Consider the following 112,569-nt stretch of genomic DNA (forward strand, 5'->3'; position numbering starts at 1 on the left):
GACCCGGTCTCGACGGTGGTGATGGTCGTTGGAATGTTGAAGACCTTTGCGGCCTTGGCGAGACCGACAACGTTGTTCTTCAGGACCTGCCGATCGATCGACTGAACACCGAAGGCCATCTGCGGCTGCTGGTCGATGAAGATCAGCTGGCTGTTCTGGGGGGTCAGGACTTCGAGTTTGCTGGACATGGACTTTCTCCTCTTTGAGCTGGTTGGCAAGCGGGGCGTCGGTGCCCGGTCTTGGCCGGTCTGGGGTGAACTTGTTTGGTGAGAGCAGGTGTAGCCGACCGGATTGCGCTGCTGAATTGCAATAATGATTTCGATTGAATTGCGGTAAATGAAATAATTAACGACCTGCGGCCTTGTGCATTCCCCGCGGTCAAGGCGCCGGCCGGCGGGGCGTGGAGATGCCGGCGACCCGATCCGTCGTGTGCGGCCAAGCGGACATCGCGTGCGGTTGTTCGAAAGAGGCGCGTCGAGTTGCGCGCCACACCTGACGCCGCGTCGCCAAAACGCAGTGCTTCTGCGCCTTTTCCGATGTATACTCAGGATGAGCGGGGAAAATGGAGGTAAGCCAATGAACAGGCTAACGATCATTGCCTTGTCCGTGGCGTCGGCGTTGACCAGCGGTTCGCCAGCCATGGCATTTCCCACAGCAGCGGACGTCCCGAAGATCGAGACGACGCAAGCGCAACTGGTTCAGTACAGACGATACGGTGGCGGTTACCGCGGCGGTTACCGCGGTGGTTACCGTGGCGGTTACCGTGGCGGTTACCATCACGGGCACGGTGGCGGCGACGATTGGGCCTGGGCGCTCGGCGGACTGGCCGTCGGTACGATCATCGGTGGTGCGCTGGCGCAGCCCTATTATGGCTCGGGCTACTACGATCAGGGCTATTATAACCAAGGCTATTACGGCGGCCCGACCTACTATCGCCCGCGTTATTATGCGCCACGCTACTACCGGCAGACCTATTATGGTGGCAACGCGCATACGAGCTGGTGCTATGCCCGCTACCGGTCCTACAGGGCTTACGACGATACGTTCCAGCCCTATCACGGTCCGCGGCAGATCTGCATCTCGCCCTACTGACGGGTCAAAGGCTTCCGAGAGAAAGCCACCGCTTGACGACCACAGGCCTTTATCCTGGATTTACACCCAACGTCAGGTTTAGGTGTGTGCCATTTGTCGTCCCTCATGCAGATCGGAGAACTGTCGGAACGTGCAGGCGTCAGCCACCGCACGATCCACTATTACGAGCGCCTCGGCCTAGTGAAACCGGCCGAGCGTGAGGGCACGGGCTATCGCTACTATGACGAGGTTGCCGTCAAACGGCTGGAAAAGATCGCCGCACTCAAGCGCCTCGGCCTGAGCCTCGACGAAATCGCCGCGGTCATCGACCTCTATTTCGAGGATGCAAGCGGAATCAAGGGTAAGGAGAGGGTATCCGGATGCACGAGCTGATCGCGCAAGCGAGGCGGAGCAGGGCCGGCCGGGATAATTGCGACCGTACCCTACACTTGACGTCAAGTGCATATTATCTCGCGTTTATCCCATGCCAACCGAAGGAGTTTGACATGCCTCGCATACGCCCCTCATTGCGCTCGCTGCTCTCGGTCTCGTCTTCTCGTCAATCACGGGCAGCATTGCGCTTGCGGAAACTCAGAAGGGAAGGTCCATGAAATCGGCAACGCTTTCGGTGCAGTCCGTGGCGACCGTCATAGACAGTCATGTCGGTCGGGCTACGATGAAGTCGCTCGGCGCCCTGTCACTCTGGACGGCCAAAGTGCCGAACTTGTGCGTTATGAACGAACGGACGGCCGCAACGCGGCACTCGGTGGCGAGCATTTCAGCATTGTCATCGCCGCGGATGGCCGACTCAAGGGCTTCGCTCGGATCGACGGCGCTCTGGTTGGCGGTCAACTGCCGACGCGCGAGGAAACGCAGGCGATCGCCATGGATTTCCTGCGCGACGCGGCGCCCGATCTCCTGCCGGTGCTGAAGATCAGCTGGATCGAACCCCATGACGAGCCGCTGCGGGTCGCCCGCAATGGGCGCGCAGAAGACCTGACCCTGACGGGCATGAAAGTCAAAATGCGGAAATACGGTCGATGGTCTCTGGATGTGGGTCATGGTCGGGGCGGACCGCAAAGGTCATGGTGTTTGAGCGCGACATCAGCTGGATCATTCCCGGGCCATCGCGGCACGGTGACGTGGCTTCACGACTCGTGGCTCGTCGAAAACGGACACAACGTTGACCGAAGCTGACCGTCGTCCTCCAATCAGCGGGGAGCACCTGCCGGAAGGGCGTTCCTGATCCGGCTGCCTGAACCAAAGGGTAGCCGGCGGCGGCGATATCGGAGTTGATCCACAGCAGGTCGCGAACGAGGTCGATAAAGAGCGCGTTGCCTTTCGCATCGGCCGCCGCTTCGATGCGCTCGCGACCAAGATGCCGGCTGACGACCTCATCCTTCAGTTAAGAGCGCGAAACCGGTCTCTAATGACGATCTTTCCGTGTGTGATGTCCGCGCGGATACAACTTCGGATTTCTTTCGAAAGATTCTTTGCAAGCCTGCGCAAACCGTCGTTGTCACGCTACAGCCGATCCGATGCCGCTTCGAGGGACGCTGTTCAAGTTCGATCTGCCGACGTAGTGTCCGCGCATTGATTTCTAAGGCAGGACGGAATGACGACGATCACGATGAACGAAGCGCTCGACCGCGCCGGTACGGGACCCTATCAGTACCGCTTGATCGGCATCTTCGGCTTGGTCTGGGCGGCCGATGCCATGCAGGTTCTGGCCGTTGGTTTCACGGCAGCCTCCATCGCCGCGACGTTCGGTCTGACGGTTCCGCAGGCACTGCAGACCGGTACCCTGTTCTTTCTCGGGATGCTGATCGGAGCGGTTGGTTTTGGGCGGCTGGCCGATCGCATCGGTCGGCGGCAGGTGCTGATCGTCACCGTGGCCTGCGATGCCATCTTCGGGATACTGTCGATTTTCGCACCCAGCTTCGGCGTCCTTTTGCTCCTGCGTTTCCTCACGGGTGTTGCAGTCGGCGGTACCCTGCCGGTCGACTACGCCATGATGTCGGAGTTCCTGCCCGCCCGAAGCCGCGGTCGCTGGCTCGTCATGCTCGAAGGGTTTTGGGCCGTCGGAACGCTGATCGTGGCCGTGGCGGCATGGCTCGTTGCGCTTGCGGGACTCACGGACTCATGGCGCTACATTTTCGCGGTCACCGCCATCCCGGCGGTGCTCGGCCTCGGACTCCGCTTCCTCGTTCCGGAGTCGCCGCTCTATCTGCTTCGTGCGGGCAAGGCTACCGAGGCAAAAGCCATCGTCAACCGGATGCTCGTCGCCAATCGCCACCCTCAGCTTGAAGCGGCGGTATCGATCGCGCTTTCTGCGGCCTCACCAAGCGCCGGTATCTTCTCTGGGGATCTGCGCCGCCGCAGTCTTCTGATCTTGGCCGTGTGGTTCCTCGTCTCCGTGTCCTACTACGGCGTCTTCACCTGGATGCCGCCGCGGCTCGCGGGGGAAGGCTTCGGCTTCGTCCGCGGTTATGGTTTTCTCGTTCTCATCGCTTTGGCGCAAATCCCAGGCTATGCGCTTGCCGCCTATGGCGTCGAGACATGGGGACGCCGGCCGACGCTGGTTGGCTTTTGTCTTCTCTCCGCCTTGAGCTGCCTGCTTTTCGTCGTCGCAGATGGGGCGACGATCATCGCAGCGTCACTGCTCATCATGAGCTTTGCGCTGCTCGGCACCTGGGGTGCGCTCTATGCCTATACGCCGGAGCTCTATCCGACGGAGTCGCGGGCAACCGGAATGGGCGCGGCGGGCGGCATGGCGCGCCTCGGCGGTCTGCTCGCCCCTTCCTTGATCGGCATTCTGGTGGTCCAGAGCTTCGGGCTTGCAATCGGCACCTTTGCGGGTCTGTTGCTGGTAGCTGCGATCGCGGCCTGCCTGATCGATGCGGAAACCCGGCTTGCATCGCTTGCGTGAGATCCGCGGACGAATGCGCCCATCGCTCCTGGTGAAGAACGCGTTAATCACAGAGGCGAGGAAATGGAAGTTCTGCCAAGGTGTTGCGGCAAGATCGGCTTGTGCACAACCGGTGGATAGAATGCGGACAACTCGGGGAGCGATGACGCCGGGCTTTCTGATCGAGAAAACCGCTCTAGCATGCACATGCGGCCGATCCCACGGTCGCTAGTGTAGCAGCTATATCATCGGGACCGGTGCATGGCGCCGGTCCCGATCCTCTATCCAGAGCTTTTTCGGCCGCAGGCGCCGTTCCGCCATCTTTTGCAACACACCGCGCTGACCGGCGTGCGGGTAAGGGCCCCCGCTTGGGCCTGCTCGTGTGCGGTGCACGCATAGCTGCATTGCACAATAATTGTTTTCCAGATGGTCAAAAATCAGGCATAAAGCACACAGCTGATGCACATGGCGGTTCTCCTCCCAATACCGCCGCAGCAGCTGTTCCCCTCTGGAGGTTTATTGACCTTCACACCTTATGGGCCGCGGTCTTCCGTCGGCCCTTTTTTCTTTTCTGGCAGCGCCTCTTTTCTCGGCTCAAACCGCGCCGTTGATGCGCCGCGCCGATTGCGTTTCGGCAAAGCGCGTTCTGTAATGCCCTCGTCCTGGAGGGGTGGAGGCAGAGCGCGTGGAACCGACACATTTGTTCGAGCTGGTGATTGGCATGTTTGTGGCCATCATCGCGCTGCACTTTGTCGCCGACAGGTTCGGGTCACCCCCTTCCGTCGCACTGCTGGCCGGCGGCGCACTGCTCGCCTTCTTGCCGGGCCTGCCGGCGATCGCGGTGGATCCCGATCTGGTGCTCGTCATTTTCCTGCCGCCGCTGCTGCTCGACGGCGCATGGACGATCGCCGTCGGCCGGCTGCGCCGGCATCTGATCGGCATCGCCTCGCTGGCGATCGGCGCGGTGTTCTTCACCTGTGCCGTGGTCGCCGTGGTCACCCATCTGCTTTTCCCCTCGCTCCCCTGGGCTGCCTGCGCGACGCTTGGGGCGATCGTGTCGCCGCCCGATGCGGTTTCGGCCCGTGCCGTGCTGCAGCGTGTGCGGCTGCCTCGGCGGTTGCAAATCCTGCTCGAGGGAGAAAGCCTGCTCAACGACGCGAGCGGCCTCGTCCTCTTTCGTTTCGCGATTGCCGCCGGCGTCACCGGGGCCTTCAGCGCGAGCGAAGCGGTCGGCAGCTTTTTCGTGCTGGCCATCGGCGGCGCCCTTGTCGGTACCGCCATCGGCACGGCCTGGGTCCTGCTCGCGCGCCGTCTTGGCGACGAATACTTGATCATCGCGGCCACGGCCCTGCTATCCTGGACTTCCTACCTGCTCGGCGAGTTCCTGCATGTTTCAGGCGTCATTGCCACGGTCACCACCGGCCTGATCGCAAGCTGGCACCAGCACACCGTGCTCACGGCGGCCACACGCATGCGCGGTTCGTCGTTCTGGACCGTCATCGTCTTCCTGATGGAGGCCGCCGTCTTCATTCTGATCGGCCTGTCGCTTCGCGGCGTCGTCGAGCGCGGAGGCGGCTTCGATGTCGTCGCCGCCACCATGTGGTGGCCAATCCTAGCAATTCTCGTGGCGCTCTCCGTCGCGCGCTTTGCCTGGGTGTTTGGCTCGGATTTCGCCATCCGCCTCGGAAACACCCTTGGGATGGAGCGCTATCGGCCGCTTGGGGCACGCGCAGCAACGGTGGTCTCCTGGGCAGGTGTGCGCGGTGTTGTCACGCTGGCCCTGGCCCTCAGCATACCGGAGGGCTTCCCGGGGCGGGACTTCATCCTGGTGACGTCCTTTGCCGTCATCCTGGGGACCGTGCTCGTCCAGGGCACCACGCTCGGGCGGGTGATCCTATGGGCGGGGCTCGTCGAGCCGCCATCGGAAAAGGCGCGCCTCAGCATGAGCCAGGCCGAGGCGGCCATGGCGCAGGCGCAACTCGTGACCATTCAGAGCCACGCCTATGATGACGGAGGCACCCTCATCCATCCGCAACTGCTCGACAGGTATCAGCGCCGGGCGGTATCGATCGTCGATTATGCCGAGCGCACGGAGCACTACACGCCCATTCTTCATGCCCACTTCGACGTCGTGCTCGAAGCGGTCGCAACCGGACGGCGCGAACTCATCCGGCTTCATCGCGCCGGCGAGATCGACGACGAGACGCTGCACGAATTGGAACGGGACCTCGACCTTGAAGAATTGAGTGCGCTTGCCGCCAAGGCGTGAGGAGCGCTCCCACGGGGTAGGGAACAAAGCGCGTCGGCTATTGCTGACGCTACATTGTCTCAGGCAAACCGGATCGCGTTCCTAGCGCGTGCCTTAGCCGCTTCTTCTTCGCGGTTGCGCGGCGGCTGTGATGTTTCCAGTGAATAGAGCAATTCCCGGGCGCAGGCCGCGATCGAATTGACGGCGTGCTCGAAGGCCGCCTCGTTGCGCTTGGCCGGTTTGGTTGTTCCGCTCAGTTTGCGCACGAACTGCAACGCGGCGTCATGGATCTCCGCATCCGTCGCCGGCGGCTCGAAATTGAACAGGGGTTTTATGTTTCGGCACATGACGGGCTCCCGGTCCTCTTCGTTCTCGCTCCTGTAGAGGCCCGGATCTTAATGCTCCTACCCCATTGGCGAAAGACCTTTGCCGTCCTTCCGTCGGACGTCCCCGTCAGGAGTTCCTGCCGTTCGATGCCAAGCGCATGCCGGCCGCGCGTCCGCCGTTCGGCACCACAACGATCTGCTTGACCTTGCCTTGTTTGAAGGCGGTCAGGAAACGCGGATAGTCGGCGAAGGCGACGCAGCCATGGGATTCCGCGCGCTTGCCGCGCAGCAGATAGCTGTGGGTCAGGAAGCCGTCGCGGCCGTGTTTGTTCTTTCCGTCGATCGGCAGCATGCGGATCGCCTCGACCCCATGGAAGCGCGTCTCGCGCATCTTGAGATTATAGGTGTGCGGCGGGGTCGGCCCCGTCATCTTGACATCCGCGTAGCGCGGATTGTCGGCCATCTTGCCGATGCCGGAATGGGCCTCGAGCACGCTGCCATCGGGCATGTAAACCTTGGCAGCGGTGATGTCGTAGACGGCGACGCCATTTCCTGCCTTCGCTCCGCTACCGAAGATGTTGCGCAGCGCCTGGCCGAAGCCGGTGCTGGAACTGTTCTCCGTCGGATCTTCCGGCGGGGCATAGGCGAGCTTCGGCTTTGCCGGCGTTTCGCGTTCGTCGGTCTTCCCGGTCTCTTCGGCCTTTGGCGCCGCCTCGGCTTCGGCCTGCTTGGCCGCAGGTTTCTCGGTTTCGGCAACAGGCTTCTGCACTTGTTCTGTGCGCGGGCGGAACTGCGGCATGGGACCGACAGACGGCGTGTCCTCATGGCTCGGCAGTGCGGCCGTGTCGTCAGCCGCGTCCGGTTCCGGCTGTTCGGCAAGATCGTCCTCGACAGGCGCGGTCAGCACGGCGGAAAACGCGCTGCCTTCTACATGGCTCTGAGAGGGGGTGGCATAGGCGAGCTGGACCGCCGGCTTGTCAGCGAAACCGCTGGTCATCGGGGCGAAGCGTTCCGACGCGGGCAGGCTCATCGTTGCGGCCTGGTGGCGAGATTGCGGAGAAGCGGAAGGGGCGGAATTGCTGGCGAGCTTTTCCGACGCCAATACCGCTTGTTTCACCGCCGCCGCCAGGCGCGCGCTCTTGCCGAGCATTTCGGCATCTTTCGGAAATTCAAGATCGCGCGCGAATCTCGCGTCGCTGGGCGTCAGGCTTGCGACCATGGCCGGCTGCGCCGCAGCGGCGGCGACGAGCCGCGTCGCCTGGTTGACCCTGGCGTGCTTGTCCCAGGCGCGCTCTTTTGTCTTCTCGGCCAGATGGAGTTGCGGTTTGGGCAGCAGGCGGCCCGAACCATGCGTGAAGGAACTGTTCATCGCGACCATACCGACGAGCGACCACGCAGCCGCGCCGACAAGAGCGGTGCCGCAGCAAGTGATCAGCAATGGACGCAACAGACGATTCAAAGACTGTGGGCGAATGATCTTACTCAACAACGCAAATCAAGCCAGAAATTCACGCAAAAGGCCCTCAGGCCGGCAAGCGACCACCGCTGCGCGACTTCCGGATTGTCCCCTTCTTGACGACTGATGGACAAAAGATGGAGAAGTATGGTTAAATTTTGCTTTCCAAACGGCGAAGATCAGCATTTTTTCGACGCTCGCCTCAAATCAGCGAGCGAGCCTGCTCGTAGAGGTGGCTAAGGCGCTTCAGGGCCGTCCACTGCGTGCGAGATGCTCGAACAGGCTAAGCGCGGGCGGCGTCAATTGTCCGTCACTGCGGATGCACATCGACAGCCGCCGCACGGCCCATTTTTCCTGAAGGCGAATGACAGCGATCTGAGCGGGCCGACGGCAGCGGCGGGCCGCTTTTTCCGGCACGATGCCGATCCCCACACCAGCGCCGGTCATGCGGCAGATGTCGTCGAAGGTGCGCAGTTTCACGCGCAGCTTAAGCTTGGCGCCGAGCTTGGCCGCCTGCCCCTCTATGTGATCCTGCAAGGCGCCGCCCGCCAGGCCGATGAAGCGTTCATCGAGAAGGTCGGCGAAGCGGACCTGCGTTCTCTCGACGATCGGATGGTCGTGGCGGGCCACCACGACTAGCCGGTCGGTCGCGAAGGGGCTGAGCGTCAAGCCGCTTGTCTCCACCGCATCAGAAAGAATGCCGATCTCGGCGAAGCCGGCAGCGACGCTCCTGGCAATCTCGATGCTTTGCCGCTCTTTCAGGTCGATGTCGATCTGCGGGTTGGCTGCCATCCAGGCCGCGAGCCTTTCAGGAATGAACTCGGTCATCGCTGCCGTGTTGGCGAGGACGCGAACGGTGGCGCGCATCCCCTTCGCATAGGCTCCCAGTTCACTGCGCATCTGCACCGTCTGGCGGATGATCGTGCGCGCGTGGTGGACGAGCGCCTCGCCCGCCTCCGTCGGAGTGACACCGCGTCGCCCCCGCGTGAGCAGGGTAACGTCGCCCGCCGCCTCCATGGCGCGCAGCCGTTCGCTTGCCGCCGGAAGGGAAAGCCCAACATCCAGCGCGCCATGGGTGATGCTGCCGGCATCCACGACGGCGAGAAACAGGCGAAGATCATTGAGGTCGAAGGACATTCAGCAAGGATAATCGACAAACAGCCTTCGGGCCAGCCGAAGTCTGGAATCGGGACTTCCGCATTGTCTATGCCGCCGAACCGGTTACGCCGGTCACATGTTCGATGCGTCGTTTTCTTTTCTGTCGGCCGTGGCCGCGACATTTTTCGTCGCCGGCCTCGTCAAGGGCGTGACCGGAATGGGCCTGCCGACCGTGGCGATGGGCGTGCTGGGTGCGCTGATTTCACCGGTCGCGGCGGCAAGTCTGTTGGTTGTTCCGTCTTTCGTGACCAACGTCTGGCAGCTTCTGGCGGGACCCGGCATTCTGTCGCTTGCGCGAAGGTTCTGGCCGTTGATGCTGGCGATTGTCGCCGGAACGCTGCTCGGCTCCGCATGGCTGGTGAGTGGGGACACACGGCTGACCACCGCCGCGCTTGGGGCCGCGCTCGTCATCTATTCCGGCTACGCGCTTATTGCGCGACCGTTCCGCATTGCTGAGCGACAGGAACGGTGGCTCTCGCCGATTGTCGGAACGCTGACCGGCGTGGTGACCGGCTGCACCGGGGTCTTCGTCATTCCCGCCGTGCCCTATCTGCAGGCCCTCGGTCTTGCGAAAGACGACCTCGTGCAGGCGCTGGGGCTTTCCTTCACTGTTTCGACCATCGCATTGGCGGCCGGGCTTGGCGCCCAGGGTATCTTTCAGGCTGAAACCCTTGCACTTTCCGTGATTGCGGTCGTGCCCGCGGTTCTCGGAATGTGGGTGGGGCAATGGTTGCGCGGCAGAGTGGGCGCGCAGGCGTTCCGCCGCGGCTTCCTGTTCTGCCTGTTCCTCTTGGGCGCGGAGATGGCTCTGAGACCCGTGTTTTGAATCCGAGGCATGGTTGACTTGCCAGGCCCCACGTCGTGCCGCTTATCCCGCCCCACTGCATGTTTCCTTTAATCGTAGCCCGTTAAAGGACAAAAACATGCAGCGATTCAAAGTGCTACCGCGACCTTTGCGCGTCTGATAAGACGCGCGGCGCTGTAGTCGGCAACCGGTAGATTTCGGTCTGTTTCGTCCGACCGGAAAGGCAGTGTTTGCCAAGCGGCGCGAGGTCGGAGCGGCCTTCGGTCAGGAAATCGACGGTTTCACCGCTCAGGAGAACGACGATCTCTTCGCTCGGCGCCACCGACTTGCCGAGCTGCTCGATGCGGTTGCAGACGTTCACCGCATCGCCGACGATCGTATAGGCGGACCGCCCGCTCATGCCGATATTGCCCGAGACGACCGGACCGGAATGGACGCCGATGCGCACCCTGAGGGGAGCTAGCCCCTGCCGGCGCCGGTCCGCATTGTCCTTGGCGACCGCAAGCGCAATGGCGCGGGCCGCGCGCATGGCGCGATCGGCATGATCCGGCTGGTCGTCCGGAGCACCCCAGAACGCCATCACGCAATCGCCGATGAACTTGTCGATCGTGCCGCCCTCGTCCTCGATGCATTGGCCGAGCAGATCGAAATGCCTGTTCAGGAGTGCGGCGACTTCGGCAGCCGTGGTCTTTTCGGCCGTGGCGGTGAAATCGACCACGTCGGTAAACATGATGGTCACCGTTCGCTGCGTCGAGACGAGATCTCCGCTTCCCAGCAGATGGCGCACCAGTTTCTTCGGCACGTAGGTTTCGAGCCAGCGCAGCCCGGTCAACATCGTATTGTAGGCGCGCGCCTGTTCGTTCAACTCCGTGAACAGGCTGCCGGGCAGGGGGTGAAGAGCCGCGAAGTCGAGCATGCCAACGGCACGCACCTCACGCGCCATGCTGGTGACCGGGCGAACGATCAGACGGCTGACGACCCATGCGATGACGATCGCCGCGAGAAGCACCACGAGACCGGCCACGCCGGCACGCAGCAGATCCGAAATCGGCTTCTCCAGGGATTCGATCGGTACCTCGACGCCGACGATAAGAGGAGCGGGTGCGTAGCCGCTGATCTCGCGGGTGAGAATGACACGACCCTTGTCCCCCACTTCCACGACACGAGCCTCCAGCGCCGAGTCGTGGAAGGTCTCGGGTTCCCCGTCCCACAATGCGGCGAGGAACGGATCGCCAAGTTCGCTAAGCTTCGGCAGTCGGTGCTCTGCGGACAGGAGCGGATGGCCCGATGCCATCATCGGATGGGCGAGCACTTGGTCGCGGCCGTAAAGGACGAAGGGTGTCGTCCCGGGATTCGAGACGGCGATCTGGCGCAGGAAGTCCGAAATGGCATCGACCGTGATCGTTGCCCTGAAGACGCCGGAAAACTGGTCGCCGGCGGTTGCCGGCTGCTGCAGGTTTGTGACCGACGTGCGTATCGCCGGGTCCGGGACGAAGTAGACCGGCCCCCATTCGGCCTTGCCTCTGCGGCGCGCCTCGTCGATCTCCGTACGCTCGTTGTCGGTCCTGATCGTGTCGGCGAAGGAAAAGACGCCCTTGGGGCCCTGGGTCACACCGAAGATTTCGCCATTTGGCTTGACGAAGGAGAGCACACGCACCTGCGGGGTCGCCGCGAGCGCGCCGGTCATCACGCGCTCCAGGGCCAGCGTGTCGGTCGGATCGAGGCGCCCGGCCCCGACTTCCTTTGCCAGGAACGCCAGCTGGTCCTCAACCGGGGCGAACCGGCTGCCGATTTTCGTCTGGACGGCATCCAGACCGAGATGGGCCGATTGGGCGAGCAATTCGCGCGTAGCACCGGCCGACATGTACCAGACGACGGAGAGGATGACGGCGGCTGTCAGAGCCACCAGTGCCGCCATCACGATCGCCAACGTGCGCGACAGGGATATGGTTCGCTTTCGTGTGTCGGCGTCGGCCGCCCCGGTTGTCAACAAAGACATGCCCCAAGTTGGAAACGGCGCCACATACGTCGTGGCGCTCGTAAGGATGATAGTTCTTCTAACGATTCCTGCCCTTTTTCCAAGCAGACCGGGGTCCGGTTGGATAGGCGAAGGCTGCGACGTGATGTACATCGCAATCGAGCGCTTTTGTGACGCCGGCGCGGAAAGCAGTCACGCCTGACGGCCGGCATGCCCCGGTTCCAGGGCGTGCGGCGGGACGCGGTCACGGATCCTCGGCGAGCCGCCGGCTGATGGGCGCGAACTCCGGTGTCGAATTGCGCGGCGTCGTGTCGCGCTCATTGGCTTCCATCTGCTGCCAATATTTCCAGCCCACGGTCTTCGAGCCGAGCTCGTAGTCCATGCCATCCCAGGCGTCTTCCCGGAAGCTGTAGAAGGCCCAGTGCAGATCGTCCTTGTCGAGCGCGGTCAACACGTCCTCGAGATAGGTCTTGCAGCTCGACCAGCGGCGCATGCATCCAAACTCGCCGGCGACGAGGCGGTTGAGCGGCACGCCCTTGTCCTTGGCCCATTGGACAGGCTTTGCGATGTAAGCGGCCGCCCGCGCCCGATCCCAGGTCTCTTCGCCTTCGCCAAAGGGCACCTTGCCAGGATACGCATAGGGCTTGTCGCGCTTAATGTTGGGCGCGCTCGTCGCCGCATAGGGTTCGTACATGTGAAAGCTGTAGAGCACCTTCTGGTCCGTGAGCCCCGATGGCCAGTAGGAAAACGCATCGGCTGCCGCATACCAGCCGGCATCCGCCATGATGGGGGTCGCCGGATCGACCTCGCGGATTGCAGCGATGACAGTCTCGTAGAAGGCTTTGAGATCCGCGGCGCTGCCTTGCTTGCCGTCGTACCAGGCCTGCATCGCCTGCGGGTCGGCGTGTTCGGCAAGGCCATTGTTCTTTTCCGGTGCGGGCTCGTTGACGATGTTGTAGGCGGCAACGGCCGGATGGTTCTTCAGTTCGCGCGCCAGATCTCGCCAGAAGCTTGCCGTCTGGTCCCACCAGGCTTTGTCTCGCCAAAGCCGGCCGTCGAACTTGTTGCCGTTGTTCTGGGCCCAGCGCATGCCTGGCAAAGACAGCGGCGCGATGACCACCTTGAGGCCCGCCTTGTCAGCGTCGTCGAGCGTCTGTCTGAGCGTCTTCAGATCGGCGGCAGGAATACCGACGTATTTGTCGGCGTCGCCGATCAGGTAGTCACGTTTTGCCGGTTTCCACTTGTCGTAGGAAAGGCGCACCCAGGTGGCGCCGTAGCCTGCCAGCGCCTTGAAATAGGTCTCGTCCGGCGGCAGCCGGTTGAAGCTGTTGCCGCCGTGCTGGGGCTTGTCCCAGAACGTCATGAGATCGGCGGCATCGGCCGAGCCGGCGAGGCTGACAGCAAAGAGGGTGGCGGCAATCAGGCGCATGAATCGGTCCTTCGGGCTCTTGTTTAAGTGCCGGTAACCTACTGGCGGATCGCATCGTCGGTGTTCCCCAGGGAACAGTGCCGGATTTTCTCGGCTTGCAACGGTTCGATCGTATGCCCGTCAAGCGGCGCGGCATGGGCGAGGCGCGTGATTACGGGCGGCTGAATGTTTCGGCGAGAAAATCAAGAAACGCCCGGATCTTTGGCGCGACGTGCTGCCGGGACGGATAGATGGCGTAGAGCGTGGTTTCGACCGTCTCCCAGTCGGAGAGTACGCGTTGCAGTCGACCGCTCTTCAGGTCGTCTTCGACATAGGGTCGGGGTATCAGGCTGACACCGAAGCCGGCACGCAACGCATCGCGAACCGCAAGGCTGGATGTCACCGAGTAGCGCGCCCTTACGACCACTTTCTCCGTTCGGCTGCCGTTGCGAAACTCCCATAAGTCCGCATGTCCCGAGAGACTGAAGCGGACACAGTTGTGCGATTTCAAGTCGGCCGGCTCCCGCGGTTCGCCATGGGCCTCGAAATAGGCAGGTGCCGCGCAGACGACGTGCGGCATTACCGCGAGTTTCCTGGCGATGAGGCTCGAATCTTCCAGTTTGTCGCTGCCGCGAATGGCGAGATCGAACCCCTCCCGGACGATATCGACGCGCCGGTCGTCGAGATGAAGGTCGAGCTTGAGGTCCGGGTAGCGGGACAGGAACCCGGGGATGACGGATGAAAGCCCCATCAGCGTCACGGTCATCGGAGCGGCGACGCGCAACGTCCCGCCAGGCGTCTGCCGGACAGGCGAGAGTGCCGCGTCGGCATCCTTCAATGCATCGAGTCCGCGCACGACATGCTCGAGATAGAGTTTCCCCTCGTCCGTCAGCGCCATGCGTCGCGTGGTCCGGTTGATGAGCCGCGTGCCGACGCTGGCCTCGAGTTCGGCAACGTTCTTGCTGATCGCCGCCGGCGACAGGCCGAGCTTGCGCCCCGCCTCTGCGAAGCTGCCGAGTTCGGCCACATGGCGGAAGACCTGGAGGGCGGTGTAGCGGTCCACGATAGTTTTCCAATGGTGAATAATGTGTTCTATAATGGCAATATTATCAATCAAAGGTGAATTCAATACGGTTGGTCCGACAGACATATGATCGGATCGGAAGAATGACACATCCCATGATCGCCCTCATCGAACAGCGCGTGTCCGCCAATCGTTTCGATGCGACCCATGAACTGGAAGACGCGGAAATCGAGCAACTGGTGCGTCTCGCGACCCGCGCACCGACGGCCTACAATCTTCAGAATTGGCGGTTCATCGCCGTGCGCACGCCGGAAGGAAAAGCCCGGCTGCGCAATGTGGCGCACGGGCAAGCCAAGGTCTCGGAAGCTGCCGTGACTTTCATTGTCTGCGGCATCCTGCCCGATCACCAGACGCTGCCTGCAAGGCTGCGCCCGTTCGTCGACACCGGTTACATGCAAACCGAAATGGTCGCCGGTTGGCAGGAGGCTGTGCGCGCCCAATATGCCGACGCCAAGGTTGCCCGCGATGAGGCCATGCGTTCGGCCAGTCTCGGCGCCGCGACCTTGATCTATGCCGCCGAGGCTTTGGGATTGGCGACGGGCCCTATGGGCGGGTTCGATGCCGAGGGCGTCGCCCGGGAGTTCAACCTTGGGCCGGGCGAATTGCCGGCAATGCTTCTCGCGGTTGGCCGTGCCGTTCCCGGAAACTGGCCGCAAAAGCCCCGCAGGCCGCTTGGCGAGGTTCTTCACTTCTCATGAAAACAGACGTTTCCGATATCGCCTTGACGGCGATTGCCCCCGTCGTCTGGGGCAGCACCTATATCGTTGCCACCGAGTTCCTGCATGGCTTCTCGCCGCTGACGGTCGCCCTGTTGCGAGCATTGCCGGCCGGGTTGCTGCTCCTCATGATCGTGCGGCGACTGCCGCGCGGCATCTGGTGGTTTCGCGCCTTTGCGCTCGGAGCTCTCAACATCTCGATCTTTCTGAGCATGCTGTTCGTCGCGGCCTACCGCCTTCCGGGCGGCGTCGCGGCAACCGTCGCGGCGGTCCAGCCCTTGATCGTTGTTTTCATCGCAGCGCTCCTCCTGAAGGCGCCGATCCGTCCGGTGTCCCTCGTCGCGGCCATTGTCGGCATTATCGGCGTCGCGCTGCTGGTGTTGACGCCGCAAGCCGCGCTGGACGAGATCGGCATTGCCGCAGGCCTCGCCGGCGCCGTTTCCATGGCCTTCGGCAACGTCCTGGCGCGAAAGTGGAAGTCGCCGGAATCGCTGCTCACATCCACGGCATGGCAGCTGACGGCCGGTGGCTTGCTCCTCGTTCCCGTGGCCCTTGCATTCGAACCGGCGGTGCCCTTCCCGACCGTTCCCAACCTGCTTGCACTCGCCTGGCTGAGCCTGATCGGCGCGGCGCTGACTTATGTTCTTTGGTTTCGCGGCATCGCACGGCTGGAATCGGCGGCAGTGTCAGCACTTCTCTTCCTGAGCCCGCTGACGGCTGTCCTGCTCGGATGGGTGTTCCTGGGTCAGTCCTTGAGTGTGCTTCAGATTGTCGGCGTCCTTTTGGTCATCGGCAGCATCTGGCTCAGCCAACGCGTTTCCGCCCGAACGTAAACGGCGCGTTGGAATGCGACGATCCCGGCCTATACTCCCTGGCGTGCGGAGGGGCGGTTTCGTGAAAATCGGAGTGTTCGGTGCCGGCGCGGTCGGCGGTTTTGTCGGCGGCTGCCTTTTGGCCGGTGGCGCAGAGGTGATCTTTGTCGGCCGGGCGGCGCGCGGTGCCGCTTGGCGAAAGGACGGGTTGCGCCTGACCGACCTGGATGGGCGTGACGATTTCGTCGCGCCCGAGCGGATCGTTTACTCCGACACGGCTTCCTCCCTGGCGGATTGCGATCTCGTCCTCCTGACGGTCAAATCCGGGCAGACGGCGGGTGCCGCGACAGAGCTCTCCTCGGTGCTACGCCCCGGCATCCCGGTCCTCAGCCTGCAGAACGGTGTGAGCAACAGCGCTACGCTACAGACCTTTCTGCCGTCGGCAAAAATTCTGCGCGGCATGGTTCCTTTCAACGTGATGGCACCGGGCCCGACCCATCTGCATCGTGCGACAGAAGGCAATATGGCCGCCGAGCACGACCCGCTGATGGCTTCGGCGGTACCGCTCTTTGCGGCTGCGGGACTGGCTCTCGACCTGCGTCGTGACATGGAAGAGGTGCAATGGGCGAAGCTGCTGATGAACCTCAACAACGCAATCAATGCGCTCTCCGGATTGCCCTTGCGCGCGCAGCTCCAGACACGGGGCTTTCGTCTTTGCCTGGCGCTCGCCCAGCGGGAGGCACTTTCGCTGCTGGCCGCTGAGGGACGCCTCCGGCCGGCGCGCCTGACACCGCTGCCACCGGGTTGGTTGCCGTCCGTTCTCAGCCTGCCGGATGCCCTGTTCCGTGCCATTGCCGGTCGCATGCTGAAGATCGACGCCACGGCGCGCTCCTCGATGGCCGACGACCTTGCCGCTGGCCGCTTTCCTGAAGTGGATTGGATCAACGGTGCGGTCGTCGCGCTCGCCACCAAGCTCGGCCGTCGGGCGCCGGTCAATGAACGGCTTTGCACGCTGGTCAAAGATGCGGCGGCCTCCAGAAGCAAGACATGGGAGGCAGATGCGCTGCTTGCCGAGCTCAGGCAGACGCGTACGCTCAAGATAGAAGGGTAGCGGCTTGGTCTCGTGGGCGCCGGACGTTACCAGGTGCCGCCGGAATATACCGTGGCGCTCTGACATTGTCGCAGACGTTCCGGGATGATGCGCTGACGGTCGGCGGCAGGATTTCGCGCACCGGTTCGCGCGCGATCGGTCATGGCGACGTCACCGCCCAGGGTGCTTCGCAATTCATCTCGCTCATCGACTGGAGGCCTTATACGCTGGTCGATGCCTTCGCCGAGTGCCGGATCAACGAGAACCTGACGGACGCCTACTATGTCGACCCGTTGAGCCTCGTGCAGCAGCCCGGCCCGGGGCGCACTTTCTATGCGTCGCTGATGGCCGAGTTCTAAGCCTTTCGCCGACCCGCGACTGCGGTAGCAGATGCCGGGCAATGTCGTGTCAATTGTTGCGAGGCGGCGCGCATGAGCGCCGCCTAGGAACCGGCCCCGTCAATTCAGCAATCGGACCAGCGCCAGCGCAACCCCCGGGGAAACCGTGACGATGACCAGCCTGATGAGGTCGGCGATCACGAACGGCATCACGCCTCGGTAAGTCTGCGCTATCGGTACGTCGGTCGCCAACTTGTTGATGATGAAGACATTGAGGCCGATCGGCGGGGCGGAGAGGCCAATGCCGACGACGATCAGGACGAGAATGCCGAACCAGATGGCGACGTCGTCCGGCGGCATGCCGAGATCGAGCGTCATGACGATCGGGATGAAGACGGGAAGGGTCAGCAGGATCATCGCCAACTCGTCCATGACGGCGCCGAGCACGATATAGATCAGCAGCATGCCGCACACCACGGCGTAGGGCGGCAGCCCGGACTCCCCGATCATCGAGGCGAGCATCATCGGCATCTGGGTCAGCGCCAGGAACGCGCCGAAGACCTCCGCCCCGAGAAGGATCAGGAAAATCATCCCGCTGGTTTCAGCCGTCTGCAGCAGCGCGTTCTTCAAGGCAGCGGGGCTCAGTGCCCTTTGCAGCAGGCCGATCGCGAGCGTCACCGCGGCACCGACCGCAGCACCTTCCGTTGGCGTGAACACCTCGCCATAGATGCCGCCGACGACCGTGACCGCAACGGCGGCGGCGGGAACGACGGCGAAATCGGCGGCTAGCAGAAGCAGGCCGAAGATTGCCAGCAATATCGCGCCGACGGTGCCGAGCGAACCCAACAGCCAACCGACAGTACCGCCGACAAGCAAGACCAGCCCCGCCGGCCGCGCCCAGAACGGACGGAGCGTCTTTGCGACCTCGACGACTGTCACCGGCGGCGCGAGATGGGGCTTGCGCCGCACGACCACGGCAATCGCGATCAGATAGAACGCCGCCGCCAGCAATCCCGGCACCAGGGCGGCCTGGAACAGCTTGGCGATGTTCTGCTCGGCTGTGATCGCATAGATCACCAGGATGACCGACGGCGGAATGAGGATGCCGAGCGTACCGCCGGCGGCGATGGTGCCGGTTCCAAGCCCGGCATCGACCCGCGCGCGGCGCAGTTCCGGCAGTGCCGCGCGTCCGAAGGTTGCGGTGGTTGCGACCGACGAGCCGCAGATTGCGCCGAAGCCGGTGCACGCCGCAATCACCGCCATCGGCATTCCGCCCCTGAACCGTCCGAGCCTCCGCTCGGCCACCCGAAACATGGTCGCGGCGATGCCCGATTGTTCGGCAAGCGCGCCCATCAGGATGAAGAGGGGAATGACGGATAGCGTATAGCTGGCAAACTGGCTGTAGGTGTTGGTCTGCAGGTAATAGACCAGCGCGTGCGGGCCGGAGAGATAGGCATAACCGGCGGCGCCGACTGCCAGCATGGCGAGCGCGATCGGCATTCTGATGGCGATCAGGACCAGCATCGCAGCGAAGCCCAGGCAAGCAATGGCAAAGCCGCTCATCGAGGGCCTCCGATCTTGAGAATGGCGACGGACAAGCCGATGACGGATGCGAGCGCTGCCAGCGCGGCGCAGGTCAGATAGACCGGCCAGATCGGCCAGGGCAGCTGGATCAGCGTCGTTCCGTACAGACGCGCCTCCAGTCCGCCAGTGAGAAGACCCCAGGCGAAGAATGCCAGGCAGGCCGCCAGCACGAGGTCCCAGGCACCATCGATGACCCGCGTGACGCGTGACGGAAGGGCGAGCGTAAAGGTATCGACGGCAATATGGCCGTTGCGCGCCTGGGTGTAGCCGAGGAATGAGAAGATCGCGACACCGATCGCGACCTCCACGAGTTCGTAGTCGGCCGGTACGGGCCGGTTGAAAAGCCAGCGGCCGAGGACGCTGATCGTCACCAATGCGGCTGCGAGGCAGATCAGCGTTCCGCCTATGAGTGCCAATCCTGCCGCAAGCCGCTCAACCTCGCGGCGTCGCGGCACCGTAACGGCAGCCTCGTGTGTTGCTTCTTCCGTCATCCCGGTTCCAAGCTCTCGAATTGTTGGATGGAGCCAAATTCAGGCGCGCTGGGCTCGCAGTCGCACTCAGGCGTTCGAGTATTTTTGAACGAGCCCGTGCGCCGCTTCGATCAGTGCCTTGCCGTCGAGATCCTTGGCCTTCATGGCCTCGATCCACTTGTCGTGGACAGGCTTGGTTGCCGCGACCCATTTCGCCTTTTCGTCCTCGGAAATCGCGCTGATCGATCCGCTTCCGGATGCTTCGATCGCGGCCCGCACTTCGGCGCCGACGCTGTCCCACATTTCGCCGGCCTTCTTGGCGAAGGTCATGCCGCTGTTGGCGTCCAGCGCCGCCTTCAGATCGGCCGGCAGCGCCTCATACTTGCCCTTGTTCATCGCCAGGAAGAAGGTCGCGGTGTAGAGCGTCGGCGAGCCCGGAATTTCCGTATGGAACTTGGTGAGTTCATTGACCTTGATGGACGGTACCACTTCCCACGGGATGACGCAGCCGTCGATCGCCCGTTGGGCCAGCGCTTCCGGAACTTGCGGAACAGGCATGCCGACTGGTGTTGCGCCCAGTGCCGCCAGCGCCTCACCGGCAAGCCGGGTCGGATTGCGTAGCTTCAGGCCGGCCAGATCGGCGCTGGATTTCACCTCCCTGTTGGTGTGGATCAGTCCATGATCGTGCGCCCAGAAGCACAGAAGCTGCGTGTCGCCGGTCTCTTTCAGGACATGCGTCTGTCCGTATTCCTGGCACGCCTGTGCGTTGACGGTGGCCTCTTTCGCGGCGACGAAAGGAAGCTCGAACACCTCGGTGGAGGGGAAGCGCCCAGGTGTGTTGCCGGGCAGGGTCCAGACGATATCGACGACGCCGTTGGCCGCCTGATCGTAAAGCTGCGGCGGCTTTCCGCCGAGCTGCATGGCCGGAAAGATGTCGACCTTGAGCGCGCCCTTGCTCTGCTCCTCCAGGGTTTTTGCCCATGGAGTCAACAGCCGCTGGTGGACGTTGGACGCCGGCGGCAGGAAGTGGTGCAGCTTCAGCGTAACTGCGCTCTGGGCGCGCGCGGCACCCGTTCGCAAGATGAGAGGCGCCGCAAGCATGGCACCACCGGCTTTAATAAGGCTCCGTCGGTTCAGTATCATAAATCCCTCCCATTGATCAGTGTCGCTCCACCCGGAAACAGGGCATGCCTGTGCCGCTCCACGTCAATTCAAATGACGGCGATCCGACTGTGATGCAGGCCCTCCTCGGCGGCTTGAATCTTCCTCTCGCTCCTCATCGGGAATATTCAATCCATTAACATGTTAAGTTTATTATGAACCGACTGTCAAGCGAGGTCGCGCGAGGCGGCCGGGCGCCGATTAAGCCGTCCACGCAGCGGCTCTGGGCGGCCGATCGCCGGCTGTCCGCGAAAGTGACTTTGTCCCCCACGCCAATGTGGGGGATGATTGTTTTGGGGATCAACTTGTCATTCCGCCTGCAGGGCGACTGTGCCTTCCAGAGTTTCGCCGGGCGCCAGTCTGACGAGGCCGCCGTTTTCGGGCTGGCGGTGCGCGTTCGGTCGATGGCTCATCGGCTCGAAGCAGAAGAAGTCGGCGTCGGTGGAAGGAGAATAGAGGACGAAGAAACGAAAGCTCTCGTCAGCGTCGAGCGAAAGCGCAAGGCCGGTTTCCGGCCACTCGATGCGCATCTTTCCGTCCCAGCCGTCGAAGGCATTGTTCAGCCAGCCGGGCGGCAGTGGGGCGCCGGAGGTGAAGTCCAAATCCTGCGGAATTGACTGCGCCGCACCTGGCACGTGGTTCTCGCGTTCCGTCCAGTAGCGGCCGGCGTGGGCAAAAAGGCGCATTCCCGGTGTGCGCGGAAAATAGGGATGGAGGCCCAATCCATAGGGGAGCGCTTGCGCGGCCCGGTTGGTGACGGTGAGCGAAAGGGTCAGGCTCGCACCGTCGATCGCTATCGTCTGCACCGCCTCATAGGCGAAGGGCGTGGGCTCTGCGTTCGCCTCCTGCCGGTAGCCTAGCGCAAGCGAATGACGGTCCTGGTGAAGGATCGACCAGCGCCGAAGCCAGCCGTCGCCGTGGAGCACCAGCGGGTCGGACGTATTGGATGCGAGCGTGTAGTCGCGACCTTCGAAGTGGAAGCCATTATCCTCGATGCGGTTGCCGAAGGGCATCAGCGGAAAACACGCTTCGGCACCGAGCACCTGGGAGGCGAGACCCGGCGCCGGCGTCGGCGCGAGCACCGGGATGCCGCGCCAGCGGGCCGAGAGGATGGCGCCGCCGAGCGGGCTCACCGCAACGGTGAGCCCTTCGTCGTTTTCTAGGACGAGGGTGTCTTCCGCCATTTGCTAGCTGCGGCGGCCGGCGGCGGCCGAGCGCAGATTGTCGAGCAGCACGGCGAGCAGCAGAATCAGACCGCGCACGACATACTGGTAGAAGGCCTGAATGTTGAGCAGGTTCATGACGTTTTCGGCGATGCCCATGATCAGCACGCCGACGATCACGCCGGTCATCGCCGCACGGCCGCCGGCAAGCGAGACGCCGCCGAGCACGCAGGCCGAGATGACCGAGAGCTCGAGACCCGTTGCCGCGTTCGGCTGGCCGGAGGTGATGCGCGAGGCGAGCAGGACGCCGGCAACGGCGCAGACGAGGCCCTGCAGCGCGAAGATCCAGATGCGCATATTCGAGACATTGACGCCGGCAAGGCGCGAAGCCTCGGGGTTGCCGCCGATCGCCAGCGTGTTCTTGCCGAAGACCGTGCGGTTCAAGACGAAGCCGAAGACGAGGAAGAAGAAGCCCATCACCCAGATCGGCGTCGGGATGCCGAGGAACTTGGACAACGCCAGTTGATAGAAGCTTGGATCGTTGATGCCGACGGCGCGGCCGTCGGACGCGATCAGCGCGAAACCGCGCACGATCTGCATGGTGGCAAGCGTGGTGATCAGAGCGTTGATGCGGAAATGGGCGATGACGACACCGTTGACGAGGCCGACGAAACCGCCGCACAGGAGCGCGGCAACGAGGCCGATCAGGATGGAGCCCGATGCATTCGAGGCCATGACGGCGACCATCCCGGAAAAGGCGACCATCGAGCCGACCGAGAGATCGAAGTCGCGCGAGGCAAGGCAGAACATCATCGTGCAGGCGACGATGCCGATGGTGACGACCGATTGCAAAAGGCCCAGCATGTTGCGCTCGGTCAGGAAGTTCGGAACCGTCAGTGCCACGATGGCGAAGGCGACGGCGAAGATGACGACGAGACCCTGTTCGCCGAGAAGAAGTTTTTTCAAGGAAGTCATGACGGCTGAACCTGCTCGGTTGGTACATCGGGAAGGGCGGCGGCGAGGATGCGGCGCTCGTCGAAATCAGCGCGCGCGATGTCGGCGGCGATCCGGCCCTGGCACATGACGAAGATGCGGTCGGTGATGCCCATCACCTCGGGCAACTCGCTGGAGATGACGACGATCGCCATGCCCTGGCCGGCGAGTTCATAGAGGATTTCGTAGATCTCCGACTTGGCGCCGACATCGATGCCGCGCGTCGGCTCGTCGATTACAAGGACCTTCACGCCCTGTTCGGAAAGCCAGCGGCCGAGGATGACCTTCTGCTGGTTGCCGCCCGACAGATTGATAATGTCCTGCTTGCGCGATGGCGTGCGCACCCGAAGCTTGGCGATGAAGCGGTCGGCGAGCTCACCTTCCTTTTTCAGGTCGAGGATGCCGAAGGGCGAGAAGTGCCGGCGCGACGAGATCGCCATGTTCTCTTCGATGCTGCGCCCCTGGACGACGCCGTCGAACTTGCGGTCCTCCGGGCACAACACCATGCCGGCGCGGATCGATTGCGGCGGGCTGTCGGCCGGCACGATTGCGCCGTCGATGGTGACCGTTCCCTGGTAGCGTGTGTCCGCACCGTAGACGAGCCTTGCCATCTCGCTGCGACCGGCGCCGATCAGGCCGAAGAAGCCGAGGATCTCGCCGCGCCGGACGGAAAAGCTCAAGGGCGTTTGCAGTCTCGGTCCGGAGATGTTGTCGACGCGCAGGCGCTCGGTCCCGAGCTCACGGGCCCGCCAGCCCCAGATGTTGGAGATCTCGCGCCCGACCATTTCGGCGATGATCTGGTCGCGTGTCACCCTGGAAATATCGGGATGATGGGCGGCAAGTTTGCCGTCACGCAGCACCGTCAGGCTGTCGCAGAGCCTGAAGATCTCGTCGAGGCGGTGGGATACATAGAGGATTACGGTACCGTTCGAACGCAGGCGCTCGATGAGCGCAAAGAGGATTTCGCTTTCGCGCGACGAGAGCGACGATGTCGGCTCGTCGAGCGCGATGACACGCGCATCGAGCATGACCGCCTTGGCGATCTCGACCATCTGACGTTCGCCGATCGAAAGCGAGGCGATCTTGGCCGACGGATCGACGTCGATGCCGATTTCGGAGAGTTTCTCGCCGACAACGCGGATCAGCTGGCGGCGATCGATCACCCCACCCTTGCCGGGGAAGTGGCCGAGCCAGAGGTTTTCTGCAACCGTCAGCTCAGGAACGAGCTGCAATTCCTGATGGATGACGATCACGCCGGCACGAAAGGCGTCGCGCACGGAACGATAGCTCTGCGCCGCGCCGTCGATGCGGATCTCTCCCTGGTCGGCCGCCTGGTCGCCGGACAATAGTCGGATGAGCGTCGACTTGCCAGCGCCGTTCTCGCCCATGAGCCCATGGACGGCACCCTTGCGCACGGAAAACGAGACGTCCGACAGCGCCTGGACGCCGGGATAGCCCTTGGAGATCGACTGGAATTGAAGAAAGTCTTGCATGTGCGGCTCCGATACGGAACGCCCGGCGGGATCAGCCGCCGGGCCGATGGTGTCGCAAGCAGCGATTACTCGATGCCGAGGTCCTTGCGCACGGCTTCGTAATTGTCGCGCAGTGCAAGCTGGCCGGCGGTCAGGGTCAGCTTTTCCGGCTCCTTGCCGTTGGCGATCCACTCAAACATGTTGAGCGCGGTCTCGTAGCCGTGACGCTTCGGCGAAATGATGACCGTGCCGAAAAAGCCGGTGGCCGAGGGCTTCTTGAACTCGTTGATCGCCGAGTCCGCGCCGCCGATGCCGACGCCGATCATGCTGTCGGCGGCAATGCCGACCGTCTCGGTTGCGCGCACGGCGCCAAGTACGGCTTCGTCGTTGAGGCCGATCGCGACCCACTTTTTGATGCCGGCGTTCTTGTTCAAAACGATCGTCGAGGCGTTGAGCGCAGCCTCCGTATCGGTCTTGGCCTGCGGCGCGTCGAAGATGTTGGCTTCCGGGAAGCCGTTGGCCTTGAGGACGGAAAGCGCGCCCTCGACACGATCGACCGCCGTCGGGAGCTGGTCGTAGGAGACTCGGATGGCGCCGACATCCTTCATGTCCCAGCCACGCTTCTTGACCTCGTCGACAATCGCCTGGCCGACGGCCTCGCCGATTTTCGTTGCCGAGATGCCCATATGCGGGACGTCTTCGATCGGACTGCCATCGGCGTTGACCAGCCGGTCGTCGACGGTCATCAGCTTGAGCTCGTTGGCGGCAGCCTTGGCGACGATGCCGGGGCCGAGCTTGACGTCAGGCGTGCAGACGATGAAGCCCTGCGCGCCCTGGGCGCCGAGGTTGTCGATCGCCGACTGAACCTTCTCGCCGTCTTCGGCGCCGATCTTGACGAGGGTGAAGCCCTTTTCCTTGGCGGCGACGTCGGCGAACTTCCACTCGTCCTGGAACCACGGCTCTTCCGGCTGCTTGACGATGAAACCGATTTTGACGTCGGCAGCGAACGCTGAGGTTGCCGTGAGCACGGCGACGGTACCAGCCAGAATGGCTGCCTTGATAAAGCGCATGATCTCTCTCCCTGGTGAACTGCCTCCTGCAGTGGGCATTTGTGTATGATGAATCATCATATTCGTCAATTGCCATTGTATGATGAATGAGCTAGTAGTGTATAACGATAGCAGCGTGCTTCGGTGCGTTGTCGCGTTCGGGCGTCTGCGCTAAGCAGCGGTTGGGAGACGCGAGCGGGAGGAGATGGCGGTGGCAGAGCAGCAACATGGAAGCGGCATGGAGGAGCGCGGCCAGCGCCGCCCACGCGTCCAGAAGAACGTGACACGCGCGATCGCTTCGGACATCTGCGCCGACGTCTTTCCTGTCGGCTCCTACCTGCCACGTGAGAACGACCTTTGCGAACGCTATGGCGTCAGCCGAACCGTCATTCGCGAAACGCTGAAGGTGCTTGAATCGAAGGGAATGGTGCGTGGTCGCTCGCGGGTCGGAACCGTCGTCTGCAACAAGGACGAATGGAACATCCTCGATTCGCAGGTTCTTGAATGGATCGGCGAGCGCATCTTCGAATTCGATCTCTTGAACTGCATTCTGGAGGCCCGCCGGGCGATCGAGCCGGCGGCGGCGGAGTTTGCCGCCGAGCGCGCTACCGTCCAGGAGATCGCCGATCTCGAGCGCGCCTGGCAGGCGATGCGCGACGGCGAACGCGATCTCGCCGGCTTCACCGATGCCGACGTCGCCTTTCATACCTGCCTGCTCAAGGCGAGCCACAACCAGGTTTTTCTGCAGCTCGTCGGCATCATCCAGGCGGCGCTGAAGTTCTCGCTGCACGCCTCGAATGAAGTCGCCGAGCGCCGTGACGAGGCGATCGACATCCATGGCGAACTGGTCGAGGCGCTACGCCTGCGCGACAAGGTGCGGGCGCGCGACTGTTCCATGCGCATGCTTGACCTTGCGGCGCGCGACCTCAAGATTGCTGTCGAACGTCACCGGCCCGCCCTCTCGACGCGCTGAGACCTTTTCCGGGCGGCCGTCGCCGTCTTGTTTCACCCAGCGGATATCGCACCATGAAAATCACTAAGCTCACAACCTATATCGTTCCGCCGCGCTGGCTGTTTCTGAAGATCGAAACCGACGAGGGGATCGTCGGCTGGGGCGAGCCGGTCGTCGAAGGGCGAGCCCTGACGGTGGAAGCCGCCGTCAACGAGCTATCGGACTACCTGATCGGCAAGGATCCGCTGCTCATCGAAGACCATTGGCAGGTCATGTATCGCGGCGGCTTCTACCGCGGCGGCGCGGTTCACATGTCGGCACTTGCCGGGATTGACCAGGCGCTCTGGGACATCAAGGGCAAGGCCTATGGCCAGCCGATCCATGCCCTTCTCGGCGGCCAGGTGCGTGACCGCATCAAGGTCTATTCCTGGATCGGAGGCGACCGTCCGTCCGACGTCGCCAACAATGCGCGCGATGTCGTTGCCCGCGGCTTCAAGGCGATCAAGCTCAATGGTTGCGAGGAGATGCAGATCGTCGACACCTGGGAGAAGGTGGAGAAGGCGGTCGAGACCATCGCCACGATCCGCGAGGCGATCGGTCCGCATATCGGCATCGGCGTCGATTTCCACGGCCGCGTGCACCGGCCGATGGCCAAGGTGCTGGCGAAGGAACTGCAGCCCTTCAACCTGATGTTCATCGAAGAACCGGTGCTTTCGGAAAATCGCGAGGCGCTGAAGGAAATCGCCAACCATTGCTCGACGCCGATCGCGCTTGGTGAGCGGCTCTATTCACGCTGGGACTTCAAGTCGGTGCTTTCAGACGGCTATGTCGACATCCTGCAGCCCGACCTGTCGCACGCCGGCGGCATCACCGAGTGCCGCAAGATCGCGGCGATGGCCGAAGCCTACGACGTGGCACTGGCGCCGCATTGCCCGCTCGGACCGATTGCGCTTGCCGCCTGCCTCCAGGTCGACGCCGTCAGCTACAACGCCTTCATCCAGGAGCAGAGCCTCGGCATCCATTACAATACCGGCAACGACATTCTCGACTACATCTCCAACAAAGACGTGTTCCATTACGCAGACGGTTTCGTGTCGATCCCGCAAGGACCGGGCCTCGGCATCGAGGTGGACGAGCAGTACGTCATCGAACGGGCGAAGGAAGGCCATCGCTGGCGCAACCCGATCTGGCGCCATGCCGACGGCAGCGTCGCCGAGTGGTGAGGAGGGCGGACATGGCGGGTCGGCTCGAAGGAAAGCGCGTCGTCATCACTGGGGCGGCTCAAGGCATCGGCCTTGCTATTGCCGAGACCTTCCTTGCGGAAGGCGCGAGCCTCTACCTCATCGATCGTGATGGCGATCTGCTGGCGACCGAGGCCGAACGGCTCCGTGCGACCGGCGGAAAGCTCGGCTACACCACGACCGACATCACGGATGCGGATGCCATCGAACAGGCGATTGCCACGGCCAGCCGCGAGATCGGCCAGCCGAACGCGCTGGTCAACAATGCCGGCGTCAACGTCTTCTTCGAGCCGCTGAAACTCTCGGATGCCGACTGGCAGCGCTGCTTCGACATCAATCTCAAGGGCGCGTGGAACTGCAGCAAAGCCGTGCTGCCCGGCATGATCGCGGAAGGCGGCGGCGTCATCCTCAACATCGCCTCGACCCACGCCTTCACCATCATCCCGCTCACCTTCCCCTATCCCGTCGCCAAACATGCGCTTCTCGGCATGACCAAGGCGCTGGGGCTGGAATATGCCGGGCAGGGCGTGCGTGTGAATGCGCTGGCGCCAGGCTACGTGCGCACGCAGAAGGCCGAGGAATACTGGAACTCATTTCCCGACCCGGCCGCGGCGGAAGCCGAAACGATGAAGCTTCATCCCGGCGGTCGCATCGCGACGCCGGAGGAAATCGCCAAGGCCGCCCTCTTCATGATTTCGGACGAATGCCCCTTCATGAACGCTACCTGTCTGACGGTCGATGGCGGGGTGAGCGTGCTGCATCATCCCTAAACCGTCGGCTGATGCCCGCACCTGAATGGCGATCTCTGCTACAGCAGACGGGTAGATCATCCTTTTTCATAGGAACGGCGCTGGGCAGAAGGCGGTTCGGAGGCCGAAGCATCACGGCCGCGACCCCACCCTCACTTCCACATGGAACGCATCCGGGCGCCGACATCGATGCGGATCTGCTTGGCACTGCGTTCGCCGGCGGCCGCCGAAATCTTCGGCCAGTTCGTCGTCTCGAAGAACTGCAGCAGCGTCGCCGGAATGAAGCGGGTTCGCGATGCGTAGACGTGCCGGTCGCCCTGGCTGTTCTGGCCGTAGGTGAAGAACCTTTGCGGCGTCACCAGTGCCAGGTGGTCGCGTGCCCGGGTCATCCCGACATAGAGCAGCCGCCGTTCCTCTTCGAGCTCGGCGGTCGTGCCGACGCCAAGATCGGACGGGATGCAGCCGTCGACGACATTGAGCATGAAGACCGAGCGCCATTCCTGTCCCTTGGCCGAATGAATGGTCGAAAGGATCAGGTAGTCCTCGTCGAGCAGGGGCACGCCCGCCTGGTCGCTGGTGGCATCCGGCGGATCGAGCGTCAGTTCGGTCAGGAAACGCTCGCGGTTCTGGTAGCCGCCGGCGATCTGCTCGAGTTGCACGAGATCGGCCTTGCGCGTTTCGGCGTCTTCGTGGATGCGGTCAAGGTGGGGTTCGTACCAGGCACGCGCCGTCGCGATTTCCCCCGGCCATCCCGTGTCGGCTTTCCGTAGAGCGGAAACGAGATCGACGAAGCTCGCCCAATCCTCCCCGGTCTTGGGTGGCGCTGGGATTTCCGCGAGTGCTGCGAGCGGCTCCGGATCGGCGGCGATCGCGTCGAGGATCTTGCCTGCCGTCTGCGGGCCGATCCCGGGCAGCATCTGCAACAGCCGGAAGCCGGCGACGCGGTCACGCGGGTTCTGCGCGAAACGCAAGGTCGCCAGCAGATCCTTGACATGGGCACTGTCGAGGAACTTGAGGCCGCCGAATTTCACGAAGGGAATGTTGCGACGGGTGAGCTCGACTTCGAGCGTGCCGCTATGGTTGGCGGAACGAAACAGCACCGCCTGCTGCTTCAGCGCTATGCCGACTTCGCGGTTGGCGAGAACCTGCTCCACGATATAGGCGGCCTGGTCCGTCTCGTCCTTGACGGTGACAAGCTGCGGGCGCTGCTCCGACTGCCTGTCCGTCCAGAGGTTCTTGGTGAACCGTTCCCGCGCAAGCCCGATGACGCCGTTGGCGGCAGCCAGGATCGGCTGGGTCGAGCGATAGTTTTGATCGAGCGTGATGACGTCGGCGGGTTCCGGCGAAAACGCATTCGGGAAATCGAGGATGTTGCGGACCGTCGCGGCCCGGAAGGAATAGATCGACTGGGCGTCATCTCCGACGACCGTCAGGCCATGGCCCTCGGGCTTGAGCGACAGCAGGATCGAGGCCTGAAGGCGGTTCGTGTCCTGATATTCGTCGACCAGGATATGATCGAAACGGCTGCTGATATCCTGCGCCAGTTCCGCGTCGGAAGCCATCTGCGCCCAGTAAAGCAGCAGATCATCGTAGTCGAGGACGTCCTGCGCCTGCTTGGCCTCGACGTAGCCTGCAAACAGTTCCTTGAGTTGCTCTTCCCAGTTCGCAGCCCAAGGATACGCCGTCTTCAACACGTCGATGATCGAGCTTTCCGAGTTCACGACGCGCGAATAGATCGCCAGGCAGGTCCCCTTGGTCGGAAAGCGGCTTTCCATCTTCGAAAAACCGAGCTCGTGGCGAACGAGGTTCATCAGGTCGGCGCTGTCTTCGCGATCATGGATCGTGAAATCCTGGCCGAGGCCGATCTGTTCGGCATAAATCCTGAGGATACGCGCGCCGATGCCATGGAAAGTGCCCGCCCAGGAGAGCGCGTCTGTCATGACCGCAGCATTGTCGCCGATGACCTGGCGACAGATCCGCTCGACCCGACGCTTCATTTCCGAAGCCGCCCGTCGTGAAAAGGTCATAAGCAGGATGCGACGCGGATCGGCGCCGTTGACGATCAAATGTCCCACCCGGTGAGCGAGCGTATTCGTCTTGCCCGAACCGGCACCCGCAATAATCAGCAGAGGGCCGCCAACCTGGCCTTGCGGCAGTCCCACACCATGCATCACCGCCTGGCGCTGGCGGTCATTCAGTTTTTCGAGATAGGCGGCGCTCATACGTATCCAGGCGTTGTCAGCAAGATTGCCAAATTCTTCGTTCCGTTTCATCTCCTTGAAAGAATTCGCGGATTCCGCTTCACGGTCTCAAACCCTTCGCCCGAAGCAGATGACTCGGAACAAAAATGGAACGTATCAGCTTCGATTGCCGCTGGAAACCCGGCAGGCCGGGCTTTCACCAGGCTGCTATGCCGCAGAATATCCGGAACATCGAGGAGGGGAGCCGTGGACGGCCGAATTTTCGATCTCGAGAAGCAGATCCGGGGGCTATTAGTCACCGTGTTCGGAAACCTTCGACCTGGCCTTCGGTGCGCCGAACAAGCCAACCCGTCGGTGTTTAGATTGCCCGGGCCACGACCTGCGCAGCGACCGACACCAACAAGGTTGCCAGAGCGACGGCCGTACCAAATCGTGCGATCTTCATGCGGCGCCCGCGTGCGCCATTCCAATCATAACCCATCGTGCTCTCCCATAGGCATCATGCCATGGGTCCGATGGTGGGCAAACTTCGTAACAGGGGAGTAAATTTAAGACTGCTACTTCTGCGGGCGGCTCTCGTGCCCTTGCTGGGTGACACGCAGCATTTCCCGCGCGCCGGGCGCGCGCGGGAGATGATCGAGCGCGGTTACACGCTCTTGCGCGTGACGAAGCGGGTTTCCAGATAGGCCTCGATCGCCTCGGAGCCGCCTTCCGTTCCGTAGCCGGAATCCTTGATACCGCCGAAGGGCACCTCCGGCAGCGCCAGGCCGAGATGGTTGATCGAGATCATTCCGCTCTCGACTTCGCTTGCGAGGCGATAGGCGCTTCGCTCTGAGCCGGTGAAGGCGTAAGCCGCAAGCCCGAACGGCAGGCGGTTGGCCTCGTTGATCGCTTCGTCGAGCTCGTTGAAGCGGTTGATGATGGAGACGGGACCGAAGGGTTCGTCATTCATGATACGGGCGCTGACCGGAACGTCGGCAAGCACCGTCGGCTCGAAGAAATAGCCTCGGTTGCCGATGCGATGCCCGCCGGTTGCCAGCCGGCCGCCATGCTCCACGGCGTCGGCGACCAGGCTTTCGATCGCCGGGATGCGCCGCTCATTGGCCAGCGGCCCCATGTCTATGCCGGTCTCAAGGCCGTTGCCGACCTTGACCTTCCGCGATGCGGCGACGAAACCTTCAAGGAACTGATCTGCCACCCGCTCCTGCACCAGGAAGCGGGTCGGCGACACGCAGACCTGCCCGGCGTTGCGATACTTGCTGCCGGACATGATCGCGACGGCCTGTTCGATGTCGGCATCGTCTGTGACGATGACCGGGGCGTGGCCGCCGAGTTCCATCGTCGCGCGCTTCATATGCTGGCCGGCGAGTGCTGCCAGCATCTTGCCGACCGGGGTCGAGCCGGTGAAGGACATCTTGCGGATGACCGGATGCGAGATCAGATACTCCGAGATGACCGCCGGCACGCCATAGACGAGGTTGACGACGCCTGCGGGAATGCCAGCATCGACGAAGCACCGGATCAGTTCGGCCGGCGATGCTGGTGTTTCCTCCGGCGCCTTCACGATGATCGAGCATCCCGTGGTCAGCGCGGCAGACAGCTTGCGTACGACCTGGTTGATCGGGAAATTCCACGGCGTGAAAGCGGCGACCGGGCCGACGGGCAGCTTGACGGTCATCTGGGTGACGTCTGGCGTGCGCGGCGGAATGATCTGGCCATAGGCGCGCTTTCCTTCCTCGGCAAACCACTCGATGATTTCGGCGGCGCTGAGGATTTCGCCCTTGGACTGGGCCAGCGGCTTGCCCTGTTCCCGCGTCATCAGCCAGGCGATGTCGACGGCACGCTCGCGCAGCAGCGCCGCTGCCGTTCGCATGACCTTTGCCCGGTCGAAAGCCGAGGTCGCCCGCCAGACCTGGAAGCCTTTTTGGGCGGCGTTCAGCGCTTCATCCAGATCCGCCACTTCTGCCCGGGCCACCTGGCCAATCGTTTCCTCTGTGGCTGGGTCGATGACGGGAATGGTCTTGCCCGCTCGAGCCGGCCGCCAGGCGCCGTCGATATGAAGGAGGATATCGGGATACTGGGTCATGGGGGAACCTTTGAAGATTGACGTCTATCGCTTCGAGTGCAGGACGCGCCGGTGGGGAAGTGCGAAGGAGCGCGATGCCGATCAGTTGGGCGCTTCCGCCGGCAATATCAAGACGCGATTTGTCAGGAATAGGCGTGTTGGTTCCGAAGCCGGTGTCGAAAGGGGATGGGGGCTACCCGCGATGACGTGATCTGGCGATCGCGCCAGACCTTGCATCGATCCTTCTAACAGGCGGACATCACGGCCGCGTCAGCAGCATCGAGATACCCTGTCCGACGCCGATGCACATGGTGGCGAGCGCCCGCTTGCCACCTTGAAGCTCAAGCTCCAAGGCCGCCGTCAGCGCCAGCCGCGCGCCGGACATGCCAAGCGGATGGCCGAGCGCGATGGCGCCGCCATTGGGATTGACGTGGCGTGTATCGTCGGCCAGCCCGAGCTGCCGCATGCAGGCGAGCGCTTGTGCCGCGAAGGCCTCGTTCAGTTCGACGATATCGATGTCGCCGAGACGGAGGTTCAAACGCTCCAGGAGCTTGCGGGTCGAATACACCGGGCCGATGCCCATGATGCGCGGTGCAACCCCTGCCGTCGCCATCCCGTCGACCCGGGCGAGCGGTTGGAGGCCATAGCGTTCGACCGCTCGGCGCGAGGCAAGGATGAGCGCGGCTGCGCCGTCGTTGACGCCGGAGGCATTGCCGGGGGTGACCGTGCCATTGGCGCGGAATGGCGTCGGCAGGCCGGCAAGCTTCTCGATGGTCGTTTCGCGCGGGTGTTCGTCTTGCTCAACCCATGTCGTCTCGCCCTTGCGTGCCTTGATCGCATAGGGGACGATTTCGTGGGCGAAACGCCCGCTCTTTTGCGCAGTGGCCGCCCGGGCCTGGCTGCGCAGTGCAAAGCCGTCCTGGTCTTCGCGCGAGATGGAAAACTCGGCCGCGACGTTTTCGGCAGTCTCCGGCATGGAGTCGATGCCGTATCGGTCTTTCATGACGGGATTGACAAAGCGCCAGCCGATCGTCGTGTCATGGATTTCGGTGCCGCGCTGGAACGGGCTTTCGGCCTTCGGCATGACGAAGGGCGCGCGCGACATGCTTTCGACGCCGCCGGCGACGATGATCTCGGCTTCGCCCAGCCGGATCGCGCGGGCGGCATAGCCGACGGCGTCCAGCCCGGAACCGCACAGCCGGTTGATCGTCGTTCCGGCTACCGTTTCGGGCAACCCGGCGAGCAAGGCGGCCATGCGCGCGACGTTGCGATTGTCTTCGCCCGCCTGGTTGGCGCAGCCAAGAACAACCTCATCGATCGCCTCGGTCGGAACGGACGCAACGCGCGACAGCGCCTCGCGGATCACGTGGGCCGCGAGATCGTCCGGACGTGCGCTCGACAGAGCGCCGCCATAGCGACCGATGGGCGTGCGGACGCCGCCGACGATGTAGGCTTCACCCATGGGATTTGTCCTTGCCTTGCTCGGCTGTGAACATCGGCCCGCCCTTGTGCGCGGGAAAGCCGTAGCCGTTGATCATCACCAGATCGATGTCGCTTGGACGTGCCGCGATCCCTTCGGCCAGCAGGGCCGTTCCCTCGTCGGCCATCGCTTTCAGAAGGCGGCTCACGATCTCGTCCGTGGTGAAATCGCGCGGCGTGATGTTCTTCGCCGCTCTTGCGGCTTCGATGACCGCAGTGACCTCGGGATCGACGGCCCGCTTGCCATCGGGATAGGCGTACCAACCACGGCCGCTCTTGCGACCGAGACGCCCCGCTTCGCAGAGCCTGTCTGCGATTTCGACATAACGTGCGGCAGGATCCCGTGTCGCCGCCTGTCGCTTGCGGCGCGCCCAGGCAATCTCGAGTCCGGCCATGTCGTTGACGCTGAAGATCCCCATCGCAAAGCCATAGGCCTCGAGCGCGGCATCGATCTCCTCCGGCAGTGCTCCATCCTCCAGCATGAACTCTGCCTCGCGGCGATAGGCGGAGAAAATGCGGTTGCCGATGAAGCCTTCGGTGACGCCTGAAACGACGGGCAGCTTGCCGAGACGTTTGACGAAGGCAAGCGCACTTGCCAGCACGTCCGGTGTGGTCTTGGCGCAGTTGACGACTTCGACAAGCCGCATGACGTTGGCGGGCGAGAAGAAGTGCAAGCCTACGACCCGCGACGGATCGGCTGTCGCGGCGGCAATCGCATCGGGATCGAGGTAGCTCGTGTTGGTCGCGAGGATGGCGCCGGGTGCGACGATGCCGTCGAGCCTCTGAAACAGCTCTGTCTTAACCTGGAGATCGTCGAAGACCGCTTCGATGACGAGGTCGGCATTCGCGAGATCTCCGGCTTCGGCGGTCGTCTGCAGCCGCGCCAGGCAGTCGTCGTGGCCGGCCGCAGTGAGCCGTCCGGAGCGTACGGTCTTCTCAAGGGTCTCGGCGATGCGTGTCCGCCCGCTGGCGGCGGCTTTTTCCGTCTGCTCCAGCGCGACCACGCGGTAGCCGGAGGTCAGGGCGGAGACCGCGATGCCGGATCCCATCAACCCGGTGCCGACGACACCGACGGTCTCGATCCTGCGCGGAGAGACCTTGTCGAGGCCTTCTACCTTGCCGGCGGCGCGCTCGGCGAAGAACACGTGCCTGAGGGCAGCGGACTCGGTGGAATCGCGCAAACGCAGGAAGGTCGCGCGTTCCTCGGTCAGTCCTTGTTTCAGGTCGAGTTCGCCCGCTGCCTTGACGAGGCGAACGGCCTCGGCGGGGGCGGCTTGGCCGCGGGCTCTCGCCAGAACCTTTGCCTCTGTGGCGCTGATGGCTGCGGCATCCGCCGGCGGAACGGCGATCATGCCCGTCCGGTGGAGCGGTTTGGCGGCGGGTTCCTGCACGAAAGCCAGTGCGGCACCTACGGGATCGGCGGCAACGCTGTCGGCAAGGCCAAGCGTCACGGCTTCGGCGGCCTTGACGGCACGCCCGGTTCCGATGAGATCGATCGCCGCGACGATACCGATCAGGCGCGGAAGGCGCTGCGTTCCGCCCGCGCCCGGGACGAGGCCGAGTTTGACTTCGGGGAGGCCGAACGACGCCTTCTCGCCGGCGATACGGCCGTGGCAGGCGAGCGCCACTTCGCAGCCGCCGCCAAGCGCTGCGCCGTTGACGGCAGCGACGACCGGCTTCTCAAACGCCTCGATGCGCTCGATCACGTCCCGAAGCGTCGGTTCGACCGCCGGCTTGCCGAACTCCCTGATGTCGGCGCCACCGATGAAGGTGCTGCCGGCGCCCGTGATGACCACGCCCCTAATCGTGGGGAGACTGGCCGCATGGTCGAGCGCCGCCACCAGGCCGGAGCGCACATGCGACGAGAGCGCATTGACGGGCGCATTGTCGATGGTGACGACGAGTACGTCGTCTTCAACAAGGGCGAAAACGCTCTCCGAAAATCGGACCTCGGACATGGTGGCAGCCTCAGTCGGGGATGACGGCCGTGGCCTGGATCTCGATCTTGGCGCGGTCCTCGACGAGCGCCACGACCTGCATCGCCGCCATGGCCGGGAAATGCCGGCCGATGATGTCGCGATAGGCTTGGCCGATGCCGCGCAGATTGCCGATATATTCTTGCTTGTCCGTGAAGTACCAGGTCATCGTGGTGATGTGTTGCGGCTCCGCGCCGCCGGCGGCGAGCACAGCGACGACGTTCTTCAGCGTCTGGCGCACTTGCTCGACGAAATCGTCGGTCTCGAACTCGGATTGCGCGTTCCAGCCGATCTGGCCGCCGACAAAAACAGTGCGGCCCGTTGCAGCCACGCCGTTGGCATAGCCGATGGGCTTTGCCCAACCTTCAGGTTGCAGGATGGTGTGCATCGGTCGTCTCCAGATGTTGTGTCAGCGCAGCACGGATGTCATCCGGCCACGCGTGAGAAGCGTGATTGTCGAGCGAGGTGGCGACGACCCGCTGGTTCGCCGTCCAGAGCAAGGCATCTCTTGCCGAGACCGTATGCTCCATGTCGAGCGACGAGCGGCCGATACCTCTGACCACGAGGGTGAAATCAAGTTCGTCGCCCTGAAAGCCCGGGCGAATGAAGGTGAGATCGAGGCGCACTGTCGGCACGCCGATCCGCCGCTCGTCGTTCATCGTCTTCCAGGGAAAGCCGAGCGACGCGAAGAAGTCCTCCGTCACCCCGACAAGGATGTTGAGGTAGGACGGGAAGTAGGCGATCCCTGAGGGGTCGCAGTCTCCGAAGCGCAGCGGTCTCTTGGTCCTGAACATCGATGCCGGACCTCAGTTGGCGAAGGCGGCGATGCCGGTGATGGCACGGCCAAGGATCAGCGCGTGGATGTCATGCGTGCCCTCATAAGTGTTGACCACTTCGAGGTTGACGAGGTGACGAGCCACCGGAAATTCGTCCGAAATGCCGTTGCCGCCGAGCATGTCGCGGGCGGTTCTGGCGATTTCCAGCGCCTTGCCGCAGGAATTGCGCTTGAGGATCGAGGTCAGCTCGACCGGCGGGTTGCCTTCGTCCTTCATGCGTCCGAGGCGCAGGCAACCCTGCAGACCAAGGGCGATCTCCGTCGCCATGTCCGCAAGCTTCTTCTGGATCAACTGGTTGGCGGCGAGCGGTCGGCCGAACTGCTTGCGGTCGATGACGTATTGCCGTGCCGTCTCGTAGCAGGACTCAGCCGCACCAAGGGCGCCCCAGGCGATGCCGAAGCGCGCGGAGTTGAGGCAGGTGAAGGGACCTTTCAGCCCGGTCACATCGGGCAGCATGTTTTCTTCCGGCACGAAGACCTCGTCCATGACGATCTGGCCGGTAATCGATGCCCTCAAGCCCACCTTGCCGTGGATCGCCGGTGCGCTGAGCCCCTTCCATCCCTTTTCGAGAATGAAGCCGCGGATCAGACCATCGGCGGTCTTCGCCCAGACGACGAAGACATCTGCGATCGGCGCATTTGAGATCCAGGTCTTGGAGCCGGAAAGCAGATAGCCGCCATCGACCTTGGTGGCCTTGGTGATCATCGAGCCGGGATCGGAACCATGATCGGGCTCGGTGAGGCCGAAGCAGCCGATTTTCGTGCCGGCAATCAGTCCCGGCAGGTATTTGCGTTTCTGGTCCTCGCTGCCGAAGGTATAGATCGGCACGATCACCAGGGAAGACTGGACGCTCATCATCGAGCGGTAGCCGCTGTCGATGCGTTCTGCTTCGCGGGCGATCAGACCGTAGGAGACGTAGTTGAGGCCCGCGCCGCCGTATTCCTCGGAGACCATCGGTCCGAGCAGGCCGAGTTCGCCCATCTCGGCGAAAATCGACGGATCGGTCTTCTCGTGGCGGAAGGCCTCCTGCACGCGCGGCGCCAGTCGGTCTTCGGCATAATCTTGCGCGGTGCGCCGCACCATGCGTTCTTCTTCGGTCAACTGCGCATCCAGGTTGAATGGATCCTGCCAGTCGAATGACGCCTTCGAACCATGCATGTTCGACATCCCCCTCGTTATCGTCCCGTACCTTTCATCAGCTCGCGGCCGATGATGAGCTTTTGAACCTCGGTTGCGCCCTCGTAAATCCGCAGTGCCCGGATCTCGCGATAGAGCCGTTCGGTGATTTCGCCGACGCGCACGCCGCGGCCGCCGAAGAGCTGCAGCGCCTGGTCGATGACCCATTGTGCATTCTCGGTCGCCGTCATCTTGGCCATGGCCGCTTCCCGCGTGGTCGGCCGCTTCTGCACGTCGCGCTGCCAAGCCGTGCGGCAGGTCAGAAGGGCGGCGGCGTCGATCGCAGTCGCCATCTCGCCGAGCGTGCTTTGCGCTGTCGGCAAATCGGCAAGGGTTGCGCCGAACATCTTGCGGTTCTTTGCATGCGCCACTGCCTCGTCGAGCGCCCGGCGGGCAAAGCCTGTTGCGGCGGCCGCGACGGAGGGGCGGAAGATGTCGAGCGTGCGCATGGCGATCTTGAAGCCTTCGCCGGGAGACCCAAGAAGCTGCGACGCCGGGATGCGGCAATTGTCGAAGCGAAGCCGGGCAAGCGGATGCGGCGCAATGGTCTCGATGCGCTCGGCGATCGTGAAACCCGGCGTGTCCGCGAAGACCACAAAGGCGGAAATGCCCCGCGTGCCGGGCGCTTCGCCGGTGCGGGCAAAAACGGTGTAGACGTCGGCGATGCCGCCGTTCGAGATCCAGGTTTTCTCGCCATCGAGCACGAAATGCTCGCCCTCGCGTCGCGCACCACAGGCCATCGCTGCGACATCCGAGCCAGCCTCGGGTTCGGAAAGCGCAAAGGCGGAAATCCACTCGCCGCGGCTGGCCTTGGGCAGGACGGCCTGCTTCAGTGCCTCGGAGCCAGAAAGGCTGATCGCCCCGGTGCCAAGCCCCTGCATGGCGAAGGCGAAATCGGCAAGACCGTCGGTATAGGCAAGCGTTTCGCGGATGAGGCAGAGCGACCGGCTATCGATCTCCTCGCTTGCGCCGCCAAATGCTTTCGGCACGCAATGGCGAAGCACGCCTGCGGCGCCAAGGGCGCTGACGAGGTGTTTGCACGCGGCATCGGCATTTGCGTGATCGATCTCGCCAAGGCCGCCACGGGATACGAAGTCATCCAGCTCCGCAGCAAGCGCACGATGGCCATCGTCGAAGAACGGCCAGTCGAGATGGTCGCGGGTTGGTGGGCGCAAAGCCGTGTCACGGGAACTCATGCTCAATTCCCTTTGAATTCCGGCTTCGCCTTGGCAGCAAAGGCCTCGAAGGCGCGGCGGAAATCGCCGGTCGCCATGCAGATCGCCTGGGCCTGGGCTTCCGATTCGATCAGCTGGTCGATGCCCATCGCCCATTCCTGGTCGAGCATCTTCTTTGTCATCGCATGGGCGAACCAGGGGCCATCGGCGATGGTGCGTGCGAATTTCTGCGCCTCGGCAAGCAGCGACGCACGCTCGTGCAGGGCGTTGTAGAAGCCCCAGGCATGACCCTCGGGCGCGGTCATGACCCGGCCGGTGAAGAGCAGTTCGGCGGCGCGGCCTTGGCCGATGATGCGGGGAAGAATGCCGCAGGCGCCCATGTCTGCACCCGCGAGCCCAACGCGCGTGAAGAGAAAGGCGGTCTTCGCTTCCGGCGTCGCGACGCGGAAATCGGAAGCCATCGCCAAGATAGCCCCGGCGCCGGCGCAAATTCCGTCCACGGCTGCGATCACGGGTTGGGGGCAGGCGCGGATCTGGCGCACCAGTTCGCCGGTCATGCGGGTGAAATCCAAGAGGTCCGGCATCGACATGCGCGTCAGCGGCTCGATGATTTCGAAGACGTCGCCGCCGGAGGAGAAGTTGCCACCGGCGCCGGTCTGTACCACGGCGCGCACGTCGCTGGCGCGGGCAAGCGAGCGGAAGAGGTCGCAAAGCTCCTCGTAGCTCTCGAAGGTCAGCGGGTTCTTCTTTTCCGGACGGTTGAGCGTGATCGTCGCGACCCGGCCGTCCGCGTCCGTTTCGAACTGGAAGTGCTTGGCCTTGTGGTCCCTAAAGACGCGCTTCTTGGCCTGCATCGGGTTTGTCATCTCTATCCTCCGAGAACTTCGCCACCGGCAACGGCGATCGCCTGGCCGGTGATCGCGGTCGCCTTCTCTGACACCAGCCAGGAGACGGTGTCTGCCACCTCATCCGGGGTCACCAGGCGCCCTTGCGGATTGGAACGGGCAAGGCTGGCACGTGCCTCCTCGCGCGAACGACCGGTCTTCTCGCTGATCGTGTCGAGCGCGCCATCGATCAGCGGCGTGTCGGTGAAACCCGGGCAGACGGCATTGACGGTCACGTCGGTTCGCGCAAGCTCGAGCGCCAGAGCGCGTGTCAGGCCGACGACGCCGTGCTTCGATGCGCAATAGGCAGATACATAGGCATAGCCGGTGAGGCCCGCTGTGCTTGCGACATTGACGATGCGGCCGTTTCCGGCCCGGCGCACGGAGGCAAGGGCTGCTTGCGTTACGAGAAAGACGCCGGTGAGGTTGATCGAGACTACCCGCTGCCAGAGCGCTAGATCGGTCTTCTCGAACGGCGCCGAGGGCGCTTCGCCGGCGCAGTTGACGAGAACAGCGATTTCTCCGCTCTTCGCAATCGCAGCCGCAATGCCTTGCTCGATGGCGGCCGGGTCGGTCACGTCAAACCCATGGTGGATGTAGGCTTCGCCGCCCGATGAGAGGATCTCTGCTCGCACGGCTTCGAGCGGTGCTGCGCGTCGCCCGGCCAGGCTGACGATATGGCCGTTGGCGGCGAGCGCAAGCGCGATCGCCTTGCCGATCCCGCTGCCCGCGCCTGTGACAAGGGCGTGCCTCTTGCTCATGGCTTGCCCGCCGTCGTTGCCGCACGCGCCAGATTGTTCACATATTGCGCGCGGGCGGAGTGGTACTGCTTGGGCCAGGGCTGATCGTCATAGCCGATCTTTGCCGCCTCATGCAGGACGAAGGATGGGTCGGCCAGGTGCGGGCGGGCAATGGCGCAGAGGTCGGCGCGACCGGCAGCGATGATGGAATTGGCGTGGTCGGCCTCGGATATCGCCCCAACGGCGATCGTCGCGACCTGGATCTCGTTGCGGATCTTGTCGGAAAACGGTGTCTGGAACAGGCGGCCGTAGACCGGCTTTTCCTCCTTCACCACCTGACCGGAGGAGCAGTCGATCATGTCGGCACCGGCCTCCTTGAACAGGCGGGCGAAGATCGCCGCGTCCTCGGGGGTGTTGCCACCCTCGTGCCAGTCATGGGTCGAAAGGCGCACCGACATCGGTCTGTCCGCGGGCCACGCATTGCGAACGGCATGGAACACTTCGAGGGGAAAGCGGGCGCGGGCCGCATGGTCGCCGCCATATTCGTCCGTGCGACGATTGGTGAGCGGCGACAGGAAACTCGACAGCAGGTAGCCGTGCGCCACGTGCAGTTCGAGGATGTCGAAGCCGAGGTCGCGGGCCCGTTCGGTCGCCTGCACGAAGTCCGCGACGACGCGGTCCATGTCGGCGCGGGTCATTTCGCGCGGCGTGTCCGAATGCTTGAGATAGGGCAGGGCCGAGGCGGAAATGAGCGGCCAACCGCCTTCGCTCAAGGGCTGGTCGATCCCCTCCCAGGCAAGCTTAGTCGCGCCCTTGCGCCCGGCGTGCCCAAGCTGGATGCCGATTTTCGCCGGCGTCTGATGGTGCACGAAATCGACGATCCGCTTGAAGGCATGCGCCTGCTCGTCGTTCCAGAGACCAAGGCATCCGGGCGTGATGCGAGCATCGGCCGATACGCAGGTCATTTCCGGGAAAACGAGAGCCGCACCGCCCATGGCGCGCGCGCCGAGATGCACCAAGTGGAAATCGTTCGGCACGCCATCGGTCGCCGAATACATCGCCATCGGCGAAACGACGATGCGGTTCTTCAGCGTCAGGCCGCGGAGCTTGAACGGCGTGAACATCGGCGGCGGGACCGTGCCGTTTGCGGCCGGCTCGACGCCGGCGCGTTCGGCGAACCAGCGCTCGAAGCCTTCGAGCCAGTCCTTGTCGCGCAGGCGAAGGTTCTCGTGGCTGATGCGCTGCGAGCGGGTCAGCATCGAATACATGAACTGCTCGGGCTCCAGTGTATCTGCATAACGCGCACCGGCGACTTCGAACCATTCCATGGCATTACGGGCCGCATTCTGGATGCGGGCGACATCGACCCGGCGTACCTCCTCGTAAGCAGCGAGAACGGCGGGGATATTGGCCTTGTCGTGGCCGAGAATGTCGAACTGACGGGTCAGCTCGATGGCGTCGTCGATCGCAAGCTTGGTGCCTGAGCCGATGGCGAAATGGGCCGTATGGGCGCTATCGCCCATCAGCACGACGTGGCTGCGGCCGTTGAAATGGCTCCACTTCTCGCAGATCAGCCGACCGAAATTCAGCCAGGCCGAGCCACGCAAATGGCGCGCATTGGTCATCAGCTTGTGGCCATCGAGGGTCCCGGCAAAGAGCTTTTCGCAGAATTCGATCGATTGCTGCTGGTCCATCTGGTCGAGACCATGGGCCCGGAAGACGTCATCGGTGGTCTCGACAATGAAGGTCGAGGTGTTTTCGTCGAAGCGGTAGATGTGCGCCTGGAACCAGCCATGTTCGGTGCGCTGGAAATCGAAGGTGAAGGCGTCGAACTGTTTGTTCGTGCCGAGCCAGACATAACGGTTCGGCCGAACGACCATATCGGGCCGGAAGACGTCGGCGTATCTGTTGCGGATGCGCGAATTGACGCCGTCGGACGCGATGATCAGATCCGCGCCGGCGAACTGCTCGTCGCTCTCGACATCCTGCTCGAACACCAGTTCGACGCCGAGTTCGAGGCAGCGCTCCTGGAGGATGTTGAGCATCTTCTTGCGGCCGATGCCGACGAAGCCGTGGCCGGTCGTCCTGATCTTGCGACCCTTGAAGACCAGCTCGATATCGTCCCAATGGTTGAAGGAGATCTCGATCGCCTCGGCCGTCTCCGGATCCCATTGGCGCATCGATTGCATGGTGGCATCCGAGAAGACGACGCCCCAGCCGAACGTGTCGAAGGCGCGGTTCCGCTCGACCACGGTTACGTGGTGTTCCGGGTGCTGGCGCTTCATCAGCAGCGCGAAATAGAGCCCGGCTGGCCCGCCACCGATACAGACGATCCGCATGTCGTTCTCCTCCCGAGTTCCGGCTGCGTGTGTCGCCGTCGAGATGCCGTTGGCCGTCATCCCGGACTGCTGGGAACAAGGTGGACTCGTTCGGGAGAAATTTCAAGCTTAAAATTGTTTTGGGTGGACGTGATGCGTGTGCGCGCGTTCAGACGACGGCGCGGTGGTCATCACGCCGCTCTACGCTCTTAGGAAAAGGGAAGAGGTGTTGCCCTCAGGAGTTGCGGGCCAGGGAAGCGATAACGGACCGCTTGAGCTTGGCAAGCTCGTCCATCAGCACACCACCGTCCTGCGGTGAAACACCCGCGAACAGGTCGGAGATCCAATCGGCATGGGTTGCTGCCATCTTCTCGAATTCGGCGCGGCCGTAGGGGGTCAACGCGATGACCTGCACGCGGCGATCCGTCGGGAGCGTCGTACGGCTGATGTGGCCGCTCTCGGTCAAGCGCTCCACCAGCACCGTAATGTTGCCGGGCGAAACCATCATGCGCTTCGAAACTTCGCCAAGCACCATGCCGTCAGGGGCGCGTTCGAGTTGGGCCATCAGGTCGAAGCGCGGCAAGGTCGAATCGAATTCTTCCCGAAGCCGGCGACGGATCTCGCTCTCGACTAGCGTCGAGCAGGTCAGCAGGCGCAGCCAGAGCCTGAGCTCGGCGCGGTGATCGCCTGGAGCTTCGAGCGCCTTGGTCTCGCCATCCACCCATTCCGGCGAAGTATCGAACTTGTCTTCACCCATCATTGCAAACGCCCGCTTCTTTTCCTGCGCCTTGGCAGGCACTTCCCTGTCTCTTTGCTTTTAGAGACGTTTCCGGCTCTTGGACAGGCTGTCACCTGCCGTCATTTGGACGCATGCCGCGGCAACGGCGGTGAACGGCCGCTATCTTCGGACTGGTCGTAGACATTGACCGTAAAGCCGATGTGGTCGGTCATCAGCTTTCGGGCGCGGTCGACGTCGCGGTCGAGTGCGGCCTCCATCAGTTCCGTATGATGCTCTATCGCCATCGCGTCCTGCAAGGCGGCAACCGCTTCCTCGTAGCCCTCGCTCATCCCTGCGGCAGCGCGCAGGGTGGGGGCCAGGCTCAGGAAACGGTGGTGGCGGCGGAGCTGGTCGGAGATCGTCGCCTGGAAGCGGGAAAGCCAGCTCGATCTCGCCGCACCGATCAGGGCGGTGTGAAAGGCGGCATGCTTCTCGTCCCACTCGTCGATTTCGCTTTCGGAGACGTTTTCGACGGCAATCTTGCAGCGCGACAAGCGATAGTGGGCGGTGACGACGGCGGACTCCCATGCGCTGTCGCCATTTTCGATCGACTCGATGAGCAGCGGAATTTCGACGATCTGCCGCGCTCGGGTGAGGTCGTCGAGCGCCTCTCGCGAGACCGGCGCGACGGCAAAGCCGCGGTTGCTGATCGCCGTGACCAGGCCCTCCGCTTCCAGCCGCGACAGCGCTTCGCGCAGCGGCGTCCAGCCGATCCCGTAGCTTTCGCGCAGCGCGCTCAGCTTCATCGGCGCGCCGGGCTGCAGCCGCGTCGCCAGAATGTCGCGGCGGAGCAACCGGTAGGCCGATTCGGTTTTGGTCGACTGTTCGTGGTCTTGCATCAAGTTCCCTTAACGCCCGCATCGGATCGACACAATTATATATAGTTCTGCGGCTCAGATGAAAATATATATATTTGTTTGACAAGACCTCCGACCGTCGCCATCATCCACGCACGCCGCCGAGGAGGGCGGTAACGCTCGTCAAATTCTGGGAGGGATGTATGAGCAGGCTTAAGAGCACTTGGCTTTCGGGATTGGTCGTCGCCGGCGCAATGGCTTGGGGACTGGGAACGGCTGCCGCTGATCCGATCCGCATTGGCATCGCCAACTTCGGCGAACATCCGCAATTGAGCGCGTCGATCGCCGGCTTCAAGAAGGCGCTGGCTGAAAACGGCTTCGTCGAAGGCACCGACGTCGTCTACACCGAGAGCCACACCAATTTCGACGCCTCGCTCGTTCCGCAGATGATTGCCAAGCTGCAGGCCGAGCAGCCGAAACTGATCTACACGATCACCACGCCGGTCTCGCAGATCGCCAAGAAAGCGCTCGCCGGCTCCGGCATCCCGGTTGTCTTTTCTGCCGTCACCGATCCGGTGGCCGCGAAGCTGGTTCCGTCCTGGGAGGCCGGTGACGAGGGCATGACCGGTGCGACGGACCTTCAGGATGTGGCCGCCGTGATGGCCTTTACCCGCAAGCTGCTGCCGGAAGCCAAGCGCTTCGGCGTGCCCTACAATCCGGGCGAGGCGAACGACACGGCGCTGCTCGACAAGATCAAGCAAGCCGCACCTGCCGCCGGCTTCGAAGTCGTCGCCGTCGGCGTCGACAACGTCAACGACATTCAGCAGCGCATCGCCTCCTTCGCCGGCAAGGCCGACGTGATCTACACGCCCGCATCCAACCTGCTGCAGCCGGCCATCGGCGCAGTTTCTGCGGCGGCACGCCAGGCAGAGATCCCGATCGTCAATTCCGACGACGGTGCCGTCCGCGATGGCGTCGTGCCGGCAAGCTTTGCCGTCAACTACGAGCAGGTCGGCGTCAATGCCGGCAAGATCGCTGCGGAGATCCTCAAGGGTAAGGACCCGAAGACGATCGCGCCGTCGCGCCCGAGCTATGAAGACCACGCGCCGCTGATCTCGAAAAAGGCGACGGCCGCCTTCGGCATCGAAGTGCCGGCATCGCTCGCCACCGACTGCGGCTGCGTCGTCGACTGATCTCCAATTGGTCTCAACAGTGACGGCGCCGGGAGCGCCGTCACTCCACGGATAGGGGGAGCCAATGCTGGAAATCAGATCGGCCCGCAAGGTTTTCTACAAGGGGCAGGCAGACGAGAAGGTCGCGCTCGACGGCCTCAAACTCAGCCTCGCCACAGGCGAATTCGGTGTCGTCATCGGCTCGAACGGCGCCGGCAAGAGCAGCATGCTCAACGCCATCTCCGGCGCGCTCGTGCTCGATAGCGGCCAGGTCGTCATCAATGGCGACGACGTGACGGCCATGCCCGTGCACAAGCGTGCCATGCGGCTTGCCCGCGTTTTCCAGGACCCGATGCGCGGCACCGCCGCCAGCATGACGGTGGCGGAAAACATGTTGCTCGCCGAACTGCGCAGCAACAAGCGCACCTTGCGCCGCGGCCTCAATGCGGCGCGGCTTGCCACCTACAAGGAACGGCTGTCGCTGCTGGGCCTTGGTCTCGAAAACCGTCTCGACACACGGGTGGAGCTTCTGTCCGGCGGACAGCGGCAGTCGCTGTCGCTGATCATGGCGGTCGGCGGTGAGCCGGAACTGCTGCTGCTCGACGAGCATACCGCAGCACTTGATCCCCGCACCGCCGATATCGTCATGCAGGCGACGATCCGCGCGGTCGAGGCGCTGAAGCTGACGACGCTGATGGTGACACACAACATGCAGCATGCCGTGGACTTCGGTCATAAGGTGATCATGCTCGATGCGGGGCGCGTCCGCCTCGAAATCGACGGCAAGGAAAAGGCCCAGACGACCGTGCCTGATCTGATCGGCCATTTCTCCGTCAAAACCGACCGCATGTTCCTGGCGAGCTGACGATCATGGATATTCTTCAAAACACCATCGCGAGCTTCGTCTCGCTCGTTCCCGTCACTCTGGCGCAGAGCCTGATCCTCGCCTTCGTCGTGCTCGGCATCATGATCCCGTTCCGCATGCTGAGCTTCCCGGACCTGACCAGCGAAGGCGCGTTCCCGCTCGGCGGCTGCGTCTGCGGCGTCCTGATGGCGGCGGGCATGTCACCGCTCGCCGCGATCGCCATCGCGCTCGTCGCCGGCTTCGTCGCCGGCTGCTGCACGGCGTTCATTCATCTCAGGTTCCGGATCCACACCCTGCTTGCCGGTATCCTGATGATGACGATGCTCTATTCGATCAACCTCAGGATCATGGGACGGTCGAACCTCTCGGTCTTCGGCGCAACGACCGTGTTCGACTGGGCGCCGGGACTGCAGCCGGGCTTCCCGGCAAGCAAGATTGTGGTCGCGGGGCTGATCGCGCTCGTTGTCTTCTTCCTGCTCTATCATTTCTTCCGCACCGAGAAGGGCACCGCCGTCCGTGCCGTCGGCGCCAACCCCGATATGGCCGAAGCGCAAGGCATCAACGTCTGGCTGGCGACGATCGGCGGTGTCGGTCTTGCGGGCGCGTTTTCCGCAGGCAGCGGCGCGCTGATGGTGCAGTCGCAGGGCTTTGCCGACGTCAACATGGGCCTCGGCATCCTGATCAACGGCCTTGCGGCGCTGATGATCGGCGAGGCGATCGTCGGCAAGCAAAGCGTGCTGCGCCAGCTCGCTGCCCCCTTTGTCGGTGCGATCGTCTACTACCAACTCGTTTCCTTCTGCCTGGCGGCCGGTATGCCACCGCCGGACCTGAAACTTGCGACCGGCCTGTTCGTTCTCGCCATGCTGGCTCTTCCGAGCCTCAAGCGAAGCCGCGGACCGGCACCCGCCCGCGAAACCGTTCGCGAATAAATGAGGACCACCTTCATGAATGCAGTTCCTGATTTTACTGCGATCGAGGCGATGGATGCCGCCGATGTGCTGCGTCCGATGCGCGAGCGTTTCATCCTGCCGCCGAACCTGATCTATCTCGACGGCAACTCGCTTGGCGTCGCCTCGACCGCTGCCTTCGACGAGCTTCGCAAGGCGGCTACCGAGGAATGGGGGCAGGATCTTATCCGCAGCTGGAACACGGCCGGGTGGTTCGAGATGCCGCTTGCGCTCGGCGACCGGGTCGGGCGGCTGATCGGTGCGGCCGCCGGCCAGACTGTCGTTTGCGATACGACGTCGATCAACATCTACAAGGCCCTGCATGCGGCCATGGCGCTACGGCCCGGTCGCTCTGTCATCGTCAGCGAAGGCGGCAGTTTCCCGACGGACCTCTACATGGCCGAGGGCGTGGTTTCGACGCGCCCGGGCGCTTCGCTGCGCCTCGAAGGGGTCGATGCGCCCGATATCGAGGACCTGATCGATGGCGACGTTGCCGTGGTCCTGGTCAACCACGTCAACTACAAGTCTGGTGAACTGCGCGACATGGCGGCCCTGACCCGCAAGGCGCACGAGCGTGGCGCGCTGATCATCTGGGACCTCTGCCACACGGCCGGTGCCCTGCCGGTTGATCTCGACGGCGCCAATGTCGATTTCGCTGTCGGCTGCACCTACAAGTATCTGAATGGCGGTCCCGGCGCGCCCGCCTTCATCTACGCCGCGACCCGTCATCACGGCGATATCCACCAGCCGCTCACCGGCTGGTGGGGCCATGCCCGCCCCTTCGCCTTCGAGAAGCACTATGCGGCCGGCGAGGGCATCCGCCGTTTCCTGTGCGGCACGCAGCCGATCCTGTCGCTTCGCGCATTGAAGGGCGCGCTCGACGTCTGGGACGAGGTCGACATGGTGCAATTGCGTGAGAAGAGCATCCGGCTCACGGATCTCTTCATCACGCTCGTCGAGGCGAAATGCGCTGCCTACGGCTTGGAACTCGAGAGCCCCCGCGACGGGACAAAACGCGGAAGCCAGGTTTCGTTCAGCCATCCCAACAGCTACGAGATCATGCAGGCGCTCATTGCCCGTGGCGTTATCGGCGACTTCCGCGCTCCGACGACGATGCGCTTCGGCTTTACGCCGCTCTATGTGAGCTATGCCGACGTGTGGCGGGCGGTCGAGATTCTGGAAGAAATCCTCGGCACCGGTGCGTGGCAGGATGCGCGCTTCGCCGTCCGTGCGGCCGTGACCTGATTGATGGCACCGATGAACTGCGGGCGGCATTTCGCCCGCAGCGTCTTGTTCAGACGCAGACTGAAGTCGCCGCCCGGAACGGATTCGTTCCGAGCCACTGTGCCCGAAGGTGGGAAGACGGCTAACGGGGGACTTAAGCAATGACCGCACCACGCCGCCCGACACGGGATGAAATCGCCGAGGCTCGCGGCCGCATCGCTCCCCACTTCGCGCGAACCCCGCTGGTGCGGCTCGACCACGGCTTTCCCGACCGGCAGATCTTCCTGAAGCTGGAGACCCTTTCACCGATCGGCGCCTTCAAGCTCCGTCCCGCCTTGAACGCCCTATTGTCACGCGATCCGGCCGATCTGCAAAACGGCGTGGCCGTCACCAGTTCCGGTAACATGGCCTACGGCATGGCTTGGGCCGCGCGCCTCATCGGCGTGCCGATGGTGGCCTATATGTATCGCGGCGCGCCGCAGACCAAGATCGACGGCGTGCGCGACCTTGGCGGCGAGGTGCGCTTCGTCAGCCAAGAGACCTGGTGGGACTACATCACCGAAGCGGCCCGCCCGGATGCGCCCGAGCTGCTGATCAACCCGGTGACCGATCAGGCTATTCTCGCCGGCAACGGCTCGATCGGCATGGAAATCATCGAGGATCTGCCCGATGTCGACGTGGTGCTCACCCCCTATGGCGGCGGCAGCATGACGACCGGCGTTGCCAGCGCCGTCAAGGCCACTTCCGACCGTTGCCGTGTTTTTGCGGTCGAAGACGACAGCGCCGCTCCGGTTTCGGCGGCACTTGCGGCGGGACGGATCGTGACGATCGAAACCCGCCCGTCGCTCATCAAGAGCATCGGCGCGCCATCGCTTGTGCCGCAGCTTTGGCCAGTGGCACGGGAGCTCATCGACGGGGCGATTGCCGTTAGCCCGGCCCAGGTGACCGAGGCCATGCGGCTTCTGTTCAAAAAGGCCAAAGTCGTCGCCGAGGGGGCAGGGGCCGCCTCGCTCGCCGCCGCGATCGCGCGGCCGGATTTCAAGGGAAACATTGTCTGCGTCATCTCGGGCGGCAACATCGACGCGGCTGCCTATTCCGTGGTCCTTGGCGGCGGCATTCCCTCGACCTAAACGGCAAGCTTAGACGCCGAGATAGCGGTCCTGAAGTGCCGGTGTCAGCGCTGCCGGCGATCCTTCGAACACGGTCGCACCCTTTTCCAGGACGAAGCAGCGGTCGGCGACGGGCAGCAGTTCCGAAAGCGTCTTGTCGACGACGAGGATCGATTGGCCGACGGCCTTCAGCGTGCGGATCGCCGACCAGATGTCCTGCCGAATGACCGGCGCAAGGCCCTCTGTTGCCTCGTCGAGAATGAGCAGGCTGGGATTGGTCATCAGCGCCCGGCCGATGGCAAGCATCTGCTGCTCGCCGCCCGAAAGCGTGTTGGCATATTGGTCGCGTCGTTCGCCGAGGCGGGGAAAGAGGGAGACCACCTTCTCGAAGGTCCACTCGCTGCCGCGGGCCGTGGCAACCAAGTTCTCCATGACGGTGAGATTGGGGAAGCAGCGCCGCCCTTCGGGCACGAGGCCGAGGCCGAGTCTCGCTATCCGGTGCGGTCGCATGCCGAAGATCGCCTTGCCGGCGAAGCTGATCGCGCCGGAGCGCGGGCGCACGAGGCCGAGGATCGAATTGATCGTCGTCGTCTTGCCCATGCCGTTGCGGCCCATGAGCGCGACGACCTCGCCCTCCCGCACATCGAGATTGACGCCGAAGAGCGCCTGCGATGCGCCGTAGAAGGTTTCGAGGCCTTTCAGTTCGAGCATCACGCGGCTTCTCCCAAATAGGCGCGGCGAACGTCCGGATCGCTGCGGATTTCATCGACCGTGCCTGTTGCGATGATGCGGCCATAAACGAGCACGGAAATGCGATCCGCAAGCGCAAAGACCGCGTCCATGTCGTGTTCCACCAGCAGCATCGGCGCTTCATGGCGCAAGCCGTCGAGGAACGTCGTCAGCCGCTTGGAACCCTCCGGCCCCATGCCGGCCATCGGTTCATCGAAGAGAAACGCCTTCGGCGAAAGCGCCAGCGCGATGGCGATTTCGAGCTGCCGGCGTTCGCCATGCGAAAGTTCGGCCGCCGGTATGTGAGCGCGCGCGGCGAGGTCGACCCGCTCGAGCATCGCCATCGCCGGTTCGGTCAGGTCCCTATCGTTCGTAACCTGGCGGAAGAAGCGGAAGCTGCTGCCTTGCCGCGCCTGCACCGCCAGCATGACGTTGCGAAGCGCTGAGAACTCCTGCGCCAGCGACGAAATCTGGAAGCTGCGTGCAAGGCCGAGCCTCGCGCGGGCTGCCATGTCGAGCCCGCCGATATCCTCGCCGAGAAAGCCGATGCTGCCGCTGTCGGCCTTGAGCGAACCGGCGATCTGGTGGATCAGCGTGCTTTTTCCGGCACCGTTCGGACCGATCAGCGCATGGATTTGCCCCGGGCGAAGCTCGAGGCTGACCCCGTCGGTCGCCTTGAGGGCGCCGAAGGATTTGCGGAGATCGCGGATTTCGAGAACAGGCTCAGACATGGCGCGGCTTTCCGGAGAGCAGGCCCAGCAATCCGCCGCGGGCAAAGAGCACGATGCCGAGCAGGATGAGGCCGAGGAAGAACTGCCAGCGCTCGGTGATCCCCCCGAGCACATATTCGAAGAAGACGAAGATCATCGCGCCGGCGACGGGGCCGAACAGCCGGCCCTTGCCGCCGAGGATGATCAGCACGATCAGTTCACCCGACATGTGCCACGACAGCATGGAGGGCCCGACGAAGCGATTGAGATCGGCATAGAGCGCGCCGGCAAATCCGGTGATCATCGCCGAGGCGGCAAAGGCGACGAGCCGGATGTTGAAGGGCGCGATGCCGACGGCGGCAAGGCGGATTCCATTCTGTCTCGCCGCCTGCAGCGCGCTGCCGAAGCGCGAACCCTCGACCACGCGGAACAGGAGAAGTGCGGCCATGAGTGCAGCGTAGCAAATGAGGAAATAGGGCAGGGGCTTGGCGGTGTTGACGCCGGGAAAGGCGTTGCGCATCGCCATCGACAGGCCATCTTCGCCGCCATAGGCCGGCCAGGAGATCGCGAAATAATAGATCATCTGCGCGAAGGCGAGCGTGATCATGATGAAATAGACGCCTGATGTGCGCAGGCTGATCGCGCCGATCGGCAGCGCGATGAGGCCGGCGACCGCCACGGCCGCTATCCAGATGAGCGGCATCGACGTTGTCGCCGGAATGCCGGCAAACAGCGGCTCGCCATTGAAGGCGTGGGTGGCGAGGATGCCGGCGACATAGCCGCCGAGGCCGAAGAAGGCTGCGTGGCCGAAGGACAGCAGCCCGCCGAGCCCGAGCGCCAGGTTGAGGCCGACGGCGGCAAGCGCCAGGACGACGACGCGGGTCGCGAGCGTCACATAGAAGGGTTCGCCCATGCCGGCGGCCAGAAGCGGTGCGCAGAGAAGCAGAAGGGCAAGCAGCAGGTTGACGGTGGTTTCGCGGCTCATCTTGACCTCACGACTGTGCCGCAAACAGGCCGCTCGGCCTGAAGGCGAGGATGAGGGCCATGACCACATAGATCAGCATCGAGGCGAGCGCCGCGCCAATCGTAGTCGCCTGCGATGCGGGCATGGTGAGCGCCAGAACCGAGGGGAGCAGGAAGCGGCCCATCGTGTCGACAACGCCGACAATCACCGCGCCGACGAGCGCGCCCTTGATGGAGCCGATGCCGCCGATAACGATGACGACGAAGGCGAGGATGAGCACTGGCTCGCCCATTCCGACCTGCACGGACTGCAGCGCACCGACGAGGGCGCCAGCAAGCCCGGCGAGTGCTGCGCCAAGCGCAAAGACGACCGTGTAGAGCGTGCCGATGTCGACACCGAGCGCGCCGATCATCTCGCGGTCGGATTCGCCGGCGCGGATGCGCATGCCGAGCCGCGTCCTGGCGATCAGCAGATAGAGACCAATGGCCACGGCGATGCCGACGCCGATGATCGCCAGGCGATAGAGCTGGTATTGGCCGCCGCCCGGGAGCGGCACTGCGCCCTGAAGCAAAGGCGGTATGTCGAGATAGAGCGGGAAGGAGCCAAAGAGCCAGCGCGCGCCCTCGGACAGGATCAGGATCAGTGCGAAGGTGGCGAGCACCTGATCGAGATGATCGCGGTCGTAGAGCCTTCGGATGACGGCGACCTCGATGATCGCACCGACGCCGGCGGCGGCCGCAAGGCTGGCGATCAATCCGATCCAGAAGGAGCCGGTCGCGGCAGCGACGGTCGCGCAGGCGAAGGCGCCGATCATGTAGAGCGAGCCGTGGGCAAGGTTGATCAGGCCCATGACCCCGAAAATCAGGGTCAGGCCGGCGGCCATCAGAAACAGCATCACACCGAGCTGGAGCCCGTTGAGCAGTTGTTCGATCAGGAGTGCGGTGAACAAGAGGTCGGTCCAAGCTTGATGTCGGGATGACGCGGGTCATCGACCAGACGCCGGCACGATGCCGATCGCCTGGGCGATATCAGGTGCAAAGCATTATATGCCGCACTTATCGGCGTAGGCGTCCTTGTGGTCTTCGAAGGCGGTGGCGATGATCTTGTTGGTCAGTACGCCATCGTCTTCCTTCACCACCTCACGAACGTAGATGTTCTGGATCGGGTGGTTGTTGTTGTTGAAGGTGAACTTGCCGCGCACCGACTTGAAATCGGCCGCCTTGAGCGCGGCGCGGAAGGCGTCCTTGTCCTTGACGCTCGCCTTCGACAGCGCGGCGAGGATCAGGTTTGCCGTATCCCAGCTTTGTGCGGCGTAGATCGAGGGCAGGCGCTTGTACTCGGCCTTGAAGGCTTCGACGAACTTCTTGTTGGCTTCGTTGTCGAGGTCCTTGGACCAGGTCGCTGAGTTCTTGACGCCAAGGGCGGCGTCGCCGATCGCCGGCAGGACGTCCTGGCTGAAGGAGAAGCCCGGGCCCATGACCGGGATGTTCACGCCCGACTGCGCATATTGCTTCATGAAGGCGATGCCCATGCCGCCGGGCAGGAAGAAATAGACTGTGTCGGCGCCGGAGGCGCGGATCTGGGCGATTTCGGCGGCATAGTCCGTCTGTCCGACCTGGGTGTAGATCTCGCCGGCAAGAGCGCCCTTGTAGTAGCGCTTGAAGCCGGTCAGCGCGTCCTTGCCGGCCGGATAGTTGGGCGCCAGGATGAAGGCGTTCTTGTAGTCCTTGTTGGCGTATTGCCCCATCGCCTCATGGAAATTGTCGTTCTGGTAGGCGACGTTGAAATAGTTCGGGTTGCAGTTCGCACCGGCCAGTGCCGAAGGACCGGCATTCGGTGAGAGATAGATCACGTCCTGCGCGACCGCGTTCGGCACGACCGCCATCGCGAGATTCGACCAGATGATGCCCGTCATCAGGTCGACTTTGTCGCCCTGGATCATCTTTTCGGCGATCTGCACCGCAAGTTCCGGCTTCTGGGCATCGTCCTCGATCACCAGCTCCACGTCCTTGTTGCCCGATTGCTTGATCGCCAGCGTGAATGCGTCGCGCATGTCGATGCCAAGGCCCGCGCCGCCGCCCGAAAGCGTGGTGATGACGCCGATCTTCACCGGCTCGGCATGGGCAAGGCTCGACGTCGCAAGCGAGAGGCCAAAAAGGCTCGCTGCCAGAATGCGGTTCATGCTGTTCTCCTCTTTATAGGTTCCCTTATGAGTTGTGTTCTATCAGAGACCCGTGCGCACGTGCCAGAGCTCGGGAAAGAGTTCCACTTCAAGCATCTTCTTAAGATAGGACGCGCCGGATGTTCCCCCGGTTCCGCGCTTCATGCCGATGATGCGCTCCACGGTCGTGACGTGATTGAAGCGCCATCGGCGAAAGTAGTCCTCGAAATCGACCAGTTTCTCGGCGAGTTCGTAGAGCATCCAGTAGCGCTCGGGATCGCGGTAGACGGTCTGCCAGGCGGCAAAGACCTTGTCGCTTTCCGTGCGCGTTTCGCGCCAGTCGCTTCGCTGCGCCTCCTCGCCGACATCGAAGCCGTTGCGCGAAAGCAGCCGGATCGCTTCGTCGTAGAGCGACGGCGCGGCCAGGATCGCCTCGAGCTTCTCCATGATGTCGGGACGGTGCGCATGCGGCCCGAGCATGGAGGCGTTGCGATTGCCCGCAAGGAACTCGATCGCTCGGTATTGCCACGACTGGAAGCCGGAGGATTGGCCGAGCGATTCGCGGAACGTGGTGTATTCGCTGGGCGTCATCGTGCGCAGCACGTCCCAGGCGCTATTCAGCTGCTCGAAGATGCGCGCCACGCGCGTCAGCATCTTGAAGGCGGGTTCCAGCCGGTCGTCGCGGATCGAGCGGACTGCTGCGTTGATCTCGTGCAGCGCGAGCTTCATCCAGAGTTCCGACGTCTGATGCTGGATGATGAACAGCATCTCGTCGTGGGCCTTGGAAAGCGGCTCCTGTGCGTCCAGCACCTTCTCCAGCATGAGATAGTCGCTGTAGGACATGCGTCCCTTGAACGACATCTGGGCGCCTTCTTTCGAAGGATCGTATGATTTGCTCATGTTCTTAGTTCTCCGACCGCAATCGGAACCGCTGGATCTTGCCCGTGGCTGTTTTCGGCAGGCTGTCCAGGAACTTTACCGATCGCGGATATTTGTAAGGCGCGATCGTCGCCTTCACATGATCCTGCAAGCGCTTGATCGTCGCGTCGTCGGCTGAGACGCCCGAAATCAGCACGACATAGGCTTCGACGATCTGGCCGCGCTCCGCATCGGGCGCTCCGACGACGGCGCATTCCGCGACTTCCGGGTGCGAGATCAACGCCGCCTCGACCTCGGGGCCGGCGATGTTGTAGCCGGCCGTTACGATCATGTCGTCCGAGCGGGCGGCGAAATGGAAGAAGCCGTCTTCGTCCTGATAGAAGGCGTCGCCGGTCAGGTTCCAGCCGTCGCGGACATAATCGCGCTGGCGGGCGTCCGCCATATAGCGGCAGCCGGTCGGGCCGCGCACCGCGAGCTTGCCGACCGTACCGCGAGGGACCTCCCGCATCTCGTCATCGACGATCCGGGCTTCGTAGCCACCGACCGGCTTGCCGGTCGAGGCGGCCTTGCGGTCTTCGAAGCGGTTGGAAATGAAGATATGCAGCATCTCTGTCGCGCCGATCCCGTCGAGGATCGGCTTGCCGGTTTTTTCCGTCCACTCCTCGAAGACGGGCCCCGGCAGCGTTTCGCCCGCCGAGATCGCTACCCGGAGCGACGAAAGGTCAGCACCGTTGTCCATCGCCTTCATCATCGCCCGATAGGCGGTCGGAGCGGTAAACGAGATCGTTGCTTTGTACTTCTCGATGATCTCCACCATGTTGGCGGGCGTCGCGTGCTCGAGCAACGTTGCCGCCGCGCCGAAACGCAAGGGGAAGATGGCAAGGCCGCCGAGACCGAAGGTGAAGGCGAGCGGCGGTGAGCCGACGAAGACATCGTCGGGTGTCACCCCGAGCACCTCCCTGGCATAGCCGTCGGCAATAACAAGGAGATCGCGATGGAAGTGCATGGTTGCCTTCGGGACCCCTGTCGTGCCCGAAGTGAAACCGAGAAGGGCGACGTCGTCACGACCGGTGTGTACCGCTTCGAAGACCACAGACTTGTCGAGCGCAATGCGGTCGAGTTCGGCGTCGTGGTTTGCTGTCCCGTCGAAGCCGACGACCTGCTTCAGGTAGCGACTGTCCTTGGCGCAGGCGATCATCTCGTCCATCAGGCGGGTATCGCAAAGCGTCAGGCTGACCTCTGCCTTGTCGACGATCTTGGTCAGTTCGCCGGCTCTGAGCATCGGCATGGTGTTGACGACCACGGCGCCGGCCTTGGTGGCCGCCAGCCAACAGGCGACCATGGCCGGATTGTTGGCCGAGCGGATGAGCACACGGTGGCCAGGCTTCACGCCGTAGTTTTCGACGAGGGCATGGGCGAGCCTGTTCGTCCAGTCGGACAGCTCCTTGTAGGTTCGCCGGCGCCCGTTGCCGATCAGCGCGGTATGGTCGCCAAAACCCTTTGCGACCATGGCATCCGTCAATTCGACGGCGGCGTTGAGATGGTCCGGGTAGTCGAAGCCTTCGAGACGGAATTCCGGCCATTCTTCCGGTGGCGGCAGATGGTCGCGTGTGAACGTATCGACGTGCGAAGTCGGTCCAAGCATATGGCGGCTGTTCCCTTGTTCAGTTTCTGCCCGTTGCCCAGGCATTTTCAAAGCCGGCTAAAGTTCTGGTCGTCGCGCGGAGCCCTGCCGTGCGAACGGGTCGCCAAGCCTCGCCGCATCGTCGCCGATGGGGGCATGCCGTCGCCAGGGCGACTCAGTGATCGTGATGGGCACAGCGAGACCTCCACTTCTCGGCTGAACATGGGGGCAGCATCGCACCAGTCCAAAATTATTTCAAGCCTAAAGTTTTTTTTGAATGACGCATTGCGTTTCTTGATGGGGCAGGCGATTTCTATGCGTGGGAAGATATCGAAGGGAGGATTGCATCGATGCTGGAACACCGTGTTTCCGATTGGAACAACGCCTATGCCAATGGCGTGAACATTGCGCGGGGCGACCGGTGGCCGCAGGCATGGGTTGGGCCGGCGGAGGCATTCCGCAATGCGCTTTCGGCATCAGGGCTGGCGAAACTCGACCTTGCCTATGGCGAGCGATCCAGAAATCGCATGGACCTTTTCTTCCCCGATGGCCCGGCGAAAGGCCTGGTCGTCTTCGTGCACGGTGGGTTCTGGCTGCAGCTCGACAAGACCTTCTGGTCGCATCTCGCCGCAGGCGCTGTCGCCAGCGGTTACGCCGTCGCCATGCCGTCCTACACGCTCTGCCCGGAGATCCGCATCACCGGGATCGTCGAGGAGGTCGCGGCCGCAATCGGTGAGGCGGCAAAGCTGGTCGAAGGGCCGCTGATGCTGACCGGCCATTCGGCTGGCGGCCATCTCGTCAGCCGGATGATCACGGCGACCGCGCCGCTCTCGCCGGATGTCCAGGAACGCGTCCGCAACGTCGTCTCGATCTCGGGCGTGCACGATCTGCGACCGATTATGTCGACCGGGATGAACGAGAAGCTTTCGATCGATGAGGCGGAGGCTCTTTCGCAAAGCCCGGCGCTGCTGCGGCCGATGCGGGATGCCCGCATCACCTGCTGGGTCGGTGGCGGCGAGCGCGCCGAATTCCTGCGCCAGAATGCCCTGCTTGCCAATATCTGGACGGGACTGGGTGCAACCACGACCGCCATCGTCGAACCGGACAGGCACCACTTCAATGTCATCGACGGCCTTGCCGACGCCGGGCATCCGTTGACGCGAACCCTGCTTTCGATGTGAAGCGCTGTGCCAGACCAAGGGCGGGTGGTTGCGAAATCCGGGTCACCCTGCTCGCTCTCCCTCGCCATGTCACCGGGGAGCGCCATAACACCCTAGGGTTATTGGCATAGCCCTCGGTTTCCCCGACGCTTCCAGTCTGTTCGTTGGAGGAGGGGAACATGACACAAAACATTAAACTCGATCGAACCCTTGGTCTGTGGTCCGTGGTGCTGTTCGGGCTTGCCTATATGACGCCGATGATCGTGTTCGGCACGTTCGGGGCGCTGGCCTCGGCAAGCCAGGGCACGACGGCGATGGCCTATTTCATCGCGGCGCTTGCGATTTTCCTGACGGCCGCGAGCTACGGGATCATGGCGAAGGTCTATCCGGTCGCCGGATCCGCCTACACCTACGCCCGCAAGTCGCTGAATTCCGGTGCGGGCTTCCTCGTCGGCTGGGCCGTCCTGCTCGACTATTTCTTCCTGCCGATGGTTATCTGGCTGATCGGTGCCGCCTATCTGGGCTCCGCCTTCCCGGCCGTTCCGGCCTGGCTGTGGATCGTCGGCTTCATTGTGCTGACGACGGCCGTAAACGTCATCGGCATCGCTTTCGCCAACCGGGTGAACGTCGTGCTGATGCTGGTGCAGCTCATCGTGCTGATCGCGTTCGTCGTACTGGCAGGGCGCTATGTCGTTGCCATCAATGGCGTCGGTGGGCTTGCGTCGGTACGGCCATTCTTTGAAGCGAATGTACCGTTCAGTGCTTCCGTCGCCGGTGCGGCAATCGCGGCCTATTCTTTCCTGGGCTTCGATGCCGTCTCAACCCTGACGGAAGAGACGCGTGACCCAACCCGCACGATGCCGAAGGCGATCATGATCATCGCGGTGATCGGCGGGATCATCTTCACGGGTTCGGCCTATGTGACGCAGCTCGCCCATCCCGGCGGCGCGTTCACCTCCGTCGATTCCGCCGCTACGGAAATCGCTCTGATGATCGGCGGCGATATCTTCGTGACCCTGTTCCTCGCAACGCTCGTGGTTGCCCAGTTCACCTCGGGGCTTGCGGCACAGGCGAGCGTCGGTCGGCTGCTTTTCGCCATGGGCCGCGACGGCGTGTTGCCGATGGGGATCTTCGGCAAGCTGCATGAGAAATGGCGCACGCCGGTGTTCAACCTCGTGCTCGTCGGCATCGTCGGCCTGCTTGCGCTCACACTCGACGTGACGACCTCGACATCCTTCATCAATTTCGGCGCGTTCCTCGCCTTCACCGCCGTCAATGTCTCGGTGATCGCGCTCTATCTGCAGGGCAATGCAATCGTGCGGCCGCTCGGCGCGCTGCTCGGGCTTGTCGTGCCGGCCGTCGGTGCGGTCTGTGACCTGTTCCTGCTGTGGAATCTCGATGGCCACGCCAAGCTTCTGGGTATCATCTGGCTGGCCATTGGGGTGTGCTATCTCGCCTACCTCACCCGGTTCTTCCAGTCAGCGCCGCCGGAAGTGGAGTTCGTCGAATGATCAGCGGCGGCTGAGGAAGAGATGGAAGAGCTCCGCCTGACTGGAAATGGAGAGCTTGGCATAGGCCTGGCGACGATGGACCTTGACCGTATTCGGCGAGAGGCCGAGAGTGGCGGCGATGGAGTAGGTCGAGTGACCCTTGAGGATCAGGGTCACGATCTCCAGCTCCCGTTTCGAGAGCAACGGGTGGCTGATCGTCGCTGCGGCATCATCCTCCTCGCGGGGCGGGTCGAACCGCGCGCGCCAGTGCCGTTCGGCCAGCGCCCGCACGATCGGCGCAGCACTTTCCAGCCGGACGAGGTCACGGCGGGAGAAGCCGGGCACGTCGCCGATGCGCGAGAGCGACAGCACGGCATCGACATGCGGAAGCTTCAAAATGAAGCCGATCTCGTCGACGATGCCGGTCGCCTGGTAGTGGCGGCGGAAGTATTCCGTCTCGGTGAAACGGTCCGGCGCCAACCGTCGCATCACCAGGACGCCGCCGTCGAGTTTTGCGTTGCGGACGGCATCGTAGAACGGGTCGAGGATATAGGCGCCGTCAAGGTAGTGATCGACGATGGTGACGCGGTCGCCGATGATGCGCTCGTTATGGAGATCGAAGGCCTTGCCGCCTGGCGAATAGGCAAAGCCGTTCATCATCTCGAAGGCGACGAGTTGCCGAAGCGCGCGCTCCAGGGTTTCCGGGAAACCGGGCTCGCCGAGGTTTTCCACGGCCTCTGCGAGCCCGGCGTTCCAAGCATCGATATAGGCGCTCGCCCCACCGGATCTTGCTGCCACGTCCATTCCCCACCTGTCGAAGAAAAGACCTAGCATGGAGTCCGCAGTCATGCAGACGATTTCTCGCGCCTTTGCGCCCACGCATCCGCTCGACCTGCCCGCAACCGAGATCGCTGCCGGGATCCGCGCCCGCCATTTTTCGGCTGAAGCGGTCGTTGCCGAATCGCTCCGCCGCGCGAAAGTCGTCAATCAGACGCTGAACGCATTCACGCTGCTGCGGGAGGAGGCCGCAATCGCATCGGCGCGGGCGGCTGACGAACGCGTCGCAACCGGTGGCGACACGCCCGCTCTTCTCGGCGTCCCCTTCGCCGCCAAGGACCTGACACCGACCAAGGGCGATCTCACCACGCTCGGCTCGTGGACGCGTGGGAATTGGATTCCAACGGAGACGGCGCTGTGCATCGAGCGGCTGGAGGCAGCCGGCGCGATCCTGATCGGCAAGACGACGACGCCGGAATTCGCCCATTCCAGTTTCACGTCGAGCCCACGCTGGGGCGTGACCCGCAACCCCTGGAACCCGGAGCGAACTTCCGGCGGCTCCTCCGGCGGATCGGCGGTCGCCGTCGCGACCGGCGTGGTTCCCTTCGCCGAAGGCACGGACATGGGCGGGTCGGTGCGCATTCCCGCAGCACTTTCGGGCGTCGTCGGCCTCAAACCCAGCCTTGGGCGAATTCCCATGACGATCCTGCCGAGCGTCTTCGACAACATATCCCATTTCGGCCCGCTGGCGCGGACCGTTGGCGACGCCATCGCCTTCATGGCCGCAACTGCCGGCCCGGATGATGCGGATATCGCCTCGTTGCCGCTCTCCTTCGCGGCCGACCGGGCAAGAGCAGGCTCACTTGTGGGCCGACGCTTCGCCCTTTCGCTGGATCTTGGCTACTACAGCGTCGATGCCTCCGTGCAAGCCGCGATCCTTGCGGCGGTCGACCAGCTTCGTGCAGCCGGCGCCACGGTGGAACCGGTGGACATCGGCTGGTCGCGCGCCGTCAACGACCAATGGTACGATCTCTGGTGCGTGTTCATGGCGGCATTTTTCGGCAACGCGATCGATGGCTACCGCGAGCGCATGGACCCGATCGTGGTCGAGCTCATCGAACGCGGGCTTGGTATGAATGCTACAGTCTACAAACGAGTGGAACTGCTCCGGACTGCGATGTGGCGTGATCTCGCCACGATCCTCGCCCGCTACGATGCGCTGCTCTGCCCGACTTGCGCGGTCACGGCCCCCTCGGCTGACGCGGACGACAACAACTACATTGCCGATACGCCGGACGGGCGCTTTCGCGGGCTGGACATGACCTGCCCGTTCAACCTGCTGCCGCAGTGTCCAGCCCTGTCGGTGCCTGTCGGTCTCGCCAATGATGGCCTCCCAGTCGGCCTGCAGATCGTCGGCCGCCGCTATGCCGATGAAGAGGTGCTGTCGCTTGGCGGCGCCACCGAGAGCGTGTTACAGGCTTCGGGTTTTGGGGGCGGCCGGGCGGTGCGGTGGCGCTGGTAACGTGTGCGCCGCCTACGATCGCCAAGCTCCGCCCCTCAAAGCAGCAGGAGCTTCTTCAGCACCGAAACGACTTCCACGGCTTGCTTTTCGGCAATGTCTCATCGGGCGCCGAACTGGAAATAGTCAAATAAAATCAATTGCTTGATTGTTGTTGCGCCGGCGTACTCCACGAATGCGAAGCTCCGTATCGAAGAGTCCGCCGATCGCGCGAGGGGCGGTGACCTCGCACTGACCGGCTAGTGAGCCACGCCATGACTTGGTGTCAGCGAATGAAGATCAGCGCCATGCCGAGGACGACGAGGGCAGCACCGGCCCAGGCGCCGGCGGCAGGCCGTTCGCCCGTCCTCAGCCACAGCATCGGCAGGATCATGACCGGCGAGGTCGCGGACAATGTCGATACGATGCCCACCTTGCCGCCCGAGAGCGCGTAGAGCAGCAGCGTCATCCCCATGCCAAGAGCGAGGACCCCGGTCAACGCGGTCATCGCGGCAACCTTCAGGGTCAGCGGCGCCCTCGGCTTGACCGATGGAATGGGCAGCTGGATCAGGATGCTCAGGCAGAAGGCCGCAATCCCGACGCGCAGCATGGAGGCGACAAAAGGATCGATGCCGGCGGCCATGACCGGTCGCACGATGATCGAGCCGATCGCCTGGCCGGTGGCGGCGCCGAGCCCAAGCAAGACGCCGATCCAAAGCGGCCCCTTGACCTTTTCCCATTCATGCATCTGCGCTCGGCGCTTGCCGAAGAGAATGGCGAGGAACACGCCGGTGGCCGTCAGCGCGATGCCTCCAACCGCGGTTGGTGACAGCGCTTCGCCAAGCACCAGCCAGCCGAGCAAGGCGGCGATCGGCGCGTTGAGGGCGAAGAGGATGCCGGAGCGGCGCGGACCGAGCCGGTTGAGCGCGGCAAAGAGCAGCGTGTCACCGATGAAAATGCCGATCAAGCCGGACAAAAGCAGCGGCGTGACGCTTGTCGCATCCAGCTCACGCCAGGCCCCGGTGGCGAGCACATAGATTGCCAGAAGTCCCGTGACGAAGATCTGCCGAAGGCGGTTGAAGGCGGGCGCGCCGAGATGGCCGGCCGGTCCGGCCGAGATCAACCCCGTCAGGGCCCAGCAGGTCGCGGCCCCCAGCGCGGCGAGTTCATGAATTGGCATGATATTCCGATCGGTAGACTGCGGCCCCGAAGGAGCTCTCCTCGGCCTTCGTTAAAGCTTGAGCGAGCGGCATCCGTCCAGCGCTTTTTCAGTCGCATCAACAGGGCGTTGCGTGCCGGGCGGCAGACGGTGCAACAGCGCTCATCATGGTCGTCTTCTGCCCACATGCGATATGTCCAAGGGGCCACGCGCCGACGTTGATTCCGAATGAATTTTTCAGCACTTTTCGCCAGGCGATTGGAACGACTGAAGCCGGCTGCCGTTAGGTTGGACATCAAAGGAATCCGCCATGAAAAAGCTCCTGGTTGCCCTGCTGGTCTTCGGCGCGCTCGCGGCCGCTGGCGGCCTGAGCCTCGGCTATCTGTCGCGACGGGAGGCAACGGTGCCGATTGAAAAGACCTACGGTCCCGATCCGATTCTGGTCGAACCAAGGGTGGAGCTCGTGCCATCCGTCAGTGTCGCGGAAGCCACCCCCTGGCCTGCAGGCATGATGCCATCGGCCGCGCCAGGCCTTGCCGCTAAGGAATTTGCGGGCGGCTTCGATCATCCCCGCTGGCTTCACGTGCTACCGAATGGCGATGTGCTGGTCGCAGAAAGCAACGCGCCACCCCAACCCGACCCCGGCTTTTCGGTGCGGGCCTTTGCTGCTCAGCTCATCCAGGGCAGGGCCGGCGCCCGAAGTGAGAGCGCCAATCGCATATCGTTGTTGCGCGACGCGGACGGTGACGGCGTGGCGGAAACGAAAACGCCCTTCATCACCGGGCTCAATTCGCCGTTCGGCATGACATTGGTTGGCGGTAAGCTCTACGTTGCCAATGCCGATGCGATCGTGGCCTTCCCCTATCAGGAAAGCGCGACCGAGATTACGGCGCCCGCAGAGAAGATCGTCGACCTACCGGCGGGCCGCAACCACCACTGGACGAAGGACGTCATCGCCAGCCCGGACGGGACCAAGCTTTACGTCACGGTCGGCTCCAATTCCAACGTCGGCGAAAACGGCATGGAGGAGGAAAGGGGACGCGCCGCCGTGCACGAGATCGACCTTTCCACCCGGCAGATGCGGCCGTTCGCATCCGGACTTCGCAATCCCAACGGCCTCTCATGGCAGCCGGATAGCGGTGAGCTATGGGTTGCCGTCAACGAGCGCGACGAACTCGGGCCCGATCTCGTTCCCGATTACATGACCTCGGTCAAGGACGGCGCCTTCTACGGCTGGCCCTATAGCTGGTACGGGCAGCATGTCGACGAGCGGGTGAAGCCGCAGAAACCCGAACTGGTGGCGCGCGCGATCAAGCCGGACTATGCGCTCGGCCCCCACACCGCCTCGCTCGGCCTGACCTTCAACACCGGCGACCTGTTCGGCCCGGAGATGAAGAACGGCGCCTTCGTAGGCCAGCATGGCTCGTGGAACCGGATCCCGCGCAGCGGCTACAAGGTCATCTTCGTGCCTTTCAGCAACGGCAAGCCGTCCGGCCCGCCGCGGGATATCCTGACGGGTTTCCTGACCGGCGACGGCAAGGCGCTCGGCCGTCCGGTCGGCGTCGCCATCGCCCGTGATGGCGCGCTGCTTGTTGCCGACGATGCCGGCAACAAGGTGTGGCGGGTCGCCCCCATGCGGTGAGCGATCCCGCGGCTTAGGGGTCACTGGGGCATTTGTGCAACTATTTGGTTGTGTATCTGTCTGCGATCCCGATACTTGCAACCAAGTCGTTGCACGAAAGGAAAGCGTCATGAGCTCATTCGATCGTATCGAGAAGGCAATTCTGTTGCGCGCGCCCGTCGAGCGCGTCTGGCGGGCGATAACCGATGTCTCGGAATTCGGGCAGTGGTTCGGCGTAAAGCTGAACGAGCCTTTTGCTCCGGGGCGGGCGATAACCGGCTCCTTTAAGGGAGAGTTCAACGCGCAGGATATCGCCAAGTACCAGGCTTCGATCGGTCTGGAGCCGGCGCCGATCCGCCAGCCCGAACCAAATGCCGTTTTTTGCACCGTCGAGGAAATGGATGCGCCACGGCTTTTCAGCTTTCGCTGGATCCCCTACGGCCTCGATGCCGAATGCGAACCCGCGCGGGAACCGACGACACTCGTGGAATTCCGGCTGGAAGCGGTTGCCGGTGACACACGGCTGACCGTCACGGAATCCGGCTTCAAAGGCGTGCAGGCGCATCGGCGCAAGCGCGCATTTCTCATGAATGATGGTGGCTGGAGCGCCCAGATTGAAAACATCAAGCGCCATGTCGAACACGTCTGAGCGAGAACTGGCGGGCGTCTTCGCCGCACTCGGCGATGCGACCCGCCTTGCGCTGGTCACGCGGCTTTTGGCGGTCGGTGCCCTGACGGCAACCGCGCTGTCCGAGGGGCAGGCAATCACCCGGCAGGCGATCGTGAAGCACCTGCAGGTGTTGGTAGCGGCAAGGCTGGTGGTGCATGAGCGTCACGGCAAGGAGGTCCTCTACGCGGTCGATCCGCGCCGTCTCGAAGAGGCGCGCGCGTTCCTGACGGCAATCGCTGCGGGTTGGGACAAGGCGCTTGGCCGGCTCAAGTCGCTTGTCGAGGCGCCGTGACGCGAGACACGCAACCGCGCTGGGCCGCTCGGATCAAAGTGCGTGCCCGCCGGCAACCCGGATGACCTGGCCGGTGATCCAATCGGACGCGTCGCTCAGAAGAAGCAGCACTGCGCCTGCGGCACGATGGTTGCCGACGGCCTTAGCCGTGGATACTTTTTCGCGGACGGAGCGCCTGCCGACATGCGCGGCGAGCGCCTTGCCTCGGTGCGCGAAGCCTATATCGCGCCGATCAAGGTCGAGAGCCCCACTCGAGTGGCTCCTCGCACTTGCCCGTGATCGGTCCAATCGACCGCTCCAGCAGGCTTGAAATCGAAACGCCCCGCTACAGTTGTTTCCTTTTGGTCAACGGACGTGGGACCAATTTCACAAGCGGATTCGTGATCGCAGTCTTTGGCGGTGGTCCCCGTAGATCGCTCACCGGGACCCGGAGTGCAGACATGAGGCAGAGTTCGTCCGGCGTCGATAGCACCTGGATCAAGAAGGCGGATGAACTGGCGGCTCTGTTTCAGTTCACGGATGCGCTCTATCGTGCCAATTCGCTGGCCGACATTTTCGATGCCACGTTCGATGCGATCGAGCGAGCGTTGCGCTGCCGCCGCGCCTCTATCTTACTTTTCGACTCTGCGGGGGTGATGCGTTTCGTCGCTTCACGCGGGCTCTCCGAAGGCTATCGCCGGGCCGTCGACGGTCACTCGCCGTGGAGGCCCGGCGACCGAGAAGCCACCCCGATCTTCGTCAGCGACATAGAGCTTGCCGAAGAGCCCAGGTCGCTCAAAGACACCATAAGGGGCGAGGGGATTCGTGCGCTCGCCTTCATTCCCTTGACCGCCAACGGCGTGGTCATTGGAAAGTTCATGACCTATCGCGAAGTGGTGCACGTCTTCACGGAGGAGGAGGCCGTCCTTTCCCTGACGATCGCTCGGCAACTGGGCTTCAGCATCGAGCGCAGACGGACCGAGGAGGCGCACCAGCGTGCCGAGGAGGGACTTCGCCGCAGCAACGAGCGGCTGCGGATCATCCTCGACAGCGCCAGCGAGTATGCGATCATCACGCTCGACGGTGCCGGACGGATCGCAAGCTGGAACAGCGGCGCCGAACGGCTGCTCGGCTATCGCGACACCGAGATCCTCGGTCAGCCGGGCGGGATTTTCTTCAGCCCGCACGACCGTGCAGCGGCTGTCCCCGAGCAGGAGATGCGAACGGCGCGCGAGGAGGGTCGCGCGACCAACGAACGCTGGCACTATCGCAAGGATGGATCGCGTTTCTGGGGATCCGGCGTCATGCTTCCCGTCGAGGAGAGCGGACCGGACCGCTATCTCAAGATCTTCAGGGATCGAACTGAGGAGCGCAGAGCACAAAAGCGCCAGAAGCTGCTGATCGGGGAGCTCAACCATCGTGTGAAGAACACGCTGGCAACCGTGCAGTCCCTTGCCGAACAGACGTTGAAGAGTGCCGATAAGCCGGAAGCCTTTGCCGAAGCGTTCAACGGCCGACTGCTTGCTCTTGCCGGGGCACACGACCTGCTGACTCGCGAGGCATGGCAGGCGGTATACCTGAACGACATCGCTCAGGCGGTTCTCGCAGCCTGGATCGAAGACGGGCGCGTGGCTCTCCACGGGCCTGCGATCCGCATCAGCCCGAAACAGGCCCTGCCGCTTTCGATGGCGTTCAACGAATTGCTGACCAATGCGATCAAATACGGTTCTCTATCGAGCCCCGGTGGCCGTGTTGCGCTGTCATGGCAATGTAGAGACGTGTGCACGGTCCGGTGGGAAGAGCGCGGAGGACCACTGGCAAAGCCCCCTCAGCGGCAGGGTTTCGGGCTGCGCGTCCTCAACCGCGGCCTCGCCAACGAACTGGGACACCCCGTCGATCTCCGGTTCGAGCCGGAAGGTGTCACCTGCACGATCGGGATGGACTTCGTCGACGGTGAGCGCGCCGGCATGGATGACAAGGGGGAATGACCATGTCTGGGGTATTGACGGGACGTCGGATACTTGTCGTCGAAGACGAGATGCTGGTGGCCATGTCGATCGAGGACACCTTGGTCGATGCCGGCGGCGAAGTGATTGGTCCTGCGCCAACCGTCGGGCGGGCATTGGGGTTGCTGCAGGGGGAGACGAAAATCGACGCCGTCGTGCTGGACATGAACCTCCAGGGGCACAGCGGGCTCCCGGTCGCGGACGCATGTGATGAAAGATCGATCCCCTTTCTCATATTGAGCGGCTATGGCGACACGGCCCTGAACGGCACGCACCATGCGGCCCCGATCCTTTCCAAGCCCTTCGCGAGTGCGGTGCTGGTGGAGACGCTCAAGACGCTTTTCGGAGGCAACCGCGCGTGACGGGCCCGGGGTCGTACCCGGTTGCTGACACCTGCACCGATTGCGTACAGCCGGGATCAGGAACCGCATTTCATCCCGCGGAGTTTGTTCGTTGGACCCAAATGCGTTGGGTGGCCCAATGTGCCGAGTGGATCGTGATCATGAACGCGGAACGCTGGATTCATATTTGCGTCGACATGCAGCGAATGTTCAACGAGGAGACGCCGTGGCAGGTGGATTGGATGGCGACGATCTCCGACCAGGTGGTGGAGGTCGCTAGCCGCTTTCCGGATCGCACCATCTTCACTCGGTTCGTCCCGCCACATTCGCCGGCGGAAATGCCGGGCATGTGGCGGCCCTACTACGAAAAATGGCCGATGATGACCGCGACGCGGCTCGATCCGGGCTTGATCAATCTCCTTCCTCCCTTGCAGCGTCTGGTGCCGCCCGCCCGTGTTCTCGACAAGCGCACCTATTCGCCCTGGTTAAGCGGCAAGCTGGAAAGCCTGCTCGCTCATCAGGATATCGGAACGATCGTGGTGACCGGCGGCGAAACGGATATCTGCGTCCTGGCGACCGCGCTCGGAGCGATCGATCTTGGCTACCGGGTGATCCTGTTGAAGGATGCGGTCTGCAGCTCGGTCGATCAGACGCACAATGCCGCGCTCGACCTTCTCGGCAATCGCTTCTCGGTTCAGCTGGAGATCGCAACGACCGATGAGTGGCTTGCGCAGGCGCGGGCTTAGGCGCGGCCCTTTCGGGAACCTTTGCGCGCCACCTTGTACGCCGCCCTTCAAGCCATGCTTGGTTCCCTGTCTTGCGATGCCCGGCTGGCCATCAGACCCATGAGACCGACGCCGATGATCGCTGCCGCATAGATGTCGGTCGTGAGCTGGTAGCCCACCGCCTTCGCCAGGAAGCCGGCCAGAATTGCCGGCAGGCTGAACGCCAGATAGCTCTGGATGTAGATGGTAGACAGCAGCCCGGCGCGCTCGCCGGCTTTTGCCAGCGGCATGACCGAGCCGAGCGTGGCGAGGAAGCTCGTGCCGAAACCCATGCCGGTGAGAAGCGTGCCGACGATCAGGACGGGCACATAGGCGAGATGCGTTCCGGCGACCACGGTCAGCATGCCGAAGGTCGTGCTCAAGACGCCGAAGGTCAGGTTTGCCTGAGGGTTGCGGGCACGACGAAGGAAGACGCCGAACGCGCCGGCGGCCATCAGCGCCGCGACCACGGCGCCTCCGGTGAGCGGGTTCTTGTTTCCCGTGGTGGCGGCGACAAGCGAGGGGACGAGCGAGAGGTAAAAACCGCCAAGCGCCCAGTTCGCGATATTTACGGGGGTGACGAGCGCCAGCGGCCGCTTGGCGCGCTGCGGAATGGCGATCCGCGGCATGAGCGAGGACAGCGCTCCGGGACGACGCGCGCCGGTTTCAGGGGTCAGCCAGATCGCCGCCGCCTGGACTATGAAGCCGACGAACAGCAGCACATAGATGAGATGCAGCGGAAGGGGGCCGTACTGGATCAGCGCGCTGGTGCCGAGCGCCCCGACCGCCAGGCCGATCAAAGGTGCGAGCGAGTTGACCAGCTGTCCCCTGACGTGATCGACATCGACCAGCGCCGCGCCGATCGAAGCGCCGGCAACGCCGGTCGCAAGACCCTGCACGATGCGTGCGGCGATCAGCCAGCCGGTTCCGTCGGCAAGGACGAACAGGGCCATCGCTGCCATCTCGACGAGCAGCGCTGCGAAAATCACCGGCTTGCGCCCGAGATGATCCGAGATCGAACCGGCGATCAGCAATGCCACGAGAAGTGCGAAGGCATAGACCGCGAAAATAACGGTCATCTCCACCGGGCTGGCGGCGAAGTTCTCCTGGTAGAAGCGGTAGAGCGGGGTTGGGGCCGAGGAGGCGCCGAAGAATGTCGCGAGCGTGACGGCGTAGAAGGCAATGGGACTTGCCGGGCGAGCGCTCTCTCTGGATTCGGAGGATGAAGACATCTATATAACCCTTAAAGCTAAATCGTTGCGTTTGGCAGATTTAGGTATGCTTCGCGCTAAAAGCAAATAATTTGCTTTTATGTTGTTGTGAGAATTTCTGAAGCATCGGCCGCACGGCCGAAGAAAGACGGGGTTGGAGCGAATGGCGACAAAGGAAAGCCCGCGGCCGGGCGGACGAAGCGCCCGGGTTCAGGCATCGGTTCACAAGGCCGTGCAGACCTTGCTGGCGACGCTCGAGCGTGCCGAGGTCACAGTTCCGCTGATCGCGGCGGAAGCGGGTGTCACGCCTTCGACCATCTATCGCCGCTGGGGCGACCTGCAGGAACTGCTCGCAGACGTCGCGGTCGAGCGGCTGCGTCCCGACATGGTGCCGGTAGACACCGGAAGTTTTGGCCGTGACTTGATGGCCTGGGCCGAACAATATGCCGAGGAAATGTCCTCGGGGCCGGGTCGCGAAATGATCCGTGACGTGCTTGCGGCGCAGGATGGCAGCGGCGCCTACCAGTGCTGCAACTTCACCAGACAGCAAATCGAAGTGATCGCCGAACGCGCCGAGGAGCGTGGTGAGGTCTTTCCGGATGTTGAGACCGTCATGGACGGCGTCGTCGCGCCGATCATGTATCGGATCCTCTTTGGTGGTGCGCCGGACGCGGCGCACGTCGAGCGTCTGGTGACGGCATCGCTGGCATCAAAGCCGGCGCCTTGAGGCGTAGTTGCTTCCAAGAAGCATAACACCCGCATCCCGCGTAGGTCTTGTGAGGATCCCGCAACCGGAACCTAAACCCGTTCCCGGGGTTGGAACACCTGCTCAACAAGTCTTGGAGGATGCGAGATGAGACCGTTCCACAAAAGTTCCCTTCTGGCTGGCCTTACGACTATTGTGATCTTGGCCGCCGGCGGCGTTTCGGCCGAAACCCTGAAGTTCAAGGCGGACATGACGGGATCGGGTGAGGTGCCGCCGAACGAAAGCGCGGGCAAGGGCACAGGCGAGATCACCCTCGATACGACGACGAAGAAGGTGACCTGGACGGTGACCGCCGATGGCCTGTCGGGGGATGCGACCGCCGCCCATTTCCACGGTCCGGCAGCCGCGGGCGAAAATGCCGATCCGGTCGTCGACATCTCGACCTCGATGAAATCTGGCTCTGCCGAGCTTACCGATCAGCAGCTCGCAGATTTGCAAGGCGGAAAGTGGTACCTCAACATCCACACGGCGAAATTCCCCGACGGCGAGATTCGCGGCCAGGTGGAGAAGGCACAGTAGACGCTGGCGGTCTTCTACTTCACTGCGCCATGGGCCAGTCCGCTGACCAGATAGCGCTGCATGAACAGCGCGATCAGGTAGACCGGGGCGATGCCCGCGAGCGAGGCTGCGGCCATCTGGCCGAAATTCACCAGCCTGTCGCCCTGGAAAAGAGAAATGCCGACCGGCAGCGTTCGCGTGGCATCGGAGAAGGTGAAGGCCGAGGCGAAGAGGAACTCGTTGTAGGCGAGCACCGTGACGATGATGAAGGTCGCCACGATGCCGGGCGCAATGATTGGCACCACGATCTGTAGCAGAATGCGTAGCGGCCCCGCTCCGTCGATGGCGGCCGCCTGCTCGATCTCGAGCGGCATCCGGCGCAGGAACGGTGTCAGCAGCCAGAAGGCGACGGGCACGTTGGCAAGCCCGTAGATCAGAACCAGGCCAGCGCGTGTGTCGAGCAGGCCGCTCGTCTTCAAGAGGAAGAACAGCGGGATCAGTGCGACGATCGGCGGCGCCATGTAGCTTGAGAGCGTCACGTCCGAAAGCCATTTGCCGCCGATCTTCAACCGCAGGACCGCGTAGGCCGACGGCAGCGTGAGCGCTATGGTGAGCAACCCCGCAAGCAGCGACACGGTCACGGAATTCACGATGAAACCGATGACATTGGCTGCCTCGAAGGCCGCCGGCCAGTTGGCAAGGGTCGGCGCCGTCGGCCAGAAGGAGCCGTTCAGCACGTCGTCCTTCGTCTTCAGGGAAACGGCGATCAGATAGAGGATGGGCAAAGCGAAGAAGCCGACGATCGGCGCCGTTGCCAGACCCAGCCAGAGATGCTGTGCGGCCAACCTCATATCTCGCGCCTTTCGAAATGCTGATGCAGGCGCACGACCGGCAAAGTCGCCAGACCGATGACCAGCGCATAGACGATCGTCTCGGCCGCCGCCCGACCGACATCGAACTGCTCGATCGCCCGCCTGTAGATTGAAAATCCGGCCGATGTCGTCGCAAAACCCGGCCCGCCGAAAGTGAGGATGTAGACGAGGTCGAACAGCTTGAACGAGAGGATCAGCTTCAGGAGATAGATCGACGAAAGCGGTGCGGCGACGAGCGGCAGCGTGATGTGCCAGAAGCGCTGCCAGCCATTCGCGCCATCGACGAGCGCAGCCTCGCGCACACCCTCCGGGATGGTCGAAAGCGCTGCGAAGCAGAGGATGACGATGAAGGGCGTCCATTGCCAGAGATCGGCGACGGCGATCGCCAGCCAGGCCAATAGGGGGTGGCCGAGGAAAGAGATCGGCTGGGAGATCACGCCGTAGTTGATCAATGCGCCGTTCAAGAGCCCGCCCGCCGGCGCGAAGATCAGCTTCCAGGCGATGCCGACCATGACGGGCGGCGTCATCAACGGCAGCAGCACAAGGCTCATCAGGAAGCGACCGCCTTTCAGCAGAGACGTAAAAAGCAGCGCGATCAGGAAACCCAGTGCGAGCTGCAGCAGCGACGTCGAGAGCGCGTAGGCGACACTTCTGCCCATTGCCGAAAGGAAGATCGGATCCTGAAGCGCCGTTGCGAAGTGCTTGACGCCGACGAAGCCGCGAAACGGTTTTCCAAGCGTGCTCCTGCTGAAGGCAAGCCCCAGCAGGAAGACTGTCGGGTAGAGCGTGGTGACGGCCAGTGCGAACACGACGGGAGCGATCCACAACGCGCGGCCGAGACGCGCTGCAAGGACGCCTCGTCGCGCGAAATGGCGATCGGTGTCCGGCCCAAGAGCGTCGAGGGTGAAGGCGGTCATGCGGCCTCTGCCAGAGCCGGCCGCGTCGGCCCACTGCCAGCCCGCGTGGCGACCAGCATGTCCTCGATGTCATCGAGGTCACCGGGCGTGAGCGCGACGGTTGCCGCTTCGATCCAGCCGTCGATATGCGTTGGCTGACGTGCCCCAATGATCGCCCCGGTCACACCGGGCCAAGAGAGCGCCCAGGCGGCGGCGATCGCGGCAATGGTCGTCTCGTGCCGCGCGGCGATGGGCCTCAGTCCCTCGGCGAAGGCGAGATTGCGGTGCAGCGCCTCGCCGGAAAATTCCTCGTCGCGCGACCGCCAGTCGTTCGTCGGAAGCGCCCGGGCGCGGGCCGGCGTGAAAGCGCCAGTAAGCAGGCCCGACTGCAGCGGACTATAGGCGATGACGCCGCTGCCATGCGCACGCACCCAGGGCAGGTCGTTCTCGGCGAACGTGCGTTTGATCGCGGAAAAAGGTGGCTGCACCACGTCGACGGGAGCGACCGTGGCAGCGCGCTCCAGCAGCTCCCGGTCATGGTTCGAAAGCCCGATGGCCCGGACCTTGCCCTCTTTCTTGAGGTCGGCAAAGGTTGCCCAATAGTCTTCGACCGGTGTGCCGTCGTTGGTCGGCCAATGCATCTGGTAAAGGTCGATCACCTCGACGCCGAGCCGCTTCAGCGAAGCCTCCACCTCGCGGCGCAGCGATTTGGCATTGCCGATGCGGGCCGGAAGGGCGTTGCGATTGTCCGGATCCCAGACCAGCCCGGCCTTGGTGAAGATCAGCGGGCGCTCGGATTTCGGGATTGTCGAGAGCGCCTCATGAACGATCTCCTCGGAATGACCGAGACCGTAGACCGGTGCCGTGTCGATCCAGTTGATGCCGCGCTCGACCGCATGACGAATAGCTGCAATGGACTGGCTGTCGTCCTGGCTTCCCCAGCCCCATCCCCAATCGGGGCCGCCGATCGCCCAGGCGCCGAAGCCGACGGGGGTGATGTCGAAGCCGGTGCGGCCGAGCCTGCGCTTCGGCAAGGATTTTTCGCTCATGATCTTTCGCCTTGTTAAGAAAAATGGCGGGGCGGCGCTGGGAGGAAGCGAGCACGCCCCGCAAGCAATCAGCCGTTGGTCTCGATGATTTCGGTCCAGGCCTGGTGGGCATCGGCGATCGCCTGTTCTGCGCTCTTGGTGCCGGCGAGCGCCAGCGCCAGCTCGTCGGTCAGCGCGTTTTCGAGTTTCGGCGCATAGACGGCCGTCGGCCAGGCGAGGCTGTTTTCCAAGGCGCCGTCGTCCAGCAGCGGCTGTACGAGCGGCTGGAACGCCCTAAACTTCTCCGACTTCAGGCCGGACTGGCGGCCCGGGTCGATGCCAGAGCCGGTCAGCGTCAGCAGCTGCTCGTGATAGTCCTTGCTGGTGGCGAGCTTGATCAGGTCCCAGGCGACATCCTTGTTCTTGGATCCGCTGGTGATCGCAAAGCCGAAGCCGGCGTTGAAGGCAAGCCGCGGCGTCTTGTTGCTGCCGCCGGTCGGAATGCGGGCCACGCCCCATTTGTCGACGATCTTTGAGCCCTTGGGATCCTGGGCATAGCCGCCAAGATCGGTCCAGAAATCGATCTGCGCCGCCTTGCCGTTGAGAAAGGCAGGCAGCCCCTCTTCGAAGCGCGTTTCGAGCGGGGTCGGCAACGCGTGAGGCGCTGAAGCAAGCAGCGACTTCAAGGCCTCGACGGCCTCGGTGCTGTCAAGCGCGGAGGTGCCGTCCGGCTTCAGGAAGTTGCCGCCGAAGCCGGTCAGGCGGTTGGCATAGGTCGAGAGGATGATGACCGGGATCTTGGCGCCCAGGACGGCCGCGCCATAGATGCCGTTCTTCGATTCGGCCTCGGTGATCACCTTGGCGTTCTCGTTGTATTCGTCCCAGGTGGAGGGCGCCTTCAGGCCGTAACGGTCGAAGAGTTCGCGGTTGTAGAACAACAGGTGGCTGTCGCCGTCATAGGGCAGGCCATAGCGGCGGCCGTCGTGCAGCGTGTACTGGTCGTAGATGGTCTGGATGAAATCTTCCGGCTGGATCTCGACCTTGTCGCGCTCGATAAGATCGGTGACGTCCTCGATCACGCCGTCCTCGGCAAGCTGACCCTTGTAGGTGTAGAAATAGTCGATGACATCGAACTGGTTGGCACCCGATTGCACGTCGAGCGTCGCCTTGACGCTGACCTGGTCGTAAGGCACCGCCGTGACATTGACCTTGGCGCCGGTCAGCTTCTCGAAGTCCTCGGCGATCTTCTTGCCGGTGACGACATGCGGCTGGATGATCAAAAGGTTGATCGTGCGCCCGGCGTACTTGTTGCCGGAAGCAAGGGCCGTCGACGAGGCAAGTGGGGCGATGAAGGGCAGGGTGCCGGCGGCGGCAAGCGATTTCAGCACGCTGCGGCGGCGATAGGCCTGGCCGAAAATGGAACTGGACATGGGATCCTCCGTCGAGATCTGAGTTCTGGCGCTCGGCGATGGCGCACGCCAATCCGTTGGCCGGTGGCCTGTGCCGTGCGACCTTGCTTCAGCATCATGGGGGAGAAGAGGTCTTTGATATACATATAATACATATATTTTGTGGATTATATGCGAACGATTTTCCTGCGGCGAGCCGCCGGTCGGGGTAGGAATTTCTCAGGCGACCCGATCGTCGCATCAATGTCGTTGGAGAGCCGGAAGGCGCGCCGACCGGTTGGGCGATACGGGAACGGCGCGCGCCAAACCCGTGGAGACGGCAGAGGAAGCCGATTGGGCCTAGGCGATCAGACGCTCAAGGCCCAATCGTAGCGGTCATACCTCGAAGACGTCCTCGAACGATTCCGGGAAGCTCTGGCGGGCAACCTTCTCGTTGATGATGAGCAACGCTTCATAGGACACGGGATCGAAATCCTTGTCGACCGGCAGCACCTCGCGTCCGAACAGGAGGTTCAGCCGGGCGGCATCGAGATTGCCGCGCTCGAAAGGTTCCGCACCGAAATGATGCCAGAGGGCGTGGAGGAAGGCCGCATCGATGCGGTGCGCCCCAGATCCCGGCCGGGCATGGCGAGGCAGCGCCTTGATCGGCGTTGCCCCCTTGGGATTGGCCCGACGGATGACGAACTGGATGCCCGTGCCCGGCATGGCGTAGGGAAAACCCCGATGTTTCGTCATATCAGCCAGCTTGGCCATTCTGTTCTCCTTACGCGGTCTGCTTCTCGACGATCTTGTCCTCAGTCTTCGTGTCGAAGTCGGAGGCGTCGTGACGCTCATGCAATTGCTCGGCCGGATCGCCGCTCAGCCGGTTGACCATGCGGCCGCGTTTGACCGCCGGGCGAGCGGCAATTTCGGCCGTCCAGCGCTGGACGTGCTCGTAGCTCTGAACCTCGAGGAAGGTGCCAGCGTCGCCATAGACCTGGCCAAGTGCCAGGTTGCCATACCAGGGCCAGGTCGCCATGTCGGCGATGGTGTATTCGGAGCCGGCGAGGAACCGGTGGTCGGCAAGATGACGGTCGAGCACGTCGAGCTGGCGCTTCACTTCCATGGCGTAGCGATCGATGGCGTATTTGATCTGCATCGGCGCATAGGCATAGAAATGACCGAAGCCGCCGCCCAGGAACGGTGCCGAGCCCATCTGCCAGAACAGCCAGTTCAAGGTCTCGGTGCGGGCGCGAAGCTCGCTCGGCAGGAAGGCGCCGAATTTTTCGGCGAGATAGGTGAGGATGGAGGCCGACTCGAAGACGTGGACCGGCTCGCCGCCACCCTTCGGCTGATGGTCCGTCAGCGCTGGGATCTTGGAGTTGGGGTTGACGTCGACGAAGCCGGAACCGAACTGGTCGCCATCGCCGATCCGGATCGGCCAGGCGTCATATTCGGCGCCCGAATGGCCCGCCGCCAGAAGCTCTTCGAGCATGATCGTGACTTTCACGCCATTCGGAGTCGCGAGCGAATAGAGCTGCAGCGGGTGCTTTCCGACCGGCAGGTCCTTGTCGTGCGTCGGTCCGGCGATCGGGCGGTTGATGCTGGCAAACGCGCCGCCGTTGCCTTTGTCCCAGGTCCAGACCTTGGGAACTTGGTAGCCGGCAGGGAAATTGTCAGCAGGGGATTTTTCGGTCATGAAATCTGTCCTTGTCGTCTAAAGGCATATCCAACGGGCAAGCAACATCACAAAACATGCGATGTCGGCCAGCTGCTTCGCGCAGTTCTATACCGTCCTTTCGGTGCCTGCCAGAAAAACGGTTTCTCTTCCTGCCCGCGCGCTAGCAAGCAAGTCTCGGAGACGTGCGACTTTTTCGCATGTCCGCTTTGGCCAGCGGGAACACCAGCGGCAGATCGGCCGCCACGACGGAGCGTCAACCGCGCCGTGCCGCCTCGATCGCGGCCACGTCGATTTTCCGCATGTCCATCATGGCCTCGAAAGCGCGCTTTGCCTCGCCGCCGCCGGCCGCCAGCGCTTCCATCAGGACCCGGGGCGTGATCTGCCAGGAGATCCCCCATTTGTCCTTGCACCAGCCGCACGCGCTTTCCTCGCCGCCATTGTTGACGATGGCGTTCCAGTAGCGGTCGGTCTCTTCCTGATCGTCGGTGGCGATCTGGAACGAGAAGGCCTCGTTGTGCTTGAACATCGGCCCCCCGTTGAGGCCGAGACAGGCGACGCCCGCAACGGTGAACTCGACCGTCAACACATCGCCCTCCTTGCCGGACGGGTAGTCGCCGGGCGCCCGGTGCACTGCGGTCAGACGGCTGTCCGGGAAGACCTCGGCGTAGAACCGCGCAGCGGCTTCGGCGTCCTTGTCATACCAGAGGCAGATTGTGTTCTTTGCCATAGCCTTGTTCCTTTCGCGTTGAAGGCTTGCGGCCCTCTCCATGGGGTCTCATACGAAATAGGTAGCAGCCCGGTTTTCTCCAGCCCGAAAGTGCTAGTGCGCTTTAATGAGCGCAGATGATGACGACGTCACCGCTTGCGGCTTCTACGCGTCGGTTCGATCGCGTACGATCTGATTTCCGTTCGTCGCAAGATCTATCGTCTACATATGTGAACGATAAGTCTATTTTCGGCAGTCTACAGAGGTAGCGTCCACGCGGATATATCCATGGCATCAACCATGGAGAAACCGATATGCACACTATCGCTGAACCGATCTTCACCGCGGGCTTTCCGCTCGGCAGTTCCGCCGGACTGGTCACCGCGTTTGAATGGCTCGGCCAACCCTACCGCCTCACCCGCGTCGACATGCTCGGTGAAATGCGTACTGAGGCCTATCAGCGGCTGAACGGCCGGGTCGAAACGCCCGTGTTGGTCACCGACGAAGGGCGCGTCCTCACGGAGACGATGGCGATCGCGCTTTGGCTCGAGGGGCGGGACCATGAGCGCCGCATCAGCTTTACGCCCGGAACCTACGAAGCCGACCGCATGCATCAGTTCATCGCTTTCCTCAACACCGGTTTCACCGGTGCCTTCTTCCCCATGTGGGTGGCGCTGGAGGCGGAAGAGGCTTCGGAGGACTATCGCCAAACGCTCCGCGTCTTCGGCCGTGAGTTTGTCGCCAAGCGCCATGCGCAGCTCGAGGCGATGATGGGCGACGGCGACTATCTGTTGGGTGGCCGGCCGACGCTGGCCGATGCCGTGTTCGTCGGCGTGGCGCGCTGGGTGGATTTTCACGAGGCGATCGAGCCTGAGGACTATGAGCGGAACTACCCGCGCATCCATGCGCTGCGCAAACGCATCGAGGCTGATCCCGCATTCCGCTTTGCATTGGCGATCGAAGACGGCGAACCTGCCGCCGGCAACGGTTCGATGAAAGGTCTCGTTCCGCTTGAGGACGTATTGCGTTTGACGGGCGCGCTTGCGGACTGAGCCGCGAAGATGGTGCGCGCCGATGGTCGCGGCGCGCGACCTGCCACGCTGTCAGAGGCGCCGCGCGAAATCGATGATCGCGTCGCTCACGAGGTCCGGACGCTCCTGCGGGAGCCAATGTCCGCTGCCGGGCACGACGATCTTGCCCTTGAGTTGGGGGACGAGGCCGGGCATTGCATCGATGATATCGAGCATCCCCGGTATGCTGAGCCCGGTGTCCCGCTCGCCGATCATGAACAGGGCCGGTACATCGACCATGACGCCGGCGAGCGCCGCTTGCAGTTGCCAGTTGCGATCCAGGTTGCGGTAGTAGTTCAGGCCACCGCGAAAACCGGAGCGAGCGAAAGCCGCCGCATAGGCGTCGAGGTCGGCAGCGGTCAGCCAGTCCGGCATTTGCTGCGGATCGGGAAGGGCTGCGAGCAGCCCGTCGCGCCGCGAGACCATTCCGAACGGATTTGGCGTCTGGTCTCCGGCTTGCCGCGGGCCGGCCTCTCCCGAAGCGGCGAAGAGGATTTTCCGCAGCGCCTGTCGAATGTCCCGCTCCAGTTCTGCCTCGGCGATGCCGGGTTCCTGGAAGTAGAGTATGTAGAGTTGTGCCTCATCGGTCTGCGGGAAGATGCGGGTTGGCGGCACGGGTGGCTGGGCCATCATCGGAACGCTGATCGCGACCACGCCGCGGAAGCGGTCGGGCCGCATCTGCGCCGCCTGCCACGCGACCGTCGCGCCCCAGTCGTTGCCGACGATGAGGGCGGTCTCTGCGCCGAGGGCGTCCAAGAGCGCGACCATATCCCCGACAAGGTGAAACAGGGTGTATTCGTCGATCGCCGAGGGGCATTCCGTATGCCCATATCCGCGCATGTCCGGCGCCACCGCACGAAATCCGGCCTTGGCCAGCGCCGCGATTTGATGACGCCAGGCGTGGGCCGTTTCCGGAAAGCCGTGGCAGAAGAGGACAAGTGGCCCTTCTCCCTGTTCGACGACATTCATCCGGATCGTTCTCGTCTCGATGGTGCGAGCAGGCATTTTCGGTCCTTCCGCTCTTGATGTCGTACCGCAGATGGCGCTCGGCGCGGCGCTACACGGCCATGCGGCCGCCAACAGACCGGCCAACATCGTTCGTCTTCGCATCCCTGGGCCCTTGATTCCGTAATTATCTAAGTTACAGAATTGGGTGAGGTCAAGTATGCGTAACAATAATAGTTACGCTTTGGGGGTGGCATATGAAGCGAGACAGCCGGCTGGCGCGCATGATCCACGTGCTCATCCATATGGGGCTTTTGGGCGGGCGCGAGACCTCGGAAACCATCGCGAAGATGCTGAACACCAATCCCGTGGTCGTGCGCCGCACGATGGCAGCTTTGAAGCGCAAGGGGGTGGTGGATTCCGAGGGAGGGCGAGGTGGCGGATGGGTGCTGCTGCGGTCTCTGGACGACTTGACGGTCCTGGACATCCAGAAAGCGCTCGACGAAGGCGAGGTTTTGTCCGCCGGCCTTTCGGAAGATCATCCAACCTGTCCGGTGGAGGGGGCGGCGAACGCCGCCCTGGTGCAGGCCTTCGACAAGGCGGAGAGCACTCTGCTGGACGAGTTCGCAAAGCTCAGGCTATCGATCATCGCGGAGCATGCCCTGTCGGCGGACAGGCAGCTGACATGGCACCAAGACGGAAGAAATGATGGCTGACAACAGCGCTGACCATCCGCGTTTCGTATGGCGCGGCGACTTCGCGAATGCCGAGTTGAATGGCCTGCATGCCGAGTGTTTCGAGCACGCGCTTGCCGGTGACGATTGGTGGAAACAGGTGAACACCTTCAGCCTCGGCTGGGTTTGCTTGCGTCTCTCGGGCAAGCTTGCCGGTTTCGTCAATGTCGCCTGGGATGGCGGTGTGCACGCTTTTCTGCTCGACACCATGGTCCCCGCACCCTGGCGGCGAAAGGGTTACGCCCGCCGGCTCGTCGACGAGGCGGTGGCAAATGCAAGGCTGTCGGGTTGCGAGTGGCTGCATGTCGACTTTGATGCGCATCTTCGCGACTTTTACCTTCAAGCCTGCGGGTTCGTTCCCACGGATGCCGGCCTGATCCGTCTTCGCCAGGATTAGCGAATGCGAGTCCGATCGGGGCTTCCGTTGCGAATTAAAGATGAGTAAATAAGGAAGGAATTAGATCGAGGCGCGGCCTCTGATTTCCCCGAGCATTGGGCAATTGATGACGTTCCAGCCACGGATGCAGAACAAGATCTCCGGCTTCAAGGTCCTCGGCGGTTTGCGCCGCCGGGAATGGAACGGGATCATCGCCGACGTCTGGGATGTCGAATGCGAGGCGCGGGCGGGCGGTCACTACGTGTCCGATGATCCGCGCATGTTCATCGTGCTCGATGCGCAGGGTGGGAGCCGCTGCAACGTCAAGCTTTCGCCCGGCGGCCCCGGGACCGTGCAGAACTATCGCGAACAAGGGCTTTCCTACATCCCGGCGGGCATGGAGATCTGGGCCGATGTCGTTGACGTGCAATACATCCGCCATCTCGATCTGCACTTCAATCTCGATGTCCTCAGCCGACGGCTGATGGAGGATCTTAACGCCAGCCGTTGCGACGCACCCAGGCTGATGTTTCATGATGAGCGTTTCCTGCAGCTCGCGCGGCTCATCGCTGCGGAGTGCCTCAATCCGCAGCCCCTGCATGATCTCTACGGGGACGGCCTTACGGTCGCGCTGTTCATCGACCTGATGAAGCTCAACCGCGCCGATCCGCGCAAGCGCAGTCCGCTTGCTGCCTGGCAGATGCGCCGCGTGGCCGACTACATCGAGGAGAACTTCGGTCGCAACATTCGGCTCGAGGAATTGGCAGCGCTTGCCGGGTTGTCGCAGTCGCATTTCAGCCATGCCTTCAAGGCCTCCACCGGCATGGCGCCGCATCAGTGGCAGACGAATGCGCGCGTCGAACGGGCCAAGCAACTCCTGCTCGGGAACGACGCGTCGCTGACGGCGATTGCCGTCGAGACCGGGTTTTCCGACCAGGCGCATTTCACCCGGGTCTTCCGCAAGGTCGTCGGCACAACGCCGGCGCAATGGCGGCGGAGCCGGTTGGCCTGAGCAAATCCCCGCAGGTGTGGGCGGTTGTTCGCTGTAAATAGCCCAGGATCGTTCAATTGTCCCGGATCGCTCCAAGCGCCGGCATAATAGTTGATATAAACACTCATCTTATAGGGATTACTTTCTAACGCTGCATTTCGCCCCGGGGATTGGCGCGATGGACGGCTCGGGGCGATGAAGAGATGATGGTGAGTGGCAGGGCGGCAGGTTTCGCCGAATGGCTGGCAGGTGGGGTAGCCGGCATTGCAATTCTGGCGGCGGGCGCCGCGATGGCGCAGGACGCGCCGGCGACCCGGCTGGAAAAGATCGAGGTCCAGGCTGGAGCGACCGCAGACGACGCAACCGGTCCGGTCGAGGGCTATGTCGCCAAGGCGACGACCACCGGCTCGAAGTCTGCGACCCCGATCAACGAAATTCCCCAATCCGTATCGGTCATCGGTCGCGACGAACTTGATGATCGCGGCGTCGTCAACAAGATCGACGAGGCGCTTCGTTATACGCCTGGCGTGATGGCCGAGCCCTTCGGCGTCGATCCGGATACCGACTGGTTCTACATCCGCGGGTTCGATGCCACGCAGACCGGCGTCTTCCTCGATGGCCTCAATCTTTTCTCCTACGGTTTCGGCGGTTTTCAGATCGATCCGTTCATGCTGGAGCGCGTCGAGGTGCTGAAAGGGCCGGCGTCGGTGCTCTATGGCGGCGCCAATCCCGGCGGCATCGTCAGCCTCATCAGCAAGCGGCCGAGTGATGAGACCTCCACCTATGTGGAGACCGGCATCAACAACAATGGCAATGCCTTCCTTGGCATCGATGTGAACCGCCCATTGGACGGTGCGATCAACTACCGCGTCACCGGCAAGGTCTCCGGCGGCAACAACTACACCGACCACTCGGAAGACCTGCGCGGCTTCATCCTGCCGCAGATCACCTACGAGCCCGACGATGCGACCAGCCTGACGGTCTACGGCCTGCTACAGGGCCTTGATCAGGTCCATACCGGTGGCGGCTTCCTGCCCTATGTCGGGACGGTCGTCGATGCGCCGTTCGGCAAGATCGATCGCAAGGCCTTCTTCGGCGAACCGGCTATCGATACCGGTACCTATGTGCAGCAAATGCTCGGCTACGAGTTCAAGCACGAGTTCGATAGCGGTTGGCAGTTCAGCCAGAACCTGCGCTACGGCCACCTCTACAAGCATGAGAACGGCCCCTACACCTACGGCTACTACGATCCGAGCCTGCCGTTCCCGGTTTCGCCGACGCCCGCCACGCCTGACAATCTGCTTTATCGCCTGGGCTTCGAGGCGACCTCCAAGGTCGATACGTTCAGCGTCGACAATCGTCTCGAGGGCGAATTCGAGACCGGCGCGCTCGATCATACGCTGCTGGTCGGGCTGGACTATAAGCTCTTCCGCCTGGACCACGTTCAGGCGTCGTCCGCGGGAACGCCGATCAGCGACACGGATCCGGTCTATGGCGCACCGCAACCGGCCAACGCCATTTATATCAACCAGGTGATTACCCAGCAGCAGCTTGGCGTCTACGCACAGGATCAGATTCGCTTCGGCGATGGTTGGCTCGTCACGCTCAATGGCCGATACGACTATGTCGACACCAAGACCGATAACGGCCCCACCTTCTGGGCTCCGACGCAGAATTCGAGCTTCGATTATAGCGAAGGCGCCGTCAGCGGCCGCGCCGGACTTGCCTATGAATTCGACAATAGGCTGACCCCCTATGTCAGCGTTGCCACCTTCTTCAATCCGATCGTGGCGGTGACGGCGACCGGCAACACCAAGCCGGAGGAGGGCGAGCAGTTCGAGGCCGGCGTCAAGTACGAGCCGTCCTTCTTTGATGGCGTGCTGACGGCATCCATCTACCAGCTGACCAAACGCAATGCTCTCGTCACCGATCCGCTGACGAGCATTTCCACCCAGACGGGCGAGGTGCGCTCCCGCGGCATCGAGTTCGAGGGCAAGGTCAATCTCAACGAAAGCTGGAAGGTGATTGCCGGCCTCGACTTCATGGACATAGAGGTGACCGAGGACGCGAACCGAGCGCTGGTCGGCAAGTCGCCCTATCTCGCTCCCGATGCGCAGGCCTCGTTGTGGGTCGACTACACTGTGCAGCAGGGCGCGCTCGAGGGCGTCAGCCTCGGTGCCGGCGTTCGCTACCGCGGCGAAAGCTGGGCGGACAAGGAGAACACGGCGAAGGTGCCTTCCTCGACGGTCTTCGATGCCGGGCTGCGCTATGAAAAGGATGGCTGGGGTGCCGCTCTCAACGTCACCAACCTTTTCGACAAGGAATATGTGAGCGGCTGCAGTGGCGTGCTCGTGTGCGGTTATGGCGACGCCCGGACCGTCACGCTCAAGCTCAGCAAGACTTGGTAGACTGAGCCCATGGGCGGGGCCGGAGTGTACCGGCCCTGCGCCACTTCGCTGACAGGTTGAGCGTCGTTTCTGCGCCACAACCACTGCCTGGCGAGCCGCCCGGCTGCTATGTCGCGGGCGGGCATTTCTACGCGATCGGCGAGGCGATCGACGTCTCCTCGAAGTAGCTGATCTCTCGCCTACGTGCTCCAATTCCGCGGACGGACCGACCTGGAAAACGGGTTTCCGCAAAGCATTTGACAAACGCATAGTCAATTGGCTATTTGTCATCCCATAGCCAATTGGGTATGAGACATGTCGCAGTTACAGGATGCGGTATTTCGGGCGCTTGCAGATCCCACACGTCGCGGGCTCTTCGAACACCTCTGCCGCCAAGGAGATACGACGGTCGTCGGATTGCTGGCCGATGCCGGGGTTTCGCAGCCGGTCGTGTCCAAACATCTGAAGATCCTGAAGGCGGCAGGGCTCGTGCACGATCGGCACGAAGGCCGTTACACCTATTACAGCGCCAAGCGCGAAGCTCTTGCCACCCTGGTCGATTGGACGACCGAGATGGCCAGCTTCTGGCAGGAGCGTTTCGATGATCTCGATGATTTACTAAAGAGAATGGACCAATGAACGAAACAACCGAAACAACACGCTCTGTCGTGGTCGAACGCGAATTTTCTCATGCGCCGGAAAAGATCTGGCGCGCGTTGACCCAGCCCCATCTGATTGCCGAATGGCTGATGCGGAACGATTTCGTGCCCGAAGTGGGCCGTCGCTTCACGCTTTCGGCCGACTGGGGACAGGTCGATTGCGAAGTCGAAACGATCGAGAAGGACCGCTCGCTCGCCTATCGCTGGGACACAAAAGATCTCACCAGCGTCGTCACCTGGACACTCGTTCCCACCAACGGCGGCACCAACTTGCGTATGGAACAGCGCGGCTTCAAGGCGGATCAGAAGTCTTACTACCAGGGCGCAACCGTCGGGTGGCGACGCTTCATCGACCAACTGGCCGAAGTTGTCGCAAAGCTCGACTGACCATCTCCCGGCTTCAGGACCGTTTCTCAATCAACGAGGTGCTGGAAATGACCTCTCTCATCCGAACAATCCATCGCTGGACGTCGGTGCTTTTCTCGCTGGCCGTTGCGGCGATCTTTGCCGGCATGGCTCTGACGACGCTTCCCGAATGGGTCTATCTCATGCCACTGCCGTCGCTTGCCGTGCTTGTGCCGACCGGCCTCTATCTCTTCGCGCTGCCCTATCTGAGCAAGCCGCGAGAGAGGATTCAGGCGGCCGAGTAGGGGCGGCAGCCTGCCAGTTTATCCGGCCGGAAGAGCCGGGCTGGCGAAGCGCTTTCGGTACTCTGCCGGCGTCACGCCGACATGGCGCATGAAGGCACGGCGCAGCGTATCGGCATCGGCAAAGCCGCATTGAGCCGCGACCTGCTTGGGGGCTTCGTGTCCCTGCTCGAGAAGGCGGCGGGCAGCGTTGACCCGCGCCTCCTCGACCCAGGTTGCCGGCGTGATGCCGACCTCGCTGCGGAAGAGCCGGGAGAAATGGCGCGGGCTGAGATCCATCCGGCTGGCGAGGCTTGCAACGCTGTGATCGTGCGCGGGATTGGCCGCGATCCAGCGCTGCACACCACGCCGGGCTGCCCGAGCACATGCATCCGGTCGTGGCGCTCGTGACCGCCGGTGTCGAGATGGACGTGCTCGGTCTCACCTACAAGCAATATTCCGACGCCGAGCGCGAAGCGGTCGTCAATGCCTTCCGCGCACGCCTGATTTCAAGGAGGATATCATCCAGGCCTTCTACGATGGCATCAAGCACAAGCCCGAAACGACCTTCGGCAACGTCAAGGCCGATGTCATCGCCGACAAGGATCCGCACTTCCACCGCGGCAATTTCTGCAGCGTGATCCGCTGCTCGCACTGGCACGGCTGAGGCGTCCTGTGCGCGGAGCGGCCGCATGTCCTGCGGCAGCCCCGCGCCTATCAGCTTACTCCAAAAGACAGTCAATCAACGCTCGCGTTGCGGCTGAGAGATGGCGATGCGGCGGGTAGATGAGGGAGAAGGGACGCGACCGGCCGCCCAATTCAGGAAGAAGCTCGACCAGGCTTCCCCGCGCCAGACGATCGCGCACGACGAAGTCATAGGTCTGACATATGCCAAGGCCCGCCTCTGCCAGGGATACGGTGCCGAGCACATCATCCTCGATATGGACAGGACCGTGCGGCACCCAGTCGATGTCATTCCCATCGACCCGGAACAGCCACGGCCCGGGACGGCCGGTTCTCGGCATGATGAAGGGCAGGCACGTATGTGCCGTAAGATCGTCGATCGAGCGTGGCAGCCCGCGCCGCGCCACATAGGCGGGAGATGCCACCAACCTTAGCGGTGCGTCCTCGAGTTTTCGCCCGATCATGCCGCTATCGGGAAGTTGGCCGAGTCGTATGACCAGGTCGTAGCCTTCCGCGACCAGATCGACGTTGCGGTTGGCCACTGACAGTTCGACGATGACCGACGGGTGCTTCAGCGCGAAGCGTGTCAGCTTTTCCGGCAGGCGGAAATGACCGTAGGTGGTGGAAACGCTGAGGCGGACCCGACCGGCCAGAATGCCTGTGCCTTGAACGGCCCGCTCCGCCTGATCGATCGTCTCGAAGGCTGCGCGGACCTGTTCCAGATAGGTGCGTCCCGCTTCCGTAAGGCTGATGCGCCGCGTCGTTCTCCGCAGCAACTGCGTTCCGAGTTTCGTTTCGAGCCGGGTAATTGCCCGGCTCAGCACCGAAGGCGTCGTACCGAGCGCCACGGCGCCGGCCGTCATCGAACCCCTGTCCATGACCGTGATGAAAGCCTCGACGTCGGCGAGGTGATCGAAGCGGCGAATCTTTGCCTTTCAAGACCAAATCATTTCCTTCTAAGCGAATTTATCGCCGAAATCGGAGATAATAAATAGACGCCATCAGCAACGCCCGCGACGTCGGGCCCATTCCAAAAAGGGAAGTGATCATGACGGAGACAGCCCCGATAGCCGGAAAACCCGTGCTTTTCGTTCTCACCAGCCACGGCACCAAGGGCGACGGTGGCCAGCCGACCGGCTTCTATCTCGGTGAGGTCACGCACCCGCTGGCCGTGCTCGAAGCGGCTGGGATCTCCGTCGAATTCGCGTCGATCAAAGGGGGTGAACCGCCGATCGACGGTCTCGATCTCGAAGACACGATCAACCAGCGCTATTGGAACGACGAGGCGTTTCGCGCCGCGATCCGCACGACCGCCAAGCTCGATGAGGTCGACCCCTCGCGCTACGCTGCGATCTTTTTCGCCGGCGGCCACGGCGCCATGTGGGACCTGCCGCAAAGCGGCGCGGTCGACCGGGTGACCCGTTCGATCTTCGAGGCCGGCGGTGCTGTCGCGGCGGTGTGCCATGGCCCGGCGGCGCTCGTAAACGTCAAGCTTTCCGGCGGCAGCTACCTGGTGTCCGGTCGTAATGTCAGCGCCTTCACCGATTCAGAAGAACGCGCCGTCGGTCTCGACAAGACCGTGCCCTTCCTGCTCGCCAGCACGCTCGTAGAGCGCGGCGCGCGGCATCACCCGGCGCCGGACTGGACGTCGAAGGTGGTCGTCGATGGCCGATTGATCACCGGCCAGAATCCGCAGTCCGCCACAGGCGTCGGCGAGGCCCTTCGTGACGTTCTTGTCGCCTGAAAACCCAGTTGCAGGAGGTCGTGAGACTTCCATTTGGAGATATAAAAATGAAAATGCTGATGACCCTGACGGCGACGATGGCAATCGTCCTCGGCGCCACGCACGCGCATGCCGGCAATATCCTGGTCGTGCTTTCGGATGAAAACAGCCTGGACCTCAAGGATGGCAAGGTTTTCGAGACCGGCTTCTACCTCAACGAATTGATGCAGCCGGTAAAGGCGTTCATGGACGCCGGTCATGAGGTGACCTTTGCGACGCCGAAGGGCATGGCCCCCAGCGTCGACCGCACGTCTATCGACAGGATGTATTTCGGCGGCGATGAAACGGCGATGCGGGAAAGCGAAGCGCTGCTCGGCAAGCTCAAGATCACCTCGCCGGCGGAGACACCGGTTGTCAGTCTGTCGCGGGTGGAACAGATCGGCTACGACCATTTCGATGCCGTCTATGTTCCGGGCGGGCATGCGCCGATGCAGGATTTGCTTGTCGACGCGGACCTCGGCGAGTTGCTTCGGCATTTTCACGCGAGCGGCAAGACGACCGCCCTGATGTGCCACGGGCCGATCGCGCTTCTGTCGACACTGTCCGAGTCGGTTGCGTTTACCGGCGAACTGGCAGCGGGCCGTCAGGCTGCCGCCGATGCCGGCTGGATCTATGCCGGCTATCGGATGACGGTCTTCAGCAATGGCGAGGAAGAAATGGCCAAGCCGCTGCTGAAGGGCGGCGAGATGAAGTTCTATCCGCAGGATGCGCTAACCTTGGCTGGCGGCGCAATCGCCAACGGTGATACGCCCTTCCAGCCGAACATGATCGTCGACCGCGAACTGATCACCGGCCAGAACCCGGCGAGCGCCACGGAGGTCGCGGCAGAGATCCTGAAGCGCGTCCAATAGACTCCTGTCTTCAGGGCGGCCATCGGGGCTCGCTTAGATTTCGTTTGCGAATTAAGTCTATGCAATGCATAGGTTTTCGATCGCCTTCACGAGGTTGCTCCGAGGTCGCTCATGCCCATCGCAAGTCTTGCCATGTATGTCAGTCCGGCGCCGCTGAAGGATGCGACGCGGCAGTTCTGGGAGGCGCTGGCGGACCGCCTTCGCGCCGTCGGGGTCGATGCGCCTGCGGCTCTACAAGAGGATACGCGTTATGACGAGGCGTGGCTTCGTCCAGACCTCCTGTTCGGCCAGACCTGCGGCTATCCCTATGTCCAGCGCCTGCGCGGTCAGGTGCAACTGGTGGCGACGCCGGTCTACGGACTGCCGGGCTGCGATGGTCCGCTCAAATGCAGCTTCATCATCGTCAACGCCAAGTCCCCAGCGCGCTCGATCGAAGATCTGCGGGGGGCACGCGCGGCGATCAACGATCCCGGCAGCAATTCCGGCTACAACCTGTTTCGCGCCTCTGTGGCGCCCCATGCGATCGACGGCCGGTTCTTCTCGTCGGTGCTTCAGACCGGCGGCCATGTGGCGAGCATCGACGCGGTTTCCAGCGGGGTCGCCGACATCGCGGCGATCGACTGCGTGACCTTCGGCAACACCTTGCGCTTCGACCCCGATCGCGTCGCTGGCGTGCGCATTCTGGCGGAGACAAAAAAGGGTCCGGGTCTGCCTTTCATCACCGCGGCATCTACGCCGGCAAAAGACCTCGTGCTGCTGCGCCGCGTGCTTGCGGAGACCATTGCAGATCCGGCGCTTGCCGAGATCTGCGATACGCTATCGCTGCGCGGTATCAGCCTGCTCGGCGACAGTGATTACGAGGCCCTGGCGGCGCTTGATCGCGATGCTGCCGGTCAAGGATACCCGACGATCGCCTGACGGTTCATCGGCACATGGCGACCTGTTGCGAACACAACGGCCGAAATAGAATATAAATTACATAGAATAAATATTTTACGGCTGCGGCGTTTGGCGCAAGCAGTATTCCCGTTTGCGTGGCTTCGCCGCAAAGCCATGCGGCGCGTTCCCATTGGCCGGCTTTTTATATTGGCGATTGAAATCTATCGCCTTTTCCGGCCGGAGACCGCATGTCGACTGATACGCTGCCCCCACAATCGAACCTAACTGCCATCGCCCGCGTCGAATGGCAGACCGTTGCTCTGGCCGTGGTCATCTATGGTGGCTTTCTCGCTCTGACCTGGTTCTGGCAGTCGCTTCCGATTGTCCTCGTGATCGGTCTTGGCGGCTGGCTCATTGCCTGGCACGGGTCGCTGCAGCATGAGGTCATCCACGGGCACCCGACGCGCAATCAGCGCATCAACGACGCGATCGGGTGGCCGCCGCTCTCCCTCTGGTTACCCTATGCGATCTATCTGGAAGGCCACCTCGTCCACCATCGCGACGAACACCTGACGGATCCGATCGAGGATCCGGAGTCCTCCTATTTCACCCGGGCCGCCTGGGAAGGCATGGGAAAGGTGGGGCGGAAGCTTGCGGATTGGAACACGACCTTGCTCGGCCGGCTGACGCTCGGGCCGCTGGTCATGATCCTGAGCTTCCTCGCACAGGAACTGGTGTTGATCGTGCGGGGTGACAGGGAGCGGGCAAGGATCTGGCTCTCGCACGGGGCAGGCGTCGCCGTCGTGCTCGCCTGGGTCGTCGCGGTCTGCGGCATGCCGCTCTGGCTCTATCTCTTCGGCTTCGTCTATGTCGGTGCCGCACTGACCAGGCTTCGCTCCTATGCGGAACATCGTTATGCCGGCCATCACGAGGAACGGACGGCGATCGTCGAAGACACGCCGCTCTTCGGTCTCCTGTTTCTCTACAACAACCTGCATGTGCTGCATCACCAGCGGCCGGGTATTCCCTGGTACCAGATCCCGGCGCTCTATCGCCGGCACAGACGTGCGCTGCTGGCGATCAACGGCGGCCTCGTCTATCGCGGCTATCGCGACGTGGCCCGTCGCTTCCTTCTGAAGCCGCATGATGATCCGCGCCATCCGCAGCATCTATGACGTTACGGACGCGCGCCGCCATTCGCGAAAGTCTGCGCGAAGCCCTAGGCGCCTCGCCCGTGGCGTGCCCGGTGGTGGGCTACGAAGGCGCGCACGGCCGCCGAGCCTTCGACCTTGCGGTAGGCGACGGCGAGGTCCGACGTGACGCGGTTTCGCGCCAGTGAAACATAGCGGACGCCGGGAAGCTGCAGGCATTGCAGCGACTGCGGCACGAGCGCGATGCCGAGCCCCACGGCGACCATGCTCATGATGGTGGTGAAGTCACGGCCCGTCGCGCTGACCTTTGGCGTGAGCCCAGCGTCCTTGCAGGCGTCGAGCGTATTGGAGTGGAAGCCGACATCGGCGGGTTGGCGCGGCGTTATGAAGGTCTGGTCCGAGAGCGCTGCGAGATCGATCGCATGCTGGGCGGCGAGCGGATGCGCCTCCGGCAGCGCCACCACCAGCGGCTCGCGCAACACGGTGGTCGTCGTCAGGCCGGCCGGGATCGGCGCTGGCGGGCGAATGTAGCCGAAGTCGAGTTCGCCTTCCGAGATCATCGTGAGTTGCTGGCGCATTTCGATCTCGACAAGCTGAAGCTCGATGTCGGGAAATTCTTGTCGGAAGGCAGTCAGCGATTCCGTCAGCACGCCCGAATAGGCGGCCGAGGCGACATAGCCGATCGATATTCTGCCCGTCTGGCCCCGGCCGACGCGTTGCAGTTCCGACAGCGCGAGGTCGGCCTGGGCGACGATCTTTCGGGCTTCGTCAAACAGCAATTGCCCGGACAGTGTCAGCTGCACGGAACGTTTCGCGCGGTTCAGCAGCGGGATGCCGACCAGGCTTTCCAGATTGAGGATCTGCTGGCTGAGGCCGGGCTGGGCAATGCCGAGCCGGGCGGCGGCCCGCTCGAAATTCTTTTCCTCCACGAGAGCGATGAAATAGCGCAGGTGGCGAAGTTCAAAGGTCGCGGCGCGTGGCGATTTTGGAGCCGACATGGGGCCTCGCAATGCAATAACTGAAAACGATGCTGAGCACCGATATTATAACTGAAAGTTCTGAAAAATCCCGTGCCGAGTTATTGGAATGCCGGAAAATTTGGCTATAGAAAGATGACAAAATTACTCCAGATTGAGTGCGCAAATGCCACGCGCGCAGAGGCTTTCGTCATCCCATGTCCCGCATTCATTGGCTGCTGTTAACGTACGTCGCTTTCGTGGGGTCCGCCGGACAGAACGCAGTGGCGCAGCAGCAGACCGAGACCAAGCTTGAGGCGATCGTCGCGAAAGGCGACAGGGAGGCCGGCGGTCCCGTCGAGGGCTATGTGGCGAAGTCGAGCCGTACCGCTTCGAAGACCGGCACGCCCCTGCTCGAGACGCAGCAGTCGGTATCCGTCATCACGCACGACCAGATTGAGGCGCAGGGTGCCCAGACCGTGGGGCAGGCGCTGAATTACACGCCCGGCGTTTTCGCACAGCCCTTCGGCGCCGACCCCCGCTTCGACGCGCCGATCATCCGCGGCTTCGACGGTCGCCAGGTCCAGTTCCTGAACGGGCTCAGGATGATGCGCACCGCCGGCGCACCGGCCGTTGAAATCTACGGGCTTGAAAACATCGACGTCCTTCGCGGACCCGCTTCGGTCATGTATGGCCAGGGCAATCCGGGCGGCATCATCAACATGATCAGCAAACGGCCGGTCTTCGAGAATTTCGGCGAAGGCGGCGTGCAGGGCGGAAGCTACGAGACCTTTGGTGGCTTCTTCGATTTCGGCGGTACGCTTCGCGAGGAGTCGGATTTTGCATACCGGCTGACCGGTCTTGGCAAGAACGCCGCTGCCCAGGTCGACGAACTGGACAACGATCGCTACTTCATTGCGCCGGCGCTGACCTGGCAGCCGGACGAGGACACCAAGCTGACGATCCTTGCGAGCGTCCAGCACGACAATCCCGGAACGCCCTCGGGCCTGCCGCCGCAATATACGCTGAACGCCACCGACTTTCGCCTGCCGCGCGACTTTTATGTCGGCGACGAATCCTTCGACCGCTCCAGCCGCACGCTGACAAACCTCGGATACGAACTCGAGCATCGCCTGAGCGAGAACTGGATCTTCCGGCAGAACTTCCGCTACACCGACTTCGACTGGGACTACCAGTCGCTTGGCATGTCGACGCTTGGTCTTGCCGCTGACGGCCGGACACTCCGCCGAAACGCGACCTTCCAGGACGAGGCGCTCAACACCGTCAATATCGACAACAATCTGCAGGGCGAATTCTCGACCGGCGAGGTCGACCATACGCTGCTTGTGGGCCTCGACTATCGCTACTTCGACAACAATGTGCGCACCCGCTTCTTCCAGGCAACGCCGCTCGACGTGCGCTCGCCAAGCTATGGCGGACCGATCCGGCTGATCGCGCCGACGCTCGATACGACCGTCGATAGCGAGCTTTTGCAGCTTGGCGTCTACGTGCAGGACGAACTGGCGCTCGGAGGCTGGCGCGCAACGTTGGGCCTCAGGCAGGATTGGACCAGCAGCTCGGGAACGTCGCTCAATGGGCTCTCGCGCGTTTCCCGTCCGCTCGACCAGGACGATCATGAGCTGACCGGCAGGGCCGGCCTCAGCTATATCTTCGACAATGGCATTGCGCCCTATGTCAGCTACTCGACGTCCTTCGAGCCGGTGATCGGCGCTGCTCCGGACGGCAGGCCTTTCGAGCCGACTTCGGGCGAGCAGGTCGAGCTCGGCGTGAAATACGAACCCACGGATTGGAACGGCTTCTTCACGGCGGCCGTCTACGACCTCAAGCAGAAGAATGTGCTGCGCACCATCGCCGGCATTTCGTCGCAGATCGGCGAGGTCAATGTCCGCGGCCTGGAACTCGAAGGTGTCGCGAGCATAACACAAGGGCTCGATTTGCGGGCGGCCTACACCTACACGGATGCCCGGATCGCAGCGGGCGCCGACGACGGCAATCGCGTCGAAAACGTGCCGGAGCATATGGCGAGCCTCTGGGCGAACTACACCTTCCAGGAAGACACGGCACTCGAAGGTGTCGGCATTGGGGCGGGCGTGCGTTATGTCGGCCAGCGCTACGGCAACAGCGCCAACACCTTCGAACTGGATTCGGTCGTGCTCGCCGATTTCGCGCTCTCCTATAAGAAGAATGGTTACAAGGCGTCGCTCAACGTTCAAAATCTCTTCGACAAGGACTATGTCGCAAGCTGCAGCTCGTTCGGCTGCTACTACGGCGACGGCCGCACGTTCATGGGGAAGCTGACCTATAGCTGGTAGCGAATTGAGAGAGCGGGCATTGGGTCCTTTTGTCAGTCGCCGGGAGCTGCTTCTCGGCGCGGCGCTTTTGCTCGCCACGCCGATGGCCAGGGCCGGCGCGCCCTTGCGCATAGCCGCGATCGACTGGGCGATGCTGGAGACGCTGTGCGCGCTCGGCCTTACCCCGGTCGCCGCGACGGAGCTCATTCAGTTTCGAAGCGATGCCGTCGAGCCCGACTTACCTGCAGATGTCGTCGATCTCGGTCTGCGCGGCTCGCCCAATTTCGAACTGCTTCACCTCCTGAAGCCCGATCTCATACTGATCTCGCCGTTCTATGTACGCCACGAGGCGGCGCTCGGCCGGATCGCGCCGCTTTTCTCCCTGCCATTCTACGTGCGGGGCGAGCCGCCTTTCGAAAAGGCGCTCGCAGCGGTGAAGGCGCTCGGCGAGCGTCTCGGACGCTCCGACAGGGCGGAGGCGCTGCTGAAGGAGATAGCCGGCGAAATCGAAGGTTCCAGGCATGCGATCGCTCCCTTCGCGAACAGGTCCACCTATATCGTCAACATCGGCGACGCGCGGCATGTCCGCGTCTTTGGTTTCGACAGCATGTTCGGTGACATGCTCGCCCGGCTCGGGCTGCCGAATGCCTGGACGGATCGTTCGCGCTTCACCTTTGCGGCACCCGTCTCGATCGAAAACCTGGCGACAGATCCCGACGCACGCATCGTCATCGTTTCCGAGGTGCCGGTCGAGGCGCGCAGTGGCCTTCGAAACAGCATCATCTGGAATTCGCTGGAGCCGGTCCGCAAGGGGCGGGTCATCCAGCTCGCCAACGTCAATCCCTATGGCGGTGTTACTGCGGGCCTGCGGTTTGCGCGCCTGTTTGTCGAGGCGATGCTTGCGGGGGATCGGCGCGGATGACGATGCGGGCATGGTCTTTCCTGTCGGCCAGCCTGCTCGCCGGCCTCATGCTCTTCGCGCTGGCCGCATCGAGCCAGGTCCCGTTTGCGCAATGGGGAGACCTGTTGGCCCCTCCCGCCGAACTCACGCTCGACAAGATCATCCTGGCCTATAGCCTGTTCCCGAGGGCGGCGGTCGCGCTGGTCGCGGGCGCCGCACTCGGCCTATCCGGCGCGCTTCTCCAGCAATTGCTGCGCAATCCGCTCGCCGATCCATCGACCCTCGGCATCTCGGCAGGCGCCCAGCTCGCGATCGTCGCGGCGACGCTCTATGTGCCTGAGATCGTCGACGGCCACCGAACTTTGGTCGCGCTCGCCGGCGCCGCCGGGGCAGCGGCGATCGTCTTCGCGCTCGGTTGGCGTCGGGCTTTCGAGCCGGTGACGATGGTGGTCTGCGGCCTGCTTGTGGGGGTGACAGCCGCAGCCCTGTCCGCAGCGATGACACTCGCGCGGGGTGAGTACCTCATGTCGCTTGTGACCTGGAACGGCGGATCCCTCAGTCAGCAGGACTGGTCAGTGTTCCAAAGCCTTGGCCTGGAGTTGGTGCTCCTCGGCCTGTTTGCCGGCCTGTTGATCCGCCCGATGTTGGTGTTGGGGCTTGGCGACACGAGCGCGCGCAGCCTGGGTGTCAATCTCGGTGGCATTCGCTTCGCAATCGCCGCGATCGCCACGGCACTTGCCGGCTTCGTCGCCTCAGCGGTTGGCCTGGTGAGCTTCGTCGGCCTTGCCGCCCCAGCCTTCGTGCGCGCCTGCGGTGCCCGCCGCCCAGCGGCGATCGTCGCGCTGTCGCCACTTGCGGGGGCGCTTTTCCTCTGGCTCTGCGACGGCATCGTGCAAACCGTCGCGCGTGCCTCCAGCGAGAATTTTCCGACGGGCGCGGTCACCGCACTTGTTGGCGGTCCTTTGCTGCTCTGGCTTCTGCCCAAGGTGCGAAGCATGGAAGTGCCGCACGAGGCGCGGGAAAGCGTTCACCGCGGCAATCTGAAAATAGCATTTGCCGCCTTTCTGGTTCTCGTGCCGGTCCTTGTCGCGATCGCATTTGTCGTCGGGCCGTCCGGACATGGCTGGAAGATCCTGAGTTGGGCGGAGACGCTCGACTTGGCACCGCTCAGATGGCCTCGGCTCCTGGCGTCTGCCGCGGCCGGCGGCCTGCTGGCCGTGACCGGCGCGATCCTGCAGCGCATGACCGGCAATGCAATGGCCAGCCCCGAGGTCGTCGGCGTCAGCGGCGGTGCCGGCCTTGGCTTTGCCGCAGCGCTCACATTCGCGCCGGATGGCGGCACAGTCGTGGTCTTCACTGGCGCCGGGCTCGGCGCGCTCATTGCCATGCTGGCGGTGCTGGTCTTTGCCAGCCGCCGGCATCTGCCGCCGGAAAAGCTGTTGCTTGCGGGCGTGGCGGTCGGTTCCTTCAGTTCGGCCGTCCTGTCGGCGCTGCTGGCGATCGGTGATCAGCGGTCGTGGCAAATTCTCTCCTGGCTCGGTGGTTCGGCATCCACGGCAACGCCGGCGACTGCGATTTTCCTCGGCATTCTTTCTCTGCTCGTCGTTGCCGCGGCACTGCTGTTGAGCCGCTGGTTGACGATCATGCCCTTCGGACCGTCGATCGCCCTGTCGCTTGGCCTGTCGGTGCGGTTGAGCCGCGTGCTTCTTCTGCTTCTTTCGGGTGCTGCGACCGGTGCGGCGTCCCTGCTTGTCGGGCCCTTGAGCTTTGTCGGGCTCGTCGCGCCGCATATCGTCCTGCGCGCCGGTCTCGTCACGGCGCCGCAGCACCTGGCAGGCTCGTTCCTGCTCGGCTCGATCCTGATGGCCCTTGCCGATTTCGGCGCCCGCACGGCGACCTTCCCCTACGAGCTGCCGCTCGGCCTCTTCGCGGCACTCGTCGGCGCGCCCTACCTCATCTGGCTTCTGGGACGGCACAGATGATGGTGAACCAGCTTCCGGTGCTTCCGATTCCGTTCGCGGATGCAGCCCTGAGCCACGCAGTGCCGGCTGAAGACGATGATCTCGTCAGCCTGGACAGCATTCTCGAGCCAGGGCCGGTTGCGAACGCACTGGATGGACTGTTGCGGCGGTGGGGGCCGGGCGATCGCCGGGCCGCGGCGTCGCTATGGACGCAGGGTTACTTCGGCCGGCTGCTCAGACCCGTTATCGCCTATGGCCTCGTTCACGACATCTGGTTTTCGATGACGTTACCGGACGTTCAGGTCGGCCTATCCGATATGGCGACGCCCGTCCGGTTCGTGCTGAAACGCGCGGCTCCCGCTCCGTTGAGCGCGCGCCTGCGGGGGATTGTCGAAGACAATGTGCGACCTTTGATCGTCCGGATGGCGAACGTGACGGCCACGTCCGAACGGGTGCACTGGAGCAATGCGTCCTTCGCGTTTTGCCGCGCCTGCCGTCATGTTGATGATCTTTGGTCACAGGAGGCCATGCCGGTAGATGTCGCGGCGCGCTTGCGCGAGATGGAGACGCTGATCGCTGCGGACCATCCCCTTTTTCGGCTGACGCAGACGATCCCGGGTGTCGCGGGCGGTGCCTGTCTCCAGCGCAAGGTCTGCTGCATCCGCTACAAGCTCGACGGCCTGAAGAAATGCGGCACAGCCTGCCCGATCAATGCTTCGACCTTTTGCCGACAATGATATCTATCGATGAGACCAACAGCAGGTCCAGCGATCCTGCCCGGAACGAAAAGATGCAGAACCACGCGACTGAAACTCCACCCATCGCCCGCGACCAGGCCGTTCTGTCGCTCCATGATGTGAGCTTTGCGATCGATGGGCGCAACCTGCTGCACCCTCTGACGTTGGAGATCCCGGTCGGGCATTCCATCGCGCTGATCGGCCATAATGGTTCCGGCAAATCGACGCTGCTCAAGCTGATCGGGCGACAGCTCGCGCCGACCACTGGGCGTATCGATTTCGAGGGAAAGCCGCTTGCTGGCTGGGGAACGCGGGCCTTCGCCCGGCGGCTCGGCTATCTGCCGCAGAATACGCCGCCAGCACCCGGCATGCTGGCACGGGAACTGATCGCACTTGGCCGCTATCCCTGGCACGGCGCGCTCGGCCGCTTCGGGGCGGCCGACAAGGCGAAGGTCGAAGAGGCGATCGAGGTCACCGGCATCGAGCCGTTTGTCAACCGGGAGGTCGACAGTCTGTCGGGCGGGGAACGCCAGCGCGTTTGGCTTGCCATGCTCGTCGCCCAGGATGCCACCTGCCTGCTGCTCGACGAGCCGATCTCCGCCCTCGACATCGGCCACCAGCTCGAGGTGCTGGCACTGACCCGCGACCTCTGCCGGGACAAGGGCATCACCATCATCTCGGTACTGCACGAGATCAATATGGCCGCGCGTTTCTGCGACCGCATCGTGGCGCTCCATTCCGGCCGCCTTATCGCGGAGGGCACGCCTTCCGACATCATGACGCCGGAAGAACTGGCGCGGATTTACGACGTGCAGATGGATGTTCTGGAACAGCCCGTCAGCGGACGCCGCGTCGCGCTGGCGCGGTAGGCCACACGGCCACGAATCTGGCCGATAGTCCGACCGAGCGCGTACTGAACAGAGGTCCCGTTTGCTCGAACGGCGAGGACGGGCTTCGCCGTCCCAAGCGATCAAGAGCCACAGATCCCAATAACAACCCGGCATTTGGCACCAAGGCGCCTGACCCGCAATTGACATGAGTCAATGCGGCAGCCTCGTCCTTCGGGCCTATTCCCGGTTGTGTTTGAGTGGTCGCGGGATATTCTCGCGGTGTGTTTTGATGGTGGGACGCTGAAATGGAAAAAGCCCGGAAGAATTGGCTCCTGGTTGGTCTGGTCATTCTGGCGCTCGCGGGCGGCTACTATGCCTGGCAGAACATGGATCGCAATGCGCTACCCGCCGGGATCGCGAGCGGCAACGGACGCATAGAAGCAGTTGAGATCGATATCTCGACCAAGACGGCAGGCAGGATCAAGGAAATCCTGGTGGATGAGGGCGATTTCGTCACTGCCGGCCAGGTGCTCGCCCGGATGGACACCGTGCAATTGGAAGCGCACAAGCGGCAGGCCGAAGCGCAGCAGCAGCGTGCGATCATCAGCGTCGAAGCGGCGAAGAACCTGGTCACGCAGCGCGAAGCGGAAAAGGCCGCGGCCGAGGCTGTCCTCGCGCAGCGGCGCGCACAACTGGACGCTGCCGAGCGGCGGCTCGCCCGGTCCGAGCAACTCGTGAAGACGAGCACCGTTTCGCAACAGGTGCTCGACGACGACAGGGCCACCGCCGAGGGCGCGCGCGCTGCCGCCAGCGCCGCGGAAGCATCGCTCGCCGCGTCAAATGCGGCGATCAATTCGGCGAAGTCCCAGGTCGTCGATGCCGAAGCCTCGGTCGAGGCGGCCAAGGCGTCGGTCGAAAGCATCATCGCCGACATCAACGACAGCACCCTGGTCTCGCCGCGCGACGGCCGTATTCAGTATCGTGTGGTCCAGCCGGGCGAAGTGCTGGCGGCCGGCGGCCGCGTGCTTAATCTCGTCGATCTCGGCGATGTCTACATGACGTTCTTCCTGCCGACGGATCAGGCCGGACGCCTCTCGATCGGCAGCGAGGTCCGGCTGGTGCTGGACGCAGCACCTCAATACATCATCCCCGCCAAGGTCTCCTATGTCGCGGATGTCGCCCAGTTCACGCCGAAGACGGTGGAGACGGCCGAAGAACGGCAGAAGCTGACCTTCCGCATCAAGGCGCAAATTCCGAAGGAACTCCTGAAGAAATACATCCGCATGGTGAAAACCGGTCTTCCGGGCGTCGCCTATGTGAAAGTCGATCCGAATGCAGAGTGGCCGGCGAGCCAGACCGGCACGCTGGTGCAGTGATGGCAGCCCCTGATCGGGCCGGCCTGCGGCCGGCAGAGCCCGTGGTTCGTCTGAGCGCCGTCACGCTTTCCTATGGCAAGACGAAGGCGCTGGATGACGTGACGCTCGACATACCCCCTGGCTGCATGGCCGGGCTGATCGGGCCCGACGGTGTTGGGAAATCGAGCCTGCTGTCTCTCGTCGCCGGCGCACGCGCCGTACAGGTGGGGCGCGTCGAGGTGCTTGGCGGCGACATTGCCGATGCCGGCCATCGGCGCCGGACCTGCCCGCGTATTGCCTACATGCCGCAGGGTCTTGGGAAGAACCTCTATCCAACCCTTTCCGTCTTCGAGAACGTCGATTTCTTCGGCCGGCTCTTCGGCCACGATCGCGAGGAGCGCGAGAGGCGGATTGCCAGCCTGCTCGAAAGCACCGGGCTTGCCCCTTTCGCCGACCGTCCGGCGGGCAAGCTCTCCGGCGGCATGAAACAGAAGCTCGGGCTTTGCTGCGCGCTGATCCACGATCCCGATCTCCTGATCCTCGACGAGCCGACGACCGGCGTGGACCCTTTGTCACGACGGCAGTTCTGGGAACTGATCGATGAGATCCGCACTGAGCGGCCGGGCATGAGCGTCATCGTGGCAACCGCCTATATGGAGGAAGCGGCCCGTTTCGATTGGCTGGTCGCGATGGATGCGGGCCGGGTGCTGGCCACGGGCACGCCCGAACAACTGCTTGAAAAGACCGGCGTCGACACGCTTGACGCCGCCTTCATCGCGCTGCTTCCCGAGGAACTCAGGCGCGAGCACCACGACGTCGTCATTCCGCCGCGTCCGGAAGGGGTGGGCGGCGACATCGCCATCGAGGCCAACAACCTCACCATGCGCTTCGGCGATTTCGTCGCCGTCGACAATGTCAGCTTCCGCATCGGCCGCGGCGAGATCTTCGGCTTCCTCGGCTCCAACGGCTGCGGCAAGACGACGACGATGAAGATGCTGACGGGCCTGCTTGCCGCCAGCGAAGGGACGGCCAAACTCTTTGGCCGCGAGGTCGACCCGCGTGACATGGAGGTGCGCCACCGCGTCGGTTACATGTCGCAGGCCTTCTCGCTCTATACCGAGCTCACGGTTCTGCAGAACCTCGAGCTGCATGCCAAGCTGTTCGGCATGGCGGCGGACAGCATTCCCAAACGGATCGAGGAACTGGCGAAGCGCTTCGATCTCTCGGATGTGATGGAGGCCTTGCCGGACGCCTTGCCGCTCGGCGTGCGCCAACGGCTCTCGCTTGCGGTCGCGCTGATCCATTCACCCGATATCCTCATCCTCGATGAACCGACGTCCGGCGTCGATCCCGTGGCGCGCGACAGTTTCTGGCAGATCCTCGTCGATCTCTCCCGCAACGATCAGGTGACGATCTTCATCTCCACCCACTTCATGAACGAGGCGATGCGCTGCGATCGCATGTCGCTGATGCATGCGGGCAAGGTGCTCGTCAGTGATACGCCGGCCGGCATCATGAAAAGCCGGTCCGCCTCGACGCTGGAGGAGGCCTTCATCGCCTATCTGGAAGAGGCGATCGCCGGGGCAAAGCAGCCGGCGCCCGCCGTGGTCAGGGCTAAGGCGCCGTTGGAGCCGGTCGCCGAACGATCGGCCGAGACCAAACGGCCTCCGAAGTCAGGGTTTTTCGACGTCGGGCGGATGTTCAGCTATACCCGCCGCGAAGCGCTGGAACTGGTGCGCGATCCCATCCGCGCGACGCTTGCCACGATCGGCACGGTCATCCTGATGTTCGTCATCGGCTACGGCATCAACATGGACGTCGAGGATTTGACCTTCGCAGTGCTTGACCGCGACCAGACGACGACGAGCCGCGACTACATTCTCGAAATCGCCGGTTCGCGCTACTTCATCGAGAAGGATCCGATCACCGACTATGCCGATCTCGACCGGCGCATGCGCAACGGCGAACTGAGCCTGGCAATCGAGATCCCGCCGGGCCTTGCCCGCGATGCGGCGCGCGGCGATACGGTTGAAATTGCCGCCTGGATCGACGGTGCGATGGCGAGCCGTGCCGAAACGGTCAAGGGTTATGTGCAGGGACTGCACGCCCATTGGCTGACCGGAAAGATCCGCGAACGCTATGGGGCGGCTGCGACCACCGGCAGCTTCAAGATCGAGACGCGTTTCCGCTACAACCCTGATGTCAAGAGCATCGTTGCGATGGTGCCGGCGGTCATCCCGCTCCTGCTGATGCTGATCCCGGCGATGCTCTCGGCGCTCAGCGTCGTACGCGAGAAGGAGCTGGGGTCGATCGTCAATCTCTATGTCTCGCCGGTGACGCGGCTCGAATTCCTGATCGGTAAACAGATCCCTTATGTTGCCCTGGCGATGCTCAATTTCGTGCTGCTGACGGCATTCGCGATCTTCGTCTTTCGAGTGCCGTTTACCGGCAGTCTGCTCGCCTGGACGGCCGCGGGGCTGATCTACGTTTCGGCGGCAACGGCCATGGGGCTCGTCATCTCGACCTTCATGTCGAGCCAGATCGCTGCGATCTTCGGCACGGCGATCCTGACCCTCATTCCCGCAATCCAGTATTCCGGGATGATCGATCCGGTCTCCTCGCTCGAAGGGGCGGGTGCCTTCATCGGCCAGATCTACCCGACCACACATTTCATGACGATCGCCCGCGGCACCTTTTCCAAGGCTCTGGGCTTCGGTGATCTCGGTGGCGCCTTCGTGCCGATGCTGATCGCCGTGCCCGTGCTGCTCGCGATCGGCACGCTATCCCTCAAGAAACAGGCGAGGTAACGATGCGCCTGTCCCATATCTACCATCTCGGCATCAAGGAACTCTGGGGGCTCTGGCGCGATCCGATCCTGCTGATCCTGATCGTCTATTCCTTCACGCTCTCGGTCTATACCGGCTCGACCGCAATGCCGGAAACGCTGAACCGTGCGGCAATCGCCATCGTCGACGAGGACCGCTCGCCGGTTTCGACGCGGATCTCGACGGCTTTCTATCCGCCCTATTTCGTGCCGCCGCAGATGATCACGCCGGCGGAAATGGACCGCCGCATGGACCAGGGGCTCGAGACCTTCGCGCTCGATATCCCGCCGAATTTCCAGACGGATCTGCTGGCCGGTCGCTCGCCGACCATCCAGCTCAATGTCGACGCGACGCGCATGAGCCAGGCCTTTTCCGGCAACGGCTACATCCAGCAGATCGTCACCGGCGAGGTCGCGGGCTTCCTTGACCGACACCGCAGCGAGCAGAAACTGCCGGTCGATCTGGTTCTGCGTGCCCGCTTCAATGCGGAGCTCAACAAGGGCTGGTTCGGCGCAGTCATGAACGTCATCACCAACATCACCATCCTGTCGATCGTGCTCACGGGTGCCGCCCTCATCCGCGAGCGCGAGCACGGGACGGTAGAACACCTCCTGGTCATGCCCGTGACCCCGTTCGAAATCATGGTCAGCAAGGTCTGGTCGATGGGGCTCGTGGTGCTGCTCGCCTCGGCGGTCTCGCTGATCGTCGTCGTCAAGGGCGCGCTTGCGGTTCCGGTGCAGGGCTCGTTCGCGCTGTTCCTGCTGGCAACGGCCCTGCAGCTCTTTGCGACCACCTCCATGGGCATCCTGCTTGCCACGATTGCCGGCTCCATGCCGCAGTTCGGTCTGCTGCTGATGCTTGTGCTCTTGCCGCTACAGGCCCTGTCCGGGGGAATGACGCCGCGCGAAAGCATGCCCGAGTTCATCCAGAACATCATGCTGGCAGCCCCAAATACCCACTTCGTCATTCTGGCGCAGGCGGTTCTCTTTCGCGATGCCGGTCTGGACGTAGTCTGGCCGCAGCTTCTTGCCTTGCTGCTGATCGGCGCCATCCTCTTCGCCTTTGCCATGCGGCGCTTCCGGGCTTTCCTGAAGTAGGCCTGCCAGGTGTGGCTGATCGGCAAGCGTGCCGCCGGCCGATCAGGGCCTGGTCGGAGAAACGCTATTTTTTGCACCACGCAAGGCGTCAGGCGGGAATGAATTTTCCGTCGTAGCGCACGCGAAAATTCCGGCGTTGGGCATCTTCCTGGAAGCAGACAAACACCAGTTCGAGATCGTGCGTGCTGCTGCGTCTGCCAAGCAGGCTCAACGTGATCACGATCACGCCGCCATAGGTGCGCGTCAGATTGATGGCAGCGCGCCGGATTTCATTGGTTCCGGCATCGTCCCGGTCTTCGCGCCGCTCGTATACCTGCCAGAAACGCGCGCTTTCCCAGGCCGATCGCAATGCTTCGGTTATCTCAGCCTTGAACTCGTCCACCGACCTGCCCTTGCTCCATGAAACGGTCCGCTCGGTGTGATCGCCAAAGATATCGAGATAGCCGTCATAATCATCCGGGTCGGAAAAACACCGCTCGATCATTCCGAATGCCACGTCGTCGGAAATTGCTGCCTTAAAGAAAATCGTCATCGAATCGCAATCCTGCCTTGAGCGCCTATGTTGTCAAAGCGTCCGCGGCGTATCCAGCCCCTCGGCGTCTGATCGCTGCCGCGCGAACAACTATCGTCTCGCTGCAATGGCTTAGGCGGGTCGATCGCATCGCTCCGGCAGCCGATTCCGCGTCCATGATCGTTGCCTTATGTTCGGGCTCCATGCTATCGTTGGTTTCATTATTGACTGACGCAACTTTCAATTCTCTTTCGCCATCCCGCGCACGATCGCAGCAATGGATGCGAAAGAACTGTTTGTTTTGATAGGCATATTTGCAGAATGAAATTTGCGGGGGGCCGCGCACCACGCTGATGCGAAAAGGGATCGGGCGAGATCCCTGGACCGCCGGCGCAGGGACAGTCGGGAGAGGGACAGTTTTTTGATCGGCATGGCATTTCCACGAGAAGTTTTCTCGCGTTCAGTGGTCATTGTCTGTCTGTTGGTTGGGCTCCTGGCCTCGGCCGCGACGGTTCGAGCGGCGCCGGCCGGCGGCGCTGACATGCAGTTCTTCGTGGTTCGCAGCGGTCAGCCAGGGTGCGAGCCAACCTGTCCGGAGTGGATATCGGCGGAGGGGACGATCGTTCGCGAAAGCCCGGCGCAGTTCAAGAAGCTGCTCAAAACCATCGGCAAGCGCCGCCTGCCGGTCGTGGTGACGTCACCTGGGGGAGACGTCGACGCTGCGCTGGCGCTAGGGCGGCTCATCAGAGCGCGAAGGCTTGAAGTGGCGGTCGGCAAAACCCGCTTCATCGGTTGCCAGCCGCAGCAGAAGGATTGCCGCGAAAACGACGGCAAGGGCGCCCGCTATATCGGTATCGCCTATTCGGGCGGAGCCTACTGCAATTCGGCCTGTCCGCTGATGTTCGCCGGCGGAACCCGCCGAGTGGCCGGGCAATGGGCCTATCTCGGCGTTCACCAGATCACCACTGTCTTCGTTCAGACCCAGACGCGGTATCGGGAGGAGTACCGTATCGTCAACGGCAAGAAGAAGGTGACCAGCAAGAAGGTCGTCAGCCGCAAGAATGTCGGCAGCCGCAAGATCTACGAGATGACCAGGGCGCAGGAGCGCGAGTTGACCGCCTACCTCGCGGAAATGGGCATCGGCCGCACGGTTATCGATCTGATGAAGATCACGCCCGCCTCCGATATGCGCAAGATCGAACCCGTCGCGATGACCGAGATGAAATTGATCACGCAGCTGGGCGGGGTCGAATTGCTGACCTCGGTCGAGACCTGCAGAACGGTACCGGCGTCCGCCAATTGTCGGGTTTTCGTCATGTCGGACCTGAAGCGTTAGGCTGGAGATAGGGATGTCAGGTGGGAGTTTCCCTGTACGCAGGGTCTTGGCGAGCCTTCGGCGGGCGGCGCTGCTGATGTGTCTGGCGACGCCAGGCCTATCGATCCAACAGCCGGCAATGGCGGCAGAACAGCAGATGCGGTTCGTCGTCGTACGCTCGAACCAATCCGGTTGCGAGCCGACATGTCCGGAATGGATTTCCGCCGAAGGCGTCATCGGTGCGAAGACGCCGGCGTTGCTGAAGGCGACCTTGAAGGTGCTCGCAGGCAGAAAGCTGCCGCTGGTCCTTACCTCTTCCGGCGGGGATGCTGCCGCCGCCATGGCAATCGGACGCCTCGTCCGCAAGAACAAGCTGAGCGTGGCGGTGGGCACGACCAATTTTGTCGGATGCCAGCGCGATCAAGAGAATTGCACGGCGAACGACGACAGAGGCGCTGACTTTGTCGGCGAGGCGGCTTCGCGCGGAGCATGCATGGAAGCTTGCGCCCTGATCCTTGCGTCCGGCACTCGAAGGCTCGCGGGCGAGGAAACGATAATCGGCGGCATTCCGATGGTGACCGGAAACGAAGCCAGCAGCAAAAAGCTGGCGGCCTACTACGATGAAATGGGCGTGCGCTACCAGACGCTGGCGGAGGGCCAGCGCGATGCGGATGGCAATCCCGGTTTTTGGCAATTGTTCAAGGCACTTCTGCTGACGAACACGCTGGCCGTGGACCAACTGGTCGATGCGCAGATTTGCAAAGGCACGCCTGCGCCCGACAATTGCCGGGTCTTCACCACGATGGATCTGGAGTAGCTGCGCTCGGGGCCAAATATTTGTCGGCCAGTCTCGGCCGTTGATCCGTCTCCCGCCAAGATCCCCAAGCGGCGCATGCGGTCCTTCATGCAGGCAAGGAGCGATGGTGGGTTGAGGTGGCAGCAAGCAATGGCTATGTGGTGCGCTCCGTATTCAACGAACCATAAGGCCAATCGGGATGATCCCAGAGTTTCTCGTTACCCATTCCGGTGGCTTTCATGCCGACGAACTGTTGTCCACCGTCATTCTCACGCGGCTGTTCCCGCAGGCGCGTCTGATCCGCAGCCGGGCTGCGGAATGGATCAGGCCCGGTGCAGACCGTATCGTTTACGATGTGGGTGGCCAGTATGACCCTGCTGCCGGCATCTTCGATCATCACCAGCGCGGCGCGCCGTTAAGAGAAGACGGCCAGCCCTACAGTTCGTTCGGGCTGATCTGGAAGCACTATGGCCGCGACTATCTCGCCGCTTCAGGCGTTCCTGAAGACCATATCGAGGCGGTCCATGCGGCCTTTGACGCACGCTTCGTGCTTCCAGTCGACCTGGTGGACAATGGCGCGCTCGACCCTTCCATCGCCGGACCGCTCGCAGGGCTCACCCTGCCGGCGCTTTTGGAAACCTTGAAGCCGGTGTTCGACGAGGCCGGCCAGGAGGCTGACGATCGCGGCTTTCAGGCGGCCCTGGCGATTGCTCGTACGCTCGTCGAGGCCGGCGTAGCGCAGCGCTTCGCCAAGCTCAGAGCCGAGGCACTTGTCCTTCAGCAAATCGCTAGAGCCGGGGATGGTCGCGTTCTCGAGCTGCCGATGGGCATGCCCTTCCGTCCGGCCGTCGTGAAGGCCGGCGCCGATCACCTGTTGTTCGTCGTTCACCCGCGCGACAAAGACTGGTGCCTGACGGGCATCCGCAAGGCAGATGAGGGCTTTGAGCTTCGCGCAGATCTGCCCGCCGCCTGGGCCGGCCTGACCAACGGCGAATTGGAAGCGGCTTGCGGGGTCGCGGGCGCAAGCTTCTGCCACAATGGCCGCTTCATCGCGGCTGCCGCAACGCGCGAAGCTGCCCTTGCCATGGCCGAGCTGGCCGTCGCGGAGGCTATTTCGCCCGCAATGGAAACCAAGGCGTAGGCCAGGGGATGTCCCGCGTCGGGCACCTTCGCCTGTTCCGGCCTTAGCCGGAAGCGGCGGCGTCATGGTCCGACCGTGGCGCGGTGGGTCGCTGAAGCAGCTTCGCGTTAACTCTTGGTGAGGCGGTACCCGCAGTCCTGATGAAATCGACGAAGGCGCGTAGCGCCGCCGGCATTTGCCGTCGGCTGGGGTAGTATAGATAGAGGCCGCCGTAGTAGGGGCACCAGTCCTCGAGCACCCGAACAAGTTTCTCTTCGTCTATCAGCGACAGCACCTGATCCTCGAAGGTGAAGGTCACGCCGGCGCCCGCAAGGGCAGCGTCCACCATCATGTCCTGGTCGTCGACGATCAGGGGGCCGCTCACTTCGACCTGAAGTTCCACGCCGCCGCGCTCAAACTCCCATGCGTAAAGCCGGCCGCTGCCGAAGCGCAGTCCGACACAGGGGAGTTCCCTCAGGTGATCGGGAGCGGTCGGTTTTGGAAAGCGCTCGAAGAAGGAAGGCGTTGCCACAATTGCGGTGCGCTGGCGCGGCCCGATCGGGACGGCAATCATGTCCTGCGCGATGACCTCGCCGAAACGAACGCCGGCGTCGAAACCCTCCGATACCATGTCGACGAGGTCGTTGTCGGTGACGATCTCGATGCTGATTTTCGGGTAGGCTTCGAGAAAACGCGCGACCAATGGCAGAAGCACCATCTTCGCGGAGGCGCGCGCCGCATTGAGTTTCAAGCGCCCGACAGGTGCGCCCCGGAAGTTGTTGAGGTCGTCAAGCGCATCCTCGATGTCGCGGAAGGCGGGTGCGACGCGCGCGAGCAGAAGTTCGCCCGCTTCCGTCAGCGCGACGCTGCGGGTCGTTCGGTTGAAGAGGCGAAGATCAAGCCGTTCTTCAAGCGCCTTCAGGGCATGACTGAGCGCCGATGGCGTGCAGCCGATCTCGTCGGCGGCGCGGCGGAAGCTTCGGTGCCGGGCCAAAGCCAGGAAGGAGGACAGGTCGGAAGGCGATACGGTTCTCATTGATGAATCTTACTCATCAGCTCAAGGAGAATCCAGTCGATTATCTCAGCAGATGGAGCGCGGTAAAACCTTCTCAGCCGCCGACGATGGAGCGGCGAAACAAACAGGAGGTTCACATGCATACATGGTTCGTTACCGGGGCATCCCGTGGATTTGGCGCCCTCATTGTGGAAAAGGCACTCGCCAAGGGCGATCAGGTCGTCGCGACGGCGCGCAATCCGAAGGCGATCGCCGAGCGTTTCGGCGAGCAACCCAACCTTCTGGCCGTAGCGCTCGATGTTACCGACGAGTCCCAGGCGCATCAGGCGGTCGGGCAGGCGATCGCCCGCTTTGGCCGGATCGATGTTCTGGTCAACAATGCCGGCTACGGACTGCTCGGTGCGGTCGAAGAGGCAAGCGGTGCCGAGATCGAGGCCCTGTATCGCACCAACGTCTTCGGCCTGCTGGCCGTCACCCGTGCCGTGCTGCCGCACATGCGCCGCCAGCGTTCGGGACGCATCCTGAACTTCTCGTCGATCGGCGGCTATCGCAGCGGCCCTGGCTTCGGGGTCTATTGCTCGACGAAGTTTGCCGTTGAAGGCCTGACCGAAGCGCTCGCAGCAGAGCTTGCCCCGCTCGGTATCCATGCGACGGCGATCGAACCCGGTTACTTCCGCACCGACTTTCTCGACTCGACCTCACTCGGCATCAGCCCGATCGAGATCGAGGACTATGCCGAGACGGCCGGCTTCGTTCGCAGCAAGGCGAAGGAGATCAGCCATAACCAGCCGGGCAATCCCGACAGGCTGGCAGAGGTCTTGATCTCGTTCGCTGATGCCGAAAATCCGCCGGTGCGGTTGCCGCTTGGCAGCGACACGGTGGCCGCGATCGAAGCCAAGCACGCATCGGACGCAGAAATCCTTGCCCAATGGCGTGCCGTGTCCCTCTCGACCGACTTTGAACCGGCCGCATAAGCGTCGAGGAGCGGCGGTCGACCGTTCCCTCAGAGGCCCCGCCATCGTGCGGGGCCTTCTCGTTGGCTGAGCCAACCTCGGTCCGCGCTGTCGCAGCTCACTCAACCGTTCAACGCTGCGCGTCTTCCGCATGCTTGGATCCCGTAGGTCTTGTCGCCAGCCAGAAGAGCAGCGAGGTAAGGCTGATCGCCGCGCCCATCAGGCAGACGCCGTTCCATCCCGCATGCGTATAGGCGACCGTGGACAGAGAGGATCCGATCGCGCTGCCGAGCGAATAGAAGAGCATGTAGGCTGCCGTCAGTCGGTTCTGCGCTTCCGGACGGACGCGATAGATCAGGGCCTGGTTGGTCACGTGGACCGCCTGGAGCCCGAAGTCGAGGACGAGCACACCGGCGATCAGCCACAGGATCGAGTGATGCAGCAATGAGATCGGCAGCCATGCGATGAGCATAAGCGCGAGTGCAATCCCCGTCGTCGCCTGGCCAAATCCGCGATCGGCCCAATGGCCCGCACGAGAAGCGGCCAAAGCCCCGGCGATCCCTGCCAGACCGAAGAGGCCGACCTCGGTATGCGACATGGAGAAGGGCGGTGCGCTCAGCGGCAGGACAAGCGGGGTGAGCAGGGTCGTCACGTTCGCGAAGATCAGCATGGCGATCACGCCGCGGGTGCGCAGCACCGGCTCTTCCCAGATCAGCTTGAAGGTGGAGCCGACAAGGCGGGGGTAGCTGAGCTTGCTCGTTTCCCGTCTCTGGTGCGGCAACAACCTGTACAGCAGGCCGGCGATCAAGAGCGTTGCGACACATGATGCAAGATAGACCGATCGCCAGCCGGAGAGATCCGTCAGAAGGCCCGCGACGGTGCGTGCGGAGAGGATGCCGATCACGATGCCGCTGGTGACAAACCCCACCACCCGGCCGCGTTCTGACGGTTGGGCCAGGCTGGCCGCATAGGCGACCAGCGCCTGTGTCAGGACGGCCAGCATGCCGACCGCCGCGATCGCGGCCATCAGCATTTCGGCGTTGGCCGAAAGGGCGACGAAGCCGAGCGCGACCACTGAAAGCAGGGATTGAATGATGATGACCTTGCGGCGATCGAAAAGGTCGCCAAGAGGAACAAGCAGGACCAGGCCGAGCGCGTAGCCGATCTGCGTCGCGCCGACGATCAAACCGGCGCTTATCTGCGAAAGGCCGAGATCCGCGGCCATCACATCCAGCAGGGGATGGGCAAAATAGGCATTGGCGACCGCAAGGCCAGAGGCAAAGGCGAAGAGTGTCATCATCGGGCGCGTCAACGGTGATGCCGTGGCATCTCCGGCATTTGGGCGCGCAGCGTCGTTTGCGGCGTCGATCGACGCCGCAGCAGCTCTACCATCCATTGGACTTCTTCCTTATTTCGGTTTAATAATGAAACCAAATTTATGGATAGCGATTTGGTTTCATAATGCAACCAAAATCTCGTGGGCGCGAGAGAGGAGAGTTCGCATGGTGGCGCGCAGAAGCCTCAAGGGAGACTACTGCCCCAGCGCGCGATCTCTGGACGCGATCGGCGACTGGTGGTCGCTGCTGATCGTGCGCGATGCGTTCGACGGATTGAGACGCTTTAGTGATTTTCAGAAAAGCCTCGGCATTGCCAAGAACATCCTGACGGAGCGCCTGCGCACGCTCGTGGACCGCGGCATTCTGGAGACGGTTCCCGTCGGCGAGGCGAAAGCGCGGGTCGAGTATCAATTGACGGCGATGGGCCGGGACCTCTTTCCTGTGATGGTCGCCTTGCGCCAGTTCGGCGAAAGGCACCTCTTTCAGCCCGGCGAGGAGCATTCCCTGCTGGTCGAAAAAGAAACAGGACTGCCTGTGAAGCTCGACATCCGCACACAGGATGGCAGGCCGATCGAGGCCGACGAGACGGTCCTGATCAAGGTGCCCGAAGACAGCGGCGAACCGATCTAGCTTTAGACGAATATTCAGTTTTCTCTGCTAGCTTGCTGGAGTCCTTCCGCAGCCGGGGAAATTGGTAATGGGCGTTGTCACGCTAGACCAGGTAGAGAACCAGATCGCGCGCGGCTTTCGTTATCTGCTGTTCTCGCCGGAGATCGAGGCGCTGTTTCGCAAGGAATATGCGGCCGAGCGTGTGCGGCTCGCGGTGATCTGGGGCGTGATCGGCGTTTTCATCTACGATCTGGTCTATTTCGGCGATCGTACAATGCTGCCCGACGTGTTCAGCGAGCTGCTCGTCGCCCGTTTCCTGGTGTTCACGCCTTTCGTCATCGGCTGTATCCTGGCCGTGCGCCGCTGGCCGGATGCGCTTCTCTACGACGTCCTGGCGGTGGCGATCGCGGTGCTGGGCGTCACCTTGCCGATGGCCGCTGCCACGCAAAGCACCAGTTCCTACCTCTTCGTCTATCAGAACGGCAATTCCGCCGCCTTTTTGTTCTTCGTCATCGCGCTGCGGCCGCGTTTCTTTGCCGTCCTGATCGGGCTCGCGCTGATGTGCGCTTCCCATTTCACCACCACGCACCTGACCGGCGCCTTCGACGATGTCACCTATTCCGGCATCATCACCTTCTATCTGACACTGTCGATCTTCCTGGCGGTCAGCGCCTATTTTCTGGAGCAAAAGGACAGGCAGAATTTCCTCAACCAGCTAAGAGGCAGCCTTCTCTACCGCCAGCTTGAGCGTAATGCCGAACGGGATGAACTGACGGGACTGTTGAACCGTCGCTCGCTGGCGCGGGTTGGCGAGATGCTGTGGAACGACGCGCCTCGCCTGGCGCCGGTTTCGGCGATCCTGCTGGATATCGACCACTTCAAGCGGTTCAACGACGTTCACGGCCATATCGAGGGCGACGCCTGCATCCGCGCCGTCTCGCAATGCATGCGCGACACGG

The 112,569-nt window shown here is 63.0% G+C and carries 104 protein-coding genes and 4 pseudogenes (1 of these 108 only partly in view); 57 read left to right on the forward strand and 51 right to left on the reverse strand.

Going from position 1 to position 112,569, the window contains the following annotated elements:
- Window positions 1-188, reverse strand: a pseudogene (locus ACTJKE_RS18135) (hydrolase); the annotation flags it as partial.
- 388 nt (window positions 189-576) lie between these two features.
- On the opposite strand from ACTJKE_RS18135, the gene ACTJKE_RS18140 reads away from it, so the two are divergent.
- The 5 genes from ACTJKE_RS18140 to ACTJKE_RS18160 all read left to right on the forward strand — a co-directional run bounded on the left by ACTJKE_RS18140 (window position 577) and on the right by ACTJKE_RS18160 (window position 6,248).
- Window positions 577-1,092 (forward strand): BA14K family protein, encoded by a 516-nt coding sequence (locus tag ACTJKE_RS18140; RefSeq protein ID WP_058330126.1) that lies wholly within the window; start codon window positions 577-579, stop codon window positions 1,090-1,092.
- A 93-nt stretch (window positions 1,093-1,185) separates the two neighbouring features.
- Complete coding sequence (locus ACTJKE_RS18145; protein WP_197423554.1) at window positions 1,186-1,464, forward strand: helix-turn-helix domain-containing protein; 279 nt, start codon at window positions 1,186-1,188, stop codon at window positions 1,462-1,464.
- Window positions 1,465-1,797: 333 nt separating this feature from the next.
- Window positions 1,798-2,268 (forward strand): hypothetical protein, encoded by a 471-nt coding sequence (locus tag ACTJKE_RS18150; protein ID WP_440692049.1) that lies wholly within the window; start codon window positions 1,798-1,800, stop codon window positions 2,266-2,268.
- A gap of 418 nt (window positions 2,269-2,686) precedes the next feature.
- A complete protein-coding gene (locus ACTJKE_RS18155) occupies window positions 2,687-4,000 on the forward strand; it encodes an MFS transporter (RefSeq protein WP_058330124.1) in 1,314 nt (437 codons plus the stop codon).
- Between the two features lie 664 nt (window positions 4,001-4,664).
- Window positions 4,665-6,248, forward strand: a complete 1,584-nt coding sequence (locus tag ACTJKE_RS18160) for a Na+/H+ antiporter (RefSeq protein WP_113512187.1) — start codon at window positions 4,665-4,667, stop codon at window positions 6,246-6,248.
- 59 nt (window positions 6,249-6,307) lie between these two features.
- Here ACTJKE_RS18160 and ACTJKE_RS18165 read toward each other — a convergent pair whose 3' ends face one another.
- From ACTJKE_RS18165 to ACTJKE_RS18175, 3 genes are all read right to left on the reverse strand, one after another.
- Window positions 6,308-6,574 carry a DUF2277 domain-containing protein gene (locus ACTJKE_RS18165; protein ID WP_057255194.1) on the reverse strand — a complete coding sequence of 89 codons (267 nt, stop codon included), beginning with the start codon at window positions 6,572-6,574 and terminating at the stop codon, window positions 6,308-6,310.
- A 106-nt stretch (window positions 6,575-6,680) separates the two neighbouring features.
- Entirely contained in the window at window positions 6,681-8,000 is a 1,320-nt protein-coding gene (locus tag ACTJKE_RS18170) for a DUF2778 domain-containing protein (protein WP_245296310.1), read from the reverse strand.
- 255 nt (window positions 8,001-8,255) lie between these two features.
- The gene (locus tag ACTJKE_RS18175; protein ID WP_058330121.1) at window positions 8,256-9,146 is read right to left on the reverse strand and encodes a LysR family transcriptional regulator; all 891 of its coding nucleotides are present in this window, start codon (window positions 9,144-9,146) and stop codon (window positions 8,256-8,258) included.
- A 97-nt stretch (window positions 9,147-9,243) separates the two neighbouring features.
- On the opposite strand from ACTJKE_RS18175, the gene ACTJKE_RS18180 reads away from it, so the two are divergent.
- The gene (locus ACTJKE_RS18180; RefSeq protein WP_058330120.1) at window positions 9,244-9,993 is read left to right on the forward strand and encodes a sulfite exporter TauE/SafE family protein; all 750 of its coding nucleotides are present in this window, start codon (window positions 9,244-9,246) and stop codon (window positions 9,991-9,993) included.
- A 115-nt stretch (window positions 9,994-10,108) separates the two neighbouring features.
- On the opposite strand, the gene ACTJKE_RS18185 is transcribed toward ACTJKE_RS18180, so the two are convergent.
- The 3 genes from ACTJKE_RS18185 to ACTJKE_RS18195 all read right to left on the reverse strand — a co-directional run bounded on the left by ACTJKE_RS18185 (window position 10,109) and on the right by ACTJKE_RS18195 (window position 14,421).
- Entirely contained in the window at window positions 10,109-11,971 is a 1,863-nt protein-coding gene (locus ACTJKE_RS18185; RefSeq protein ID WP_197423553.1) for an adenylate/guanylate cyclase domain-containing protein, read from the reverse strand.
- A gap of 223 nt (window positions 11,972-12,194) precedes the next feature.
- A complete protein-coding gene (locus tag ACTJKE_RS18190) occupies window positions 12,195-13,379 on the reverse strand; it encodes a cellulase family glycosylhydrolase (RefSeq protein WP_113512180.1) in 1,185 nt (394 codons plus the stop codon).
- 151 nt (window positions 13,380-13,530) lie between these two features.
- Entirely contained in the window at window positions 13,531-14,421 is an 891-nt protein-coding gene (locus tag ACTJKE_RS18195) for a LysR family transcriptional regulator (protein WP_058330117.1), read from the reverse strand.
- A 104-nt stretch (window positions 14,422-14,525) separates the two neighbouring features.
- On the opposite strand from ACTJKE_RS18195, the gene ACTJKE_RS18200 reads away from it, so the two are divergent.
- From ACTJKE_RS18200 to ACTJKE_RS18215, 4 genes and pseudogenes are all read left to right on the forward strand, one after another.
- On the forward strand, window positions 14,526-15,140 hold the full coding sequence (locus ACTJKE_RS18200; RefSeq protein WP_058330116.1) for a nitroreductase family protein: 615 nt from the start codon (window positions 14,526-14,528) through the stop codon (window positions 15,138-15,140).
- Window positions 15,137-15,991 (forward strand): EamA family transporter, encoded by an 855-nt coding sequence (locus ACTJKE_RS18205; protein WP_058330115.1) that lies wholly within the window; start codon window positions 15,137-15,139, stop codon window positions 15,989-15,991. Before ACTJKE_RS18200 ends, ACTJKE_RS18205 begins: the two co-directional genes overlap by 4 nt.
- A 61-nt stretch (window positions 15,992-16,052) precedes the next feature.
- Complete coding sequence (locus ACTJKE_RS18210; RefSeq protein ID WP_197423552.1) at window positions 16,053-17,081, forward strand: 2-dehydropantoate 2-reductase; 1,029 nt, start codon at window positions 16,053-16,055, stop codon at window positions 17,079-17,081.
- 33 nt (window positions 17,082-17,114) lie between these two features.
- A pseudogene (locus tag ACTJKE_RS18215) lies at window positions 17,115-17,419 on the forward strand (TonB-dependent receptor); the annotation flags it as partial.
- A gap of 99 nt (window positions 17,420-17,518) precedes the next feature.
- Here ACTJKE_RS18215 and ACTJKE_RS18220 read toward each other — a convergent pair.
- The 7 genes from ACTJKE_RS18220 to ACTJKE_RS18250 form a co-directional block, all read right to left on the reverse strand.
- On the reverse strand, window positions 17,519-18,961 hold the full coding sequence (locus tag ACTJKE_RS18220; RefSeq protein ID WP_058330112.1) for a TRAP transporter large permease: 1,443 nt from the start codon (window positions 18,959-18,961) through the stop codon (window positions 17,519-17,521).
- Window positions 18,958-19,473 (reverse strand): TRAP transporter small permease, encoded by a 516-nt coding sequence (locus ACTJKE_RS18225; protein WP_058330111.1) that lies wholly within the window; start codon window positions 19,471-19,473, stop codon window positions 18,958-18,960. Before ACTJKE_RS18225 ends, ACTJKE_RS18220 begins: the two co-directional genes overlap by 4 nt.
- A gap of 66 nt (window positions 19,474-19,539) precedes the next feature.
- The gene (locus tag ACTJKE_RS18230) at window positions 19,540-20,595 is read right to left on the reverse strand and encodes a TRAP transporter substrate-binding protein (protein ID WP_058330110.1); all 1,056 of its coding nucleotides are present in this window, start codon (window positions 20,593-20,595) and stop codon (window positions 19,540-19,542) included.
- Between the two features lie 326 nt (window positions 20,596-20,921).
- On the reverse strand, window positions 20,922-21,797 hold the full coding sequence (locus ACTJKE_RS18235) for an aldose 1-epimerase (RefSeq protein ID WP_058330109.1): 876 nt from the start codon (window positions 21,795-21,797) through the stop codon (window positions 20,922-20,924).
- Window positions 21,798-21,800: 3 nt separating this feature from the next.
- Window positions 21,801-22,751: an L-arabinose ABC transporter permease AraH gene (gene araH, locus ACTJKE_RS18240; RefSeq protein ID WP_058330108.1), complete on the reverse strand. Its 951-nt coding sequence runs from the start codon at window positions 22,749-22,751 to the stop codon at window positions 21,801-21,803.
- On the reverse strand, window positions 22,748-24,262 hold the full coding sequence (gene araG / locus ACTJKE_RS18245) for an L-arabinose ABC transporter ATP-binding protein AraG (protein WP_113512170.1): 1,515 nt from the start codon (window positions 24,260-24,262) through the stop codon (window positions 22,748-22,750). The genes araH and araG overlap by 4 nt, the downstream gene beginning before the upstream one ends.
- A gap of 65 nt (window positions 24,263-24,327) precedes the next feature.
- On the reverse strand, window positions 24,328-25,311 hold the full coding sequence (locus tag ACTJKE_RS18250) for an arabinose ABC transporter substrate-binding protein (protein WP_058330106.1): 984 nt from the start codon (window positions 25,309-25,311) through the stop codon (window positions 24,328-24,330).
- A gap of 184 nt (window positions 25,312-25,495) precedes the next feature.
- Here ACTJKE_RS18250 and ACTJKE_RS18255 point away from each other — a divergent pair, with 184 nt between their 5' ends.
- From ACTJKE_RS18255 to ACTJKE_RS18265, 3 genes are read left to right on the forward strand one after another with little or no spacing between them, the layout of a single operon-like run.
- Entirely contained in the window at window positions 25,496-26,263 is a 768-nt protein-coding gene (locus ACTJKE_RS18255; RefSeq protein ID WP_058330105.1) for a FadR/GntR family transcriptional regulator, read from the forward strand.
- Window positions 26,264-26,316: 53 nt separating this feature from the next.
- Window positions 26,317-27,465, forward strand: coding sequence for a galactonate dehydratase (gene dgoD / locus ACTJKE_RS18260; RefSeq protein WP_058330104.1), 1,149 nt, complete (start codon window positions 26,317-26,319; stop codon window positions 27,463-27,465).
- Between the two features lie 11 nt (window positions 27,466-27,476).
- Entirely contained in the window at window positions 27,477-28,253 is a 777-nt protein-coding gene (locus tag ACTJKE_RS18265) for an SDR family oxidoreductase (RefSeq protein ID WP_058330103.1), read from the forward strand.
- Window positions 28,254-28,384: 131 nt separating this feature from the next.
- Here ACTJKE_RS18265 and ACTJKE_RS18270 read toward each other — a convergent pair whose 3' ends face one another.
- From ACTJKE_RS18270 to ACTJKE_RS18330, 13 genes are all read right to left on the reverse strand, one after another.
- Window positions 28,385-30,454 carry an ATP-dependent helicase gene (locus tag ACTJKE_RS18270; RefSeq protein ID WP_058330150.1) on the reverse strand — a complete coding sequence of 690 codons (2,070 nt, stop codon included), beginning with the start codon at window positions 30,452-30,454 and terminating at the stop codon, window positions 28,385-28,387.
- A gap of 625 nt (window positions 30,455-31,079) precedes the next feature.
- The gene (locus ACTJKE_RS18275) at window positions 31,080-32,519 is read right to left on the reverse strand and encodes an NAD-dependent succinate-semialdehyde dehydrogenase (RefSeq protein WP_058330102.1); all 1,440 of its coding nucleotides are present in this window, start codon (window positions 32,517-32,519) and stop codon (window positions 31,080-31,082) included.
- 238 nt (window positions 32,520-32,757) lie between these two features.
- A complete protein-coding gene (gene pcaF / locus ACTJKE_RS18280) occupies window positions 32,758-33,960 on the reverse strand; it encodes a 3-oxoadipyl-CoA thiolase (protein ID WP_058330101.1) in 1,203 nt (400 codons plus the stop codon).
- Complete coding sequence (locus ACTJKE_RS18285) at window positions 33,953-35,935, reverse strand: 3-hydroxyacyl-CoA dehydrogenase NAD-binding domain-containing protein (protein WP_058330100.1); 1,983 nt, start codon at window positions 35,933-35,935, stop codon at window positions 33,953-33,955. Before ACTJKE_RS18285 ends, pcaF begins: the two co-directional genes overlap by 8 nt.
- 10 nt (window positions 35,936-35,945) lie before the next feature.
- The gene (locus ACTJKE_RS18290; RefSeq protein ID WP_058322299.1) at window positions 35,946-36,341 is read right to left on the reverse strand and encodes a RidA family protein; all 396 of its coding nucleotides are present in this window, start codon (window positions 36,339-36,341) and stop codon (window positions 35,946-35,948) included.
- The gene (locus tag ACTJKE_RS18295) at window positions 36,319-36,747 is read right to left on the reverse strand and encodes an acyl-CoA thioesterase (protein WP_058330099.1); all 429 of its coding nucleotides are present in this window, start codon (window positions 36,745-36,747) and stop codon (window positions 36,319-36,321) included. Before ACTJKE_RS18295 ends, ACTJKE_RS18290 begins: the two co-directional genes overlap by 23 nt.
- A gap of 12 nt (window positions 36,748-36,759) precedes the next feature.
- Window positions 36,760-37,947 carry an acyl-CoA dehydrogenase gene (locus ACTJKE_RS18300; RefSeq protein WP_058330149.1) on the reverse strand — a complete coding sequence of 396 codons (1,188 nt, stop codon included), beginning with the start codon at window positions 37,945-37,947 and terminating at the stop codon, window positions 36,760-36,762.
- Between the two features lie 17 nt (window positions 37,948-37,964).
- Entirely contained in the window at window positions 37,965-39,161 is a 1,197-nt protein-coding gene (locus ACTJKE_RS18305; RefSeq protein WP_058330098.1) for an acyl-CoA dehydrogenase family protein, read from the reverse strand.
- Between the two features lie 2 nt (window positions 39,162-39,163).
- Entirely contained in the window at window positions 39,164-40,006 is an 843-nt protein-coding gene (locus tag ACTJKE_RS18310) for an enoyl-CoA hydratase family protein (protein ID WP_440692054.1), read from the reverse strand.
- 2 nt (window positions 40,007-40,008) lie between these two features.
- A complete protein-coding gene (locus ACTJKE_RS18315; RefSeq protein WP_058330096.1) occupies window positions 40,009-40,785 on the reverse strand; it encodes an SDR family NAD(P)-dependent oxidoreductase in 777 nt (258 codons plus the stop codon).
- Window positions 40,782-43,103, reverse strand: a complete 2,322-nt coding sequence (locus ACTJKE_RS18320; protein ID WP_058330095.1) for a bifunctional salicylyl-CoA 5-hydroxylase/oxidoreductase — start codon at window positions 43,101-43,103, stop codon at window positions 40,782-40,784. The genes ACTJKE_RS18315 and ACTJKE_RS18320 overlap by 4 nt, the downstream gene beginning before the upstream one ends.
- Before the next feature lie 214 nt (window positions 43,104-43,317).
- Entirely contained in the window at window positions 43,318-43,839 is a 522-nt protein-coding gene (locus ACTJKE_RS18325) for a MarR family winged helix-turn-helix transcriptional regulator (protein WP_058322305.1), read from the reverse strand.
- A gap of 101 nt (window positions 43,840-43,940) precedes the next feature.
- The gene (locus tag ACTJKE_RS18330; RefSeq protein ID WP_058330094.1) at window positions 43,941-44,699 is read right to left on the reverse strand and encodes a GntR family transcriptional regulator; all 759 of its coding nucleotides are present in this window, start codon (window positions 44,697-44,699) and stop codon (window positions 43,941-43,943) included.
- 161 nt (window positions 44,700-44,860) lie between these two features.
- Here ACTJKE_RS18330 and ACTJKE_RS18335 point away from each other — a divergent pair, with 161 nt between their 5' ends.
- The 5 genes from ACTJKE_RS18335 (at window position 44,861) to ACTJKE_RS18355 (ending at window position 49,995) form a co-directional block, all read left to right on the forward strand.
- The gene (locus ACTJKE_RS18335; protein WP_440692056.1) at window positions 44,861-45,850 is read left to right on the forward strand and encodes an ABC transporter substrate-binding protein; all 990 of its coding nucleotides are present in this window, start codon (window positions 44,861-44,863) and stop codon (window positions 45,848-45,850) included.
- A 64-nt stretch (window positions 45,851-45,914) separates the two neighbouring features.
- Window positions 45,915-46,694, forward strand: coding sequence for an ABC transporter ATP-binding protein (locus tag ACTJKE_RS18340; protein WP_058330093.1), 780 nt, complete (start codon window positions 45,915-45,917; stop codon window positions 46,692-46,694).
- Window positions 46,695-46,699: 5 nt separating this feature from the next.
- On the forward strand, window positions 46,700-47,623 hold the full coding sequence (locus ACTJKE_RS18345; RefSeq protein ID WP_058322309.1) for an ABC transporter permease: 924 nt from the start codon (window positions 46,700-46,702) through the stop codon (window positions 47,621-47,623).
- A 15-nt stretch (window positions 47,624-47,638) separates the two neighbouring features.
- Window positions 47,639-48,886, forward strand: a complete 1,248-nt coding sequence (gene kynU / locus ACTJKE_RS18350; RefSeq protein WP_058330148.1) for a kynureninase — start codon at window positions 47,639-47,641, stop codon at window positions 48,884-48,886.
- A gap of 140 nt (window positions 48,887-49,026) precedes the next feature.
- Window positions 49,027-49,995: a threonine ammonia-lyase gene (locus tag ACTJKE_RS18355; RefSeq protein WP_058330092.1), complete on the forward strand. Its 969-nt coding sequence runs from the start codon at window positions 49,027-49,029 to the stop codon at window positions 49,993-49,995.
- Between the two features lie 9 nt (window positions 49,996-50,004).
- On the opposite strand, the gene ACTJKE_RS18360 is transcribed toward ACTJKE_RS18355, so the two are convergent.
- The 7 genes from ACTJKE_RS18360 to ACTJKE_RS18390 all read right to left on the reverse strand — a co-directional run bounded on the left by ACTJKE_RS18360 (window position 50,005) and on the right by ACTJKE_RS18390 (window position 57,062).
- Window positions 50,005-50,685, reverse strand: coding sequence for an ABC transporter ATP-binding protein (locus ACTJKE_RS18360; RefSeq protein WP_058330091.1), 681 nt, complete (start codon window positions 50,683-50,685; stop codon window positions 50,005-50,007).
- The gene (locus tag ACTJKE_RS18365) at window positions 50,685-51,434 is read right to left on the reverse strand and encodes an ABC transporter ATP-binding protein (protein ID WP_058330090.1); all 750 of its coding nucleotides are present in this window, start codon (window positions 51,432-51,434) and stop codon (window positions 50,685-50,687) included. Before ACTJKE_RS18365 ends, ACTJKE_RS18360 begins: the two co-directional genes overlap by 1 nt.
- The gene (locus ACTJKE_RS18370; RefSeq protein ID WP_058330089.1) at window positions 51,427-52,398 is read right to left on the reverse strand and encodes a branched-chain amino acid ABC transporter permease; all 972 of its coding nucleotides are present in this window, start codon (window positions 52,396-52,398) and stop codon (window positions 51,427-51,429) included. The genes ACTJKE_RS18365 and ACTJKE_RS18370 overlap by 8 nt, the downstream gene beginning before the upstream one ends.
- 7 nt (window positions 52,399-52,405) lie before the next feature.
- A complete protein-coding gene (locus ACTJKE_RS18375; RefSeq protein ID WP_058322314.1) occupies window positions 52,406-53,326 on the reverse strand; it encodes a branched-chain amino acid ABC transporter permease in 921 nt (306 codons plus the stop codon).
- A 93-nt stretch (window positions 53,327-53,419) separates the two neighbouring features.
- Complete coding sequence (locus ACTJKE_RS18380) at window positions 53,420-54,559, reverse strand: ABC transporter substrate-binding protein (RefSeq protein ID WP_058330088.1); 1,140 nt, start codon at window positions 54,557-54,559, stop codon at window positions 53,420-53,422.
- A gap of 42 nt (window positions 54,560-54,601) precedes the next feature.
- Window positions 54,602-55,438, reverse strand: coding sequence for a tryptophan 2,3-dioxygenase (gene kynA / locus ACTJKE_RS18385; protein WP_058330087.1), 837 nt, complete (start codon window positions 55,436-55,438; stop codon window positions 54,602-54,604).
- A gap of 4 nt (window positions 55,439-55,442) precedes the next feature.
- The gene (locus ACTJKE_RS18390; protein WP_058330086.1) at window positions 55,443-57,062 is read right to left on the reverse strand and encodes a benzoate-CoA ligase family protein; all 1,620 of its coding nucleotides are present in this window, start codon (window positions 57,060-57,062) and stop codon (window positions 55,443-55,445) included.
- A gap of 329 nt (window positions 57,063-57,391) precedes the next feature.
- On the opposite strand from ACTJKE_RS18390, the gene ACTJKE_RS18395 reads away from it, so the two are divergent.
- Window positions 57,392-58,222 (forward strand): alpha/beta hydrolase, encoded by an 831-nt coding sequence (locus ACTJKE_RS18395; protein ID WP_058330085.1) that lies wholly within the window; start codon window positions 57,392-57,394, stop codon window positions 58,220-58,222.
- Window positions 58,223-58,380: 158 nt separating this feature from the next.
- A complete protein-coding gene (locus ACTJKE_RS18400) occupies window positions 58,381-59,712 on the forward strand; it encodes an APC family permease (RefSeq protein WP_058330084.1) in 1,332 nt (443 codons plus the stop codon).
- Here ACTJKE_RS18400 and ACTJKE_RS18405 read toward each other — a convergent pair whose 3' ends face one another.
- A complete protein-coding gene (locus tag ACTJKE_RS18405) occupies window positions 59,713-60,489 on the reverse strand; it encodes a helix-turn-helix transcriptional regulator (RefSeq protein ID WP_245296308.1) in 777 nt (258 codons plus the stop codon).
- A 49-nt stretch (window positions 60,490-60,538) separates the two neighbouring features.
- On the opposite strand from ACTJKE_RS18405, the gene ACTJKE_RS18410 reads away from it, so the two are divergent.
- Entirely contained in the window at window positions 60,539-61,990 is a 1,452-nt protein-coding gene (locus ACTJKE_RS18410; protein ID WP_058330147.1) for an amidase, read from the forward strand.
- A gap of 262 nt (window positions 61,991-62,252) precedes the next feature.
- Here ACTJKE_RS18410 and ACTJKE_RS18415 read toward each other — a convergent pair whose 3' ends face one another.
- Entirely contained in the window at window positions 62,253-63,146 is an 894-nt protein-coding gene (locus tag ACTJKE_RS18415) for a DMT family transporter (protein ID WP_058330082.1), read from the reverse strand.
- A 289-nt stretch (window positions 63,147-63,435) separates the two neighbouring features.
- Here ACTJKE_RS18415 and ACTJKE_RS18420 point away from each other — a divergent pair, with 289 nt between their 5' ends.
- The 7 genes from ACTJKE_RS18420 (at window position 63,436) to ACTJKE_RS18450 (ending at window position 68,780) form a co-directional block, all read left to right on the forward strand.
- Window positions 63,436-64,767, forward strand: coding sequence for a PQQ-dependent sugar dehydrogenase (locus tag ACTJKE_RS18420; RefSeq protein WP_058330081.1), 1,332 nt, complete (start codon window positions 63,436-63,438; stop codon window positions 64,765-64,767).
- Between the two features lie 109 nt (window positions 64,768-64,876).
- A complete protein-coding gene (locus ACTJKE_RS18425; protein ID WP_058330080.1) occupies window positions 64,877-65,395 on the forward strand; it encodes an SRPBCC family protein in 519 nt (172 codons plus the stop codon).
- The gene (locus ACTJKE_RS18430; RefSeq protein WP_082663784.1) at window positions 65,379-65,708 is read left to right on the forward strand and encodes an ArsR/SmtB family transcription factor; all 330 of its coding nucleotides are present in this window, start codon (window positions 65,379-65,381) and stop codon (window positions 65,706-65,708) included. Before ACTJKE_RS18425 ends, ACTJKE_RS18430 begins: the two co-directional genes overlap by 17 nt.
- 42 nt (window positions 65,709-65,750) lie before the next feature.
- Window positions 65,751-65,987 carry a hypothetical protein gene (locus ACTJKE_RS18435; protein ID WP_058330078.1) on the forward strand — a complete coding sequence of 79 codons (237 nt, stop codon included), beginning with the start codon at window positions 65,751-65,753 and terminating at the stop codon, window positions 65,985-65,987.
- A gap of 161 nt (window positions 65,988-66,148) precedes the next feature.
- A complete protein-coding gene (locus ACTJKE_RS18440; protein WP_058330077.1) occupies window positions 66,149-67,675 on the forward strand; it encodes a sensor histidine kinase in 1,527 nt (508 codons plus the stop codon).
- 2 nt (window positions 67,676-67,677) lie between these two features.
- Window positions 67,678-68,055, forward strand: coding sequence for a response regulator (locus tag ACTJKE_RS18445; RefSeq protein WP_058330146.1), 378 nt, complete (start codon window positions 67,678-67,680; stop codon window positions 68,053-68,055).
- Window positions 68,056-68,195: 140 nt separating this feature from the next.
- Complete coding sequence (locus ACTJKE_RS18450) at window positions 68,196-68,780, forward strand: cysteine hydrolase family protein (protein WP_058330145.1); 585 nt, start codon at window positions 68,196-68,198, stop codon at window positions 68,778-68,780.
- A gap of 47 nt (window positions 68,781-68,827) precedes the next feature.
- Here ACTJKE_RS18450 and ACTJKE_RS18455 read toward each other — a convergent pair whose 3' ends face one another.
- Complete coding sequence (locus ACTJKE_RS18455) at window positions 68,828-70,030, reverse strand: MFS transporter (protein ID WP_058330076.1); 1,203 nt, start codon at window positions 70,028-70,030, stop codon at window positions 68,828-68,830.
- Between the two features lie 142 nt (window positions 70,031-70,172).
- On the opposite strand from ACTJKE_RS18455, the gene ACTJKE_RS18460 reads away from it, so the two are divergent.
- Entirely contained in the window at window positions 70,173-70,736 is a 564-nt protein-coding gene (locus ACTJKE_RS18460; protein WP_058330075.1) for a TetR/AcrR family transcriptional regulator, read from the forward strand.
- A gap of 126 nt (window positions 70,737-70,862) precedes the next feature.
- Window positions 70,863-71,294 (forward strand): CHRD domain-containing protein, encoded by a 432-nt coding sequence (locus ACTJKE_RS18465; RefSeq protein ID WP_058330074.1) that lies wholly within the window; start codon window positions 70,863-70,865, stop codon window positions 71,292-71,294.
- Between the two features lie 14 nt (window positions 71,295-71,308).
- Here the strand turns inward: ACTJKE_RS18465 and ACTJKE_RS18470 are convergent, their stop codons facing one another.
- From ACTJKE_RS18470 to ACTJKE_RS18500, 7 genes are all read right to left on the reverse strand, one after another.
- Window positions 71,309-72,124, reverse strand: a complete 816-nt coding sequence (locus ACTJKE_RS18470) for a carbohydrate ABC transporter permease (RefSeq protein WP_058330073.1) — start codon at window positions 72,122-72,124, stop codon at window positions 71,309-71,311.
- A complete protein-coding gene (locus tag ACTJKE_RS18475) occupies window positions 72,121-73,062 on the reverse strand; it encodes a carbohydrate ABC transporter permease (RefSeq protein WP_113512146.1) in 942 nt (313 codons plus the stop codon). The genes ACTJKE_RS18470 and ACTJKE_RS18475 overlap by 4 nt, the downstream gene beginning before the upstream one ends.
- Window positions 73,059-74,090 carry an aldo/keto reductase gene (locus ACTJKE_RS18480; RefSeq protein ID WP_197423551.1) on the reverse strand — a complete coding sequence of 344 codons (1,032 nt, stop codon included), beginning with the start codon at window positions 74,088-74,090 and terminating at the stop codon, window positions 73,059-73,061. Before ACTJKE_RS18480 ends, ACTJKE_RS18475 begins: the two co-directional genes overlap by 4 nt.
- Window positions 74,091-74,158: 68 nt before the next feature.
- Complete coding sequence (locus ACTJKE_RS18485; protein ID WP_058330070.1) at window positions 74,159-75,499, reverse strand: ABC transporter substrate-binding protein; 1,341 nt, start codon at window positions 75,497-75,499, stop codon at window positions 74,159-74,161.
- A 354-nt stretch (window positions 75,500-75,853) separates the two neighbouring features.
- Window positions 75,854-76,231 carry a hypothetical protein gene (locus ACTJKE_RS18490; RefSeq protein WP_057255252.1) on the reverse strand — a complete coding sequence of 126 codons (378 nt, stop codon included), beginning with the start codon at window positions 76,229-76,231 and terminating at the stop codon, window positions 75,854-75,856.
- 10 nt (window positions 76,232-76,241) lie between these two features.
- The gene (gene yghU, locus ACTJKE_RS18495) at window positions 76,242-77,156 is read right to left on the reverse strand and encodes a glutathione-dependent disulfide-bond oxidoreductase (RefSeq protein WP_058330069.1); all 915 of its coding nucleotides are present in this window, start codon (window positions 77,154-77,156) and stop codon (window positions 76,242-76,244) included.
- A gap of 235 nt (window positions 77,157-77,391) precedes the next feature.
- A complete protein-coding gene (locus ACTJKE_RS18500) occupies window positions 77,392-77,865 on the reverse strand; it encodes a VOC family protein (RefSeq protein WP_058322334.1) in 474 nt (157 codons plus the stop codon).
- Between the two features lie 293 nt (window positions 77,866-78,158).
- On the opposite strand from ACTJKE_RS18500, the gene ACTJKE_RS18505 reads away from it, so the two are divergent.
- A complete protein-coding gene (locus ACTJKE_RS18505; protein WP_058330068.1) occupies window positions 78,159-78,896 on the forward strand; it encodes a glutathione S-transferase family protein in 738 nt (245 codons plus the stop codon).
- A gap of 51 nt (window positions 78,897-78,947) precedes the next feature.
- Here the strand turns inward: ACTJKE_RS18505 and ACTJKE_RS18510 are convergent, their stop codons facing one another.
- The gene (locus tag ACTJKE_RS18510) at window positions 78,948-79,919 is read right to left on the reverse strand and encodes an alpha/beta fold hydrolase (RefSeq protein WP_058330067.1); all 972 of its coding nucleotides are present in this window, start codon (window positions 79,917-79,919) and stop codon (window positions 78,948-78,950) included.
- A 197-nt stretch (window positions 79,920-80,116) separates the two neighbouring features.
- Here ACTJKE_RS18510 and ACTJKE_RS18515 point away from each other — a divergent pair, with 197 nt between their 5' ends.
- The 7 genes from ACTJKE_RS18515 (at window position 80,117) to ACTJKE_RS18545 (ending at window position 85,656) form a co-directional block, all read left to right on the forward strand.
- On the forward strand, window positions 80,117-80,575 hold the full coding sequence (locus ACTJKE_RS18515; RefSeq protein WP_058330066.1) for an Rrf2 family transcriptional regulator: 459 nt from the start codon (window positions 80,117-80,119) through the stop codon (window positions 80,573-80,575).
- The gene (locus ACTJKE_RS18520; protein ID WP_058330065.1) at window positions 80,568-80,990 is read left to right on the forward strand and encodes a GNAT family N-acetyltransferase; all 423 of its coding nucleotides are present in this window, start codon (window positions 80,568-80,570) and stop codon (window positions 80,988-80,990) included. Before ACTJKE_RS18515 ends, ACTJKE_RS18520 begins: the two co-directional genes overlap by 8 nt.
- Before the next feature lie 106 nt (window positions 80,991-81,096).
- Window positions 81,097-81,981, forward strand: coding sequence for a helix-turn-helix domain-containing protein (locus ACTJKE_RS18525; protein WP_058330064.1), 885 nt, complete (start codon window positions 81,097-81,099; stop codon window positions 81,979-81,981).
- A gap of 185 nt (window positions 81,982-82,166) precedes the next feature.
- Window positions 82,167-84,368: a TonB-dependent siderophore receptor gene (locus tag ACTJKE_RS18530; protein ID WP_440692125.1), complete on the forward strand. Its 2,202-nt coding sequence runs from the start codon at window positions 82,167-82,169 to the stop codon at window positions 84,366-84,368.
- A 294-nt stretch (window positions 84,369-84,662) separates the two neighbouring features.
- Complete coding sequence (locus ACTJKE_RS18535; protein ID WP_058322340.1) at window positions 84,663-84,986, forward strand: ArsR/SmtB family transcription factor; 324 nt, start codon at window positions 84,663-84,665, stop codon at window positions 84,984-84,986.
- Window positions 84,983-85,393 (forward strand): SRPBCC family protein, encoded by a 411-nt coding sequence (locus ACTJKE_RS18540; protein WP_058330062.1) that lies wholly within the window; start codon window positions 84,983-84,985, stop codon window positions 85,391-85,393. Before ACTJKE_RS18535 ends, ACTJKE_RS18540 begins: the two co-directional genes overlap by 4 nt.
- Before the next feature lie 47 nt (window positions 85,394-85,440).
- Entirely contained in the window at window positions 85,441-85,656 is a 216-nt protein-coding gene (locus tag ACTJKE_RS18545) for a hypothetical protein (protein WP_058330061.1), read from the forward strand.
- An 18-nt stretch (window positions 85,657-85,674) separates the two neighbouring features.
- Here the strand turns inward: ACTJKE_RS18545 and ACTJKE_RS18550 are convergent.
- Window positions 85,675-86,007 (reverse strand): annotated as a pseudogene (locus ACTJKE_RS18550) (helix-turn-helix domain-containing protein); the annotation flags it as partial.
- On the opposite strand from ACTJKE_RS18550, the pseudogene ACTJKE_RS18555 reads away from it, so the two are divergent.
- Window positions 85,987-86,299, forward strand: a pseudogene (locus ACTJKE_RS18555) (phosphohydrolase); the annotation flags it as partial. The pseudogenes ACTJKE_RS18550 and ACTJKE_RS18555 sit on opposite strands and share 21 nt — an antisense overlap.
- A 55-nt stretch (window positions 86,300-86,354) precedes the next feature.
- Here the strand turns inward: ACTJKE_RS18555 and ACTJKE_RS18560 are convergent.
- A complete protein-coding gene (locus ACTJKE_RS18560) occupies window positions 86,355-87,242 on the reverse strand; it encodes a LysR family transcriptional regulator (protein ID WP_058330059.1) in 888 nt (295 codons plus the stop codon).
- A 122-nt stretch (window positions 87,243-87,364) separates the two neighbouring features.
- On the opposite strand from ACTJKE_RS18560, the gene ACTJKE_RS18565 reads away from it, so the two are divergent.
- The 4 genes from ACTJKE_RS18565 to ACTJKE_RS18580 all read left to right on the forward strand — a co-directional run bounded on the left by ACTJKE_RS18565 (window position 87,365) and on the right by ACTJKE_RS18580 (window position 91,004).
- Window positions 87,365-88,060, forward strand: a complete 696-nt coding sequence (locus ACTJKE_RS18565; protein WP_058330058.1) for a type 1 glutamine amidotransferase domain-containing protein — start codon at window positions 87,365-87,367, stop codon at window positions 88,058-88,060.
- 47 nt (window positions 88,061-88,107) lie between these two features.
- The gene (locus ACTJKE_RS18570; RefSeq protein ID WP_058330057.1) at window positions 88,108-88,950 is read left to right on the forward strand and encodes a type 1 glutamine amidotransferase domain-containing protein; all 843 of its coding nucleotides are present in this window, start codon (window positions 88,108-88,110) and stop codon (window positions 88,948-88,950) included.
- Between the two features lie 111 nt (window positions 88,951-89,061).
- A complete protein-coding gene (locus ACTJKE_RS18575; RefSeq protein WP_058330056.1) occupies window positions 89,062-89,868 on the forward strand; it encodes a phosphate/phosphite/phosphonate ABC transporter substrate-binding protein in 807 nt (268 codons plus the stop codon).
- Window positions 89,869-90,077: 209 nt separating this feature from the next.
- Window positions 90,078-91,004 carry a fatty acid desaturase gene (locus tag ACTJKE_RS18580; RefSeq protein ID WP_058330055.1) on the forward strand — a complete coding sequence of 309 codons (927 nt, stop codon included), beginning with the start codon at window positions 90,078-90,080 and terminating at the stop codon, window positions 91,002-91,004.
- A gap of 44 nt (window positions 91,005-91,048) precedes the next feature.
- Here ACTJKE_RS18580 and ACTJKE_RS18585 read toward each other — a convergent pair whose 3' ends face one another.
- Entirely contained in the window at window positions 91,049-91,978 is a 930-nt protein-coding gene (locus ACTJKE_RS18585) for a LysR family transcriptional regulator (RefSeq protein ID WP_058330054.1), read from the reverse strand.
- Between the two features lie 176 nt (window positions 91,979-92,154).
- On the opposite strand from ACTJKE_RS18585, the gene ACTJKE_RS18590 reads away from it, so the two are divergent.
- The 8 genes from ACTJKE_RS18590 to ACTJKE_RS18625 all read left to right on the forward strand — a co-directional run bounded on the left by ACTJKE_RS18590 (window position 92,155) and on the right by ACTJKE_RS18625 (window position 103,954).
- Window positions 92,155-94,269, forward strand: coding sequence for a TonB-dependent siderophore receptor (locus ACTJKE_RS18590; RefSeq protein WP_058330053.1), 2,115 nt, complete (start codon window positions 92,155-92,157; stop codon window positions 94,267-94,269).
- A 19-nt stretch (window positions 94,270-94,288) separates the two neighbouring features.
- Window positions 94,289-95,170, forward strand: coding sequence for an iron-siderophore ABC transporter substrate-binding protein (locus ACTJKE_RS18595; protein ID WP_440692062.1), 882 nt, complete (start codon window positions 94,289-94,291; stop codon window positions 95,168-95,170).
- Window positions 95,167-97,131 carry a Fe(3+)-hydroxamate ABC transporter permease FhuB gene (fhuB, locus tag ACTJKE_RS18600; protein ID WP_440692064.1) on the forward strand — a complete coding sequence of 655 codons (1,965 nt, stop codon included), beginning with the start codon at window positions 95,167-95,169 and terminating at the stop codon, window positions 97,129-97,131. The genes ACTJKE_RS18595 and fhuB overlap by 4 nt, the downstream gene beginning before the upstream one ends.
- Complete coding sequence (gene fhuF / locus ACTJKE_RS18605; RefSeq protein WP_082663781.1) at window positions 97,128-97,847, forward strand: siderophore-iron reductase FhuF; 720 nt, start codon at window positions 97,128-97,130, stop codon at window positions 97,845-97,847. The genes fhuB and fhuF overlap by 4 nt, the downstream gene beginning before the upstream one ends.
- Before the next feature lie 53 nt (window positions 97,848-97,900).
- Window positions 97,901-98,716 (forward strand): ATP-binding cassette domain-containing protein, encoded by an 816-nt coding sequence (locus ACTJKE_RS18610; protein WP_440635844.1) that lies wholly within the window; start codon window positions 97,901-97,903, stop codon window positions 98,714-98,716.
- A 266-nt stretch (window positions 98,717-98,982) separates the two neighbouring features.
- Window positions 98,983-100,053, forward strand: a complete 1,071-nt coding sequence (locus tag ACTJKE_RS18615) for an HlyD family secretion protein (protein ID WP_440635846.1) — start codon at window positions 98,983-98,985, stop codon at window positions 100,051-100,053.
- Window positions 100,053-102,839, forward strand: coding sequence for a ribosome-associated ATPase/putative transporter RbbA (gene rbbA, locus ACTJKE_RS18620; protein WP_440692066.1), 2,787 nt, complete (start codon window positions 100,053-100,055; stop codon window positions 102,837-102,839). Before ACTJKE_RS18615 ends, rbbA begins: the two co-directional genes overlap by 1 nt.
- A gap of 2 nt (window positions 102,840-102,841) precedes the next feature.
- Window positions 102,842-103,954 (forward strand): ABC transporter permease, encoded by a 1,113-nt coding sequence (locus ACTJKE_RS18625; protein ID WP_058330047.1) that lies wholly within the window; start codon window positions 102,842-102,844, stop codon window positions 103,952-103,954.
- An 88-nt stretch (window positions 103,955-104,042) separates the two neighbouring features.
- On the opposite strand, the gene ACTJKE_RS18630 is transcribed toward ACTJKE_RS18625, so the two are convergent.
- Entirely contained in the window at window positions 104,043-104,486 is a 444-nt protein-coding gene (locus tag ACTJKE_RS18630; RefSeq protein ID WP_057255277.1) for a hypothetical protein, read from the reverse strand.
- A gap of 520 nt (window positions 104,487-105,006) precedes the next feature.
- On the opposite strand from ACTJKE_RS18630, the gene ACTJKE_RS18635 reads away from it, so the two are divergent.
- The 3 genes from ACTJKE_RS18635 to ACTJKE_RS18645 all read left to right on the forward strand — a co-directional run bounded on the left by ACTJKE_RS18635 (window position 105,007) and on the right by ACTJKE_RS18645 (window position 107,717).
- Window positions 105,007-105,801, forward strand: coding sequence for a hypothetical protein (locus ACTJKE_RS18635; RefSeq protein ID WP_156437210.1), 795 nt, complete (start codon window positions 105,007-105,009; stop codon window positions 105,799-105,801).
- Window positions 105,802-106,036: 235 nt separating this feature from the next.
- The gene (locus ACTJKE_RS18640; protein WP_156437208.1) at window positions 106,037-106,597 is read left to right on the forward strand and encodes a hypothetical protein; all 561 of its coding nucleotides are present in this window, start codon (window positions 106,037-106,039) and stop codon (window positions 106,595-106,597) included.
- 178 nt (window positions 106,598-106,775) lie between these two features.
- Window positions 106,776-107,717 (forward strand): MYG1 family protein, encoded by a 942-nt coding sequence (locus ACTJKE_RS18645; protein WP_440692068.1) that lies wholly within the window; start codon window positions 106,776-106,778, stop codon window positions 107,715-107,717.
- Window positions 107,718-107,760: 43 nt separating this feature from the next.
- Here ACTJKE_RS18645 and ACTJKE_RS18650 read toward each other — a convergent pair whose 3' ends face one another.
- The gene (locus tag ACTJKE_RS18650) at window positions 107,761-108,732 is read right to left on the reverse strand and encodes a LysR family transcriptional regulator (RefSeq protein ID WP_063893443.1); all 972 of its coding nucleotides are present in this window, start codon (window positions 108,730-108,732) and stop codon (window positions 107,761-107,763) included.
- A 116-nt stretch (window positions 108,733-108,848) separates the two neighbouring features.
- On the opposite strand from ACTJKE_RS18650, the gene ACTJKE_RS18655 reads away from it, so the two are divergent.
- On the forward strand, window positions 108,849-109,685 hold the full coding sequence (locus ACTJKE_RS18655) for an oxidoreductase (RefSeq protein ID WP_058330144.1): 837 nt from the start codon (window positions 108,849-108,851) through the stop codon (window positions 109,683-109,685).
- Window positions 109,686-109,794: 109 nt separating this feature from the next.
- Here the strand turns inward: ACTJKE_RS18655 and ACTJKE_RS18660 are convergent, their stop codons facing one another.
- Window positions 109,795-111,060 (reverse strand): MFS transporter, encoded by a 1,266-nt coding sequence (locus tag ACTJKE_RS18660; RefSeq protein ID WP_113512118.1) that lies wholly within the window; start codon window positions 111,058-111,060, stop codon window positions 109,795-109,797.
- A 106-nt stretch (window positions 111,061-111,166) separates the two neighbouring features.
- Here ACTJKE_RS18660 and ACTJKE_RS18665 point away from each other — a divergent pair, with 106 nt between their 5' ends.
- The gene (locus ACTJKE_RS18665; RefSeq protein WP_058322093.1) at window positions 111,167-111,631 is read left to right on the forward strand and encodes a winged helix-turn-helix transcriptional regulator; all 465 of its coding nucleotides are present in this window, start codon (window positions 111,167-111,169) and stop codon (window positions 111,629-111,631) included.
- A 67-nt stretch (window positions 111,632-111,698) separates the two neighbouring features.
- Window positions 111,699-112,569: the 5' portion of a GGDEF domain-containing protein gene (locus ACTJKE_RS18670; protein WP_440692070.1), read on the forward strand. Its footprint extends 314 nt past the window's final position; 871 of the gene's 1,185 nt are visible here — the first part of the coding sequence; its start codon is at window positions 111,699-111,701; its stop codon lies beyond the right edge, outside the window.

This window comes from Ensifer sp. 22521, assembly GCF_052044795.1.
GTDB lineage: Bacteria > Pseudomonadota > Alphaproteobacteria > Rhizobiales > Rhizobiaceae > Ensifer.

Excerpts from the sequence above, each read along its gene's own strand:
- ACTJKE_RS18140 (WP_058330126.1), top strand. The coding sequence starts at position 577 with ATGAACAGGCTAACGATCATTGCCTTGTCCGTGGCGTCGGCGTTGACC.
- ACTJKE_RS18155 (WP_058330124.1), top strand. The coding sequence starts at position 2,687 with ATGACGACGATCACGATGAACGAAGCGCTCGACCGCGCCGGTACGGGA.
- ACTJKE_RS18165 (WP_057255194.1), bottom strand. The coding sequence starts at position 6,574 with ATGTGCCGAAACATAAAACCCCTGTTCAATTTCGAGCCGCCGGCGACG.
- ACTJKE_RS18175 (WP_058330121.1), bottom strand. The coding sequence starts at position 9,146 with ATGTCCTTCGACCTCAATGATCTTCGCCTGTTTCTCGCCGTCGTGGAT.
- ACTJKE_RS18180 (WP_058330120.1), top strand. The coding sequence starts at position 9,244 with ATGTTCGATGCGTCGTTTTCTTTTCTGTCGGCCGTGGCCGCGACATTT.
- ACTJKE_RS18185 (WP_197423553.1), bottom strand. The coding sequence starts at position 11,971 with ATGTCTTTGTTGACAACCGGGGCGGCCGACGCCGACACACGAAAGCGA.
- ACTJKE_RS18190 (WP_113512180.1), bottom strand. The coding sequence starts at position 13,379 with ATGCGCCTGATTGCCGCCACCCTCTTTGCTGTCAGCCTCGCCGGCTCG.
- ACTJKE_RS18200 (WP_058330116.1), top strand. The coding sequence starts at position 14,526 with ATGACACATCCCATGATCGCCCTCATCGAACAGCGCGTGTCCGCCAAT.
- ACTJKE_RS18205 (WP_058330115.1), top strand. The coding sequence starts at position 15,137 with ATGAAAACAGACGTTTCCGATATCGCCTTGACGGCGATTGCCCCCGTC.
- ACTJKE_RS18220 (WP_058330112.1), bottom strand. The coding sequence starts at position 18,961 with ATGAGCGGCTTTGCCATTGCTTGCCTGGGCTTCGCTGCGATGCTGGTC.
- ACTJKE_RS18225 (WP_058330111.1), bottom strand. The coding sequence starts at position 19,473 with ATGACGGAAGAAGCAACACACGAGGCTGCCGTTACGGTGCCGCGACGC.
- ACTJKE_RS18230 (WP_058330110.1), bottom strand. The coding sequence starts at position 20,595 with ATGATACTGAACCGACGGAGCCTTATTAAAGCCGGTGGTGCCATGCTT.
- ACTJKE_RS18235 (WP_058330109.1), bottom strand. The coding sequence starts at position 21,797 with ATGGCGGAAGACACCCTCGTCCTAGAAAACGACGAAGGGCTCACCGTT.
- araH (WP_058330108.1), bottom strand. The coding sequence starts at position 22,751 with ATGACTTCCTTGAAAAAACTTCTTCTCGGCGAACAGGGTCTCGTCGTC.
- araG (WP_113512170.1), bottom strand. The coding sequence starts at position 24,262 with ATGCAAGACTTTCTTCAATTCCAGTCGATCTCCAAGGGCTATCCCGGC.
- ACTJKE_RS18250 (WP_058330106.1), bottom strand. The coding sequence starts at position 25,311 with ATGCGCTTTATCAAGGCAGCCATTCTGGCTGGTACCGTCGCCGTGCTC.
- ACTJKE_RS18255 (WP_058330105.1), top strand. The coding sequence starts at position 25,496 with ATGGCGGTGGCAGAGCAGCAACATGGAAGCGGCATGGAGGAGCGCGGC.
- dgoD (WP_058330104.1), top strand. The coding sequence starts at position 26,317 with ATGAAAATCACTAAGCTCACAACCTATATCGTTCCGCCGCGCTGGCTG.
- ACTJKE_RS18265 (WP_058330103.1), top strand. The coding sequence starts at position 27,477 with ATGGCGGGTCGGCTCGAAGGAAAGCGCGTCGTCATCACTGGGGCGGCT.
- ACTJKE_RS18270 (WP_058330150.1), bottom strand. The coding sequence starts at position 30,454 with ATGAGCGCCGCCTATCTCGAAAAACTGAATGACCGCCAGCGCCAGGCG.
- ACTJKE_RS18275 (WP_058330102.1), bottom strand. The coding sequence starts at position 32,519 with ATGACCCAGTATCCCGATATCCTCCTTCATATCGACGGCGCCTGGCGG.
- pcaF (WP_058330101.1), bottom strand. The coding sequence starts at position 33,960 with ATGGGTGAAGCCTACATCGTCGGCGGCGTCCGCACGCCCATCGGTCGC.
- ACTJKE_RS18285 (WP_058330100.1), bottom strand. The coding sequence starts at position 35,935 with ATGTCCGAGGTCCGATTTTCGGAGAGCGTTTTCGCCCTTGTTGAAGAC.
- ACTJKE_RS18290 (WP_058322299.1), bottom strand. The coding sequence starts at position 36,341 with ATGCACACCATCCTGCAACCTGAAGGTTGGGCAAAGCCCATCGGCTAT.
- ACTJKE_RS18295 (WP_058330099.1), bottom strand. The coding sequence starts at position 36,747 with ATGTTCAGGACCAAGAGACCGCTGCGCTTCGGAGACTGCGACCCCTCA.
- ACTJKE_RS18300 (WP_058330149.1), bottom strand. The coding sequence starts at position 37,947 with ATGCATGGTTCGAAGGCGTCATTCGACTGGCAGGATCCATTCAACCTG.
- ACTJKE_RS18305 (WP_058330098.1), bottom strand. The coding sequence starts at position 39,161 with ATGAGTTCCCGTGACACGGCTTTGCGCCCACCAACCCGCGACCATCTC.
- ACTJKE_RS18310 (WP_440692054.1), bottom strand. The coding sequence starts at position 40,006 with ATGACAAACCCGATGCAGGCCAAGAAGCGCGTCTTTAGGGACCACAAG.
- ACTJKE_RS18315 (WP_058330096.1), bottom strand. The coding sequence starts at position 40,785 with ATGAGCAAGAGGCACGCCCTTGTCACAGGCGCGGGCAGCGGGATCGGC.
- ACTJKE_RS18320 (WP_058330095.1), bottom strand. The coding sequence starts at position 43,103 with ATGCGGATCGTCTGTATCGGTGGCGGGCCAGCCGGGCTCTATTTCGCG.
- ACTJKE_RS18325 (WP_058322305.1), bottom strand. The coding sequence starts at position 43,839 with ATGGGTGAAGACAAGTTCGATACTTCGCCGGAATGGGTGGATGGCGAG.
- ACTJKE_RS18330 (WP_058330094.1), bottom strand. The coding sequence starts at position 44,699 with ATGCAAGACCACGAACAGTCGACCAAAACCGAATCGGCCTACCGGTTG.
- ACTJKE_RS18335 (WP_440692056.1), top strand. The coding sequence starts at position 44,861 with ATGAGCAGGCTTAAGAGCACTTGGCTTTCGGGATTGGTCGTCGCCGGC.
- ACTJKE_RS18340 (WP_058330093.1), top strand. The coding sequence starts at position 45,915 with ATGCTGGAAATCAGATCGGCCCGCAAGGTTTTCTACAAGGGGCAGGCA.
- ACTJKE_RS18345 (WP_058322309.1), top strand. The coding sequence starts at position 46,700 with ATGGATATTCTTCAAAACACCATCGCGAGCTTCGTCTCGCTCGTTCCC.
- kynU (WP_058330148.1), top strand. The coding sequence starts at position 47,639 with ATGAATGCAGTTCCTGATTTTACTGCGATCGAGGCGATGGATGCCGCC.
- ACTJKE_RS18355 (WP_058330092.1), top strand. The coding sequence starts at position 49,027 with ATGACCGCACCACGCCGCCCGACACGGGATGAAATCGCCGAGGCTCGC.
- ACTJKE_RS18360 (WP_058330091.1), bottom strand. The coding sequence starts at position 50,685 with ATGCTCGAACTGAAAGGCCTCGAAACCTTCTACGGCGCATCGCAGGCG.
- ACTJKE_RS18365 (WP_058330090.1), bottom strand. The coding sequence starts at position 51,434 with ATGTCTGAGCCTGTTCTCGAAATCCGCGATCTCCGCAAATCCTTCGGC.
- ACTJKE_RS18370 (WP_058330089.1), bottom strand. The coding sequence starts at position 52,398 with ATGAGCCGCGAAACCACCGTCAACCTGCTGCTTGCCCTTCTGCTTCTC.
- ACTJKE_RS18380 (WP_058330088.1), bottom strand. The coding sequence starts at position 54,559 with ATGAACCGCATTCTGGCAGCGAGCCTTTTTGGCCTCTCGCTTGCGACG.
- kynA (WP_058330087.1), bottom strand. The coding sequence starts at position 55,438 with ATGAGCAAATCATACGATCCTTCGAAAGAAGGCGCCCAGATGTCGTTC.
- ACTJKE_RS18390 (WP_058330086.1), bottom strand. The coding sequence starts at position 57,062 with ATGCTTGGACCGACTTCGCACGTCGATACGTTCACACGCGACCATCTG.
- ACTJKE_RS18395 (WP_058330085.1), top strand. The coding sequence starts at position 57,392 with ATGCTGGAACACCGTGTTTCCGATTGGAACAACGCCTATGCCAATGGC.
- ACTJKE_RS18400 (WP_058330084.1), top strand. The coding sequence starts at position 58,381 with ATGACACAAAACATTAAACTCGATCGAACCCTTGGTCTGTGGTCCGTG.
- ACTJKE_RS18410 (WP_058330147.1), top strand. The coding sequence starts at position 60,539 with ATGCAGACGATTTCTCGCGCCTTTGCGCCCACGCATCCGCTCGACCTG.
- ACTJKE_RS18415 (WP_058330082.1), bottom strand. The coding sequence starts at position 63,146 with ATGCCAATTCATGAACTCGCCGCGCTGGGGGCCGCGACCTGCTGGGCC.
- ACTJKE_RS18420 (WP_058330081.1), top strand. The coding sequence starts at position 63,436 with ATGAAAAAGCTCCTGGTTGCCCTGCTGGTCTTCGGCGCGCTCGCGGCC.
- ACTJKE_RS18425 (WP_058330080.1), top strand. The coding sequence starts at position 64,877 with ATGAGCTCATTCGATCGTATCGAGAAGGCAATTCTGTTGCGCGCGCCC.
- ACTJKE_RS18430 (WP_082663784.1), top strand. The coding sequence starts at position 65,379 with ATGTCGAACACGTCTGAGCGAGAACTGGCGGGCGTCTTCGCCGCACTC.
- ACTJKE_RS18440 (WP_058330077.1), top strand. The coding sequence starts at position 66,149 with ATGAGGCAGAGTTCGTCCGGCGTCGATAGCACCTGGATCAAGAAGGCG.
- ACTJKE_RS18445 (WP_058330146.1), top strand. The coding sequence starts at position 67,678 with ATGTCTGGGGTATTGACGGGACGTCGGATACTTGTCGTCGAAGACGAG.
- ACTJKE_RS18450 (WP_058330145.1), top strand. The coding sequence starts at position 68,196 with ATGAACGCGGAACGCTGGATTCATATTTGCGTCGACATGCAGCGAATG.
- ACTJKE_RS18455 (WP_058330076.1), bottom strand. The coding sequence starts at position 70,030 with ATGTCTTCATCCTCCGAATCCAGAGAGAGCGCTCGCCCGGCAAGTCCC.
- ACTJKE_RS18460 (WP_058330075.1), top strand. The coding sequence starts at position 70,173 with ATGGCGACAAAGGAAAGCCCGCGGCCGGGCGGACGAAGCGCCCGGGTT.
- ACTJKE_RS18465 (WP_058330074.1), top strand. The coding sequence starts at position 70,863 with ATGAGACCGTTCCACAAAAGTTCCCTTCTGGCTGGCCTTACGACTATT.
- ACTJKE_RS18470 (WP_058330073.1), bottom strand. The coding sequence starts at position 72,124 with ATGAGGTTGGCCGCACAGCATCTCTGGCTGGGTCTGGCAACGGCGCCG.
- ACTJKE_RS18475 (WP_113512146.1), bottom strand. The coding sequence starts at position 73,062 with ATGACCGCCTTCACCCTCGACGCTCTTGGGCCGGACACCGATCGCCAT.
- ACTJKE_RS18480 (WP_197423551.1), bottom strand. The coding sequence starts at position 74,090 with ATGAGCGAAAAATCCTTGCCGAAGCGCAGGCTCGGCCGCACCGGCTTC.
- ACTJKE_RS18485 (WP_058330070.1), bottom strand. The coding sequence starts at position 75,499 with ATGTCCAGTTCCATTTTCGGCCAGGCCTATCGCCGCCGCAGCGTGCTG.
- ACTJKE_RS18490 (WP_057255252.1), bottom strand. The coding sequence starts at position 76,231 with ATGGCCAAGCTGGCTGATATGACGAAACATCGGGGTTTTCCCTACGCC.
- yghU (WP_058330069.1), bottom strand. The coding sequence starts at position 77,156 with ATGACCGAAAAATCCCCTGCTGACAATTTCCCTGCCGGCTACCAAGTT.
- ACTJKE_RS18500 (WP_058322334.1), bottom strand. The coding sequence starts at position 77,865 with ATGGCAAAGAACACAATCTGCCTCTGGTATGACAAGGACGCCGAAGCC.
- ACTJKE_RS18505 (WP_058330068.1), top strand. The coding sequence starts at position 78,159 with ATGCACACTATCGCTGAACCGATCTTCACCGCGGGCTTTCCGCTCGGC.
- ACTJKE_RS18510 (WP_058330067.1), bottom strand. The coding sequence starts at position 79,919 with ATGCCTGCTCGCACCATCGAGACGAGAACGATCCGGATGAATGTCGTC.
- ACTJKE_RS18515 (WP_058330066.1), top strand. The coding sequence starts at position 80,117 with ATGAAGCGAGACAGCCGGCTGGCGCGCATGATCCACGTGCTCATCCAT.
- ACTJKE_RS18520 (WP_058330065.1), top strand. The coding sequence starts at position 80,568 with ATGGCTGACAACAGCGCTGACCATCCGCGTTTCGTATGGCGCGGCGAC.
- ACTJKE_RS18525 (WP_058330064.1), top strand. The coding sequence starts at position 81,097 with ATGACGTTCCAGCCACGGATGCAGAACAAGATCTCCGGCTTCAAGGTC.
- ACTJKE_RS18530 (WP_440692125.1), top strand. The coding sequence starts at position 82,167 with ATGGTGAGTGGCAGGGCGGCAGGTTTCGCCGAATGGCTGGCAGGTGGG.
- ACTJKE_RS18535 (WP_058322340.1), top strand. The coding sequence starts at position 84,663 with ATGTCGCAGTTACAGGATGCGGTATTTCGGGCGCTTGCAGATCCCACA.
- ACTJKE_RS18540 (WP_058330062.1), top strand. The coding sequence starts at position 84,983 with ATGAACGAAACAACCGAAACAACACGCTCTGTCGTGGTCGAACGCGAA.
- ACTJKE_RS18545 (WP_058330061.1), top strand. The coding sequence starts at position 85,441 with ATGACCTCTCTCATCCGAACAATCCATCGCTGGACGTCGGTGCTTTTC.
- ACTJKE_RS18565 (WP_058330058.1), top strand. The coding sequence starts at position 87,365 with ATGACGGAGACAGCCCCGATAGCCGGAAAACCCGTGCTTTTCGTTCTC.
- ACTJKE_RS18570 (WP_058330057.1), top strand. The coding sequence starts at position 88,108 with ATGAAAATGCTGATGACCCTGACGGCGACGATGGCAATCGTCCTCGGC.
- ACTJKE_RS18575 (WP_058330056.1), top strand. The coding sequence starts at position 89,062 with ATGCCCATCGCAAGTCTTGCCATGTATGTCAGTCCGGCGCCGCTGAAG.
- ACTJKE_RS18580 (WP_058330055.1), top strand. The coding sequence starts at position 90,078 with ATGTCGACTGATACGCTGCCCCCACAATCGAACCTAACTGCCATCGCC.
- ACTJKE_RS18585 (WP_058330054.1), bottom strand. The coding sequence starts at position 91,978 with ATGTCGGCTCCAAAATCGCCACGCGCCGCGACCTTTGAACTTCGCCAC.
- ACTJKE_RS18590 (WP_058330053.1), top strand. The coding sequence starts at position 92,155 with ATGTCCCGCATTCATTGGCTGCTGTTAACGTACGTCGCTTTCGTGGGG.
- fhuB (WP_440692064.1), top strand. The coding sequence starts at position 95,167 with ATGACGATGCGGGCATGGTCTTTCCTGTCGGCCAGCCTGCTCGCCGGC.
- fhuF (WP_082663781.1), top strand. The coding sequence starts at position 97,128 with ATGATGGTGAACCAGCTTCCGGTGCTTCCGATTCCGTTCGCGGATGCA.
- ACTJKE_RS18610 (WP_440635844.1), top strand. The coding sequence starts at position 97,901 with ATGCAGAACCACGCGACTGAAACTCCACCCATCGCCCGCGACCAGGCC.
- ACTJKE_RS18615 (WP_440635846.1), top strand. The coding sequence starts at position 98,983 with ATGGAAAAAGCCCGGAAGAATTGGCTCCTGGTTGGTCTGGTCATTCTG.
- rbbA (WP_440692066.1), top strand. The coding sequence starts at position 100,053 with ATGGCAGCCCCTGATCGGGCCGGCCTGCGGCCGGCAGAGCCCGTGGTT.
- ACTJKE_RS18625 (WP_058330047.1), top strand. The coding sequence starts at position 102,842 with ATGCGCCTGTCCCATATCTACCATCTCGGCATCAAGGAACTCTGGGGG.
- ACTJKE_RS18630 (WP_057255277.1), bottom strand. The coding sequence starts at position 104,486 with ATGACGATTTTCTTTAAGGCAGCAATTTCCGACGACGTGGCATTCGGA.
- ACTJKE_RS18635 (WP_156437210.1), top strand. The coding sequence starts at position 105,007 with ATGCAGTTCTTCGTGGTTCGCAGCGGTCAGCCAGGGTGCGAGCCAACC.
- ACTJKE_RS18645 (WP_440692068.1), top strand. The coding sequence starts at position 106,776 with ATGATCCCAGAGTTTCTCGTTACCCATTCCGGTGGCTTTCATGCCGAC.
- ACTJKE_RS18650 (WP_063893443.1), bottom strand. The coding sequence starts at position 108,732 with ATGAGAACCGTATCGCCTTCCGACCTGTCCTCCTTCCTGGCTTTGGCC.
- ACTJKE_RS18655 (WP_058330144.1), top strand. The coding sequence starts at position 108,849 with ATGCATACATGGTTCGTTACCGGGGCATCCCGTGGATTTGGCGCCCTC.
- ACTJKE_RS18660 (WP_113512118.1), bottom strand. The coding sequence starts at position 111,060 with ATGGATGGTAGAGCTGCTGCGGCGTCGATCGACGCCGCAAACGACGCT.
- ACTJKE_RS18665 (WP_058322093.1), top strand. The coding sequence starts at position 111,167 with ATGGTGGCGCGCAGAAGCCTCAAGGGAGACTACTGCCCCAGCGCGCGA.